The organism is Streptomyces sp. NPDC088387 (assembly GCF_044753385.1).
GTDB lineage: Bacteria > Actinomycetota > Actinomycetes > Streptomycetales > Streptomycetaceae > Streptomyces.
Genome location: NZ_JBIVNC010000005.1, coordinates 460,173 through 575,515 on the forward strand (window position 1 = coordinate 460,173; position 115,343 = coordinate 575,515).

Below are 115,343 nucleotides of genomic sequence, written 5' to 3' on the forward strand. Positions count from 1 at the left end.
CGTCGTCACAGCCCGCGTAGATCCAGAAGTCGTCCGCCACCAGGCACTTCACGCCGTCGGGCAGGGAGTAGTGGGCCAGCACCTCGCCGTCGTGGCTCAGGTTGTAGACACCGCCGTCCTGGTTGCCGACCCAGCAGCGGTCCTCGTCCACATGGATGCCGAACGCGGCCGCGCCCGTACGGAACCGCCACAGCACGGGGGCGGTCGCCCGCGCCGTGGACGGGGCGGACGTCACCTGACGACGCGTCACGGGGCGGGCCGCGCGCTGCCCCCGGACGGCGGGCGCGTACCCCTTGCGCACCTTCTCGGCTATCTTCTTCGCCGCTGCCGCCTGTGCCCGCTCGGCCGTCGGGAAGTCGGAGGTCTGGTGCTGCCCGTCCACACCGATCCGTCCGTACCGCACGGAGACGGTGGTCCCCTCGACGGTGACCTCGTAGAACTTGTGGGCACCGCCGCTCTCCTGGGACAGCTCCAGATACGTCGTGTTCCCCGACTGTCGTGCCTGCGCAGTGGACACGGCACACCCCTCCCCAAAGGCCGGTCGGCCGCTGCGGCCGATCTCCAGTGACTCCAAACTAGCGGCCACCACTGACATCGCCGCCCGGGCGTCCTGCGCACGGATCATTCCGACCCATTCGTTTCGCTGACGCCTTGTCCTTCCCGCCATGCGGACCACAAGGTGGCGTACACGCCGCCGGCGGCGACCAGTTCGGTGTGGGTCCCCGTCTCGGTGATACGGCCCTGATTCATCACGACGATCCGGTCGCAGGCCGCGGCCTGGGAGAGCCGGTGAGCGACCACGAGGGCCGTGCGGCCGGCGAGGACGGCGTCGGCGGCCCGGTCGAGTCGGCCGGCATGGGTGGAGCCGGCCTCGGCGGTCGCCTCGTCGAGGATCGCCAACTCGGGGTCGGTGAGCAGCAGACGGGCAAGTGCGAGCTGCTGTGCCTGGGCGTCGGTGAGCGGATGCCCGCCGGCACCCAGCAGGGTGTCCAGCCGGTCGGGGACGAGATCGAGGATCACCGTGGTGCCGGTGGCCTCCAGCGCCGCATGGATGTCACGGTCGGTGGCGCCGGGGGCGGCGAGGGTGAGGTTCTCGCGCAACGTCCCCGCGAACACATGGGTTTCCTGCGTGATCACGGCGGTGTGGGCGGGGCGGGTCACCGTCCCGGTGCCGGGTCGGTGGATGCCGGCGATCACGGCGGCGAGTGTGGTCTTGCCTGCTCCGGAGGCGCCGACGACGGCAACGCGCTGACCGGTGGGGATGTCGAGGGTGATGCCGTCGAGCACGCGGGGGCCGTCCCCGTAGCGGAACGAGACGTCGCGGAGCCGGACGCCGCCGCCTGTCCCCGGCCCCGGCCCGTTTTCGGTGTCGGCGTCGGCGTCGGGCAGGGTGGTGACGCCGATCATGCGGTTCAGGGACACGGCGGCCGACTGGACGGTGTCGATGACGAACAGCACCTGGTTGACCGGCCCGAGCAGCCGCAGCACAAGCAGCATCGCGGTGGTGGCCCCGCCGGCCGTGGAGGTCCCGGCGTCGATGAGGACGAAGCCCACGACGAGGACGGCGGCGAGACTCAGGCATTCGCCGAGGTTCAGGCGCGCGGTGAACATGCTCTGCACCGTGCGGGCCCGCAACGCCTGGATCGCGACGGCCCAGGAGGCGGCCAGCAGGGCGCGGTGGCGTTGTTCGCCGAGTCCGAAACCGAGCACGGTGGTGTAGCCCCGCTGGGACTCGACGATCTGCTGGGCACGCGCGCTCATCGCCGTCCGCTCGGCACCGTAGACGCCCGGTCCGGTACGCAGGTACCAGCGCATGGTCAGCACGTAGAGCGGCAGTACGACGGCGAACGCGGCCGCGTACGGCCACTCCAGCGCCGCCAGCCCGCCCAGCGACACGACGATGGTGAACGCCGCGACGGTGAGCACGCCGATCACCGCCGGGGCGGCGTCGGCCACGGCGGTGACGTCGTCACTGGACCGGGAGATCAGGTCGCCGGTGCCGGCGCGTTCCACTCGGTGCTGAGGCAGCGTCAGGGCCCGGGCGACCAGGCGTTCGCGCAGCCCGGCGAGGATCGTGTGGTAGAGCCGGGTGCCCATGACGATCGTCGCCGCGGTGCCGGCGCTGCCGAGGACGGCCGAGACCGCCATGACGGCGGTGACGGCCAGTACGGTGCCGAGGTCGGCGGTGCCTGCCTGGGCCCGGTCGATGAGGACCCCGATCGCGACCGGTCCGATCAGATTGACGGCGGTGCCGGCGATACCCAGCACCACCACGGCGGTGAGCCGGAGCCGGTGGCCGTGGCTGAGCCGCCACAGCTCACGGGCCGTTTCCCGCCCGGTCGCGACGGGCAGGGGCTGCGGGACGGCGACGGCGGTTCTGGCTATTACGCCGGTCTCGGGCGCGGGGCCTGTCACTGGCGCGGGGCTGGTCTCGGGCACGGGGCTGGTCCCGAGCGCGGAGCCTGTCCCGGGCGCGGGGCCGGTCTCGGGTGCTTGGCCTGTCCCGGGTGCTTGGCCTGTCTTGGTCACGGGGCCTGTCTTGGTCGCTGAGCTTGTTTTCGTCACGGGGCCTGGCTCGGGCACTGAGCCCGTCGTCGTCGCGGGGTCCGGCTCGGGCGCAGGGCCCGTCCTCGTCACAGGGGCCAGCTCTGGCACGCGGCCCGGCTCGGCCATTGAGCCCGTCGGCGTCACGGGGTCCGGCTCGGGCGCAGGGCCCGTCCTCGTCACAGGGGCCGGCTCTGGCACGCGGCCCGGCGCGGGCACTGAGCCCGTCGGCGTCACATGGCCCGGCTCTGGCACGCGGCCCGGCCCCGTCACTGGGCCACCGATCCGTCGAGCACCGTGCTGTCGCGCAACGGCTCGTCCCCGAGCAGGTCGACGACCCGGTCGCAGCAGCCGAGCAGCGCCGGGGAGGAAGCGATCAGTACGGTCGAGCGGCCGGCACGGAACCCGGGCAGCCGCCCGGCGATCGTGTGCTCCGTCACCGAGTCGACCGCCGTGGTCGGATCGTGCAGCACCAGCAGCGGCGCGTCCGTCGCCAGGGCCCGGGCGAGCGCGACCCGTTGGCGCTGGCCACCGGAGAGACGGTTGCCGTTCTCGCCCACCGGGGCGTCGAGATCGACGGCGAAGTCCTCGCAGGCCGCCGCCCGCATCGCGGCGTCCAGCCGGTCGAGCGTGATCGTGGGAGTGGTGAGGTTCTCGCGGATCGTGCCGGTGAACAAGGTGGCCCGGTGGGGCGCGACGGTGATCCGCGAGCGGTACTCGGCCGGGGTCAGCTCCCGCACCGGACGTCCGTCGAGGCGGACCTCGATGCCGTTGCCGGCCCGCGGGTTCAGCAGTGCGTCGGCGATACGGGCGGCGGTCCGGTCGTCGGCGCGCACGCCCACCAGCTCTCCGGGTCGCACCCGGACCGTCGCTCCGGAAACGCTGACACCGAGCACGCCGGCCTCCGGCACCCCGGTTTCCAGCCCCCCGCCGTCCAGCCCCCCGGCCTCCGGCACCCCGCCGTCCAACACCCCGGCGTCCAGCACGCCGCCGTCCAGCCCCCCGGCGTCCGGCACCCCGCCGTGAATCATGCCGACGTCCGACACTCCGCCGTCCAGCCCCCCGGCATCCAGCCCCCCGCCGTCCGACACCCCGCCGTCCAACCCCCCGGCATCCAGCCCCCCGCCGTCCGGCACCCCGCCGTCCAACACCCCGGCCTCCACCCCCGCCCCACCCCGCCCCGCCGCCGCAGGCACCACCGCATCCCCCGCCCGTACCCCACCCCCGCCCCCCGGCCCACCCCCACAACCCCCCCGCAGCACATCGAGAATCCGTGCCGAAGAAGCGCGAGCACTCGCGAGGTTGGGGATGGACGCACTCGCGATCGCCTGCATCTGCGGCAGCAGCGCCTGCGTGAGTCCCACGGCCGTGATCAGCCCGCCGATGGTGAGTTGCCCGTCCACCGCGAACCACCCCGCCAGCCCGGTCACCGCGGCGACGAACACGCCGCTCACCACGCCGGAGGTGACGAGGAACCGGCCCAGCAGCCCCGCGTTGCGGCGGGCGCCGACGAGGGTCTCCTGGCTGGCCCGCCGGTAGCGCCGGGTCGCCTCCGCCTCGGCCCGCACACCCTTGATCACCCGGTAGCCGGCGACCAGATCGGTGGCCCGTCCCACGGTGGCGGCGAGCAGCCTCTGGTACTCGCGGGTGTCTCGCGAGAGCCGTTCGCTCAACACGCCCATCAGCCACACCACCACCGGGGCGCCGACGAGCACCACCACACCGAGCAGCCAGTGTGTGGCCAGCAGCGACGCCCCGACGAACCCGATGGCCGCGATCCGCGCGACCGGCAGGACCACGAGCAGCCCGGCGTTGGCGAGGCGGGCGACGTCATTGGTCATGACCGAGACCACATCGCCGTCCGGCGACCGCCCCGCGCCCTCGTCGACGGGATGCAGCACCCTGGTCGAGAGGGTGACCCGCAGCCGGTGCTGAAACAGCTGAAGCGCGTGGGCGCCCAGCCGGTTCGCGAATCTGGCCGCCACGGTCAACGCGGTGTACACGCCCACCAGCACACCGATCCACAGCACCAGTTGCCCGGCGTCCCCGGTGGCCAGCGCCCGGTCGATGGCGAGACCCATCACCACCGGCACCGCCGACTCGCCGACCTGCCAGACGACCGCCAGCAGCATCGCCGGGACCGTGACCCGTGGCAGCGAGAAGATCACCCGTGCCAGAAAGCGGCCCGGCGTGTCCCCGGCCCCGGTCTCGAACGGCCGCGCCTCGGGCGGCTCGGCGGGCGCCGGCAGCAGTACCGGGAGGCGGCGGGTCAGCGGTCCCCGGCCCAGCCCCGCCGGATCAGCACTCCGTGGACGACTCAAGCCGCTCCCGCCCCCGAGCCCGTCGAAGAGCGGTCCCGGCCCAGCGGCACCACGTGCGGCGTGCCGGTCACGGGGTCGGGCACCACACGGCAGCGCAGACTGAAGACCTCCTCGACCAGGTCGGCGGTCACGACCTCGTCCGGCGGTCCTTCGGCGACGACGGCGCCGTCCCGGATGGCGATCAGATGGGTGCCGAAGCGCGCCGCGTGGTTGAGGTCGTGCAGCACGGCGACCAGGGTGTGGCCGACGTGGTTGAGGTCGGTGAGCAGTTCCAGCAGTTCGATCTGGTGCGTGATGTCGAGGAAAGTCGTGGGCTCGTCCAGCAGCAGGATGTCGGTGTGCTGCGCGAGCGCCGTCGCCACCCACACCCGCTGCCGCTGCCCGCCGGACAGCTCGTCGACGAGACGGCCCGCGAGGTCGGTGACGGCGGTGGCGTCCATCGCCCCGGCCACGGCCCGCTCGTCGGCCTCGGTCCACTGCCGGAGCAGGCCCTGGTGGGGATATCTGCCCCGCGCCACCAGGTCGGCGACCGTGATCCCGTCGGGTGCGGTCGAGGCCTGCGGCAGCAGCCCGATCCGCCGCGCCACCTCCCTCGTCCGGTAGGACCGGATGTCCGCCCCGTCGAGCACGACCTGTCCCACGGAGGGCCTGAGCAGCCGGGACAGCGCACGCAGCAGGGTGGACTTGCCGCACGCGTTCGGACCCACGATCACTGTGAACGACCTGTCCGGGATCGACACCGACAGGCCCTCGCTGATGACGCGTCTGTCGTAGCCGATGGTCGCCCCGTCGACATGGAGCCGCGTACCGGTGGGGTCTGCGGCGGCGGGCACGGACGCGTCCTTCCCGGTCGCCAGGCCAGTGGGTGCGGTCATATCCGTTTCCTCGCTTCGATGAACAGCAGCCGGCCGAGGTAGGAGCCGCCGATCATCACCGTGATGATGCCGACCGGCAGCGGGGTCGGGGCGATGTGCTGGGCGATGTAGTCCGCGGTCAGGCACAGCAGGGCGCCGACGAACGCGGCGGGGGCGAGGGTGATCCCGGGGGTGCGGGCGAGCCGGCGGGAGATCTGCGGCGCCACCAGGGAGATGAACGCGATCGGCCCCGACGCCGCGGTGACGGTCGCCGTCAGCGCCACACCCACGACGATCAGGCCCAGCCGGACCGCCTGGATACGCACTCCTTGCGAGGCGGCCGCGTCGTCACCGAGTTCCATCTGCCGCATCGGCCGGCTCAACACCGCCGCCAGCAGCAGGAGTACGGCGATACAGGATCCGCCGATCGCGACCCGGTCCCAGGACACCCCGTTCAGCGAACCGGAGCCCCACGCGGACGCGGCCATGGCGACTTCCAGGTCGGCCTTGAGCATCAGCCATGTGTTCAGCGACCCGAGCATGGCCGAGACGCCGATGCCGATGATGATGAGCCGGAACCCCTGCACACCGCGCCGGTGGGCGAGCACGTACACCAGGACGGCCGTGGCCATGCCGCCGATCAGGGCGCCCCCGACCAACTGCGCGTAGCTGCCGTTGACGACGAGGATCACGATCAGCGCGCCGGTGTACGAGCCCTGCGAGAACCCGATGATGCCGGGGTCGGCCAGCGGATTGCGCATCAGGGACTGGAACACCGCCCCGCTCACCCCCAGCGCGGCACCGAACACCAGCGCGGCCACCACCCGCGGCAGCCGCCACTCGACCACGATGTCGTGGACGAGCCCGGTCTCCCCGCCGGTCAGGGCGGAGGCCACCTGGCCGATGCCGAGCCGGTACGACCCGGTCGCCAGCGCCACCAGCGCGACCGCGATCACCACGGCCGTGAGCGCGGCGCAGACGAGCAGGCTCCGCAGATCGATCCGCAGACCGACCCGGCTTCCCCGTACCACCAGTGTCCGCCGCCCGAAGTCCACCCGCCCCGACCTCGGCGACCGCTCCGACCTCGGCGACCCGCCCGGCCTCGGCGGCCTGTCTGTCCTCGGCGGCCGGTCTGTCCTCGGCGATCCGCCCGACCTCTGCGACCGTCCCAACCTCGGGGACCAGCCCGTCCTCGGCGACCGCGCGGCCCGTCGTGAACGAGCGGGTCCGTCGAGACTCCCCCGCGCGCTCACAGGCCACTCGCCTTCCGGCGGCGGACGAGGACGATCAGCACCGGAGCACCGACGAAGGCGGTGACGATGCCCACGGGTATCTCGCCCGGGTGCATCACAACGCGGCCAAGGATGTCGGAGGCCAGTAGAAGGCTCGGCGCCAGCAGCGCGCTGTAGGCGAAGATCCAGCGCTGGTCCGGGCCCACGATCCAGCGGGAGACGTGCGGGACCATCAGTCCGACGAACCCGATCGGCCCGGCGACGGCGGTCGCGCCCCCGGCCAGCAGGGTCAGCGCGGCGATCGCCAGAACGCGCGTACGTCCCAGGCGGACGCCCTGGGCGGCGGCCAGTTCGTCGCCCAGGGCCATGGCGTTGAGCGGACCCGACACCACGAAGGCCAGGACGAGTGCCACCGCGAAGAACGGCAGGATCGGCCACACCACGTCGAGGGGGCGGCCGAGGATCGAGCCGGCCTCCCAGCTGCGCATCCGGTCGAAGGCGTCCGGGTCGGTCAGGGTCAGCGCGGACGTGGCTCCCCCGAGCACCGCGCCGACGCAGACCCCGGCGAGCACCATCATCACCGGCGACCGGCCGCGCCGGGTGGACCCCAGGAGCAGCACCATGGCCGTGACGATCAGCGCCCCGGCGAGGGCGAACCACAGATAACCCCGGATGTCGTCGATCCCGAACACCCCCACGGCGACCGTCACGGCGAAGGACGCACCCGCGTTCACCCCGAGGATCCCCGGATCGGCCAGCGGGTTGCGGGTGAGTGCCTGGACCAGCGCACCGGAGACACCGAGCGCCACGCCCACCACGAGGCCGACGATCGTGCGCGGCAGCCGGAAGTCACGGATCGCGAAGTGGTCGGAATCGGCCGCCGGATCGAACAGCGCGTCCCAGATCACGGTGGGCGCCATCGCCTTCGACCCGACCACCAGACTCAGCACGAGGAGCGCCGTCAGCAGCACGAGCGCCGCCACGAGGCCGATGGACCGACGACGGGATCCGGGTGTCCTCACGGGCACCAGGACCTTGTCCTCCACGTCCTCCACGTCCTCCACGGACGCCGTCATGCCTTGGCGGGCAGCGACGCGAGAGCGCGGCCGGAGTCCGCTGCGGGCAGCGCCTTCCACGCGTGGGTCTCGACGACCGGCGCGAAGGGCTCCGTCGCCCGGCCCTCGCTCGGGAGCGCGGCGGCCAGGGTCGTGCCGCGCCGTCTCGCACGGGTCAGGGTCATGGTGGTGCTCGTCCTTCTCATCATGGTGGTACGAAGGGTCAGTTGGCGTCGGCGGGTACGAGTTCGTGGACGGTGGTGCCCCAGCCGACGGTGTGCGTGGCGCTGCGGACGAGTCCGGCCCGGTCGATGACGGCGTCGAGTTCGGCCGGGGTGCGCAGACCGGAGCCGTGGACGGTGAGCGCGATCAGATCGGCTTCGCCGTCGTGCTCGTCGAGTTCGTCGGTGTCGAAGGTCTCCTCGATCAGCAGCATCCGGCCGCCGGGGAGGAGGTTCTCGGCCGCCCGGCGCAGGGCGTGGGCGGCGTCGAGGTCGGGCAGGGCCTTGAGGGCGCGGCCGACGAGCACCGCGTCGGCCGGTGGGCCGGGTTCGAAGACGGACTGCTCGACCACGTCGACGCGGGCACGCCGGTGGTCGTCGGGGATGGTGGCGGGCAGGTCCCGGCGCAGCCAGTCCGCCTGTGCCGGGAGCGCGCAGATCGTCACGCGCAGCTCGTCGTGGGCGGCCACGAACTCGCGGGCCTGGGCACCGGCGCCACCGGAGTGGATCACCAGGTGCCGGACCCCGGTGAGCAGACCGGACTTGGCGATCGGCTCGGCCAGCTGGGGCTGGAACCTCGCCAGGCGCTCCAGGTAGCGGTCCTCGTAGTCCTGTTCGGCCCGCACCTCGGCGAAGGTCTGCCCGGTGACGGAGGCGTAGGAGGACCGGCCGGTGCGGATCGACTCGGTGAGCCCGTGGATGCCCAGCGTCTCGCGGCCCGTCACCCCCGTGGGGTGCAGTGCGTTCGCGACGAACTCGAGGGTCAGGACCTCGCCCACCGCCGTCAGGCCGTAGTGGCCGGGTCCGGTCCCGGTCACGATGTCCACGGCGTGCAGGTAGCGCAGCAGCTTGCCCAGCGCCCGCTCGTCGGTGCCGGACCGGACGGCCAGGTCCGCCACACCGGTGACACCTCGGGAGATCAGTTCGGGAACGCCCAGTTCGACGGCGGTGCGGATCGCGATCGGCGCGATCAGCTCGGTCAGGTCGTGGAGTCTCTCGAAGGGGGTGACGGTCTTCTCCGGGTCGGGCACCGCCCCGTCGGACTCCAGGGCGACGACCTCGGAGCGGCGCCAGTACCCGGAGAAGTCGACGTCCTCCTTCGGCACACCGCGTTCCTCGACCACGTGCCGGCGGATGTCCCGTACGGCCGTGTGCTCCCCGGCGAGCCAGACGAACACCTGGCCCGGCCACCACCGTGTGTCGCGGACGGCATCGGTCAGCAGGGTCACGGTGCCGGCGGGGGCGCCGTTGCGGACCAGCCAGGTCACCTCCACGCCCGGGAGTTCGCGCAGCCGCTGGCGGTGGGCGTCCTCGGCGATCTCGATGAACACCTGTGCGCGGGCGTCGGAGGGGAGCTCGTTGAGCAGCCGGCCGATCGCGGGAAGCGCGGTGTCGTCGCCGGCCACGAGCAGCCAGTCCGCTTCCGCCGGGAGCGCTTTGGACATGCCGGGGCCGACGAAGTGGATGCGGTCGCCGGGCCGGGTGCGACCGGCCCAGGTCGTCCCGGTGCCGACGCCGTGCCGGACGAAGTCCACGTCCAGCTCACCGGTTTCGGGGTCCCATCGGCGGACCGTGTAGACCTTCGACAGCGGCCGGGGGCCCTTGGGCACCGTCACCTTGGCCGCGCCCTGGACCGGCAGCACCGGCTCGCTCCGGCCCGGGTACGGGAAGAAGAGCCGGATGTCGTCGTCGAAGCCGCCCGACTCGAAGGCCGGGCGCGCGAAGCCGTTCGCCGAGGTGAACGCACGAAGCTGCTCGCCGCGCAGGGTGAGCCGGCGCATCCCCGGCGTGATGTCGACGGCCCGGACGACTTCGACCTCACGCAGGGTCGACGGGTGCACGGTGAGCCGGCGTGAGGTCTTCGGCATGGCGGGGGCAGCCCTTCTGATCGCTGCGAGGGTGACTGGGCCGCGCCGCCGACGGCAGGAGGGCCGCCGCTAAGGTTAGGCAACCCTCATCTCCAACGGTGTGCGCAGGCTGCCGTATGGTTAGGACGTGGTGCCTACGTCCCCGCCCCCCGCCGCCGCGAGCGAGCCGCCGCCGATTCCGGGAGCGCGGTCGGACTCGACGGGGGCGCCGGTCCGCCCTCTGCTGCTCTGGGTTCGCACCGGCACAGCGCATGTGCACATCGACGACGCCGTGCCGTTCCACCTCACCGCGGGCGAGGGTGTCTGGATTCCCGCGGAGGGCTGGAACCACCGCGCGATCGTCACCGAGCCGGGCACCGTCGCGTTCCCGCTGTGGCCGCACGCCGGTGTCGGCGGCGGGGCGTTGTCGGAACCGACGCGGTTCGAGGTCCCCGACGGCTGGCAGGACTGGCTGATCCAGCACTTCAACCTTCAGGTCACACCGTTCAGCGGTCGCGGACACTCCCAGGACGCGATCGCCGATCTGCTGCGCCGCCCCGGCGCACGGCCGTCGCCACCCGGGCGCATCGGGGACACCGCGTCCCCGGTGGCGCTCGCCCCGCCGGCGATGCCGGAGACCCGCGGCGCCAGAGCGGTGGCCGAGGAGCTGATCCGCGACCCCGCGCTCGACCTCACCGTCCAGCAGTGGGCGGCGCGGGTGCTCTCCAGCCCGCGCACCCTGCGCCGCGACTTCCTCGCCGACACCGGGCTCACCTTCGAGCAGTGGCGGCTGTGCTGCCGGCTCGGCGCGGCCGTCGAACTGCTGGCCGCCGGGTACGACGTCGACCAGGTGGCCGTGCGCGGGGGCTTCGCCGGCCGCAACGGTCTGACGCGCGCGTTCAAGCGGCGGTTCGGGCTGACCCCGCACGAGTTCGGCAGGGAGTTCTCCGTCCGCCCCGCCACCGGTGGGCCGACGCGACGCGCGACGGCGGCACGCCAGAACGACGATCTGCTGCGCATGATGCGCACGGACGACACCCCGGCCGCGCCCGACATGCTGCCCGCGGACCACACGCCGTCGCACACCAACGACGTCCATGTACTGAGCTGGATGTACCGCGGCAGCGGATACCTGGACATCGGCGGTCACCGCTACGAACGCGAACGCGGCGTCGCCACCTGGATCCCCGCGGGCCTGGAGCACATCACCGGTCTCCGCGAGAACTCCGTCTCACTGCCGCTCGGCAACGCCGGCACCGGTGACCTCCGGCTGACCGAGCCCCTACAGGTTCGGTTCTCGCCCGCCTGGGACGACTACCTCATGTTCTGCTCCGTCAGCGCCCGGTCCGGACTGCGTCCCGCCGACCACGATCCCCGGCACATCCTCGGCCTGTTCACCGAACAGGTCGCCGCACAGCGGGCGCTGACGGTGCCGATGCCCACGGACCCGCGTGCGCGCGCGGTGGCCATGGACTACCTGCGCCGTATCGGCGCACCCCCCGTGTCCGACGTCCCCGCCGAGGTCCACCGCGCCTTCCGCGACGAGACGGCCATGACGTTCACCCGCTGGCGCTACGCCGCCCGCATGCGCGTCGCCCGCGACCTGCTCACCGGCGGCGCCAAGCCCAGCGCCGTCGCCCGCCGCGTCGGCTACGCCCACCTGCCCACGTTCAGCACGGCCTTCACCCGCTTCCACGGCCTCTCCCCACGCGAATACCAGAACCGCGAAACCAGGAACTCCTGACCGCCGGCTCACCCCCCGGCGCCGAGAGCGCACACCCCTGCTCCGCCGGCCACTACGGAGTGTCGTTCCGGTGGGGACAGCTCTCCCGGTACGGAAGATCGGGCAGGTGACGTTGCCAGTCTGCCGGGGAAAGGCCGTCGATCACCCGCCGGCAGACAGCCTCGGCCGCCCGGTCGGGAGTGATGTCGTAGGTCCGCGGTGGTGTGTGCGCGCCCACCCTGTGGAGCTTGCTGCCGTCAGGGCTGAAGGCCAGTGCGCGGACCGTGTCGCCGGCGCTGGGGAGCGGTGATCCGATGCGCTGGTGCGAGGTGGTGTCCCAGAGGCTCGTGAAACCGTCTTCGAAGCCGACTGCCAGGATTTTTCCGTCGGGCGAGAAGGCCAGCGCCGACACGAATCTGTCCGCCGCCTCGGGGGCGAGCGCACCGAGCCGGTGTGTGACGTCTCCGTCCCACAACACGGTTCTTCCGGATGCGTCGCCTGCGGCCAGGAACCTTCCGTCCGGGCTGAAAGCGAGTACCGAGGTATGGCCGGGACTCAGCGAGTCGGACGGGGTGAGGCCGTCGGGCAGAGCGATCACATGCCCACCGGTTGTGACAAGCAGACGTCCGTCAGGGCGTACCGCCAGTTTCCCGTTGGTGTCGGAGACGGTCTTGAGCCGGGCACGTTCTGGTAGATCCCAGATGCGTATCTCCCCGTAGTGCGAGGTGATCAGTGACGTGTCACGGGGGCCGAACGCAAGGGAGTCCACCGGATCCCCGATCTCGTCCGGCGTCCATTTCGGTGCAGTGGACACACGTCGTCGGGAGATGTCCCAGAGCGAGAGACGCGGAGGAGTCAAGGGGTCCTGCAACTGGCTGACGCCGTGGGCGAGGATCTTGCCGTCGTGGCTGAAGGCCAGAAGAACCGTGCAAGGGAGTGACGGTCCGATCCGGCACGGCATTCCCGGCAGCTCGACGGGCTGCTCTGCGCCGCGCATGTTCCTGATGCGAAAGCGGGCTTGCCCGGCCTTCTCGACGATCTGGGCCGTGGCGAGCTTTGTCCCGTCCGGGCTGAAGACAGCTGTTTCCGTGGGCTCACGCCAGTCAGCGGTGAAGACTTCCCGCAGACCGAGGGTGCGTACGGTGGTTCCCCAGTCTCCGCGTGTTCCTGCGAGGTAGCGGATCCATCCCTCCTGCGGGTCCACTCGGAGGTCGCTGACAGCCTCGCCGGACAGGGCGTACCGGAAGACGGGCATGTGTGGCGAGTCCGTTCTCCAGAGCAGGACTTCGTCGAAGTTGGCCGCTGCCAGGAACGCGCCGTCCGCGCTGAACGCGACGGTCTGTACCGCGGTTGCGTCGAAGGCCACCGCCTCGGCACCTGACCCGATGTCCCACACACGGACGGACTCCTCGGTGACCAGTGCCAGGCGACGGCCGTCCGGGGTGAAGTACACCCGCTCGTTCTGGCACTGGTGCTGTGAGACCTCGGGGGCCCACGGTGCGGCGATTCTGCGGCGCTCGGCGACGTCCCAGAGTTCGAGGCGCTTTCCCGGGACGCACAGCGCGAGCAGCCGGTCATCGGCCGAGACCGTGGCCTCCGGATACCCCGTGACGTCCGGTCCGCCGCGCAGATCCTTCGCGAGGAGCACCTGCTGGGCGTCCGAGAAGCCGGTGCCTTCGGCGTTCGGATCGCGCACGTCGCGTGGCGCCCGAAGGTCGAGCAGGACCCGCCTTCGCTGCGTGTCCCACAGCCGGATCAGATACTCGGAGCGGGTGTGGTCGTAGGCGATGAGACTTCGCCCGCTCGTCCCCATCTCCACCCCCGCGTCGGCGGAACCCAGTACGGCGCCGTCCTGTCTGCCTGTGGCGAGGTCCAGAAGCGCGATCTTCGTGTTCGCGGTGGTGTCGGGGTCGGGGTCGACGAACAGGGGCAGCCATCCCCTGTCGGCTCGCATCGCCGCCACGGTGTGCAGTCGGCCGTGCAGCCCGGGCAGCGCGGCCGACTTCCGATGTTCCTCGACGTCCCACCGGGCGACGGCCTTCTCACCGATGCTGACCAGCGTGCGTCCGTCGGCAGCGAGGTAGCGCATCGTTCCGGCACCGCTGTTGGGATCGGTGAACGCGTCCTGCTCCGGCTGAGCCATGGCGCCCAGGAGCGCGGAGCGGGTCTCGGGCAGGTCGGCGACGCGCCAGGCGGCAAGGCTCAGGCGCATGGCGGTGGCCGGGTCGGACGTGCGGAGACTGTCCGCGACGCCGGCGACCCGGCGGGCTTCCGCCTCGGTGCGACGGCGCTCACTGGCGTCGTTCTGCTGCCAGGCGACCAGGGCGGCGACGAGGCTGAGGACGAGGAGGACGGACAAGGCCGTGGTGCGGGTGCGGCGGTGGCGGCGGTCGTGGTCCCGGGCGGCACGGCCCGCTGTGAGGAACTGCCGCTCCAGCGGCGTGAGATCGTCCCGCACGCCGCGGGCGGCGAAATGCTGCTCGGCGAGGGACAGCCGCAGTCCCCGGTAGAGGGAGCCGGGGTCCTGGCCGAGGGCCTGCCAGGTGCGGGCCGCTTCGGTGAGGTGGCGCTGTACGCGGAGCCGGTCACGGTCCTCGTCGATCCACGCACGTAGCCGGGGCCAGGCCGTGAGGACGGCCTCGTGCGCGAGGTCGACGGAGTCCTCGTCGAGGGTGATCAGGCGAGCACGGGCAAGTCGGTCGAGGACGTGGGCGGTATCTGCGGCCTGGCCGGGGCCGAGGGCGGTGAGCTCGGTGCGGTCCGACGGGCGGCGGGTGTCGGGGGTGCCCTGGCCGGGGGCGACCAGGCGGAGCAGGATGCGGCGGGCGGTTGCGGCCTGGCCGTCGGTGAACTGTTCGTACAGCTCTTCCGCGGTGCGTGAGATCGCGCCGTGGATGCCGCCCGCCGCGTCGTAGGCGGTTTCGGCCAGGACCCGGCCATGGCGGCGGCGCCAGGTTTCGAGGAGCGCGTGGGACAGCAGAGGCAGGCCGCCCGGCTCGTCGCCGATGTCGTCGATGATCCGGGCGGTCAGCGTGCGCTCCACGACGAGGCCGCCGAGAGCGGCGGGCTTGACTATGGCCTCGCGTATCTCCTCCGAGCTCATGGCGCCGACCAGGAGCGTGGCGTCCTGGACCGCCTCGGCAAGCGGGGGGTGCGCGGCGAGGTGGCCGTAGAAGTCGCCGCGGACGGCCAGGACGACGCGCAGACCGTTCTCCGGCCGAGCGGCTGCACAGAGCAGGTCGAGGAAGCGTGTGCGCTCGGCCCGGTCGGTGCAGAGGGTGAAGACCTCCTCCAGCTGGTCCACCACGATCAACGTGCCGGCGGGGGTGGTCTGCGGGTCGAGAGCGGCAGCGCGGGTTCGGTACGGGTCAGGTCCGGGAGTGAGGATCCGGACCGCCGTGGGCCGCATCGGTGACGGCACCGCCTGCTGGAGGCGGGCGATCAGCCCTGCGCGCAGCAGCGAGGATTTACCGCTCCCTGAAGCTCCGGCCACGACTACCAGGTGCTTGCGCCGGACCAGGTCCATGAGCCGGCCCACGAGTTGGTCCCGGCCGAAGAACCGGTCGACGTCGTCGACACCGAAGCGGGCCAGGCCCCGGTACGGCGACTCAATGTCCTTGTCGGCTTCCCTGGCGTCCTCCGCCACCTCCCGCGCGGTCTCCCGCCACCGCCGTTCCCACTCGTCACCGTCACCGCCGCAGGCACCGACGTACGCGAGAGCGACCGCGAGCGACGGCAGCCGATCCCCGGCTGCCGCCTGAGCGAGGGTCGCGGTCGAGAAGTGCGCCTTCGCCGCCATCGCCCGGTAGGTGATCCCTCCGGCCTCCCGGCGCAACGTGCGTAACCCGTCCGCGAAGCGCGCGATCGGTCCCCCTGCCGGATCCAGCGGTTGCTCACGACGTCCCATGGCTCCCCCGTCCGCACAAAAACGTCCCGTCGACGCTACGAACCCCCGCCGCCCGTCAGCAAGGCGGCGCCCCGCCAATCGGCTCCGGGCCACGGGATTGTCCGGAGCGGTGACAGGGGCCTGCCGGACAAACAGCCGGCCGCCGAAGCTCAAGTCCTGCGGGCCACGAGGCCGGCAGGGATCTTGGGCAACCACAGGAGGACGGACGATGAGGACGATGAAGCGGAGCAGCATGGCACTGGCCGCCGCAGGCGGCGCCCTGGCACTGTGCGCCGCACTGGGCGCGAGTGCCGGCACGGCGAGCGCAGACGTGGGCCCGAAGGCCTGGGGTTCGTGCGCGGCGGGCGACGTCTGCGTCTACACAGAATTCAACGGCACCGGAGAGAAGTGCTCCTGGGACGCCAACGACCCCAACTGGCTCACCGCCGCGGGCGGGACCCCCAAGTGCAGCTGGGCGGGTACGAAGAACGTCAAGTCGATCTGGAACAACGGCAAGCGCGACACCGCCTACCGGCACGTCAAGTTCTACCTCGGCACGAATTACACCAACTACTACGGCTGCGCGGAGCGTTACGCCGCGGGGGTGGGCTGGAGGGGCAACACCGGCCCCGACGCCGGTGCGCCGATCCGCTCCCACAAGTGGGTCACGAGCTGCTGAAGAGGCTCGCGGCGGACAGCTGACTGCGTCGCCGCATGAGAAGTGCGGGTCCGCCGGGACGCCCGGCGGACCCGCACGGGGCGCTCGACTCCGCTGGCGCTCCCGCGTGTCACTGCCGCGTCGTTCCGAACGGACCTTGCCCAGCCCCCGGCTCAGGCCCCCTTGCCCACCGGCTCCAGAATCGCCACGCACTCCAGATGATGCGTCATCGGAAACAGATCGAACGCCCGCAGCATCCGCACCCGGTACCCCCCGTCCCGGAAGTACCCCAGGTCCCGTGCCAGCGCGGCCGGATCGCAGGCCACGTACGCGATGCGGCGGGCGCCCAGCGAGGACAGGTGCTCGACCGTCCTGCGGCCCGCGCCCGCCCGCGGCGGGTCCAGGACGATGAGGTCGACCTCCGTGATGCCGGTGCGCGGCAGGACCGCCTCGACCTTGCCCTGTTCGATCCGGACGCGGTCGAAGGCGGCCAGGTTGTGCCGGGCGTCCTCCACCGCGCGCTTGCCGGACTCGATGCCGAGGACCGCGCCCGCCTCGCCGACCCGGTCGGCGAGGGCGCCGGCGAAGAGGCCGACGCCGCAGTACAGGTCGAGGGCCATGTCGCCCTTGCGGGGCAGCAGGCCCTGCATGACGGCGGTGACGAGGGTGTCCGCGGACTTCGGGTGGACCTGCCAGAAGCCGCCGTTGCCGACCCGGTACGTACGGTCGTCCGCGCGCTCGCGGACGAAGGGGCGGCCGTGGACGCGGTGGACGCCGCCGTCCTTCTCCTCCACCCGCAACACCGAGACCGGGCGGTCGAGTTCGACGATGGGGAGGCGTCCGCCCGGCCGCGGGGTGAGGATCACCTGGCGGTCCTGCGAGCCCGTCGCCGCGATCGCCTCGACCGTCTCCATCCCGGACCAGTCGCGCTTCTCGATGCCGAGTTCGCTCACACCGGGCGCCGCGATCATGCAGTGGTCGATCGCCTCGACCTCGTGCGAGCGGTGCCGGCGCAGCCCCGCGAGGCCCGTCTCGGTGTCCACCGCGTACTGCACCCGCGTCCGCCACTGCGGCACCTGCCCGGTCGGCAGCTTGTCGCCCTCGGCCGGCACCACCGTGCCGTCCCAGCCGGCCTCCTCCGGCGTCAGGTCCGCGAGCCGCTTCAGCTGCTCGGCGAGGACCTCGCCCTTCAGCCGCCGCTGGGCCCCCGGCTTGGCGTGCTGCCAGTCGCAGCCGCCGCACTGGCCGGGACCGGCGTAGGGACAGGGCGGCTCGATCCGGTCCTTCGACGCGGTCAGGATCTCCACGGCGTCGGCGCGCAGGAAACGCGCGCCCTCCTCGCCGTCCGTGACCCTGGCCAGGACCCGCTCGCCGGGCAGCGCGTGCCGGACGAACAGCACCTGGCCCTCGTCGGTACGGGCGATGCAGTGCCCGCCGTGGGCGACGGGCCCGACCTCGACCTCGTACTCCTCCCCCACCAGCGATTTCTTCGGTTCTGCCTGCATGGCGGGGTGACTCCAGTACGTCAAAGGGGGAAGGGCCGGACAACAGCCCACCAGTCTACGTCCCCGGGCACGCCCCCGAGCCCGCCCGCCGGTCCTGCCCCCAGGGCCCCGCTCAGCCCTTCGTGGACTCCTTGCCGGGCTCCTTGGCCTGCTGCGCCGGGCCCCGGCGCACCGCGCCCGGGGCGTTCCACTCCTGCCGCTTGCGGGCCCGGTTGCGCGCGACCTCGGAGGACTCCAGCTGGTAAGGCACCGAGGTGACCATCACGCCCGGCGTGAACAGCAGCCGGCCCTTGAGCCGCAGCGCGCTCTGGTTGTGCAGCAGCTGCTCGTACCAGTGGCCCACCACGTACTCGGGGATGATCACGGACACCGCGTCGCGCGGCGACTCCCGGCGCAGGCTCTTCACGTACTCGATCACCGGCCGGGTGACCTCCCGGTAGGGCGAGTCGAGGACCTTCAGCGGTACGTCGATGCCGCGCCGCTCCCACTCGTCGCGCAGCGCCTTGGTCTCGGCCGGGTCGACGTTGACGCTGAGCGCCTCCAGGCTGTCGGAGCGCATCAGCTTGGCGTAGGCCAGGGCGCGCAGCGTGGGGCGGTGGATCTTCGAGATCAGGACCAGCGAGTGGACGCGTGAGGGGCGGACACTGTCGTCGCTCGGGCCCTCGGGGGCGGCGAGTTCCTCGGAGACATGGTCGTAGTGGCGGCGGATCGCGGTCATGGTGACGTAGAAGATCACCATGCCGAGCAGGGCCACCCAGGCGCCGTGGGTGAACTTGGTGACCAGCACGACCACCAGCACCAGGCCGGTGAAGAAGGCGCCGAAGGTGTTGATCGCGCGGGAGCGGATCATGTGGGTCCGCTTGGCCGGGTCCTTCTCGACGGCGAGATGGCGGTTCCAGTGCCGGACCATGCCGATCTGGCTGAGCGTGAAGGAGACGAAGACACCGACGATGTAGAGCTGGATCAGGCGCGTGGAGTCGGCGCCGTAGATCCACACCAGGAGGGTGGCCGCGCCGGCCAGCAGCACGATGCCGTTGGAGAAGGCGAGGCGGTCGCCGCGGGTGTGCAGCTGGCGCGGCAGATACCGGTCCTGGGCGAGGATCGAGCCGAGCACGGGGAAGCCGTTGTACGCGGTGTTCGCGGCGAGGAACAGCACCAGCGCGGTGGCCGCGGCGAGCACCAGGAACAGGAAGCTGCCCTTGCCGAAGACGGCCTCGGCGACCTGCGAGATCACCGGGTTCTGCACGAAGTCCCCGCCGACCGGGACACCGCCCTCCAGCAGGTCGTGCGCCGGGTTCTCGGCCATCCGCACCTTGCTGGCCATGGCCAGCACGATGATGCCGCAGAACATGGTGACGGCCAGCAGACCCATCAGCGCGAGCGTGGTCGCCGCGTTGCGGGACTTGGGCTTGCGGAAGGCCGGCACACCGTTGGAGATGGCCTCCACGCCGGTGAGCGCGGCGCAGCCGGAGGAGAAGGCCCGCAGCAGCAGGAAGACCAGCGCGAAACCGGCCAGCCCCTGGTGTTCGGGCTTGATCTCCAGGCCCGCGGTCGGCGCCCGCATGGTGTCGTCCAGGACCAGTCCGCGGAACGCGCCCCACGCGATCATGATGAAGACGCCCGCGACGAACACGTACGTCGGGATGGCGAAGAGCGTGCCGGACTCCCGGACGCCGCGCAGGTTCATCACGGTCAGCAGCACGATCACGGCGACCGCGCAGGCCACCTTGTTCTCGACGACGAACGGGACCGCCGAGCCGAGGTTCTCGATGCCGGAGGAGATGGAGACGGCGACGGTGAGCACGTAGTCGACGAGCAGGGCGCTGGCGACCGTGAGCCCCGCCTTGGGGCCGAGGTTGGTGGTGGCGACCTCGTAGTCGCCGCCGCCGCTCGGGTAGGCGTGGACGTTCTGGCGGTAGGAGGCGACGACCGTGAACATCAGCACGACGACCGCGAGCGCGATCCAGGGGCTGAAGTGGTAGGCCGACACACCCGCGATGGACAGCACCAGCAGTACCTCGCCGGGCGCGTACGCCACGGAGGACAGCGGGTCGGACGCGAACACCGGAAGCGCGATGCGCTTCGGCAGGAGCGTTTCCCCCAGCCGGTCACTGCGCAGCGCGCGCCCGATGAGGATCCGTTTGGGCACGTCGGTCAGTTTGGACACGACTGAGCATCGTACGGCTTCGAACGGCCGCTCGCCCACCTCGCGCCCGAGATCCGCAACACAAGCCCCACCAGTCACGCACCCCGCCGGCCCGTGGCCCGCGCGGACGCCGTCCCTCCCCTTGCCCGCTCCGGCTCTGCCCCACGGGTGAAACCGCGGGTGAAACACGGACGCCACCCGCCGCCGTTTCCCCGGCGGCGGCGATCTCCATGCCTATATGACAAGCCTGCCGGTACGACGATTCATTCCGGCCCTTCCGGCTTCTCCCGCCGCACGCCCCTACGGAGGTCCCATGCCCGCGACCGCAGAGCTGATCGGCGCGACCGCCGCCCTCATCGGCCTCGGAATCCTCACCCTGCTCAGCGTGCGGCGGATCAGCCGGCGCTGAGCGGGCGGGGAACTGTGCACGGGGGTGCCGTCCGCGGACCGTGCGTGTGAAGCTTGGTCGGCGGTCTGAGACCCTGATTAAGCCAAGTCAAGAACCCCTGACCTCGGAAGGACGGTCGTGCACATCGTCATCATGGGCTGCGGCAGAGTGGGTTCCGCTCTCGCCCAGACCCTGGAGCAACAGGGGCACACGGTCGCAGTGATCGACCAGGACCCCACCGCCTTCCGACGCCTTGGCTCCTCGTTCGGTGGCCGCCGGGTCACCGGGGTCGGCTTCGACCAGGACACCCTGCGCGAAGCCGGCATCGAGGAGGCCGGCGCCTTCGCCGCCGTGTCCAGCGGCGACAACTCCAACATCATCGCCGCCCGTGTGGCCCGCGAGATGTTCGGCGTCGAGAACGTCGCCGCCCGTATCTACGACCCCCGCCGCGCCGAGGTCTACCAGCGTCTCGGCATCCCCACCGTGGCCACCGTCCGCTGGACCGCGGACCAGATGCTGCGCCGGCTGCTGCCGTCCGGCTCCGAGCCGCTGTGGCGCGATCCCACCGGCGGTGTCCAGCTCGCCGAGGTGCACGCCGCCGCCTCCTGGGTCGGCCACAAGATCAGCAAGCTCCAGGAGGAGACGGGTGTCCGTGTGGCGTTCCTGACCCGCCTCGGCGAAGCGATTCTGCCCACCTCGCAGACCGTGCTTCAGGAAGGCGATCTGGTGCACGTGATGATGCGCACCGACGAGGTCGAGAAGGTCGAGGCGGCGTTCGCCGAGGGCCCGAAGGAGGGCGGCAACTGATGAGGGTCGCCATTGCCGGTGCCGGTGCGGTGGGCCGCTCGATCGCGGGCGAACTGCTGGAGAACGGCCACGAGGTACTGCTGATCGACAAGGCGCCGACCGCCATCTCGGTGGAGCGGGTGCCGCAGGCGGAGTGGCTGCTGGCCGACGCCTGCGAGATCACCTCCCTCGACGAGGCGGCGCTCCAGCGCTGCAACGTCGTGATCGCCGCGACCGGCGACGACAAGGTCAACCTGGTCGTCTCCCTGCTGGCGAAGACGGAGTACGGAGTTCCGCGGGTCGTCGCCCGGGTCAACAACCCGAAGAACGAGTGGCTGTTCACCGAGGCCTGGGGTGTGGACGTCGCCGTCTCCACCCCGCGGCTGATGTCGGCCCTGGTCGAGGAGGCGGTGAGCGTCGGCGACCTGGTCCGGCTGCTGCGCTTCAGCCACGGCGACGCCAACCTCGTCGAACTGACCCTGCCCGAGGAGTCGGCCCTGGCCGGCACCCAGGTCGGCGACGTCGACTGGCCCGAGGACACGTCCCTGGTCACGATCATCCGCGGCACCCGGGTCCTGACCCCGTCCCGGGAGGACTCCCTGGAGGCGGGCGACGAACTGCTCTTCGTGGCCGCGCAGGCCCGGGAGGAGCAGCTGGAGGACCTGCTGTCGGTACGGCGGGAGGACGCGGCGGGGTAGGGGGCTTGTCGCATACGACGGACGAGGGCGCCCCTGGGATCGTGGGGCGCCCTCGGATGTCTTTCGAGTCCGACTTCCCGGGAAACCGAGACCGGTGGTCGTGGGTGGGCGAAGGGAGCCCGACGCCGAGCGGCTAGTCGACGGACCGGGCCGCGGCCTCCCGGCGTTCCTTCTCGGCCGCCTCGGCCTTCTCCTCGGCCTCCATCTCCGCGAACACGTCGATCGGCGCGGGCGCCTTCGCGAGGAAGACCCACGTCAGCCAGACGGCCAGCAGGAACGGCGGGATCTTCAGGGAGACCAGCACCCAGCCGAGCTGGGTCGTGTCGGCCCACCAGTACAGCGGGAAGAGGATCGCGCACTTGGCGAGCAGGATCAGGCCCCAGGCCCAGCTGGCCTTGGCGTACGCCTTCTTGCGGCCGGGGTTGCGGGTGCGCCAGGAGAGGTTCTCCTTGAAGACCGGGCCGAGCATCAGACCGATCAGCGGGACACCGCACAGCGTGGTGATGATGTACGCGAGGGCGAGGCCCAGGGTGTACAGCATGCCCGGCAGGTAGAAGTCCTTGGCGTTGCCCGTCATCATCGCGAACACGACACCGAAGGCCACGCCGAAGACACCGCTGAAGGCGTGCTTCACGGTGTCCTTCATGGCCAGCCGGACCACCAGGAGCACCAGGGACACGGCGAGCGCGGCGATGGCCGACAGGTGCAGGTCCTTGTTGATCGTGAAGATGGTCACGAAGAGCAGGCCCGGAAGCACCGTCTCGACCATGCCGCGGATGCCGCCGAAGGCCTCGAACAACGCGGCTTCCGTCACCGCCCGCGCATCCTGCTGGGCCTCTTCCCGGCCCTCTTCGGTCGGCTTGTCGAGCGACGTCACCGGCTACTCCCGTCCGAGGGGTCTCAGTTCGTACTTGGGGTTGAAAAGCACTCGGCGGCCCCGGCTCATCGAGACCCGGCCGGACGCGATCATCTTCCGGCCCGGTTCTATCCCGACGATGGAGCGCCGGCCCAGCCACACCACGTCCAGCGCGGCGGAGCCGTCGAACAACTCGGCCTCCAGGGCCGGGACTCCCGCCCGCGGCCGCAGCGTGACCGTGCGCAAGGTACCAGTAACCGTGACTATCTGTCGGTCGTGGCAGTCACCGATCCGCGTACAGCCCGCGATCTCGGCGTCCTCCCGCAGCTCCTCGGACTCCAGGTCCTCCTGCGAAGAGGAGAGCCGGTCAAGCATGCGCCGGAACCGGCCCACCGGCTTTTCGGAACGAGGAACAGCACTCATGTATGAAGCGTACCGGGGTGCACCGACACGTAAGTACCCCTCGGCCGGGCCCGTCAACCGCTACCCCCCGTGACCAGCCGGGCCGCACGAGCTGCCGTCACGAGCGGACGATCGGGAGCGGACGATCGGGAGCGGACCTCACTTCTCGAACCGGTACCCCATCCCCGGCTCGGTGATGAAGTGCTTCGGATGCGACGGGTCGGCCTCCAGCTTGCGGCGCAGCTGCGCCATGTACACCCGCAGGTAGTTCGTCTCGGTCCCGTACGACGGCCCCCACACCTCCTGGAGCAGCTGCTTCTGGCTGACCAGGCGGCCCGTGTTGCGCACGAGCACCTCCAGCAGATGCCACTCGGTGGGGGTGAGCCGTACGTCCCGGCCCGCGCGGTTGACCTTCTTCGCGGCCAGGTCGACGGTGAAGTCCTCGGTCTCCACCATCACGTCGTCCTCGCCGGCCCCGGTGGGCTCCGCGCGGCGGACGGCGGCCCGCAGCCGGGCGAGCAGTTCGTCCATGCCGAAGGGCTTGGTGACGTAGTCGTCGGCGCCCGCGTCGAGCGCCTCGACCTTCTCGTCGGAGGTGTGCCGTGCGGACAGGACGATGATCGGCACCCGGGTCCAGCCGCGCAGGCCCCTGATCACCTCGACCCCGTCCATGTCGGGCAGACCGAGGTCGAGGACGACCACGTCGGGGTGGCGGGCCGCGGCGAGCTGGAGGGCGGCGGCACCGTCGTGGGCCGCGTCGACCTCGTACTTTCGGGCCCTGAGGTTGATCACGAGGGCGCGCACGATCTGCGGCTCGTCGTCGATCACGAGCACCCGGGTCATGAGGCCTGCCTTTCGGGGTGTACGGGGCCCTCGGCCCCTTCTTGCGAGCCGCCCGGGGTCTCCCGCGGCGGTGCCGCGCGCAGCGACAGCACCATCGTGAGTCCGCCGCCCGGGGTGTCCTCGGCGGTGAGCGTGCCGCCCATGGCCTCGGCGAAGCCGCGGGCGACGGCGAGGCCGAGTCCGACCCCGGCGCCGCGCGGGGCGTCGCCATAGCGCTGGAAGGGGGCGAAGATGCGTTCCTTGGCGTCGTCCGGGACGCCGGGGCCGCGGTCGACCACCCGGACCTCGACGCGGCCGGCGAGGGCGCTGGCGGCCACCAGGACGGGCCGCTCCGGCGGGCTGTACTTGACGGCGTTCTCGACGAGGTTGGCGACCGACCGCTCCAGCAGTCCGGCGTCCACGGCGACCATCGGGAGGGTCTCCGGGATGTCCAGCTCCACGCTCTGCTCGGGGACCCCGCCGAGCGCCACGGGGACCACCTCGTCGACGTCGATGTCGCGGATGATCGGCGTGACGGTGCCGGTCTGGAGGCGGGACATGTCGAGCAGGTTCCCGACGAGGTGGTCGAGCCGGTCCGCGCCCGCCTCGATCCCTTCGAGAAGCTCCGCCCGGTCCTCCTCGGACCACGCCACGTCGTGCGAGCGCAGGCTGGACACGGACGCCTTGATACTGGCCAGCGGGGTGCGCAGGTCGTGGCTGACGGCGGCCAGCAGTGCCGTACGGATCCGGTTGCCCTCGGCGAGTGTGCGGGCCTGGTCGGCCTCCTCGCGCAGCCGGCGGCGGTCCAGGACGACGGCGGCCTGGGCGGCGAAGGCGGCGAGCACCCGCCGGTCGGAGGCGGGCAGCACCCGGCCGGTCAGGGCGAGGGCCATGTGGTCGCCGATCGGTACGTCGACGTCGGCGTCCTCGGGCCGCTTCGGGGCCGGTCCGGCGCCGGCGCGGCCCACACAGGCCCAGGGGTCGACGTCGCTCTCGCGTTCCAGCAGGACCGCCGACTCCATGCCGAAGGTCTCGCGGACCCGTTCCAGGAGGGCTTCCAGGCTGGTCTCGCCGCGCAGCACGTTGCCCGCGAGGAAGGAGAGTATCTCCGACTCGGTGCGCAGCCGGGCGGCCTGGTGGGTGCGCCGGGCGGCGGTGTCGACGACGGAGGCCACGGACACGGCGACGCCAAAGAAGATCACCAGCGCGACGATGTTCTTGGGGTCGGCGATGGTCAGCCGGTGCAGCGGGGTGGTGAAGAAGTAGTTGATCAGCAGGGACCCGAAGGCCGCCGAGGCGAGCGCCGGGTAGAGGCCGCCGAGCAGGGCCGACGCCACGACGACCGTGAGGAACAGCAGCATGTCGTTGGCGAGGCCGATGTCGATGGTGTTGAGCAGCACCGACAGCACGGCGGGTCCGGCGAGTCCGACGACCCAGCCGGAGACGATCCGGGCCCGGCCGAGCCGGGCGCCCCGGGCCACGGGCAGTCCGCGCCCCTTGGCGGCCTCCTCGTGGGTGACGATGTGCACGTCGAGGTCGGGTCCCGACTCGCGGGCGACGGTGGCGCCGACGCCGGGTCCGAACATGTACTGCCAGGCCTTGCGGCGCGAGGAGCCCAGCACGATCTGGGTGGCGTTGACGCCCCGCGCGAAGTCCAGCAGGGCGGCGGGAATGTCGTCGCCGACGACGTGGTGGAAGGTGCCGCCGAGGTCCTCGACGAGGGTGCGCTGGACGGCGAGTTCCTTCGGGGAGGCGGCGGTGAGGCCGTCGCTGCGGGCGATGTAGACGGCGAGGACCTCGCCGCCCGCGCCCTTCTCGGCGAGCCGGGCGGCCCGGCGGATCAGGGTCCGGCCCTCGGGTCCGCCGGTCAGTCCGACGACGATCCGCTCGCGCGAGCCCCAGATCCGGGAGACCCGGTGCTCGCTGCGGTACTCGGTGAGGTACTCGTCGACGCGGTCGGCGACCCACAGCAGGGCGAGTTCGCGCAGGGCGGTGAGGTTGCCGGGTCTGAAGTAGTTGGACAGGGCCGCGTCGACCTTGTCCGGCTGGTAGATGTTGCCGTGCGCCATGCGGCGGCGCAGCGCCTCGGGCGACATGTCGACCAGCTCGATCTGGTCCGCGCGCCGCACGACCTCGTCGGGGACGGTCTCCTGCTGCCGTACACCGGTGATGGCCTCGACGACGTCACCGAGAGACTCCAGGTGCTGGATGTTGACCGTGGAGACGACGTCGATGCCGGCGGCGAGGAGTTCCTCCACGTCCTGCCAGCGCTTGAGGTTGCGGGAGCCGGGCACGTTGGTGTGGGCCAGTTCGTCGACGAGGGCGACCTTGGGCCGGCGGGCGAGGACGGCGTCCACGTCCATCTCGGTGAAGGTGCCGCCGCGGTACTCCAGCTCACGCCGCCGGATCTGCTCCAGGCCGTGCAGCATCACCTCGGTGCGCGGCCGCCCGTGGTGTTCGACGAACGCGACCACGCAGTCGGTGCCCCGCTCCACCCGGCGGTGGGCCTCGGAGAGCATCGCGTACGTCTTGCCGACGCCCGGTGCCGCACCGAGGTAGATCCGAAGCTTGCCGCGTGCCATGTCCCCATTGTCTTCCCGTCACCACTGCGTACGCAGCGTAGACCTTACGGCCAACGATGCCGACAAAAGGGACGAGAGGTGGGTCGGCGGACGTCTTTGACAGAACCCTGATGCTCCGGGCGCCGGTCAGGCCTCGACGATCTCGCCGTCGCTCAGCTCCAGCACCCGGTCGGCCAGATCGAGCAGGGTCGCGTCGTGCGTGGCGACGAGCGCGGTGACGTTCTCACTGCGTACGACCGCCTTGAGGAGCTCCATCACGGCGTGGCCGGTCTCCGCGTCGAGCTGGGCGGTGGGCTCGTCGGCGATGAGCAGCGCCGGGTTGTTGGCGAGGGCGCGGGCGATGGCTACGCGCTGCTGCTGGCCGCCGGAGAGCTCGCCGGGCCGCTGGGCCGCGTGGTCGGCGAGGCCGACGAGGGCGAGCAGCAGCTCCACACGCTCCTCGCGCTCGCGCGGGTCGGTCTTGCGCAGCCGCAGGGGGACGCCGACGTTCTCGGCGGCGGTGAGGATGGGGATCAGCCCGAAGGACTGGAAGACGAAGCCGATGCGGTCCCGGCGCAGCTCCAGCAGGCCGTTCTCGCCGAGCCCGGTGAGTTCCCGGCCGTCCAGGGTGATACGGCCCCGGTCCGGTGCGTCGAGTCCGCCGACGATGTTGAGCAGGGTGGTCTTGCCCGAGCCGGAGCGGCCCTTGAGGGCGACCAGTTCACCGCGCGGGATGGTGAAGGAGACCCCGCGCAGGGCGTGCACGGCGGCGGCGCCGCGTCCGAACGACTTGTGCACGTCCTCGACACCGACCATGGTCTCGGTGACCACCTGGTTCATGACCGTTCTCCCCCCGTGGGCCGGGCGCCAGTATGTCCGTGCGGCGCCCGGCCGATCAACGGGTCAGTTGGGATTGTCGCCGTGGGTGAGGGTCTCCCAGGCGACGAACAGGTTGTTGCTGGCGGAGGGGCGGTTGCGCTGGGTCAGCGTCTCGGTGTTGGCCATCGCGTGGCCGAGGCGGTTGTGCATGGCGTTGTAGCCGACCTCGGTGATCGGTCCGAGGCCGCGGTGGATGGTGCCGCCGCACAGCCAGCTGGGGGCGGCTTCGCCGAGCTCGTACTTGGCCTGGAAGCCGAGTGCGTGCCGCAGCCGCTCGCCGACGTCGGTGCCGTAGAGGTCCTGGCCCTGGATGCGGCTGGTCTCGGCGACGTGCGAGATGGCGGAGATGCCGTACCCGGTGTGGGTGAAGTCGCGGCAGGTCTCCTGGGTGAGGCCGTTGACGAAGGTCGACTGGCCCTGCCAGTAGCTGATGATCTTCGCGGGTGTGTTGAGGTTCTGGCTGGGCTTGGTCTTCGGGTACGCGCCGTCGGAGGTCAGGTAGACGAAGGCCGCGGTGCGGGTACGGAAGGTGGCCATGGCCTTGTCGTACGACGCCCGGTCCTCCAGGAAGACGGAGATGCCGAGGGCGGCCTCCATCATCGACAGCTCCCAGTTCCCGTTGGAGTTGGAGCCGTTGATGATCTCGGGGAGGTAGACGTTGCGCAGCATCGTGCCGAACCGGCCGGAGTTGGGCCAGCCGCCGGTGTAGGTGTGCTTGATGATCTCGGCGGCCTTGGGCCAGGAGGAGGCGGCCCAGCCGGTCTGGAGCGGCGCGTTGCTGTTGGTGTGGTCGGTGATGGTGTTCGACCAGGCGTCCATCAGCTGGATGGACTTCTGCGCGTAGCGGGCGTCCTTGGTGATGTACCAGGCGAGTGCGTTGGTGTACGCGGCGATCGCGTCCTCGCGCTCGTCGGTACAGCCGTTGTTGGGGTTGGAGTACGAGCCGCACTCCACGACCGCGCGGGGCTTGGGCACCCGGCTCTGGCTGGCGTACTTGCTCGCCATCATCTGGTCGTAGGCGCCCTTCCAGGGCTGGGCGCCGGCGAGGACCTTGTCGCGGGTGAAGTCGAGCTGGGTCTTGGAGACGGTGACACCGGGGTGCGTGAAGGTCGCGGGGGCGGCTTCGGCCCGGTCGGCGCCGGGCCAGGCGAGCAGCCCGGCGACGAGGGTCGCGACCGCGGTGGTGACGGTGAGGAACGCGCCTCTACGGCGGTACCGCGTGGGGGTGTTCGGCATCGCGGAGGTCCATCCGTTCTTGTATGTGAACCAGAACTTCCTTTGTGAACATGAGCGTTGGCGAGACGATAGGTATGGACCAAAGGCACGTCAAGAGTTACGGCACGGACCGACTCCGCCGGAAAAAGCCGGGAACACCTGAGCGCTGCCGAAACCTGGACCGCGAGCGCCGGACGCCCGGACCGCGACAGCGGGTGTACATCCCCGCCGGAAAGCCGGAGAGCCGGAGCACCGGCGGCATGCCGCAGCACAACAGCGAACACCGCACGGTGACCCGGGCTCAGCACCCGTGCGCGGCCGGGAACGCCGACGGGCCGTACCCCCCGGATGGGGAGAGTACGGCCCGTCGGTACATAGGAAGCGGGGCAGGGGGCTCGCCCCCCCCGCCCGCGGACTCAGCGGACCTCGGTGATCTCCGGTCCGCGCTGAAGCTGGCCCATGCCGCCGGAGAAGCGGGAACCGGCCTGCTCCTCCTGCTGGACGCCCTCGGGCACCATCTGCGCGTCGTTCGGCAGCTTCAGGACGATCGGGTCGCGGGGCGCCATCGGGCCCTCGCCACGGACCACGACCGTGTCACGGAAGATGTTCTCCAGCAGACCGGCCGCCTGCGGCTGCACCGCGCCCTGCCCGGAGATCACTCCGCGCAGGAACCAGCGCGGGCCGTCGACACCGATGAACCGCACGACCTGGAAACCGCTCGTGCCGTCCGGCAGCTGCACCGGCACCTGGGCCCGCAGCTCCCAGCCCAGCGAACCCTCGACCTCGTCGACGATGCCGCCCTGCTGGGTGATGCCGGTGGCGATCTCCTCGCGCACCTCGCCCCAGATGCCCTCGCGCTTGGGAGCGGCGAAGGCCTGCAACTGGACCGCGCTGTCGCGCAGCACGACCGTCGCCGCGACGATGGCGTCACCGGCCACCTCGACCCGCAGCTCCATGCCGTCGACACCCGGTACGAACATGCCGCCCAGGTCGACCCGGCCCTCGGCCGGATCGCGCACCTCGGTGCTGTCCCAGGGCCCGTCGGGCCGCGGCTCGGGTTCGAGCCTCACCCGCTCGCGCGTGCCTTCGCCCTCGTCGTCCGCCTCAGTGTCGACACTGTCGACGACCTGCTCGGCCTCGCCGGCCGCGTCCTCGGCGGCATCCTTCTTCTTGCGACGTCCGAACACGTCACTGTCCTTCCCGGTCGGATACGACCGAAGCGTATCGATACCCACCCGTCGTGCCGCCCGCGGCGGCATGACCGCTTGTGCCGCTTGTTGTGCCGCTCATACCGCTGTGTGCGCGGCTCGTCCCGTCCACGGACGCATGGCCCCCGGTGGACCCGAAGCCCCCTTCGGCCCGCGCCGAGCCGGGAAGTTCCGCCACCTCCTGGAAGCGGACCCTCTCGACCTGTTGGACGACCAGTTGGGCAATCCGGTCGAAGCGCTCGAACCGCACAGCCTCGCGCGGGTCGAGATTCACCAGGATCACCTTGATCTCCCCACGGTACCCGGCATCAACCGTCCCCGGGGCATTCACGAGGGCGACACCGCAGCGGGCGGCCAGACCGGATCTGGGGTGTACGAAGGCCGCGTACCCCTCGGGGAGCGCCACGGACACCCCCGTGGGCAGCACGGTCCGCTCGCCGGGCTTCAGCTCGCACGCCTCGGTGGTCCGCAGATCGGCCCCGGCGTCGCCCGGCTGCGCGTACGCGGGCAGCGGTACGTCCGGGTCGACGCGGCGGACCAGGACGTTCAGCGGGTCGCGGCTCACGGGTTCACCTCGAAGGCGCGGGTGCGCCGGATCTGGTCGGGGTCGTTCATGGCGGCCCGGATCTCCTCCGGGCGGCCGTTGTCGACGAAGTGGTCGACCTTCACCTCGATGAAGAGGGCGTCCGCGCGGACGGCGACCGGTCCGTCGGGGCCGCCGATGCGCCCGGTGGCCCTGGAGTAGATCTTCCGCCCGGCCACGGCGACCACCTCGGCCGCCAGGTGCAGGGTGGTGCCGACCGGCACGGGCCGCACGAAGTCGGTCTCCAGGCGGCCGGTCACCGCGATCGTGCGCAGCAGCCAGTTCAGCGAGCCGAGTGTCTCGTCGAGCGCGGTGGCCAGGACGCCGCCGTGCGCGAGGCCGGGCGCGCCCTGATGGGCGGGCCGGACGAGAAACTCGGCGGTGATCGACACACCGTCGCCCGCGCGGGCCTCCAGGTGCAGGCCGTGCGGCTGATCTCCGCCGCAGCCGAAACACTCGCCGTAGTGCGCGCCCAGCAGCTCGCCGGGGACGGGAGCGTCGGGGTGCCGTACCGGCGGCACGGCGTCGGCCGGCGGCCTCAGGACCGCGGAAGTACCACTCACGGCGCAGACCTTACCCGCCCGGCCGGTGCCCATCACCGCCGTGCCCGGCGGCTTTGCCGACGCCTGCCCTGCCGATGGCACGAAGCGGACACCATGCCAAGCTTGACGGTATGGAGCCCTCCGCCACCCCGTTCGAAGAACGTCTCACCGCGCCCAAGTCGTGGTGGGCCGTTTCCCTGCTGGTCGGTGTCGCCATGGCACTGGTCCTGTTGCCGTTCGGCACGCTGCCGCTGCTCGGCGGCCTGGTCGGCGGCACCGCGGTCGCGGCGGTGGCGGCGAGTTCGTACGGCTCGATCCGGCTGCGGGTGGTGGGCGGTTCGCTGATCGCGGGCGACGCGAAGATCCCGGTGACGGCCCTGGGCGAGGCGCACGTGCTGGACCCGGAGGAGGCGCGCGCCTGGCGCACGTACAAGGCCGACACACGCGCCTTTATGCTGCTGCGCGCCTACATTCCGACAGCTGTGCGGATCGAGGTGACGGATCCGGAGGACCCCACGCCGTATCTGTATCTGTCGACGCGCGAGCCGGAGCGTCTGCTGGAGGCGGTACGGCAGGCCAGGGCGGCGGTGGCCTGACGGGCGGGGCCGGTCAGGGGCCCAGCTGCTTGGGGTCGTCCCCGAGGGGCAGCGGTCTGGCCGGCTGCTCCAGCACCGGCAGCTCGCTGAGCGCGTCCCACGGCACCTGCATTCTGCGCAGGTCACCGCGGACCCGGGCCGCGAGCTTCTTGGTGTCCCGGCGGTTCATGACCGCGCCGACGGCGGCGCCCACCATGAACGGCATCAGGTTCGGCATGTTGCGCACCATGCGCTTCATGATCTGCTGGCGCAGTTCGCGCTTCAGCTGGCCACCGAGTGCGGAGTTGACCGACGCCGGTTTCAGGACGTCGATGCCGCGCTCGCCGGCCCACGACCGCAGATAGGCCGTGCTGCGCTCCTTGAGGTTGCCGGGCGGTCTGAGGCCGTAGACCTCGTGCAGTTCGGCGATCAGCTTCAGCTCGATCGCGGCGACACCGGTCACCTCCGCCGCCAGTTCGGTCGGCATCGCGGGCGGGACGGGCATCATCGCGGCCGCGCCGATCCCCGCTCCGACGGTCGCCGAGGCGTTCGCCGCTCCGGCGATCAGCTTGTCCGCGATCTGGTCGGGCCCGAGGCCGGGGAAATGCCTGCGCAGGGTCGCCAGGTCCCGTACGGGGACCCGCGGGGCCAGGTCGATGATGCGGTCGGCGAGAAGGGCCAGGGAGGTCCTGGCCCGGTTGCCGCCCTTGCGGGCGCCTTCCTTGGCCAGGTCCCTGGCCCGGTCCCGGATGACCGCCGCCCGGCGACGGGCGGCGGGCGCGGGGCCCTCCAGCGGTGCCGGGAGGTCGGTCCGGCAGGCCGCCGGTTCGAGCGAGGCCGTCCCCGCAGGGGCAGCTTCCGGGTCGGAGGCTCCCTCTTCGAAGGGGCCCCGCTCGTCGTCACGTACGCGCCTGGGACCGTCCGTCGGTCCCGTGTCCGCTCCCCGTCGGGGGAAGCGGCGCTTCCAGGGAGGGGTCGAGCCGGTCATGCCCGACCCGCCCTCAGTCGCAGTCGCGGCAGATCGGCTGACCGTTCTTCTCCCGGGCCAGCTGGCTGCGGTGGTGGACCAGGAAGCAGCTCATGCAGGTGAACTCGTCCTGCTGCTTCGGCAGTACCCGGACGGCCAGTTCCTCGTTCGAAAGGTCGGCGCCGGGCAGCTCCAGGCCTTCTGCGGCCTCGAACTCGTCCACGTCGACGGCCGAGGCGGACTTGTCGTTCCGCCGGGCCTTCAGTTCTTCCAGGCTGTCCGAGTCGACGTCGTCGTCGGTCTTGCGTGGGGTGTCGTAGTCGGTTGCCATGTCGCTCTCCCCCTCTGGGTGTCTAGCGGTGTCTCCAGCGCACGTAACGCGTGAGAGGCCGGACTTGTGCCCGACCCGAGGCGGAGATTTTGCCTCACATCAAGGTCTGTTACTCAATCGACACCCAACCGGATTCCCACAGAGTGATCGGCTTGGATGGCGAAGCGGACCGTACACGGTCCCAATGCCGCACTTCAAAGGCGTCTCACCGTGTACTTCCCGTGATCAAGGCCCCGGAAAACCCGGATTTTCCCGGCTTTCCGACGACTCAAACGATCACGGAGAGTATATGGCCGGAAAATCGCCCTTGTGATCGATCACACATGGGACTGCTCCGTCCGCTGCTTGAAAATTCAGCGCAAAGCGAACATCCCCGCGTGTGTCGGCGACATGATCTCAGACGGGAAGGGTGACACGCATCACGAGCCCGCCTCCTTCACGCGGCTGCGCCGCGATGTGCCCGCCGTGCGCCCTCGCCACGGACCGCGCGATGGACAGGCCGAGACCCACGCCCTTGTCGCTTCCCGTGCGCTCGGTGCGCAGCCGCCGGAACGGCTCAAAGAGGTTGTCGATCTCGTACGCCGGCACCACCGGGCCGGTGTTCGTGACCACCAGCACCGCGTGACCGTGCTGGATCCCCGAGTTCACCTCGACCCAGCCGTCCTCCGCGATGTTGTACCGCACGGCGTTCTGTACGAGGTTCAGCGCGATCCGCTCCAACAGGACACCGTTGCCCTGGACCACCGCCGGCTCGCGCGTACCGCGGATCTCCACACCCTTGGCCTCCGCCTCGCCGTACACCTGATCGATGGCTTGCGAGGCGACCTCGGCGAGGTCGACGGGCTTGCGCTCGACGATCTGGTTGTCGCTGCGGGCGAGCAGCAGCAGGCCCTCGACGAGCTGCTCACTGCGCTCGTTGGTGGCCAGCAGTGTCTTGCCGAGCTGCTGGAGCTCCACCGGCGCGTTCGGATCCGACAGGTGCACCTCCAGGAGCGTGCGGTTGATCGCGAGCGGGGTGCGCAGCTCGTGGGAGGCGTTGCCGACGAAGCGCTGCTGTGCGGTGAACGCGCGCTGGAGGCGCTCCAGCATGTCGTCGAAGGTGTCGGCCAGCTCCTTGAGCTCGTCCTCCGGTCCGTCCAGCTCGATCCGGCGCGACAGGTCCGAACCGGCCACCGCGCGGGCGGTACGGGTGATCCGGCCGAGCGGCGAGAGCACCCGGCCGGCCATCGCGTAGCCGAAGGCGAAGGCGATCACCGCGAGGCCGAGCAGGGTCAGCAGGGAGCGGCTGAGCAGGTCGTCCAGCGCGTGCTGGCGCTGCTGGTTGACGCACTCGTCCATCGCGTTGTTGAGCGCGGCCGCGCCCAGCTCGCTCGGGAAGTTGCAGATGTCGCTGGCCACCTGGCCCGAGAGCACCTTGAAGGGCAGCTGGCTGCCCACGTTCAGCGCGTTCGCCGCCAGCAGGTAGATGATCGACAGCAGCAGGATTCCCGCGATCAGGAACATGCCGCCGTAGAGCAGCGTGAGCCGTATCCGGATGGTGGGGCGCAGCCACGGGATGGGCGGCACCGGCCTCCGGGGGTCCCACGTGGGCTTGGGGGGCGCCTGGGGGGGCGCGGGAGTGGTCGTCACGTGCTATCAGATCCGGTATCCGGAGCCCGGGACGGTCACGATGACCGGGGGCTCGCCCAGCTTGCGACGCAGCGTCATGACGGTCACGCGCACGACGTTGGTGAACGGGTCGGTGTTCTCGTCCCAGGCCTTCTCCAGGAGCTGCTCGGCGGAGACCACCGCTCCCTCGCTGCGCATCAGCACCTCCAGCACCGCGAACTCCTTGGGTGCCAGCTGGATCTCCTTGCCGTCGCGGAAGACCTCGCGGCGGTTCGGGTCGAGCTTGATGCCGGCGCGCTCCAGGACCGGCGGCAGCGGGACACTGGTGCGCCGGCCCAGGGCCCGCACGCGCGCGATCAGCTCGCTGAAGGCGAAGGGCTTGGGGAGGTAGTCGTCGGCGCCGATCTCCAGTCCCTCGACACGGTCGCTGACGTCGCCGGAGGCCGTCAGCATCAGCACGCGGGTGGGCATGCCGAGCTCGACGATCTTCCGGCAGACGTCGTCGCCGTGCACCAGGGGGAGGTCACGGTCGAGGACGACCACGTCGTAGTCGTTGACGCCGATGCGCTCGAGGGCGGCCGCACCGTCGTACACGACGTCGACGGCCATGGCCTCCCGGCGCAGTCCGGTGGCCACCGCATCGGCGAGCAGTTGCTCGTCCTCGACGACGAGTACGCGCACGTCGCTGTCCTTCCTGTGTCCACCCGCGTAGCGCGAAGCCGCGCACGCGGGTAGGGGTCTCTGGGGAGTGTTGGCGTCCATCCTGCCCTTTTCGGCCGTAAGTCGGCGGTAAGCCGTGGGCGGCCATGTGACTGCCGGGTAGCCGTCGGGGCGTCGGATCTCGTGCCGCCGGGCGGGAATGCCGGACTTTCTCCTCCGGTTGAGGTTTCCACGGAAGGGAGCGGGGGGAGGACGGCTTTACACCCCGCGATCACGCTCTGCTTGCGCCGTTGCACCATGCGGCGCTCCACGGTCCACCCCTCGCAGAGTGGGCGTGGGTGTCCGGCACCGTCGCCGCCCGGCGCGGTCGTGCTGGGCACTTACGGAGACGTGATCGCCCCTTCTGAACGGCACACCCCCGTGCCACAAGACCCACGACCCAGGACGAGGGGGCGCAGCATGGACGCATTCACCGCAGGACTTCTGCAGCGCATAAGGGCGACCGAGTCCGACCTTACGCGCGCACTGGACGAGGGCGACGACTTCCTCGTCGAGGTGGAGCAGGGCGAGCTCGACGACCTGCGCCGTCTCGCGGCGGAGCACGGCGTGGAAGTCGGCGTCACCAGCGTCTGATCCAGCACATGCGCAGTACCTTGCAGGCTTCGGCACCTTGAAATACCTCCATACCCGCACAAGCTTCCGACCAGCACACACGCAACACGGCCGAGCCCCGGTGAATCCAGCACCGGGGCTCAGTCGTGTCCGGGGTCCGCGGAACCGGTCGCGGGTCCGCCGAGGGCGGACGGGGTCCGCGGAGGTCAGTCGTGCCAGGCTCCGAAGGTCTCCAGGAGCTCCTGGAGGGGCTCGAAGACGCCCGGGGTACCCGCGACCGCCAGATCGCGTGAGGGGCGTTCTCCGGGCCGGCCGCCGGTCAGGGCGCCCGCCTCCCGCGCGATCAGGTCGCCCGCCGCCATGTCCCAGGCGTTCAGGCCCCGCTCGTAGTAGCCGTCGAGGCGGCCGCAGGCCACGTCGCAGAGATCGACCGCGGCCGATCCGCCCCGGCGGATGTCGCGCAGCAGCGGGACGAGCCGGGCGGCGACCTGGGCCTGGTGCGCGCGGACCTCGGCGACGTAGTTGAAGCCCGTGGAGACCAGGGACTGCTCCAGGGGCGCGGTGGGCCGGCAGGCGAGGCGGCGCTCGCCGTCCCAGGCGCCGGTGGCGTGGGCGCCGCCGCCGCGTACCGCGTGGAAGGTCTCGCCGCGCATCGGGATCGCGACGACGCCGACGACGGTCTCGCCGTCCTGCTCGGCGGCGATGGAGACGGACCAGGTGGGCAGGCCGTAGAGGTAGTTGACGGTGCCGTCGAGGGGGTCGATCACCCAGCGGACGCCACTGGTGCCCTCGACGGAGGCGCCCTCCTCGCCGAGGAAGCCGTCGTCGGGACGGACCTCGGAGATCACGGCGGTGATCAGCTTCTCGGCGGCGATGTCCATCTCGGTCACGACGTCGATGGGGCTGGACTTGGTGGCGGCCACGGCCAGGTCGGCGGGGCGGCCGTCGCGCAGGAGCGCGCCCGCGCGGGCGGCGGCCTGCTGGGCGAGGGCGAGCAGGTCGGTGTGCAGGGGGTCCGTCACAGGAGTCCTCACGCGTAGGGGCTGTCGGCGCCCGCGGCGGCGGGGCGCGCGGTGCGGGCCGGACAGCAGCCCACGGGGCAGACGTTGTGGCTCGCGCCGAGGGTGCCGAGGGCGCACGGGGTGATCTCCCGGCCCCGTTCGGTCGCGGCGCGCTCGGTGATCAGTTCGCGGACCGCGGCGGCGAAGCGGGGGTCGGCGCCGACGGTCGCCGACCGGCGGACCGGCAGGCCCAGTTCCGCGGCCTTGGCCGTGGCCTCCGTGTCGAGGTCGTAGAGGACCTCCATGTGGTCGGAGACGAAGCCGATGGGGGCCATGACGACGGCCGGGACGCCCTCGCCGTGCAGCGTCTCCAGGTGGTCGCAGATGTCGGGCTCCAGCCAGGGGATGTGCGGGGCGCCGGAGCGGGACTGGTAGACGAGCTGCCAGGGGTGGTCGACGCCGGTGCGCTCGCGGACCGCGTCGGCGATGAACCGGGCGACGTCCAGGTGCTGTGCGACGTACGCGCCGCCGTCGCCGTGGTCCTCGACCGGGCCGGAGGTGTCGGCCGCCGCGTCCGGGATGGAGTGGGTCGTGAAGGCGATGTGGGCACCGTCGCGGACGTCCTCGGGAAGGTCGGCCAGGGACCGGAGCACGCCTTCGACCATGGGCTCCAGGAAGCCGGGGTGGTTGAAGTAGTGCCGCAGCTTGTCGACCCTGGGCGGCTCCAGGCCCTCGGCCTGGAGGGCGGCCAGCGCGTCGGCGAGGTTCTCGCGGTACTGCCGGCAGCCCGAGTAGGAGGCGTAGGCGCTGGTGGTGAGGACCAGGACGCGGCGGCGGCCCTCCTGGACCAGCTCGCGCAGGGTGTCGGTCAGATACGGCGCCCAGTTGCGGTTGCCCCAGTGGACCGGCAGGTCGAGGCCGTGCTCCGCGAAGTCCTTGCGGAGGGCGTCGAGCAGGGCGCGGTTCTGGTCGTTGATCGGGCTGACCCCGCCGAACAGGAAGTAGTGCTGCCCGACTTCCTTGAGGCGTTCCCTGGGGATGCCGCGCCCGCGTGTCACGTTCTCCAGGAAGGGGACCACGTCGTCCGGGCCCTCCGGGCCGCCGAACGAGAGCAGGAGAAGGGCGTCGTAGGGAGTGGCATCGAGCGCGTCTGGCATGTCTCCGATCCTGCCACCCGGCACTGACGGCGTGGAAACGGCGGGGTGCCCGACGCGGTCGAAGGGCGTCGGAGCGGGTGCGTTAGGGTCGCCTCACTCGTAAGCTGTATCGGCCATCTTTACGCCTGACACCGCCGCGAGGCGCCCTGTCCGCCGGGCCGTGCCCGGCCTCGGCCGGCCCGCTCGGCCGACCGACCCTTCCGAACCGCCGGAGACCACGTGCCCAGCCCCTACCGCGCCCTGTTCGCCGCCCCCGGCACCAGGGGTTTCGCCACGGCCGGCTTCCTCGGCCGGATGCCGCTGTCGATGATGGGCGTCGGCGTGGTCACGATGGTCTCGCAGCTGACCGGGCGGTACGGCCTCGCGGGCGCGCTCTCGGCGACCATCGCGCTGTCGGCCGCGGCGGCCGGCCCCCAGGTGTCCCGGCTCGTCGACCGGTACGGGCAGCGGCGGATCCTGCGTCCGGCGACGCTGGTGTCGCTCGTCGCGGCGGCCCTGCTGCTGCTCGCGGCGCACTACGAGTGGCCGGACTGGGTGCTGTTCGTGGCCTGTGTCGGGATCGGCTGTGTGCCGAGTGTCGGCGCGATGGTGCGGGCCCGCTGGGCCGCGCTGTACCGGGGGACGCCGCAACTGCACACCGCCTACTCCTTCGAGTCGGTCGTCGACGAGGTGTGCTTCATCTTCGGGCCGATCATCTCGATCGGTCTGTCCACGGCCTGGTTCCCCGAGGCCGGACCGCTCATCGCCGCCTGCTTCCTGGCGGTCGGTGTCTTCTGGCTGACCGCGCAGCGGGCCACCGAGCCGGCCCCGCACCCGCGCGAGCAGCAGAGCGCCGGTTCGGCCATGCGCTCCCCCGGCCTCCAGGTCCTGGTGACGACGTTCGTGGCGACCGGCGCGATCTTCGGCGCGGTCGACGTGGTCACCGTGGCGTTCGCTGACGAGCAGGGCCACAAGAGCGCGGCCAGTGTCGTCCTCGCGGTCTACGCGGCCGGATCCTGTGCGGCGGGCATGGTCTTCGGGCTGATGCACTTCAAGGGGGCACCCGAACCTCGCTGGCTGCTGGGCATCTGCGCCATGGCCGTGAGTATGATCCCCCTCCTACTGGTCGGAAACTTGCCGTTTCTGGCCGTGGCGCTGTTCGTTGCGGGTCTGTCCATCGCTCCCACGATGATCACGACGATGTCCCTCATCGAACAGCACGTACCACGCGCGCAACTGACCGAGGGCATGACCTGGATCAGTACCGGGCTGGCCGTGGGTGTCGCCCTCGGCTCCTCGGCGGCCGGCTGGGTGATCGACGCGGCCGGCGCGCGCGCCGGGTACGGGGTTCCGGCGGTGGCCGGGGCCGTCGCGGTCGCGGTCGGTTTCCTCGGGTACCGCCGGCTCAAGCGGCCGGCTCCGGGTCGGGGAGGCTCCGTTGAGCAGCACAACGAGCGGGAAGAACGGCACGCGGCGTAACTGGGGCGGCAATGTCGTCACCCGTGCCGCGCGGGAGGTCACACCCGCCTCGGTCGAGGAACTGGTCGCGGCGGTACGCGGGGCGGCGGAGGACGGGCTGACGGTGAAGGCGGTCGGCAGCGGCCACTCCTTCACGTCGATCGCCGCCACCGACGGGGTGTTGATCCGCCCTCAACTGTTGACCGGGATACGTGACATCGACCGCGAGGCGGGGACGGTCACCGTCGAGTCCGGCACCCCGCTCAAGCGACTCAACACGGCCCTCGCACGCGAGGGACTGTCGCTGACCAACATGGGCGACATCATGGAGCAGACGGTCTCCGGCGCCACCAGCACCGGCACCCACGGCACGGGCCGCGAGACCGCCTCCCTCGCCGCGCAGATCCGGGCACTCGAAATGGTCACCGCGGACGGCACGGTCCTCACCTGCTCCGAGAAGGAGAACCCGGAGATCTTCGCCGCCGCGCGGGTCGGCCTCGGCGCGCTCGGGGTCGTCAGCGCGATCACCTTCGCCGTGGAGCCGCTCTTCCTGCTCACCGCGCGGGAGGAACCCATGCCGTTCGACCGGGTCGTCGCCGACTTCGACGAACACGTCGCCGAGAACGAGCACTTCGAGTTCTACTGGTTCCCCCACACGGAGCGTTGCAGCACCAAGCGCAACAACCGCAGCGCGGGGCCCGAGCAGCCCGTCGGCCGGATCAGCAACTGGGTCGAGGAGGAACTCGTCTCCAACGGGGCCTGGCAGGTGGCGAACATGATCGGCCGCGCGGTGCCCACCACGGTCCCGACGATCGCGCGGATCGCCAGTCACGGGTGGTCCACGCGTACGTACACCGACATCCCGTACAAGGTCTTCACCTCCCCGCGCCGGGTGCGTTTTATGGAGATGGAGTACGCCGTCCCGCGCGCGGCCCTGAAAGAGACCCTGCGCGAACTGAAGGCCATGATCGAGCGGTCCCGGCTGCGGGTCAGCTACCCCGTCGAGGTGCGCACGGCCCCGGCCGACGACCTCGCGCTGTCCACCGCGGCGGGCCGCGAGTCGGCGTACATTGCGGTGCACATGTTCCGGGGCACGCCCTATCAGTCGTACTTCACCGCCGCCGAGCGCATCTTCACCGCGCACGAGGGCCGGCCGCACTGGGGCAAGGTGCACACGCGCGACGCCGGGTACTTCGCCGAGGTCTACCCGCGCTTCGCGGAGTTCACGGCGCTGCGGGACCGTCTTGATCCGGAACGGCGGTTCCAGAACGACTACTTGCGGAGGGTGCTGGGGTCGTAGCCGGCGCGCTGGGTGGGGCGGTGTCCGGGGGCGATCCGTCGCCGGACCCCTGCCCGTCCGTTTCACCGGTGCCACCGGTGCCCTCGCCCGGGGATCCGCTCGGCGTCGGCGTGGGGCCGGTCTCCGTACCGTCGCCGGAAGTGGCGCCGTCGGACGGGGTGGCGCCCGGGCCGCCCGGGGTGTCCTGGCTCGCTCCGGGGGTGGGTGTGGTGGCGGAGCCGTCGCCGGGGTCCGGGTCCCCGGTGTTTCCGGAGGACTTGCCTCCGCCGGAGAAGGCGTTGCCCACGGTGGTGCTGCCGCCGCCGCTGAAGCTCTCGCCGGACGCCAGCTCATAGGTGGTGATCCCGGCCATCGTGACGCCGAAGACCAGGGCAGCGGCGACAACGGGCCGCTTCCAGCTCCGCACCCGCGCGCGGTAGACGGTTCCCTCGGTGAATTCGCCCGGTCGGGGCGGGTGCTGGAGGTCCGGGCCGGCGGTCTTCGCGGACTGCCTCTGCGGGCCCGGGGCTTCGGGGGACGCCCGTGTCGCGTCGCCCGGCCGGGCCGGGACCTTCACCTCGCGGATCTGCTCGCCGGTGCGCTTGAGGAAGTGCTGGAAGACCGAGCCGCCACACGTGGCGATCACACTCACCACACCGGCGCCCAGGATGGTGCCGTACACCCCGAAGTACGAGGCGAGTTTGGCGGCCACCACCGCGGCGACGGCGCCACCCGCCACCTGGGGCACGTTCAGATCGATGCGCTTGTGCTTCACCTCCTCCCCGCTGTCCGGCTCGTGCATGACATCGGACCTTTCACGCATGCCGGGATCTTGCCTGCCTTTCCCGTACCTGGTCGGCCAGTTGTACGAGAGGGGGACGTACCGCCGAAATCAAAAGTTCCATTTCTGGTGATTCCGTGAAGTACGCCACGTTCATGATCGCTGGGCCCGCCTTGTGACGGCCAAGTGGCGCCGGATGCCCGAAGTTGGGTGGCGCGCCAATCCACGCACGTGGTCCAAATGGAGTACTGTTGCGAGCCCTGGGTCCGGTCTCCCGCCAGGGCGTCCGCGACCTTCAAGGACCGCCAGGAGGGGGATTGTTGCCCAGGGTGATGGAGTTGGTCACTTAGCGTTGCGAATAGGTAACCGTGCCATAACGGCGGTCCCGGGCCCGTGCCCGACACGCCGGGCAACTCGGCAAGGTTGTGGCAGGCTGCACCCGGGCAGGCCACACTCGACAAGCGGAAGCAGCGACGCACGTGACGTCGGCAGGCACCACCCGGGAGGTCCCCATGCCCGAACTGCGTGTCGTGGCCGTCTCCAATGACGGCACACGGCTGGTGCTCAAGGCTGCCGACGCAACGGAGTACACCCTTCCGATCGACGAGCGGCTGCGTGCGGCCGTCCGCGGTGACCGCCCCCGCCTCGGCCAGATCGAGATCGAGGTGGAGAGCCACCTCCGCCCCCGCGACATCCAGGCCCGTATACGCGCCGGTGCGTCCGCGGAGGAAGTCGCACAGATGGCCGGCATCCCGGTCGACCGCGTCCGCCGCTTCGAGGGCCCCGTGCTCGCCGAGCGCGCGTTCATGGCCGAGCGCGCCCGCAAGACTCCCGTACGCCGCCCCGGTGAGAACTCCGGACCGCTGCTCGGCGAGGCCGTGCAGGAGCGTCTGCTGCTGCGTGGCGCCGACAAGGACACGGTCCAGTGGGACTCGTGGCGCCGCGACGACGGCACATGGGAAGTCCTCCTCGTCTACGTCGTCGCGGGCGAACCGCACTCGGCGAGCTGGACCTACGACCCGCCGCGCAGACTCGTCCAGGCCGTCGACGACGAGGCCCGCTCGCTGATCGGCGAGTCCGACGACCTCGGCACCCCCGAGCCCAGCTTCCCCTTCGTACCCCGGATCGCCCGGCTGCCGCGCGACCGTCCGCTGGACCGCCCCACCGACCGCGAGCGACCGGTCCTGCCCGCGCAGGCGCCCGAGCCGGCGGAGGAGTCTGCCAGTGAACGCGACTCGCTGACCAGCCTCCTGGAGGCCGTGCCCAGCTTCCGCGGCGACCTGGTGGTGCCGGAGCGTCCCGCGGAGCCCGTGGTGGAGGAGCCCGCGGCCGAGCCGGAGGCCGAGGAGCCGCCGGCGCCCGCAGCCTCGGCCGGTTCCGCGTACGCGGACGTGCTGATGCCGCGGTCCGTGGGCAGCCACCGCGACCGTCTGATCGGGGCGACCGACCGCCAGGCCGAGGCCGACGGTGTCCGCCCCGGGCGCCGTGCCGCGGTGCCGAGCTGGGACGAGATCGTCTTCGGCACGCGCCGCAAGAAGCAGGAGTAGCCGAGCAGTTCGGACCGCGGGGACCGTGGGCCGAGGAGATCGCAAGTCGGCCGGGGAGTCCGGAGTCGGTCGCGCGGTCGGGAGTCGGCAGGGCCCGTGTCGGGTGTGACGCGGGCCCTTCGCCGTACGGCGGCTACTGCGGGTCCGGGCCCGTGGCGACCGGACGCCGCGCGTCCGAGGACCACTCGGACCAGGAACCGACGTACAGCGCGGCCGGAATGCCCGCCACCGCGAGGGCCAGCACCTCATGGGCGCCCGAGACGCCCGAACCGCAGTACACCCCCACCTCGGTGCCCTCGGCCGCGCCGAGCGAGCGGAAGCGCTCCCTCAACTTGTCGGCGGGCAGGAAGCGTCCGTCCTCGGCGACGTTCTCGGTGGTCGGCGCGGACAGCGCGCCGGGAATGTGACCGCCGACCCGGTCGATCGGCTCCACCTCACCCCGGTACCGCTCCCCCGCGCGGGCGTCGAACAACGCGCCGGAGCGGGCCAGCGCCGCGGCCTGGTCGGCGTCGAGCAGTCCGGTACCGCTGGAGACCGGCTCGAAGTCACCCTCGGCGGGCGCCGGAACGTCGGTCGAGAGAGGGCCCTCCCACGCGGGCAGGCCACCGTCCAGTACCCGCACGCGCGGGTGCCCCGTCCAGCTGAGCAGCCACCACGCGCGTGCCGCCGCCCAGCCCTGACCGCCGTCGTACACGACCACCGGCGTCGTCGAGGAGACACCGGCCCGGCGCATCGCGGCGCCGAAGACCGCCAGGTCGGGCAGCGGATGCCGGCCCCGTCCGCCGGGCGCCGAGGCCAGGTCCTGGTCCAGATCGACGTAGACGGCTCCCGGGACGTGACCCGCGGTGTACTCGGCGCGGCCGTCGAACGGCGGCTCGCCGGCGGCCTTCGCCACACTGAGCTGCCAGCGGACGTCGAGCAGCACTGGCGGGTTCGCGCCCGCCAGGTCGCTCGCGAGTTCGGTTGCGGAGATGATGGCGTTCATGGCCACCATCCTTGCGTACGGGGTGGCTTTGGCGTGCGGGTCCGGCTACTGTGCACGGCCGGACACACCCGGTCACGTGCCGTACGGGACCGGGCACATGCTGTACAGCCGATCGACACCCGTGGGCAAGGGCGTGGAAACGGGCGGGCAACCGCGCGGCGGGCATCCTCCGGGCAGACGCCCTGATGGGCGGCGTGCCCGGAACGCACCGCCGCGCCCGGGGTGCGAGCATCGGCACGGGGATCCTGAGTGTGGATGAGAAGCGGACCCCGCCAGGGGCCGAGGAGAGGGAGACGATGACCGAGGCACGGGGGTCGGCCGGCGACGAGCACGCACGGTACGCGCCCGGCACACCCTGCTGGGTGAGCCTGATGGTGCACGACCTTGAGGCGACGCAGGACTTCTACCGCGAGCTGTTCGGCTGGGAGTTCCGCGAGGGCCCGCAGCAACTGGGTGCCTACGTACGGGCCGTGCGGGACGGCCGCGAAGTGGCGGGAATCGGCCAACTGCCGCCGGACCGGCACCTTTCGATCGCCTGGACCCCGTATCTGGCCTCGGACGACGTGGACGGCACCGCCGACACGGTACGGCTGTGCGGCGGCACCATCGGCGTGGGCCCGCTGGACGCGGCGGAGGCGGGCCGGCTGGCGATCGGCTCGGACCCGGCCGGGGCCGTCTTCGGCATCTGGCAGGGCGGGGTCCATGTCGGCTCGGTGGTCGGCGGGGTGCCGGGCGCGGCCGTGTGGAACGAGCTGCGGACCTTCGACACCGTGGGCGTCGCGAAGTTCTACGAGACGGTGTTCGGCTTCGAGCAGCGGCCGGTGGACTCGGCCGACCTGGACTACGTGACGCTGGCGCTCGACGGCCGGCCGGTCGCCGGCATCCACGGTGTGGGCAACGCGCTGCCGCGTGACCAGGGGCCGCACTGGATGACGTACTTCGAGGTCGCCGACGCGGACGAGTCCGTGGCCCGGCTCGTGGAGCTGGGCGGCCGTGTCCTCGACCCGGCCCAGGACAGTGCGCACGGGCGGGTGGTGACGGTGGCGGATCCGGAGGGGGCGCGGTTCTCGCTGGTGCAGGATCCCCGCTGAGTCGGCCTCGCGGGGGCGTTCGACACGCGGTTCCGGTTCTCCGCGCGGGGCGTTCCGGCGCGCGGTGTGGGCGTCAGTTCGTCGCGACCGGGAGGACGTCCGGGGACAGGGCCGCCGCGTGGGCCGACGCGGACGTCATCCGGCGGCGGTGGTGGCGCCGGCACAGCACCTCGTAGCCCACGGCGTCCGCCTGGTTGACGTCGCCGACGACCACCTGGGCGCCCTCGACCACCATCTGGCCGCCGAGCGTGCGCGCGTTGTGCGTGGCCCGCGCGCCGCACCAGCACAGCGCCTCGACCTGGAGCACCTCGACCCGGTCGGCGAGTTCGACGAGCCGCTGCGAGCCGGGGAAGAGCTTGCTGCGGAAGTCGGTGGTGATGCCGAAGGCGTAGACGTCCAGGCCCAGATCGTCGACCACGCGCGCGAGCTGGTCGATCTGCTCCGGTGCCAGGAACTGCGCCTCGTCGGCGATGACGTAGTCCGCGCGGCCGCCGTGCGAGAGGTGCTCGACGAGGTAGGCGTACAGGTCGGTGCCGTCGGCGACCTCCACCGCGTCGGTCACCAGGCCGAGGCGCGAGGAGAGCTTGCCCTCGCCCGCGCGGTCGTCGCGGGTGAAGATCATGCCCACAAGGCCGCGTGCGGAGCGGTTGTGCTCCATCTGGAGCGCGAGGGTCGACTTTCCGCAGTCCATGGTTCCGGAGAAGAAGACCAGCTCGGGCATGGGAAGTTGGGCACCTTTCGGGCGGGACGGGCGGGGCTGATGCCTCAGGAGCGTACTTCGAGCAGCGGGACGAACTGCTCGGCGGGGGTCATCGAGCCGTGGTTGCCGACCATGGCCGACTCCTTGGGCTCCCGCTCGGAGGCGATGATGAGCACGTCGTCACGTGCGGCCGCGATCACGTCGCCGAGACGCGCGTACACCCGCTCGTCGATCCGTGGCCCGAACCAGCCCGCGGCGATCGCCTCGTCCCTCGACGCCACCCAGAACTGCTCGCCGAGGACCTCGCGCCAGCAGGTCACCACGTCGTTCGCCGCGCCGGGCACCGCGTAGACGTGGCGGGCGCGGCCCTCGCCACCGAGCAGGGCCACACCGGCGCGCAGTTCCCAGTCAAGGTCGAAGTCGATGCGGTGGTCGTCGTCGAAGGGCACGTCGACCATGCCGTGGTCGGCGGTGACGTAGAGCGCGGTGCGCGGCGGGAGTTGCCCGGCGAGGCGCTGGACCAGACGGTCGACGTACATCAGCTGGCCGCGCCAGGTGTCCGAGGCGACTCCGTAGCGATGACCGGCGCCGTCGAGTTCGGCGTAGTACGTGTAGACCAGGGAGCGGTCGCCGGCGGCGAGTTGCTCCGCGGCGAGGTCCATCCGCTCCTCGCCGGTGAGGCGCCCGTGGAAGGTGCCGCCGCTGAGCGCGACCTTGGTGAGCGGGGTGTTCTGGAAGGTCGGCGAGGAGACCTGGGCGGCGTGCACGCCCGCCGCCTCGGCGAGTTGGAAGACCGTGGGGTACGGCTGCCAGACGCCGGGCTCGGTCCACGGCTGCCAGCGGAGCTGGTTCATCAGCTCGCCGGTCGCCGGATTGCGCACGGTGTAGCCGGGCAGGCCGTGGGCGCCCGGCGGGAGGCCGGTGCCGACGGAGGCGAGGGAGGTCGCGGTGGTGGCCGGGTAGCCGGTGGTGAGCGGGCGGCCGGTGCCGCCGCGGGAACTCCCGAGCAGCGAGGTGAGGTACGGGGCCTCGTCCGGGTGCGCCCTGAGCTGCTCCCAGCCGAGGCCGTCGATCAGGAAGACACAGGCCCGGTCCGCGGGGTTCAGCTCGGTGATCGCCGCGGTCGCCCCGGGTACGCCCATGCCGGCGGCCAGGGTGGGCAGCAGGTCGGCGAGCGAGCCCGTGCCGTACTCGGGGCGGGGGGCGGAGTCGACGGCGAGGGGTTCGGGGTGGGCGTCCCAGGCGGCGGGCGTCACCATCAGCGCGTGACGTCCGCGGTCGCCTCGGAGAGGGCCTGGGCGAAGGCGAGCGCCTCGCGCACGGTCTCCGGGCCGTCGCCGGCCTCGCTCACCCGCAGGCTGAGGTCGTCGGCCGTCGAACTGCCCGTGTACCCGTGGTCCGCCTCGCAGTTCGGGTCGCCGCAGGCGGCGGGCTCCAGGTCGAGCCGGGACACCGCGCCCCAGCCGATGGTCAGCACGACCTCGCGCGGGAGCGTGCCCGGCGTGTACGACTCCGGGTTGGCGACGACGCGGCTCAGCACGACCGACGAGATCCGGCCGAGCTTCACGGACTCGGTCGACGTCGTGGCGTACGGCGTCGGGGAGGTGCTGTCGGCGGCCTGCTCGTCGGTGTGGCTGACGATGAAGCGGTGGTCGCTCAGGACGAGCACGGTGACATGCCGCCGGACCTCGTTCTGGTCGAACGTCGTTTCCTGGTGGACAAGGTACGACCGGATGGGCTCGCCGCCCACGGCGGCCTCCACCGCCTCGGCCACGAGGGCCGGGTAGTAGCCGCTGCGCTCGATCGCCGCCCGCAGCCCCTGGGTCGTCGTACTGGTCTTGGCCATGTCGTCCATCCTACGGTGACCCACTGACTGCGAGGCACCGCTCGGGAAGGTCCGCAGGCCGCCGGGCGCGGGGTGTTCGTTCTCCGCGGGGCACGGGTCAGTACACCGGCAGTGTGCGGGGGCCCAGGTCGTCGCGGGCCGGGGGCGGGGCCAGGCGGACGGACGCGCCGAGGGCGGTCAGGCCGGTCGTGGCGACGACGACCGGTTCCAGGGTCACGGCGACCACCTCCGGGTGGTCGTCGACCAGCCGGGACACCCGCAGGAGCAGCTCCTCCAGGGCCGGGGTGTCCACGGGTGCCGAGCCGCGCCAGCCGAACAGCAGAGGTGCCGTGCGGATCGAGCGGACGAGGGAGGTCGCCTCGCGGTCGGTGACCGGGATCAGCCGGTGCGCGATGTCGTCGAGCAGCTGGGACGCGGCCCCGGCGAGGCCGAACGACAGCACCGCCCCCGCCGCCGGGTCGATCACCGACCGCACGACGGTGTCCACGCCGCGCGGTGCCATCCGCTGGACCACCGGACGCAGCTCCTCCGGCTTCCCGAACAGCCCGGTCAGCTCGGCGTACGCGCGCAGGAGCTGCTCCTCGTCCGCGAGGTCCAGCCGTACGCCGCCGAGGTCGGCGCGGTGGCGCAGGTGCGGGGCGGTGGCCTTGAGGGCGACCGGGTAGCCGAGGGCACGCGCGGCGGCGACGGCTTCCCCGGGGGTCGGGGCGGGCAGCGCGCGCTGGACCGTGATGCCGTACGTCCCGAGCAGTTCGCAGGTGTCCTCGGTGCCGAGGGTGAGCCCCTGCCCGCGCGCGAGGAGGCCGTCGATGAGCCGGGCGGCGCCCTTCTCGTCGATGTCCTCGTACTCCGGCACCCGGCCGGGGTCGGCGGCCTCCCGGCGCCACTGCCCGTACCGCACGGCCTCGGCGAGCGCGCGCACGGCCCGCTCGGTGGCGGGGTAGGCGGGGAGGGGGGCGGGGTCGGGGTCGGGGGCGGGGTCCGGGCCGTCGGCCGGGTGGTGGGTCGGCTCGGGAAGACGGGCGCCTGCGGACGGGTGGGTGGGTGCGGGCGGGGTGCCTGGGCCGGTGGCGGGCGACTGGGCCGGGGCGGAGGCCTTTGAACCCGGCTGCGGTACCGGTGCGGCACCTGGGGGCGTCGAGCCGGTCTGCCACCCGGGCACGGGGCCGGCTGCCTGCGAACCCGCGAGCGACGTTGCCGGGCTGCTGGGCGCCTCCGGCGAACCCGGCACGGTGCCGCTTGCTTGCGAACCCGGCATGGGGACGCCTGCCGGCGAACTCGGAACGGTGCCACCTGCCGGCGAACTCGGAACGGTGCCGCCTGCCGGCGAACCCAGCACGGTGCCGCCTGCCGGCGAACCCGGCGCGGGGACGCCCGTCGGCGTCCCGGTCCACGACGCCGCCGTGCCGCCGACCGGCACCGGACCCCCCTGCCGCACCGTGCTCGTCGCCGCCGACAGCGCGTCCGCCAGTCCCCCGAGTTCCACATGGACGACGAGCACCGGCTTGGCCGGGACGACCGCCGCGGCCGATCTCAGGGCCTCCGCCAGCGCCGCGTCACCCGCGGACCGCTCGCCCACCATGGGTATCGCGGTGACGACGACCGCGTCGCACGAGTCGTCGCCCAACGCGCGTGCCAGCGCGGTCCGGAAGTCGTCCGGTGACGCCGCCGTCGTGAGGTCCAGCGGCGGCAGCGGCCGCAGCCCCTCGGAGAGGCACGCGTCGTAGGTGAGCAGGCCGAGCGACTCGGAGTTGCCGAGGATCGCCACGCGCGGGCCCGCCGGAAGCGGCTGGCGCGCGAGGAGCAGGCCCGTGTCGACGAGTTCGGTGATCGTCTCGACCCGGATCACGCCGGCCTGCCGCAGCAGCGCGGACACGGTGTTGTGCGGCAGCCGCGTCGCGCGTACGGCGTGTCCCTGGGGTGCGGCGCCGCCGTGCCGGGCGCCCTGCACCACAACCAGCGGCTTCGCGGCGGCGGTCCGGCGCGCGAGGCGGGTGAACTTGCGCGGGTTGCCGATGGACTCCAGGTACATGAGGGCGACGTCGGTGTCCGGGTCGTCGTACCAGTACTGGAGGACGTCGTTGCCGGAGACGTCCGCGCGGTTGCCGGACGAGACGAACGTGGACACGCCGGTGACGCCGGTGACCCCGCCGCCGCGCCGGTGCAGCCGGGACAGCAGGGCGATGCCGATGGCGCCGGACTGGGCGAACAGCCCGATCCGGCCCGGCCGCGGCGGCTCCGGGGCCAGTGACGCGTTCAGCCGGACGTCGGGCGAGGTGTTGATGATCCCGAAGGCGTTGGGGCCGATGAGCCGCATGCCGTACGAGCGCGCGTGCCGCACGAGTTCCCGCTGGCGCGCCCTGCCCTCCGGCCCGCTCTCCGCGTACCCGGCGGAGATCACGACCAGTCCCTGCACGCCGTGTTCGCCGCACTCGGTGACGACGTCGGGCACGTGGTCGGCGGGCACGGCGACGACGGCGAGATCGACCGGTCCCTCGATCTCGCGCACCGAGCGGTGGGCCGGAACGCCGTCGAACTCCTTCTGCTCCTCGGGGAACGCCCTGTTCACGGCGTGGAGCCGGCCGGTGAAGCCGGCGTCGCGGATGTTGTCGAGGATGCTGCGGCCGACGCCGCCCGGCGCGCGGCCGACGCCGATCACGGCGACCGAGCCGGGCGCCAGCAGCCGCCGTACCGAGCGGGCCTCTGCGCGCTGCTCCCGCGCGTGCTGCACGGCCATGGAGCGGTCGGTGGGTTCGAGGCCGAACTCCAGGCGTACGACACCGTCCTCGAAGCTGCGCTTCTGGGTGTACCCGGCATCCGTGAACACCTTGATCATCTTGGAGTTGGCGGGCAGCACCTCGGCGGCGAACCGGCGGATGCCCCGCTCGCGCGCGACGGCGGCGATGTGCTCCAGAAGGGCGGAGGCGACACCGCGTCCCTGGTGGGCGTCCTGGACGAGGAAGGCGACCTCGGCCTCGTCGGAGGGGCCGGTCGCGGGCAGGCCGCCGGCCCCGATCCGGTCGTAGCGTACGGTGGCGATGAACTCGCCGCCGATGGTGGCCGCGAGTCCCACCCGGTCCACGAAGTCGTGGTGTGTGAAGTGGTGGACGTCCTTGGCGGACAGTCGTGGGTACGGCGCGAAGAAGCGGTAGTACTTCGACTCGTCCGAGACCTGCTCGTAGAAGCTGACCAGGCGGTCGGCGTCATCAACAGTGATGGGCCTGACGCGGGCGGTGCCCCCGTCGCGCAGCACCACGTCCGCCTCCCAGTGGGCGGGGTACTCGTGCCGGTCCGGCCGGTCCGCGGACGTCTGCATGGGCCCCAGAGTACGGCTCGCGTACGACAACGGCGCGAGGCAGTCTGTGGGGAACCGCGGGCGGGCACAAGGACGGAAGCCGGGCCGAGGCCGCGGTCCGACGACACTCCCGGACAGGGCGAACACCCGCTCCGGGCACACGTCCCGATATGGGACACTGGTCTAGACAACCCTGAACACCGAAGGGCAGCAACACATGGCTGAGCGCCGCGTCAACGTCGGCTGGGCCGAGGGTCTCCACGCCCGCCCCGCCTCCATCTTCGTCCGGGCCACCACGGCCACAGGCGTCCCCGTGACGATCGCCAAGGCCGACGGCAGCCCCGTCAACGCGGCCTCCATGCTGGCCGTGCTCGGCCTGGGCGCCAAGGGCGGCGAGGAGATCGTGCTGGCCTCCGACGCCGAGGGCGCGGACGCGGCCCTCGACCGTCTGGCCAAGCTGGTCGCGGAGGGTCTTGAGGAGCTCCCCGAGACCGTCTGACAGATCTCTCCGGCGGAAATGAAGCCGCGTCGCCCACCGGCGGCGCGGCTTCGCCGTTTCCTCGCCGGGCCCGCCCGATTTCATGGCGGGCACATCGCGATAAAGAGCGGAGAACTTCCGCACCGAACCGGAAAATGGCAGCCGGAATTCACGGCCACCAAATATCCCCACTCTTTGTATACGGCGCCTTTGTTAAAGCCGCTGGCCCGACATGTTTACGGGATGTTGCGAAGTCCTCACACGGTCGGCGGCGCCGCCCCCGTGGAAGCGCAGGCGGTGCGCGGCCGTGGCGCGCTCGGTGTGCTGTGCGGTGACGGCACGCGCGCGTTCGCTGTCGCCGCGCACCACGGCGTCCACGATGGCGCCGTGCTCGGCCCAGGAGTCCGCGGGCGCGAGCGGCGCCTCGACCGCGTACATCCACGCGATCTTGTGCCGCAGCTGGGTCAGCATGGAGATCAGGGCGGGGCTGCCGGAGGCCTGGGCGAGGGTCTCGTGGAACCAGCTGCCCAGGGAGCGCAGGTCGTCGCTGTTGCCTCTCCTGGCCCGCTCCTGGCCGAGCCGGACCAGACCGCGCAGCACCTTCAGATGCGCCTCGGTGCGCCGCTGGGCGGCCCGCGCGGCGCCGAGCGGCTCCAGCAGCATCCGCATCTCCAGCAGGTCGGCGGCCTCCTGCTCGGTGGGTTCCGCCACGCACGCGCCCGCGTGCCGCCGGGTCACCACGAAGCCCTCGGCCTCCAGTGTGCGCAGTGCCTCCCGGACGGGGACGCGCGAGACGCCGTAGCGGCGGGCGAGGACTTCTTCGGTGAGTCGGCCGCCGCGCTCGTAGACACCGGCGACGATGTCGTCCCGGATCGCGGTGCACACCGAGTGCGCCGGAATTCGCATGACCGACCTCCGCCTTAATCCCCGTGAAACGTCGACGATGGACGCGTGTTCCGTGACTCTATTGCAATGCGCGTGAATATCCGACGGGAGACCGGAATCCAGGGATATTTTTTGGACAGACAACGCGCGGAAACGACGAAAGCCCCGGCGGGGCAGCCGGGGCCTGTCGTCGGTACGGCGGTGTACCGCGCGGGAGCGTCAGAGGCTCACGCCGTGCGAGCGGAGGTAGCCGACCGGATCGATGTCCGAGCCGTACTCCTGGGTGGTGCGGGCCTCGAAGTGCAGGTGCGGGCCGGTCACGTTGCCGGTGGCACCGGACAGGGCGATCTGCTGGCCGGGGGTGACCGTCTGGCCGACCGACACGCCGATGGACGACAGGTGGCCGTACTGGGTGTACGTGCCGTCGTTCATCTTGATGACGACCTGATTGCCGTACGAGCCGCCCCAGCCGGCCTCGACGACCGTGCCGGAGCCGACCGCGTGGACGGACGTGCCGCTCGCGGCGTGGAAGTCGACGCCGGTGTGGCTGCCGGAGGACCACAGGGAGCCGCCGGCCTGGTAGCCGGTGGAGACGTACGAGCCGGTGATCGGCGTGACGTAGGTGTTGAGGCGCTTGCGCTCGGCCTCGCGGGCGGCGCGCTCCTCGGCCTCGCGTTCCTTCTTGGCGAGTGCTTCGGCCCGCTTCTTGGCGGCCTCTTCGGCGCGCTTCTTGGCGAGCGCCTCGGCCTTCTTCCGCGCCGCCTCTTCGGCGGCCTGCTTCTGGGCGGCGGCCTGTGCGTCGATCTGTGCAGCGACCGAGTCGCCGATGCTGATGACCGGCAGCAGTCCGGTCTCCTCGACGGCCGGCTCGGCGGCGAGCGCCGGAGCTGCCAGGGAGCCGATGACGCCGGTGGTGGTGAGGGCCGCGACACCCGCCGCGCGGGCGGTGGTGCGCTGTATTCGGCTGGGACGACCGGTACGCCGGTGCTTCCCGGTGGCGCGCGTGAACGCCATGGAGTGGCTGGTCCTTTCCTTCCTTCTCGCCTACCGGGTTAGCTGACGGGTTCGGAGCAGGAAGGTCTCCTACGGGCCCCCACGCTGCGCGCGGGCGTCCGATTCACCCCAGGGACTACGTGTGGGTCCCCGGCTCCCCAGGCTCGCGCCTGCGGGGACTCGGCGATGGCTGTCCGGTGCCACGGATGCGGCGCGGTGCCCGACGGACAGCCCGGACGACGCTAAAGGGGACATCTTTCAATCCCCAAACCGATCAGGGCGTTTGTAGCGCATGCCACAGGTCAGACACACAGCCTCTCCCGCAATTCCGACATAAAGGGGCCCTGGTGACACAGCGGTCACCAGGGCCCCTCCACGCGCGTGCCGCTACTCGGCCGTCACCACGGTGACCTCGCCGATGCCGAGGGCCTCCACGGGCGCCTTGATCTGCGCGGCGTCGCCGACCAGGACGGTCACGATCCGGTCCACCGGGAAGGCGTTGACGACGGCCGCGGTGGCCTCGACGGTGCCGGTCGCGGCGAGCTGCTGGTAGAGCGTGGCCTGGAAGTCGTCGGGCAGGTGCTGCTCGACCTGGTCCGCCAGGGTGCTCGCGACGGCCGCCGCCGTCTCGTACTTGAGCGGCGCCACACCGACGAGGTTCTGCACGGCGACGTCGCGCTCCGCGTCGGTGAGCCCCTCCGCGGCGAGCGTGCGCAGGACCTTCCACAGGTCGTCCAGGGCCGGTCCCGTGTTCGGCGTGTCGACGGAGCCGCTGATGGCGAGCATCGCGGCACCGCTGCCGTCGGGCGCGGACCTGAGGACCTGCCCGAACGCGCGCACGCCGTAGGTGTAGCCCTTCTCCTCGCGCAGCACCCGGTCCAGGCGGGACGTGAGGGTGCCGCCCAGGCAGTACGTGCCGAGCACCTGGGCCGGCCACACGCGCGCGTGCCGGTCGGATCCGACGCGGCCGAGGAGCAGCTGGGTCTGGACGGCGCCGGGCCGGTCCACGATGACGACCCGGCCGGTGTCGTCGGCGGTGACCGGCGGCACGGGCCGAGGCGCGGCCGAGGAGCCGGTCCACTCGCCGAGCGTGTCGGCCAGCAGGGCGTCCAGGTCGACGTCGGTCAGGTCGCCGACGACCACCACGGTGCCGGTCGCGGGACGCACGTGCTTCTCGTAGAAGGCCCGTACGGCGCCGGAGTCGATGCCCGAGACGGTCTCCTCGGTGCCCTGGCGCGGGCGCGACATGCGCGCGGTCGCAGGGAACAGCTCCTTGGAGAGCTCCTTCGCGGCGCGCCGCGAGGGGTTGGCCAGCTCGTGCGGGATCTCGTCGAGGCGGTTGCGCACCAGCCGCTCGACCTCGCTGTCGGCGAACGCGGGCGCCCTGAGGGCGTCGGCGAGCAGTCCGAGGGCCTTCGGCAGCCGGGAGACCGGGACTTCGAGGCTGAGGCGTACACCGGGGTGGTCGGCGTGCGAGTCCAGGGTGGCGCCGCAGCGCTCCAGCTCGGCGGCGAACTCCTCGGCGGAGTGCTTGTCGGTGCCCTCGGAGAACGCGCGGGCCATGATCGTGGCCACACCGTCCAGGCCCGCGGGTTCGGCCTCCAGCGGCGCGTCGAGGAGCACCTCGACGGCGACGACCTGCTGGCCGGGGCGGTGACAACGCAGCACCGTCAGGCCGTTGTCGAGCGTGCCGCGCGTGGGCGCGGGGAACGCCCAGGGGCGGGCCTCGCCGGCCTGCGGCTGGGGGTGGAAGTCCATCTGGGCGAGCTCGGTCACTTGGCCGCCTCCTCGTTCTCGTCGCCGGCGGCTTCCGCGCCTTCGGTGTCCTCTGCTTCCGGGGCCGTGGGCTCGTAGACGAGCACCGCGCGGTTGTCGGGCCGCAGGCGCGCTTTGGCGACCTCCTGGACCTCCTCGGCGGTCACCTCCAGGACCCGCTGGACGGCGGTCAGGGCGAGCTGCGGGTCGCCGAACAGGACGGCGTACCGGCACAGTTCGTCCGCGCGGCCGGCCACCGTGCCGAGCCGGTCCAGCCACTCGCGCTCCAACTGGGCCTGCGCGCGTTCCATTTCCTCGGCCGTGGGGCCCTCCGCGGCGAACCGGGCGAGCTCCTCGTCGATCGCGGCCTCGATGACCGGCACTTCGACGTCGCCGGACGTCTTCACGTCCAGCCAGCCCAGGGAGGGCGCTCCGGCGAGCCGCAGCAGACCGAAGCCCGCCGCCACGGCCGTACGGTCGCGTCGTACCAGCCGGTTGTAGATCCGCGACGACTCGCCGCCGCCGAGGACGGTGAGCGCCAGGTCGGCCGCGTCGCTCGCGCGCGTGCCGTCCTCCGGGAGCCGGTAGGCGGCCATCAGGGCGCGCGCGGGGACCTCTTCCTCGACGACCTCGCGCAGCTCCTTGCCCATGGTCTCGGGGAGTTGGCCGGAGCGGGGGGCGGGCTTGCCGTCGTGACCGGGGATGGAGCCGAAGTACTTCTCGACCCAGGCGAGCGTCTGCGCCGGGTCGATGTCGCCGACCACGGACAGCACGGCGTTGTTGGGCGCGTAGTAAGTGCGGAAGAACGCGCGCGCGTCCTCCAGCGTGGCCGCGTCCAGGTCGGCCATCGAGCCGATCGGCGTGTGGTGGTAGGGGTGGCCCTCCGGGTAGGCGAGGGCGGTGAGCTTCTCGAAGGCGGTGCCGTAGGGGACGTTGTCGTAGCGCTGGCGGCGCTCGTTCTTGACGACGTCCCGCTGGTTCTCCATGGACTCCTCGTCCAGGGCGGCGAGCAGCGAGCCCATGCGGTCGGCCTCCAGCCAGAGCGCGAGCTCCAGCTGGTGGGTGGGCATGGTCTCGAAGTAGTTGGTGCGCTCGAAGCTGGTGGTGCCGTTCAGCGAGCCGCCGGCGCCCTGCACCAGCTCGAAGTGCCCGTTGCCCGTGACCTGCGCGGAGCCCTGGAACATCAGGTGCTCGAAGAGGTGAGCCAGGCCGGTTCGCCCCTTGACCTCGTGGCGCGAGCCGACGTCGTACCAGAGGCACACCGCCGCCACCGGGGTCAGGTGGTCCTCGGAGAGCACCACGCGCAGACCGTTGGCCAGGCGGTGTTCGGTCGCTGTCAGGCCGCCGGAGCCTGCCTCGGCTGTGGCCGTGTGACCCATGGGCATGTACGTCCCTTCGATCGCGGATGCGGTCGTTCAAACCGCTGTTTTCCTGCCGGTCCTGCCACTGTATGCAAGTGTGCGCGGCACCGGCGAAGTTCCCGGACGCCGTACGCCGACAGCGGATCGAGTAGCCTGCGGGACGGCCGACCCGGGTGGTGGTCCGCGTTGTCAGTGCCGCGGTCCACAATGGACAGCGTCAGGTCCCGTTCAACGCTTTCAGCACGAGCAACGCTTTCAGCACGAGCGAGCCGCGAGGGCGGGTCGATGCCGCAGGACGAGCGCTCAGCCCCAGGGGCTGGGCCGCCAGTCCGGCCGGCACCGGCTTCGGCGCCCCGCCGGCGAGCGATCAGAAAAGAGGAGCCAGGCAGCGATGGCCCGCCGTAGCACGAAGACCCCGCCGCCGGACGACTCGTACGAGGAGCGCATCCTCGACATCGACGTCGTCGACGAGATGCAGGGCTCCTTCCTGGAGTACGCCTACTCGGTCATCTACTCCCGTGCCCTGCCCGACGCCCGCGACGGCCTCAAGCCGGTCCACCGCCGCATCGTCTACCAGATGAACGAGATGGGCCTGCGCCCCGAGCGCGGGTACGTCAAGTGCGCGCGGGTCGTCGGCGAGGTCATGGGCAAGCTCCACCCGCACGGCGACTCGTCGATCTACGACGCGCTGGTGCGGATGGCCCAGCCGTTCTCCATGCGGGTGCCGCTGGTCGACGGCCACGGCAACTTCGGCTCCCTGGGCAACGACGACCCGCCGGCCGCCATGCGGTACACCGAGTGCCGGATGGCGCCCGCGACGAGCCTGATGACCGAGTCCATCGACGAGGACACGGTCGACTTCGCGCCCAACTACGACGGTCAGGAGGAGGAGCCGGTCGCCCTGCCGGCCGCCTTCCCGAACCTGCTGGTCAACGGCGCGTCCGGCATCGCCGTCGGTATGGCCACCAACATGCCGCCGCACAACCTGTCCGAGGTCATCGCGGCCGCCCGCCACCTGATCCGCCATCCGAACGCGGATCTGGACACCCTCATGCGGCACGTCCCGGGACCCGACCTGCCCACCGGCGGCCGGATCGTCGGCCTCGCCGGCATCCGGGACGCGTACGAGACGGGCCGCGGCACCTTCAAGATCCGCGCCACCGTCGCCGTGGAGACGGTGACCGCGCGCCGCAAGGGTCTGGTCGTCACCGAGCTGCCCTTCACGGTCGGCCCGGAGAAGGTGATCGCCAAGATCAAGGACCTGGTCGGCTCGAAGAAGCTCCAGGGCATCGCCGACGTCAAGGACCTCACCGACCGTGAGCACGGCCTGCGTCTGGTCATCGAGATCAAGAACGGCTTCGTGCCGGAAGCGGTACTGGAGCAGCTCTACAAGCTGACGCCGATGGAGGAGTCCTTCGGCATCAACAACGTCGCACTGGTCGACGGCCAGCCGCTCACCCTGGGCCTCAAGGAGCTCCTCGAGGTCTACCTCGACCACCGCTTCGAGGTGGTGCGCAGGCGCTCCGAGTTCCGCCGCACCAAGCGCCGCGACCGGCTGCACCTGGTCGAGGGCCTGCTCACCGCCCTGGTCGACATCGACGAGGTCATCCGGCTGATCCGGTCCAGCGACAACTCCGCGCAGGCCAAGGAGCGCCTGATCGAGCGCTTCTCGCTGAGCGAGGTGCAGACGCAGTACATCCTCGACACACCGCTGCGCCGCCTGACCCGGTTCGACCGGATCGAGCTGGAGTCGGAGAAGGACCGCCTCAACTCCGAGATCGCCGAGCTGACCCGGATCCTGGAGTCGGACACCGAGCTGCGCAAGCTGGTCTCGGTCGAACTGGCCACGGTCGCCAAGAAGTTCGGCACCGACCGGCGCACGGTCCTGCTGGAGTCCGCAGGCACCCAGGTCGCCGCGGTGCCGCTCCAGGTCGCGGACGACCCGTGCCGGGTGCTGCTGTCCTCGACGGACCTGCTGGCCCGTACGGCGAACGGCGAGCCGTTCCAGGAGGACGAGGACGTCCGCCGCACCAAGCACGACGTGATCGTCTCCGCCGTACCCGCCACCACGCGGGGCGAGATCGGCGCGGTGACCTCCATGGGTCGGCTGCTGCGGATCAACGTCGTCGACCTGCCGCAGCTCCCGGACACGGTGTCCTCGCCGAACCTCTCGGGCGGTGCGCCGCTCTCGGAGTTCGTGTCCCTGGAGGACGGCGAGACGGTGGTCTGCCTGACCACGCTCGACGAGTCGTCGCCGGGCCTGGCGATCGGCACGGAACAGGGCGTCGTCAAGCGTGTGGTCCCCGACTATCCGTCCAACAAGGACGAGCTGGAGGTCATCGGCCTCAAGGACGGTGACCGGATCGTCGGCGCGATCGAGCTGCGCACCGGCGAGGAGGACCTGGTCTTCATCACGGACGACGCGCAACTGCTGCGCTACCAGGCCAACCAGGTCCGTCCGCAGGGCCGTCCGGCGGGCGGGATGGCGGGTATCAAGCTGACCGACGGCGCGAAGGTCATCTCCTTCACCGCGGTCGATCCCGCCGTGGACGCCATGGTCTTCACGGTCGCCGGCTCGCGCGGCACCCTCGACGACTCGGTCCAGACGACCGCCAAGCTGACCCCGTTCGACCAGTATCCGCGCAAGGGCCGTGCCACCGGCGGTGTCCGCTGCCAGCGGTTCCTCAAGGGCGAGGACTGCCTCTCGCTGGCCTGGGCGGGCGCCGTCCCGGCCCGCGCCGCGCAGAAGAACGGCACACCGGTCGAGCTGCCCGAGATCGATCCGCGCCGCGACGGGGCGGGCGTGTCCCTGCCCAAGACGGTGGCGGTGGTGGCGGGACCGGTCTAGAGGTGGCGGGACCGGTCTAGAGGTCGAGATTGCGGTCGGCCTCGGCCTGAGCTTCGGCTTCGGCTTCGGCTTCGGCTTCGGCTTCGGCTTCGGCTTCGGTGTATCCGACGGGATCCGTCGGGTCGGCGGCGTCGCCCGCCTCCTGCGACGGGTCGCGTACGTAGCGAAGGACGCCCCACATGCCGCGCTCGTCGGCGTGTGGGGCGTCGCTCGTGGACGCCTCCAACTCCTTGCCGAGGGCTGCGGTGTCGATACCGGACCCGATGAGGACGAGCTGGGTCCGACGGTCCTCCCCGACGGGCCAGGGCTCGGGACTGAAACGCAGGAAGCGCCCTACGGCGTGTACGGCATAGCGGTTGCGTGGGTCGTACGGGCCGAAGTCGACGTACCCCTTGATCCGGTACAGACCCTCGGGACGGCTGTCGAGGAACCCCATGAGCCGGCGCGGGTCCATCGGCGTGTCGGAGACGAAGGGGAAGGTGTCGTAGGCGGCGTGCAAATGGTGGGCGTGTTCTGCGGCACCGGCACCGGCGCCCTCGCCATGGTCTCCGTGCCCCCCGTGTTCATGCAGGTCGTCGAAGGAGAGCTGCCCGACACGCTCCTCGCTGGGACGGCAGTCGAAGAGGAACTCCGGGTCGATACGGCCGTGGCGCGCGGGGACGACGGCGGCTCCGTCGACGAGCGTGCGGACGAGCGTCTGGACTCGGCCCGCGTCGGTGGCGCGGTCGAGCTTGTTGACGACAACGAGGTCGGCGAGGGCGAGATGCCGGTCGATCTCGGGGTGCTTGGCGCGCGTGGCGTCGAACTCTGCGGCGTCGACGACCTCGACCAGTCCGCCGTAGACGATGTGTGGATGCTCGCTCGCGAGGACCATCCGCACCAGTTCCTGGGGTTCGGCGAGCCCGCTGGCCTCGATGACGATGACGTCGATGCCGGTGTCCGGGCGGGCGAGCCGCTCCAGGTAGACGTCGAGTTCGCTCGCGTCGACCGCGCAGCACAGACAGCCGTTGCCGAGGGAGACGGTCGAGTCGCCGAGCGCGCCGGCCACGGCCATGGCGTCGATCTCGATCGCCCCGAAGTCGTTGACGATCGCGCCGATCCGGCTGCCGCCGCTGTGGTGCAGCAGGTGGTTCAGCAGCGTCGTCTTTCCGGAGCCGAGGAATCCGGCGAGGACGACGACCGGGATCTGCCGGGGACTCGGACTGCGCTGCACCGTGCGACCTCTCTCACGCCGACGCGTGCACCGGTACACGGCCGGTGCACGCTCAGGGGACCAATGCCCCCACAGGATACGAGCCGGTGGAAACCCGGCCGAGTGAACGATTGTTCGCAGCGCTCGCGGGGCAGACGTTGGGCATGGCGCCGGAGTGTGCGACCCTCGCTTCCCTCCGTGCGCCTCCTCTCCGCCTCCCCCGCCGGTCAGAGCCGCTCGGCACCCTGGGAGACGGCTAGTGCCGCCCGCCTTCGCCGGTCCCTCTCGTCCCTCTCCCGCACCGACCGGCGGTACGGTCGTCTGATTCGGGGGTTGACATGGTCACACGGATGCCCGGAAAGCGGGGGTTCGGCTACGCCGCCGCGGTCTGCCTGGGAGTGGCCGCGGGCGCCATGGCCACCGCGGTCGCGCAACGCCAGAGCCTGGACGGACTCCGGACACGGCTGGAACAGCTGGAGCAGACCGCGAACGCCCGGCGCCAGGCCAATCTCGCCAACCAGCAGCGACTGCACTGGGAGTTGCTGAGCAAAGCCATGGACAACCCCGAGCTCGCGGAGGTCCTGGACATCTTCGAGGCCCCGGCGTCGCCGACCAAGCGGGCGCAGTACCTCTTCGCGAACGCCCTGTACACCAACCAGCTCTTCGCCTACCGCGTGGGCAACATCAACCGCGAGGAGTTCTTCGGCTTCGTACGCGGCCTGCTACAGAACCCCGTCGTCCGGGAGTACTGGTACGCGACCCGGCACCAGCGGGCGACGATCGCCGACGACTCCGACGAGGCCGAGCTGGGACGGATGGTGGACGACCTGCTGCGGCACCTGGAGGAGAGCGATACGGAGGAGTGGTGGGTCGTGGGTGAGCCGCCGGCCGCCCCCTAGCCGACTCGTCCCCCGGCCGCGCCCGCCCTGTTCATGACGGGTGCCCGTCAGCCGCCCGCACCCGCCCGTCACTCACGCGGCAGTCCCTCAAACAAGTGATAACGAAGAAGCAAAAACACTGCTTCCCCTGCCGTCACATAAGGAAGATGCTCCAGCATCACCATCGGCAGCCACAGTTCTGGGTTGACCTGGCGAAACCCTTTGCACATCCGGCCAGTTGCCCCGTTGCAACCGAAGGGATGCAAGACCACTTCAACGGCTGTGCACGGCCTTGAACAGAAAGACAAAAGGGAAAAAAAGTGAGCCAGATCATCCGTCGCCTCGGTGTCCCTCCTCGCGACAGGGGCAGCGCGGGCGGAGGGAACTGCCCGGACATCTTCGAGTTGTCCGACGGACGCTTTGCCATCATCGGCACGGATGTCACCGACTCACTGGACGCCGAACTCCCCCCGGACGCCTCCCGCGCCGACTACGAGCGCATCGTCGTGATCACCCGCGAAACCATGCTCCGCGCGAAGGCGGACATCCCGGACGCGTAACACGTCGGCTCTGAACAGAGTCGGACACCGTCAGGCAAGGCCGGGCCCCGGTTCCGCGACTGCGCGGCACCGGGGCCTCCGTCATGGCACCCGCACGGCTGCATAGTGTCCGCGCGGCGTACGGGGCCGCGCGGAAGGCCGCTCAGGCGTCCTCGACCGTCGCCTTGACCGGCGTACCGATCTCCACCGTCCGGCTGACCGTGCAGAGCCGGTCGTGGGAGGTCTTCACGGCCCGCGGGAGAATCGTCCGGGCCCGCTCGGCGCCTTCGCCGTCCGGGAAGGACACGGAGAAGGTGACATTCAGATCCGTGAGCCGGTTGCCCAGGTCGTCGCTGATCTTGTGGCCCGTCACCGTGACGGAGAACTGGTCCGGCTCGGCGTGACGGGTGGTGGCGATGTCGACGTCCACCGCCGTGCAACCGCCGATCGCGGCGAGCAGCAGCTCGACCGGGGTGAACCGGGTCTCCGCGTCGGTGCCCGAACCGCCGGCGAAGCTGATCGTGCCACCGCGGACGTTCGTCGCGACGAAGTGGCCGGTGCTGGTGCGCTCCACCGTGACGGAACGCAAGGAGTTGTCGGTCATGCGCAGACATTAACTCTGTGTGGGTCCGAGTGCGGGCCGGCGTCCTCCGGCCGGCCCTCAGGGGCTCAGACCAGCACCGGCACAGCGGCCGGCGGCTGTGGGCCCACATACCGTGCCGCCGGGCGGATGATCTTCGAGTCCTGTGCCTGTTCGAGGATGTTGGCGCTCCAGCCCACCGCCCGCGCCGCCGCGAAGGTCGGTGTGAACATCTCCCTGGGCAGACCGCACAGTTCCATGACCACACCGGCGTAGAACTCGACGTTGGTGTGCAGTTCGCGGCCGGGCTTGAGTTCGGCGAGGATCGCCTCGACCTGGCGCTCCACCTCCACCGCCAGCTCGACCAGCGGCCCGCCGAACTGCTGGGCGATGCCCCGCAGCATGCGGGAACGCGGGTCCTCCGTGCGGTAGACGGGGTGCCCGAACCCCATGATGCGGTCCCCGGCGAGGACACGTTCCCGGATCCACGGGTCGATCCGGTCCGGCGTGCCGATCGCGTCCAGGGTGTCCAGCGCGCGGCTCGGCGCCCCACCGTGGAGGGGGCCGGACAACGCACCCACCGCTCCGACGAGACAGGCGCCCACATCCGCGCCGGTGGACGCGATCACCCGCGCGGTGAAGGTTGACGCGTTGAAGCCGTGATCAATGGTGGAGATCAAGTACTGCTCGATCGCCCGCGCCCGCCGTTCGTCCGGCTCGCTCCCGGTCAACATGTACAAGTAGTTGGCGGCGTACGACAGTTCCTCGCGCGGTTCCACCGGTTCGAGCCCCCGGCCCAGCCGGTGCAGCGCGGCGAGCATCGTGGGTACGGCGGCCGCGGCCACGACGGTGTCCGCGCGGCGCCGCTCCGCGTCGATGTCGTAGACCGGCCGAAATCCCTTGGCCGCGCCCAGCAGCGACAGCGCGGTCCGCATCCCGGCGAGCGGGCCCGAGCCCCGGCCGGCCGCGGCGATGGCGGGCAGCGCGGCGGTCACCTCGTCGGGGAGCCGGCGCAGGGCGGCGGTCTCGGCGGCGAAGGCGGCGCTCCGCGCGGGATCGGGGAGCGTTCCGTGGACCAGCAGATGCCAGACGTCCTCGAAGCCGCGGGTCTGCGCGAGCTCGACGGCGGAGTACTGGCGGTAGTGGTAGAAGCCCTCGATCCCGCGTACGTCTCCGATCTCGGTGTCGGCGACCACGACTCCCGCGAGGCCCCTGGGCACGTCGACAAACGTTGATGCGGACCTGTTGGCGGACCTGTTGACGGACATGATTCCTCCCTGGACTTGATTCGACTGTCCATGCTTGACTCTGGAGCTGTCAATATTGATTGAATCAATACTCGCCTGCTGCGGATACGGTGACGCCATGCGTGATCAGGAACCCGGCTCCGGCCACCCCGAACGGCGGCTGAGCACCAACGAGGCCGCCGAACTCCTCGGCGTGAAGCCACAGACCGTGTACGCGTACGTCAGCCGCGGCCAGCTCGGCAGCCGTCGCGCCTCGGGCGGCCGGGGCAGCACCTTCGACGCGAAGGAGGTCGAGGCGCTGGCCCGGCGCAACAGACGGGAGAGCGCGGGGAGTTCACCCTCCGGCGGTGAGCTGTCCGTGCGTACGCGCATCACGTTGATCGAGAAGGACAGGTACTTCTTCCGTGGGGTCGACGCCACGGAGCTGGCCGCCCGTCACTCCTACGAGGAGATCGCCGACTGGCTGTGGACGGGCCGGCTGCACCCCGGGGTCTCGTTCACGGCTCCCGTGGACTCCCTCGAACTCGCTCGTCGCGCGGTCAGTTCTTTGCCCGAGCACACGGCTCCGACCGATCGGCTGCGGGTGGCCGCGATCGCCGCGGCAACGGCCGACCCGCTGCGGTTCGACCTGTCCGAGGATGCCGTCCTGGGCACCGCGCGGACCCTCATCCCGACCCTGGTCTCCGCGCTGCCGCCGGTGCTGTACGCCCCCGTGGACGACGGGCCCCTCGCCCACCGCCTGTGGACCCGGCTGACCGCGCGGGAGGCCGACGAGACGTCGCTGCGCGTCCTGGACACGGCGCTCGGGCTGCTGGTCGACCACGACCTGGCCGCCTCGACCCTCGCGGTCCGGGTCGCCGCGTCGGCCCGCGCCCACGCCTACGCGGCCGTCTCGGCCGGCCTCGGCGTGCTCGAAGGGCCGTTGCACGGCGCGGCCAGCAGGCTCGCACACCGGATGCTCCTGGAGGTGCTCGACCAGGGCGACGCGGCGCAGGTGATCGCGGAGGAGCTGCGCGCCGGCCGCCGGATCCCGGGCCTCGGCCACCGGCTCTACCCCGGCGAGGACCCACGCGCGCGTGCCCTCTTCGCCCGTCTGGAGGAACTCCCCCGGGCCGCCCCCGCGCTCGCCGCCGCGCGCGACGTCGTGGCGACCACCGCCCGCCACACTCCGCTGCACGCCAACGTCGATCTGGCCCTGGCCGTGCTCACCGTGTCCTGCGGCATGCCGGCCACGGCGGGCGAGACCGTCTTCGCCGTCGCGCGCACGGCGGGCTGGATCGCGCACGCGCTGGAGGAGTACACGGAACGTCCTTTGCGGATGCGACCGAGCGGGAGGTATGTGGGCCCGCGGCCGCCCCAACCCCTGCCGGAGTAGGCATCGGAGCAGGCGCCGGAGGGGCCGGAATTCGCCGTCGACGAAGTCAGGTTAGGCTCACCTCTGTGAGTGCGTGCGCGACCGACTCCCGGGATTTCGACGAGCCCGTTTCCGGAACCGCGGCCACGGCCAAAACGTGGCTGCTGCTGGAACAGCCCGGCCCCTGGGGTGCCCGCGCGCTCACATCGAGCCACCTGGACCCCGCCGTCGGGCGCGCTCTGGAGGCCGCCGCCAAGGACACCGGCGTACGAGTCGTGCTGATCCGCCGCCCCGGCCGCCACGCCGACTGCGGGACACCCACGGAGCGGCAGGTCTACGTCGCCCACACGGTGCCGGGCCGGACCTGGGTGCGCAGCGCCACCACCGCGGACCCGGGCCGTCTGCTCGACCTCGACTTCGCCGCCCTCGGCAGGGGCGATCACCACTCCTTCGACGCGGTTCTCCAGGGCCGGCCGTACACCGGCGATCCCCTCGCGCTCGTCTGCACGAACGGCAAGCGCGACCGCTGCTGCGCGCTCCTCGGCCGACCGCTCGCCACCGAGCTGGTCGCTTCGGGCGCGGAGGGCATCTGGGAGGTCACTCATCTGGGCGGTCACCGCTTCTCGCCGACCGTGCTGATCCTGCCGTACGGCTACGCCTACGCCCGCGCGGAGGCCCACACCGTCAAGGAGGTCCTCCAGGGCGTCCAGGAGGGCCGGGTGGTCGTCGAGGGCTGCCGCGGCAGCTCCGCGTGGGAACGGCCCGGCCAGGCCGCCGAGCTGGCGGTACGGACGGCCGCGCACGAGTACGCGGCGGGTGTGCTGAGCGTGGTGGACACCGTCGGGGCCGCACCGCGCTGGGAGGTCACCGTCGCGCACGAGGACGGCCGCCGCTGGCGGGTCGTGGTCGCGCAGGGCGCGTCCCTCCCGCCCCGCGCGGAGAGCTGCGGCTCGGCCCTGGGCACACCGGCCCGGATGGACGTGGTGTCGGTACGGGAGCCGGCCCCGACAGCACTGGCCGGCTGAAGCGTCGCTCCGCGCGGGAGCGGGTTTCCGGGGCACGATCACCCCCACGCGTCACCCCACCCAACCGTCACCCCACCCAACCCTCACCCCGCGCCCGTCACCCCGCGCCCCCTCCCCCGCGCGCCCGGCATCCGCACCCACGCCCTACGGCTCCGCTTCACACGCCACGTAACGTCGGGGGTATGAGCCCCACTCCCCCCGCCCGCCGCATACGCCTCGGACTCCCGCGCCGGGCGTTCTCGCAGGTGCTGCTGATGCAGGTGGCGATCGCCGCGGGAGTCGCGGTACTCGCGACCGGACTCTTCCTCGCGCCGCTCGGCGATCAGCTCGACGACCAGGCGATGCGCCGCGCCCTGGCGATCGCCCAGACCACCGCCACCCAGCCGCAGCTCGCCGACGAGGTGGAGAACACCCCTCCGACGGTCGGCGGACCCGTCCAGCAGGAGGCGGAGCGGATCCGGAAGGCGACCAAGGCCGAGTACATCGTGGTGATGGACCGGCGTGGCGTGCGCTGGTCGCATACCGAGCCCACCGAGATCGGCCGCCGGGTGTCCACCGACCCCAGTGAGGCGCTGGCGGGCCGGGAGGTCATGGAGATCGACGACGGCACGCTGGGGCGCTCCGCGCGGGGCAAGGTCCCGTTGCGGGACGAGAACGGCACGATCGTCGGCGCGGTGTCGGTCGGGATCGCGTACGACAGTGTGCGGGCCCGGCTGGTCCACGCGATCCCGGGGCTCCTCGCGTACGCGGGCGGCGCGCTGGCCGTGGGTGCGCTGGCCGCCTGGCTGATCTCCCGCAGGGTCCAGCGGCAGACCCGCGACCTCGCCTTCTCCGACATCTCCGCGCTGCTGTCGGAGCGCGAGGCGATGCTGCACGGCATCCGCGAGGGCGTGGTCGCCCTGGACGCCTCCGGCCGGGTGCGGCTCCTCAACGACGAGGCGCAGCGCCTGCTGGGCATCGGTGAGGAGGCCGTGGGACGCAGCCCCGAGGAGGCGCTCGGCGAGGGCCGTACGGCCGACGTACTGGCGGGCCGGGTGACCGGCACCGATCTGCTCACCGTCCGCGGCCGGCGTGTCCTGGTCGCCAACCGCATGCCCACCGACGACGGCGGTGCGGTCGCCACGCTGCGCGACCGCACCGAGTTGGAGCAGCTCGGCCGGGAACTCGACTCCACGCGCGGTCTGATCGACGCCCTGCGCGCGCAGGACCACGAACACGCCAACCGTATGCACACCCTGCTCGGGCTGCTGGAGCTGGAGATGTACGACGACGCCGTGGAGTTCGTCGGCGAGGTCGTCGGCGGCCATCGGGCCACGTCGGAGCAGGTGACCGAGAAGGTCCGGGACCCGCTGCTGTCGGCGCTGCTGGTCGGCAAGGCGACCGTCGCCGCCGAACGCGGGGTCGCTCTGGGCATCTCGGACCGCACCTGGCTGCCGGACCAGCTGATCGACCCTAGGGGCCTGGTCACGATCGTCGGCAACCTGGTCGACAACGCGCTGGACGCCACCGCCGGCCGGCCGCACGCGCGCGTGGAGGTCGAACTGCACGCCGAGGGCCGTACGGTCGTCCTCAAGGTGCGCGACTCGGGTCCGGGAATCCCGGTGGAGCAGCGCGAGTTGATCTTCCAGAAGGGCTGGTCCACCAAGCAGCCGCCCGCCCACCGCGAACGCGGCATCGGGCTCTCCATGGTCCGTACGCTGGCCGAGCGGCAGGGCGGCACCGCGACGGTGGACGAGGCGGACGGCGGCGGCGCGGAGTTCACCGTGGTCCTGCCCGACGTCCTGGTCGAGCCCGAACAGGCCCTCAGCACCGTGCCGGACGTCGAACCGGCCGCCGAGGAGGAGGCGCGATGATCGAGGTCCTGGTCGTGGACGACGACATCAGGGTCGCGCGGGTCAACTCCGCGTACGTCGAGAAGGTGCCGGGGTTCCATGTCGCCGGCGAGGCGCACAGCGCGGCCGAGGCACTGAGCCGGCTGGAGGCCCTGCCACAGCTGGACCTGGTGCTCCTGGACCACTATCTGCCGGACGACACCGGTCTCGCGGTGGTACGGGAGATGCGCCGCCGTGGCAACCGGGCCGACGTGATCATGGTGACGGCGGCGCGGGACGTGTCGACGGTCCAGGAGGCCATGCGGCAGGGCGCCCTCCAGTACCTGGTCAAGCCGTTCGCGTTCGCGGGACTGCGCGCCAAGCTGGAGGCGTACGCCGAACTGCGCCGCACCCTCGACGGCGGCGGCGAGGCCGAACAGGCCGAGGTCGACCGTATCTTCGGCGCCCTGTCGGCGACTTCGGAACCCGATCTGCCCAAAGGGCACTCACCCACCACCGCGGAACTCGTCCGTCAGTCCCTGATGCACGCGGAAGGCCCCCTGTCGGCCCAGGAGATCGCCGAACGCACCGGAGTGAGCCGCCAGACCGCCCAGCGCTATCTCAAGCTCCTGGAACGCACCGGACGCGCCACACTGACCCTCAAGTACGGCGACGCGGGCCGCCCGGAACACCGCTACGTGTGGACGACCCGCAGCTGAGCCCGGACCAGGCCGGTTGCTACGACGCCGAGGCGCCGTCGCTCTAGGCCGCGCCCGCGCCCGTCAGTGACCGCACCTCGGTCTCGGCGTGCTTGGCCGCGTCCGGTTCCTCGGCCGAGGTGACCGTGCCCAGCCAGCCCGCGACAAAGCCCAGCGGGATGGAGACGAGTCCGGGGTTCTGGAGCGGGAAGTACTGGAAGTCGAGGCCCGGGAACAGCGATTCGGGGCTGCCCGAGACCACCGGCGACAGCAGGACGAGCGCCACGGACGGGAGCAGCCCGCCGTACACCGACCAGACCGCGCCGCGGGTGGTGAAGCCGGGCCAGAACAGCGAGTACAGCAGCACCGGGAGGTTCGCCGAGGCCGCGACGGCGAACGCGAGCCCCACGAGGAAGGCCACGTTGAGGTCGCGGGCGAGCAGTCCGAGCCCGATCGCGACGATGCCGATGCCGACCGCCGCGACACGTGCCACGGCCACCTCACTGCGCGGCTTGGACCGCCGGCGTCGCAGGGACGCATAGAGGTCGTGTGCCACGGAGGCCGACGACGCCAGCGTGATGCCGGCGACCACCGCGAGGATCGTGGCGAAGGCGATGGCGGCGACGACCGCGAACAGAACCGTCCCTCCCGTCGAACCCGCACCGCCGCCCAGATCCAGTGCCAGCAGCGGAACCGCCGTGTTCCCCGCCGCGTTGGAGCTGCGCACCGCGTTCGTCCCGACGATCGCCGCCGCCCCGAACCCGAGCACGATCGTCATCAGATAGAACCCGCCGATCAGCCCGATCGACCACACCACCGAACGCCGGGCCGCCCGCGCGGTCGGCACCGTGTAGAAGCGGGACAGGATGTGCGGCAGCCCGGCCGTACCCAGCACCAGCGCGAGTCCGAGGCTGATGAAGTCGAAGCGGGCGGTCCAGTCGCCGCCGTACTTCAGCCCCGGCGCCAGAAAGGCGTCACCGTGCCCGCTGCGCGAGGCCGCCGTACGCAGCAGTTGGTCGAAGTCCCCGTGGAAGCGCACCAGGACGAGCACGGTGAGCGCGATCGCCCCGGCCATCAGCAGTACGGCCTTCACGATCTGGATCCAGGTGGTGGCCCGCATCCCGCCCAGCGACACGTAGATCACCATCAGCGCGCCGACGGCGACGACCGTCCAGGACTGCGCCGCCTCGCTCGAGCCGCCCAGCAGCAACGCGACCAGGCTGCCCGCGCCGACCATCTGCGCCACCAGATAGAGAACGGACACGGTGACCGAGGAGGTTCCCGCCGCGATCCGCACCGGCCGCTCCCGCATCCGGGACGCCACCACGTCGGCGAGGGTGAACCTCCCGCAGTTGCGCACCAGTTCGGCCACCAGGAACAGCACGAGCAGCCACGCCACCAGGAACCCCACCGAGTACAGCAGGCCGTCGTAGCCGAAGAGCGCGATGAGGCCGGAGATACCGAGGAAGGAGGCGGCCGACATGTAGTCGCCCGCGATGGCAAAACCATTCTCCATGGGGGAGAACAGCCGCCCGCCCGCGTAGAACTCCTCCGCGGAACCACGCCGGTTACGGCTCACCCACGTGGTGATCCCCAGCGTCACGGCGACGAAGGCGCTGAACAGGACCAGTGCCAGCGTCTGGTGGTCGTCCGTCACAGGGCACCGCCACGGACGCCTCGTGTCAGCTCCTGGGTGTCCCAGCGCAGTTCGAGCGCGGCCCGGTCCCGTCGCAACCGGGCATGACGCGCATACGCCCAGGTGAGCAGGAAGGTCGTGAGGAACTGCCCGAGCCCGGCGACCATCGCCACGTTCACCGCGCCCACCACCGGCCGGGCCATCAGGCCGGGTGCCGCCGTCGCCATCACGACATACGCCACGTACCAGAGGAAGAACCCGATCACCGCCGGCACCACGAACCTCCGGTACCGACTGCGCACCTCCCGGAAGGCCGCGCTGCGCTGGACCTCCAGATAGACGTCGGCCGCCGCCGAAGCCCTCGCCTCCCGCTCCTCGTCCCGCGCCGCCGGAACGGACGGGGACGGTGTACCCGCCCCTGTCGCCTCGCCCCAGCCGGAGGCGAGTGCGTCGTACCAGGGATCGGCGTATCCGGCCGTGCCGGACGCCTCGTTGAGCGTCGGTTCAGCGCCCTCGTGGTGTTCCGCCGGGCGGGCGTGACCATCCCCTCCGACGTGGGGACGACCGTGGCTTGAGTGCATGCCCAAGGATGGACAGAACGGGTAGATCCCCCGCACTTCTTCTCCGCGCTCTTCACCCCATCAGGTGACTCCCCCTGTCGGTGGCCGTACCAGCCCCTTCACGTAGGCGTAACGGACCGCCTGCGCACGGTCCTTGGTCCCCGTCTTGGCGAAGAGGTTGTTGATGTGGGTCTTCACCGTGGCCAGCGAGACATGCAGACTGCGGGCGATCTCCTGGTTGGTGAGCCCGTCGGCGATCAGCACCAGCACCTCCGTCTCCCGCGCGGTGAGCCCGTCCGGCTGCGCCTCGGGCGGCGGGGTGGACTCTGCCTCCGACTCGGACAACCGCTCCAGCAGCCGGCGTTGGATCGCCGGTGACAGGCCCGCGTCCCCCGACAGCACACTCTGCACGGCCCGCACGATCTCGTCGCCGCCCGCGTCCTTGGTGAGGTACCCGCGTGCTCCCGCCCTGAGCGCCGGGAACAACGACTCGTCGTCCGCGAACGTCGTCAGCACCACCACCTGCGTCCGTGGATGCTCCGCCCTGATCCGCCGGGTCGCCTCCACCCCGTCGCAGCGGGGCATCCGCAGGTCCATCAGGACCACGTCCGGGTCGAGTTCGGCGACCAGGCGCACCGCCTCGTCCCCGTCGCCCGCCGCTCCGACGACCTCGATACCCGGCAACAGGCCGAGCAGCATCACGATGCCCTCCCTGACCACGGTCTGGTCGTCCGCCACGACCACCCGCGCGGGCTGCCCTCCCTGTGTCATCCGGGCACCTTCAACGTCACCACGAACCCCTCCTCCTCCGGTCCCGCCCGCAGCGAACCACCCAGCAGCTCGGCGCGCTCCCGCATGCCCAGCAGACCGTACCCGGCACCCGAACCGGCCAGCTCGCCCGGCGATCCGCCCGAATCCCGCACGTCGAGCGTCACGTCCCGCTCGCCGTAGTCGAGGCACATCCGGACCTTGGCCCCCGGCGCGTGCTTCCGGGCGTTCGTCAGCGCCTCCTGCGCGACCCGGCGCACGGCCTGCGAGGTCTCCGCCGGCAGCGGTCTGCGCTCACCCGTAATGGTGACCTGAGTTCCCGCGGCGCCGTCGGTCGTCCGCACCAGCTCGGTCAGGAAGTCCTCGAGCGGGGTCAGTTCGCCGCGCAGCGCGGAGAGCGCCTGCCGGGTCTCGGCCAGTCCGTCGCGGGCCATTCCCCGTGCCGCCACCACGCGTTCGAGGATCTTCTCGCGGTCCGCGCCGCCCTCGATCAGCAGCCGTGCCGCCTCCAGATGCACCAGCTGGGCCGAGAGGCTGTGGGCCAGGACGTCGTGGATCTCCCTGGCAATCCGGCCGCGCTCGGCGAGGGCCGCCGACTCCGCCTCGGCCGCCCGCGCCGCCCGCTCCTGCACCAGGAGCCGCTGAGCGCTGCCCCGGGCCTCGGCGTCCAGCCGCAGCGCGTATCCGGCGAGCGACAGGCCGGCGACGGTCACACCGGTCGTCAGCCACGCGTCGTCGTTGACCACGGCGTACATCGACAGGGCGACCGCGGCGACCGCCACCCCCTGAGCCAGGGGCAGCCGCTCCAAGGCCACCATCGCCAGGCCGCAGCACCCCACGAGGGCGACCCCATGGAGCCCCGTCGCCTGTGCCACGACCGCCATGCCCAGCAGCCCGGCGGCAGCTCCCAGGGACGGCCACAGCTCGTGCCGGAGTGTGGTCCGGAAGAAGGACCAGCCGGCGCCTCCCGCCACCAGGACCACACCGAAAACCGCGAGCACGGTCCAGCCGTGGACCCGGTTGGCGCCGATGACACCCCACAGCACCAGGCCGAGGAAGAGGAGCCGCACCGACCAGCCGAGAACACGTCGCGGCCGGGACAGGGTCTGCCGCGAGAGGGCTTCCCGCGAGGGCCAGCGGGTCCAGGCGTTGTCCGTCACGCGCGCTCCTTCCGGGCGGGGCGGGGCACGCGGTCACCGTATTCCGTGCCCGTGCCGAGGGCCGGAGTGAGGGACTGCGCCCGCAGGACCAGGATCCCGGACCGGACCAGCAGCGTCGCCGCGAGGGCGAGAAGCAGCGCGGGGGTGCCCTGATGCACTCCGAGCACTGCGCCCAGCCCGTACAGACCGACCCGTATCGCGATGCCGACGATCCAGACGGCCAGGCTCGCCCTGGTGCTCTTGCTCCACACCGAACCGTCCGGTTCCGCCCATACGCGGGTGGTCCAGGCCCAGCCGGCGCCCATCGCCACGCCGACGAGCAGCTCGGCGACGAGCAGCAGGATCGCCTCGGTGTGGTGCTCGGCGTCGATGACCCCGGGATCACGCAGGGACAGGAACACCAGGACGGCGGGCAGAATCCACCAGCGCCGGTCGCCGCCGATCTGCTGGGGCCGCAGCTGCCGCGCGATCACCAGACCGGCGACGGCTACGACCACCAGTACGTCTGTGAGCCCGGACATGCATGCCTCCGTGAGCGGAAGGGGATGCCGGCGGCGAAGCACCGCCGACGCCTTCGAAGCTACGGAAATCCGACGTCCCGGACGTCGGAGCAGGGGTGGATCATGGGTGGATCCCACCGACGGTGAGACGTCCACCCACGGGTGGAGACGCCGGTGCGACGCCGCCCGGCCAAGCGGGAACGGCACCGCCCGAGGAGCCGGTGTGGGCACCCGGGTGACACCGGGCACGGCACCCGAAACCGCGGGCGCGCCCGGCCCCACCCGACCGCTGCCCTCCGCCCCGCTCGAGCCGGCGCAGCGCCTACGCGTCGATCCGCGACCGGTCCAGCGTCGCCGCCGAGCTGGAGATGAACTCCTTGCGCGGTGCCACGTCATTGCCCATCAGGAGGTCGAAGACCTGCTCGGCGGCCTCCAGGTCGGACAGGTTGATCCGGCGCAGCGTGCGGTGGCGCGGATCCATCGTGGTCTCGGCCAGCTGGTCGGCATCCATCTCACCGAGGCCCTTGTAGCGCTGGATGCTGTCCTTGTACCGGATGCCCTTGCTCTGGAACTCCATGATCTTGTCGCGCAGCTCGCGGTCCGAGTACGTGTAGACGTACTTGTCCTGGCCCTTCTTCGGCTGGCTCAGTTCCAGCCGGTGCAGCGGCGGCACCGCGGCGAACACCCGGCCGGCCTCGACCATGGGCCGCATGTAGCGGTGGAACAGGGTCAGGAGCAGGGTCCGGATGTGGGAGCCGTCCACATCGGCGTCGGTCATCATGATGATCTTGCCGTAGCGTGCGGCGTCGATGTCGAAGGTGCGGCCCGAGCCTGCCCCTATGACCTGGATGATCGCACCGCACTCGACGTTCTTGAGCATGTCGGTCACGGACGACTTCTGGACGTTGAGGATCTTGCCGCGGATCGGCAGCAGCGCCTGGAACTCGGAGTTCCGGGCGAGCTTGGCGGTGCCGAGCGCGGAGTCTCCCTCGACGATGAACAGCTCGCTGCGGTCGACGTCGTCGCTGCGGCAGTCGGCCAGCTTGGCGGGCAGGGAGGAGGTCTCCAGGGCCGTCTTCCGCCGCTGTGCGTCCTTGTGCTGGCGGGCCGCGATGCGCGTCCGCGCGGCGGCGACGACCTTCTCCATGACGACGCGCGCCTGCTGGGCGGCGTCACGCTTCGTGCCCGTGAGGAACGCCTTGAGCTCCTTGGAGATGACGTTGTTCACGATGCGGCGGGCCGCCGACGTGCCGAGCACTTCCTTGGTCTGCCCCTCGAACTGAGGTTCGGCGAGACGGACCGTGACGACCGCGGTGAGGCCCTCCAGGGCGTCGTCCTTGACGACGTCGTCCTCGGCGACACGCAGCATCTTCTTGGCACGCAGCGCCTCGTTCATCGTCTTGGCGACGGCCTGCTCGAAGCCGGCGACATGGGTGCCGCCCTTGGGCGTGGCGATGATGTTGACGAAGGACCTGACGTTCGTGTCGTAGCCGGTGCCCCAGCGCAGGGCGACGTCGACGCCGAGTTCGCGGGTGACCTCGGTGGGCGTCATCTGCCCGTTGTCGTCCAGGACCGGGACGGTCTCCTTGAAGGAGCCCTGCCCGGTGAAGCGGAGCGTGTCGCAGACGGCCTTGTCGTTGGCCAGGTACTCGCAGAACTCGCTGATGCCGCCGTCGAAGCGGAACGACTCCTCACCCTTGCTGCCGCCCTCGCCGAGACCGAACTCGTCGCGCACGACGATGGTCAGGCCCGGCACGAGGAAGGCGGTCTGGCGCGCGCGCTGGTGGAGGTTGTCCAGGGAGAGCTTGGCGTCCTTGAGGAAGATCTGGCGGTCTGCCCAGTAGCGCACGCGCGTGCCGGTGCGGGTCTTGGGGATCTTCTTGGCCTTGCGCAGGCCACTCGTGGCCTCGAACTTGGCGTCCGGACCGACGCCGGTGAAGTGGCCGGGGACACCGCGCCGGAAGCCGATGGCGTGGGTGTGTCCGTTGCGGTCGACCTCGACGTCGAGGCGCGCCGACAGGGCGTTCACCACGGAGGCGCCGACGCCGTGCAGACCACCGGAGGCGGCATAGGAGCCGCCGCCGAACTTGCCGCCCGCGTGCAGCTTGGTCATGACGACCTCGATGCCGGACAGGCCCGTCTTGGGTTCGACGTCCACGGGGATGCCGCGGCCGTTGTCGCGCACCTCCACGGAACCGTCGTCGTGCAGGGTCACGTCGATGTGGTCGCAGTACCCACCGAGAGCCTCGTCGACGGAGTTGTCGATGATCTCCCAGAGGCAGTGCATGAGGCCACGGCTGTCGGTCGAGCCAATGTACATGCCAGGGCGCTTGCGTACGGCCTCAAGTCCTTCGAGGACGAGCAGGTGCCGCGCGGTGTAGTTGGAACCGTCCCGGTCTGCTCCTGCCAGCAGAGCTGTGGACGGCACGGACGTCTCGGCGGTCACGCGGTTCGCTCCTCGCTGAATTTCAGATGGTGCCCAAGTGGGTAAGGGCGCGGCTTGTGTTGCCGCTCAGAGAGTACCGAGGCCTGGTAGAGCCGTTGTAACGCCACCCGCCTCCGAACTCAGACTAGTCCAGACTCGCATGCGTGTTCGATCCCTCGATGGAGTGAAGTACATATCACGTTCCCTTCGGGGCATGAACCATTTAGGCTCCGGGCACGTCCTCATGAACAAACCGGCACTCCGCCGGGAGGACCGACACTGACCGATAGCGCGAAACCGTAAGACACAAGCACCACGCATACGGCACATTCGCCGCCAAACCGGCAGCAGACAGCCGCCCCGGAAGATTTTTTCGAAGCGAAGCCACGAGCGGGAACGTTTTCGGGCTGGTTGGATGTTGACCCTGGTACGACAGCTCGTCGAGCTAGAGAAGAGGCGACGTGACTACTGTTCTGACCCCCGCGAGCCCACTGACGGCCGCCGATCGCTGCGACCGCTGCGGCGCCCAGGCATACCTGCGCGTCGTGCTGCTGAGCGGCGGAGAACTGCTCTTCTGCGCCCATCACGGTCGCAAGTTCGAGCCGGAACTCAAGAAGATCGCCGCTGAGATACAGGACGAGACGGAGCGACTCACCTCGGCTCCCGCTTCCACTCCGGAAGAAGAGCGCTGAGGCCTCGCGTCCACGACGAGCCAGTTCCGGCACAGGCCGGTCCTCGGGCGGCCGCCCCTCGTGAGGGGCGGCCGCCCTCGCTCGTGGACGGATGACCCGCCGGGAAGGCTCTCAGGAGCCCCCGGAGGCCCTCTCGCCGGTCCGTGTGCTCCAGCCGAGCTCCTGGACGGCGTAGGACACACGCGTGTAGACACCGGGGCTTCCCGCGCGGCCACAGCCGCTGCCCCACGACACCAGGCCGACAAGCCGCCCCTGAGCGATCAGCGGACCGCCGCTGTCCCCCTGGCAGGCGTCCCGGCCCCCCTCCTCCTCCCCCGCGCACAGCATGCTGTCGGCGCGGTACGTCCCGTCGGCACTCCCCGGATACGCCTCCTCGCACTGGGCGTCGGGCAGTACGTGGACGCGTGCGGCCCGCAGACCGGTGGCGTAGTCGCCGGCTCCGCTGGCATCGCCCCAGCCGTAGACCAGAGCGGCCGTGCCGGATGCGTAGGCGGGATCCCCCGGCCCGGCCATGCCCACCACCGCGGTCTGCGCGAGTGGCGCCGCCAGGGTCAGTACGGCGAAGTCGCCGGCGTTGCTGACCCCGTCGTACCCCGGGTTCACCCAGGTCTTGCTGACGGCGATCTCCTGCCCCTGCGTGGTCCGCAGGTCCGTACGGCCGGCGATGACCTTGAGATCGGCCACCTCGCCGGGCGGTGCTCCCAGCACCTCCTCACCCAGACAGTGGGCGGCCGTGAGCACGGTGGTGCGACCGACCGCGACTCCGCCGCAGAACTGCCCCGAGCGCGTACCCCCGAACCGGTCACGACTGGACAGCGCCACCGTCCACGGGCTGTCCGCCACGTCGACGGGGAACCCGCCGACCACCACACTGTCGGCGGACACGGGGGCGGCCGAGACCAGCGGTATCGCGGTCGCGGCGGCTGCCAGAACCAGCGGCCGGGCCAGCGCCCGCGCGATAGGACGACGCATACGCGTACCTCACTCTCAGGTTGGGAGGGAACACCCAGAGTGATTCAGTACACGACGGCCCGCACGCGCGCGTGCAGCACGAAGGCCCGGTTTCCCACGATGGGGAACCGGGCCTTCGATGCCGTACGAAGTACCGACGGGCGACCGTCGGCGGTGGGACCTAGTCGAGGTAGTCGCGCAGGACCTGGGAGCGCGACGGGTGGCGGAGCTTCGACATGGTCTTGGACTCGATCTGGCGGATGCGCTCGCGCGTGACGCCGTACACCTTGCCGATCTCGTCGAGCGTCTTCGGCTGGCCGTCGGTGAGTCCGAAGCGCATCGAGACAACGCCCGCCTCGCGCTCGGACAGGGTGTCGAGGACCGAGTGCAGCTGCTCCTGGAGGAGCGTGAAGCTGACCGCGTCGGCCGGGACGACCGCCTCGGAGTCCTCGATCAGGTCACCGAACTCGCTGTCGCCGTCCTCGCCGAGCGGCGTGTGCAGCGAGATGGGCTCACGGCCGTACTTCTGGACCTCGATGACCTTCTCGGGGGTCATGTCGAGTTCCTTGGCCAGCTCCTCCGGGGTGGGCTCGCGGCCCAGGTCCTGGAGCATCTGGCGCTGCACGCGCGCGAGCTTGTTGATGACCTCGACCATGTGCACCGGGATACGGATGGTGCGGGCCTGGTCGGCCATCGCGCGGGTGATCGCCTGGCGGATCCACCACGTGGCGTACGTCGAGAACTTGTAGCCCTTGGTGTAGTCGAACTTCTCCACCGCGCGGATCAGACCGAGGTTGCCCTCCTGGATCAGGTCCAGGAAGAGCATGCCGCGACCGGTGTAGCGCTTGGCCAGGGAGACCACCAGACGGAGGTTGGCCTCCAGGAGGTGGTTCTTGGCGCGGCGGCCGTCCTCGGCGATGATCTCCAGCTCGCGCTTGAGCTTCGGCGCCAGCTTGTCGGCGTTGGCCAGCTTGTCCTCGGCGAACAGACCGGCCTCGATGCGCTTGGCGAGCTCGACCTCCTGCTCGGCGTTGAGCAGCGGGACCTTGCCGATCTGCTTGAGGTAGTCCTTGACCGGGTCGGCGGTGGCACCGGCCGCCGCGACCTGCTGCGCGGGCGCGTCGTCCTCGTCCTCGTCGGACAGGACGAAGCCCGCGCTCTCGGCACCCTCGGGCTCGTCGGCGCCGGCCTTGGGCTCCTCGACCGCCTCGTCCTCGACGCCCTCGGCGTCGTCCTTCTTGGCGGTGGTCTTCTTGGCCGCCGTCTTCTTGGCGGTCGCCGTCGTCTTCTTCACGGCCGCCTTCTTGGCGGTCGTCGTCTTCTTGGCAGCGGCCTTCTTGGCGGTCGAAGCGTCCTCGGCCGACTCCACCTCGGGGTCGGCGGGCGCCGCCGCGGCCGCGGCCGTGGTGGCAGAGGCCTTTCGCGTGGTCACGGTCTTCGCCGCGACCGTCTTGGTGGCGGTGCGCTTGGCCGGACTCTTCGCTGCGACGCTCTTGCGGGTGCGCTTGGGCTCTGCGGCACTGACCATCAGCGTCACACCCTCTTCCTCGAGGATCTGGTTGAGGCTGCGCAGTACGTTCTTCCACTGAGTGGCCGGAATCTGGTCAGCTTCGAAGGCCCGACGCACGTCATCGCCGGCGATCTGCCCCTCAGCCTTTCCCCGCTCAATGAGCGCCATGACAGAGACGGACTCGGCGATCTCCGGCGGGAGCGTACGGGATGTGCTGGCCGACACGAACAACCTCTCGGAACGTTGGAAAACGGCTTCCGGCCCCGTCCATGACGGACAGGAGCCGACCGCCGGCTTGGGGATGGGCCGACGGCGCGGGCGGGGGCCGGGGAGATGCACAGCGCCTTGAACGGCGTCCGTATTCCCTCCGCGGCTGTCACCTCTTAGGTCATCGCGCTGTTACCGCGAGCGTTACGCCCAATCTGCGTGGCCCGAGTCACACCCCGTAAGCGCTCAAAAGCGGTCAGACATGTGCAGAGGGGGTCACCTGCGAGTCGATCCCGGGCCGATCCGAGATCATCTCGCGTCGATCCGGTTTCACCCCGGGCCGATCCAGGGTCACCCCGTGCCCGATTCGAGAACGATCCGGAGCCGATCCGGGTGCCCGACCGAGATCGATCCAGGGCCGCTCCAGGACCGATCGTGGGCCGATCGTGGGCCGATCCAGATCCGACCTGGAGTCGGCCCAGAGCCGGCCTGTCGACGACCTGGGGACGATCCTGGCCGTCCTGGAGCCGATTCGGGGCCGCCGCCCCGTCTCACCGTCGGACCCCGCCGGATCCTCAGGGATCCCACGAGGTCCGACGGGAGCCGGTCTCCCGGCCGAGCGGCACCACAAGGAGGGGAAGAGCACCGCCGGCCGTGGCACCCGCGCGGAGCTCAGTCAGTGCTCGCGCGGGGCGGGCACCACGCGCTCCACCTCGGGGTGGACGGTGAGCAGTTGACGCATGGCGGCCTCGGCGGCCATGCCGTCACCGTTGACGACCGCCTCGACGATCCGGGCGTGGTGCGCCAAGGAGGTGTCGTTCGGGCGGTCGCAGCCCGTGACCGGTCCGCCGGACACCTGTAGGGCGGAGGACACGATCCCGGAGAGGTGCTCCAGCATGCGGTTGCCCGCGATCTGGATGAGCAGCGAGTGGAACTCGGCGTCCGCGCGGGAGAACGTGAGGGCGTCGCCCTGGCCCAGCGCATGGCCCATGATCTCGACCATGTCGGCCATGCGCTGCTGGATGTCCTCGCGGCCGTGCCCTGCGGCGAGCCGCGCGGCGAGCGGTTCGATCGTCCACCGCAGCTCGGTCAGCTCGCGGCGCTGGTCGTCGCGCTGCGGTCCGAAGGCGCGCCATTCGATGATGTCGGGATCCAGCAGGTTCCAGTCGCTGACGGGCCGCACGCGCGTGCCGACGTTCGGCCGCGCGCTGACCAGGCCCTTGGCCTCCAGTACGCGAAGGGACTCGCGGACTACGGTGCGGGAGACCTCGAATCGCTGGCCGATCTCCTCGGGCACGAGCGGGCGGTCCGCGCCCAGGTCGCCGGAGACGATCATCTGACCCAGCTGTTGGACGAGTTGGCCGTGGAGCCCGCGTCCGCGGCTGCCCGCGGCGCGCCGGCCCACGCGGCCCAGCTCGGAGTCCGCGCCCTCCCAGGCGGGGGCCACTACGCGGTCGGCGGCGGGGGCCTCCGCGTAGGGGTAGCGGTCGAGTTCGCCCGGGCCCGCGAGAGCCGAGTCTGCGGAGCGGGCGGAGGTCATCATGGTGTGCGCAAGGGTACTCACGGATCATTTGTCGGCGCTCTCCTCAACTCCCTTGAGGTCTTTGGTGAAAAGCACACGAAAGGGTGATCGCTCACCCCGTCGCAATTGACGCCTTATCGGAAAGAAATGGGCTTTACCCGGGGAGTTGTGTGCATCTCGGTTCCGTAAGGTCCCACGCGGTCGTCATCGGACCCTGCCACGCACGGTCGTGAGCAGATACGCGCAGAGCAGCGCGGTGAGCGACAACGTCAGCGCTCCACCGACGGGTTGAGCCACGACCTGCGCGGCGACGGTCAGATACCGCTCCCCACCGAAGGGCCACTGCGCCAGGAACACCTCCCGCACCCGCATCGGAAAGCCCGCGGCGGTTCGCACGGACGGTCCCTCCAAGGCTTTTTGTACGAGTGGTACGCCGAGGACCGGCACGGCGACCACGGCCGCGAGCCCGGCTGTCGTGGACCTGAAGACACCGGCTGCGAGCACTCCGGCCCAGGCACAGCCCACGACGAGCCCGATCCAACTGGCACCGAGTGACAGCCAGTCCGCGGGAACTTCCGTGAGTTCCCGTCCGTAGACGAGGTAGAGCACTTCGGCGTCGCAGCCCACGGTGAGGGCGGCCAGGAGCAGCGCGGTGGCGGCGGAGACGAGGAGCTTGGCCGCGAGCAGCCCCAGCCGGCGGGGCACGGTGCCGCGGTCCGCCGCCAGCGCGGGGTGGCGGAACTCGTCGCCGAAGGCGAGCGCACCGAGCAGTCCCGCGCCGAGCGCCGCGGGCGGCAGAGGCAGCTCGCGCGGCCAGGCTGCCAGCAGACGTGCCTGCGGGGTGTGGCCGATTCGGGCCAGGACGACGGCGGTCAGCGCGGAGACGACCAGCACGGCGGCCACGGTGAGGAACCCGGTGCTGATGCCCGTGGCACGGCGTAGTTCGTAACGCAGCGGACGCAGCGGGCTGGGCGCGGGACGGACGGAGATGGGGGGTGGGAGCGGAGGCAGGGCGTCGAGCGTGCGGGTGGTGGGACGCCGGGATGCCGCGCCCGGCGTTGCGGCTGCCTCGTGTCCGTCCGCCGTCGGTTCCGGGACACCTGAAGACGCCCCGGAGCCTCCTGAAGGTGTCAGGGGCGAGACCGCGGCCGGTCCTCGTGGCGGTGGCGCCGCGGTGACGGAGTCTGCGCGAGGAGCCCGCGACCGCCCTGTGGCCTGCTGATCGCTCGGCCCGCCGGCGGCGAGGTCTACGCCCGCTCCCGGTCCCATGTCCCCCGTCTCATTGGCCAGTTGGTGGACGAGGATGCCGTGACGGTAGGCGGTCTCTCCGACGTCGGCGCAGGTACTGCCGTACACCGAGAGCCGGTTGCCGCCCTCCCGGACGACCTCGACCGAGCGATGTGTGGTGCGGGCCTCCTTGGCGAGCAGGGAGGCGAGGCGTGCGGCATGGGGGCTGCGTACGGCGACCCGCGGGCGCAGCCGGGTTCGGGCGAACTCCACCGCCGCCTGGTCCGCGACGAGCCTGCCCTGTTCCAGTGTGACGACCTGGTCGGCGGTCGACGCGGCCTCCTTCGGGTCGGCCACAGTGAGGAGGACGGTGCCGCCCTGGCCCGCATGCGCGCGCAGCATGCCGTAGAGCCACTGGATCTCGCGGGGAGAGAGCGCGTCGCTGGGTTCGTCCAGGACGAGTGTGTGGGGGTCGGAGAGCAGCGCGCAGGCCAGACCGAGTCGGCGGTCCATGCCTCGTGCGAGGGTGCCGAGCCGTTCGTCACGCAGGCTGACGAGTCCGACCACCTCCAGCACCTCGTCCGCGCGCCGGACCGGAACTCCCGCGGCGGCGCACAGCATCCGGAGATGACCGCGCACGGTTCTCGAGGGGTGGCCGGGCACATCTCCCAGAAGTACGCCCACTTCGCGGGACGGATGGGCGATGCGGTGCAGGGGCCGGCCCCTGAAGTAGGTCGCGCCGCGGCCGTGTTGGAGTTCGAGCATCAGCCGGAGCACCGTCGTCTTGCCCGCGCCCTCGCCTCCGAGCAGCGCGGTGACCCTGCCCGCCCGCGCCTCGAAGGAGACATCGTCGACGGCCGGCGGAAGGCCCTTGCGGGAGTTGCTGGTCAGTCCGAACGCCTGGATCACCCGAAGCAAGATAGCGCGCTATATCCCTTTTTTCGGGCACCTGGTGGGCCTGCTGCACGACGAGTGACCGGCCGCTTCCCGGCGAACCATGCGCTCGGCAGGTGCCTGCTCACCGGTTCACACCTCGGGACGCAGCATCGGGGGGTTGAGCAGTGTGGCGCCCCCGGCGCGGAACAACTGTGCCGGGCGCCCGCCCTGGCGGGTGGTCGTGCCGCCGGTCGGGACCAGGAACCCGGGCGTGCCGGTGACCTTGCGGTGGAAGTTGCGCGGGTCCAGCGCCACACCCCACACCGCCTCGTAGACGCGGCGCAGCTCGCCGACGGTGAACTCGTAGGGGCAGAACGCCGTGGCCAGGGACGAGTATTCGATCTTCGAACGGGCCCGCTCCACGCCGTCCGAGAGGATCTGGGTGTGGTCGAAGGCGAGCGGTGCCACGGGCTCGCCATCGCGCCCGTAACCGCCCTGCTGCAACAGCTCCTCGACCGGCGCCCAGCGCGCGTTGCTGGCGTCGCCGCCCGCGCGCGGTGCGGGCAGATCGGGGGCGAGCGCAAGGTGCGCGACGCTCACCACACGCATACGGGGGTCGCGCTTGGGATCGCCGTACGTCGCGAGCTGCTCCAGGTGAGCACCGTTGTCCGTGGCGGGGACGGCCGGGTCGTGCACGCACAGCCCCGTCTCCTCCGCCAGCTCGCGCGCCGCCGCCTGCGCCAGATCCTCGTCCTCCCTCACGAACCCGCCGGGCAGTGCCCAACGCCCCTGGAACGGCGTCTCGCCCCTGCGCACCGCCAGCGCGCACAGCGAGTGACGACGCACGGTCAGCACGACCAGGTCCACAGTGACGGCAAAGGGCGGAAATGCTGACGGGTCGTAGGGCATGCGGCGATCATAGTCGTCTGCCTGACGATAAACACGCCCTTCGCCGACAGCATCACCACCCGCCCGATCCGGCCGTCACCCCCGGTACGTCCGCCGAAGCACTCCGGTCCGTACGAGGTCACACCCCTAGTTGCAGGCCATCGGCCGCCTCCTCGACCATCGCCAGACCGAGGCGGCTGACGCGCACGGAGAAGGGCGCTCCGGCGATCCGCAGACCGGTGAGGCCGATCTCGCCGAAGGGTGCGCTGCGTATCGGGCGCAACCGCACCGTCCCGGCCGGGGCGTCGGGGCGGATTCCGGCGAGTGTGGTCAGCATCAGCACTCCGGCCGATGCCGCGACGGCGGCGGGGCGGCACGCCGCCGGGTGCGGCAGGGGCGCGCTCCCCTCGGTGCGCTGCTCCCCCGCGTACATCTCGGGCAACCGATGGCCGAAGGTCTCGGCGGCCACCAGCACGCCCCGGAGTAGTGACGTAGCCTCCTTCTCGTACCCGGCGGCGCTCAGTCCCGCCACGGCGACCGCCGTCTCATGGACCCGCACGGCCCCGCTGCGATGCCCGAACGGGTTGTAGCCGGCGTCCTTGGTCCCGAGGCCGCGCAGCCCCCACCCCGAATCCATCGCAGGGCTGCCGAGAAGCCGGGCGACCTGTTCGGTCTGCACCTTGTCCAGCAGTCCCGGCGCCTGCACTCCCCCGCCGAGCAGACCGGTGTCGAGCAGGTACGCGACCGCCGCGCCGGGGTACGGCACAAGGCGGCCGTCCGGTGCCCTTGCCGCCGCGGGCCGACCACCACCGACGTCGTCGATCCAGAACCGTTCCCGGAACGCCGCCCGCATCCGCTGCGCCCACCGCCGGAACTCAACACCCCCGGGTCTGCCGTACGCGTCGAGAAGATCCGCGCCGAGCAGTGCCGCACGGTGAGCGTGGGCCTGCGTCTCGCAGCGCACCGGACCGCCGGGCTGCGGATCGGACAGGTAGGTGCCCTCGCCGACCGCGGTCCGCATCCAGGTCAGGCAGCGCTCGGCCGTCGGAAGCAGTTCTTCGATGTCCTGCTCGGGCAGCCCCCAGCGGCGGGCCTCGGCAAGCAGAACCGGGAAGAGAAGCGTGGCCTCCGTGGCGGTGGAGACGGGCGGCAGGTGCACGCCGGCATCCCGGAGAGGACCGGGGATCAGACCGAACCTCGTTCCGGGACCGGCCAGTTGGGTGCGTGCGAGGGTGCGTAGTGTGCCGGCGGCCAGGCGTGTGCCGAGGGACAGGGTCATTCTGGCGGCGGCGAGGGCCTCGGCGGGGGCGAGTCCGCAGCGCCAGGGCGCGCCCGCGGCGAGGTAACTGTCGGAGGGGTGGTCGGGGTCGCGCAGGAGAAGCGCCTGGAGATCGTCCACGCTGGTCGTCATGAGCGGGCCGACCCTCGGGTCGTCACCGGTCGCACGCGCAGGGGCCAGTGGACTCGTCGCCGCTCGACCGACCGCACGGACCGGACCCGCGCCATCGAGGCGGACACGCAACTCCACACTCGCGCTGCCACCCGGAGGCAGCTCGAACTCCCAGCGCAGCATCCCTGCGGAGGCCAACGCGTCGGCCGGCGGTGGATCGGCCGTGACCGAGGACGTCCCGGCCGCGGAGGACCAGCGCAGGCCGGAGTCGTGGACGCTTGCGGGCAGTTCGGGTCCGGTGGCGCCGGAGGCGATCGCGCCCAGGTCGGCGAGGTCGGTTCCGAGCGCCACTTCGACGGGCACCCTCAGGGGCCGTGGCGCCGCGCTCCGCAGGGTGATCCGCTCCCTGCCGTCCGCGTGCCGGATGCGCTCCACCACAACGTCCGGGTCGGGGCCGGGTTCCGGCGAGGCCCGCAGCGTGGCCACGAACCGCGCGCTGTCCGCCCCGGTCACCCTCGCCTGCACCGCCAGGGGCTCGCGCCCGGCCACCCTGACCTGGCAGCGGGACAGCAGACGGCGTCCCGCGCGGTAGAAACCGACCAGTCCGTGCCCGGTCAACTGCCCATGCTCCGTGGAGACGGCGAAAGCCGGGAGGCTGACGCAGATCAGGGTGCGGTGCGCGGGGGGTAGAGCGGCGGGCGGGCGGGTGCGTGGGAATGCGGGTGGGGGTGGCGAGCCCGAAGGTGGGGCCGTCGGCGGCGGAGGCGGAGAGGACATCGGCAGCGGAGGTGGTGGTGTGCGTTGCGCGAGCGGCGGGCGTGGCGGGAAGCGAGGGCCGGTGTCGCCCGTGCCGTCCCTCCGTTCACCCCTGCCCACCGCCTGCGTCGACGACGGGCGGACCGACCCCGACCCCGATCGGACAGGCGTGGAGTGGGCGTCGGCGGCCCAGGGCGGAGTGGGCTGGTGCATGGGGGCGGCTTTCTTCTGCGCTCTGTGCGCCTTGGGCGGGTTCGGCACGGGGTGATGTGGCGCCGACGGGCAGGGGCGGTGCGGAGGCAGGGCGCGTCCAGGTGTTCCGCCACTCAGGTGAACGGGGTGGGGCTCCCCGGGGTCACGCCCGTGCCCGGACGACCCGACCGAATGGCCCTCAGTCACCGGCATCGGACCCACCACCACCGGCCTGAGCGCCGTCGCCGCGAGAGTGAGCGGGGTTGACGCCGTCGCCGGCCGTGGCGCTCGGACGCGTGACTCGTGTCCGAGCGCCGGCGGAACGCGTCCTGCCCACCGAGGCTGCGGGCCGGTGGGTGCCGGATCCGGGGGCTCGGCTGTCCGCGCGGGCGGCGGGCGAGACGCCGGCGGCACCACCCGCGGGACGGGCTCGCCTGCGACGCCGGGAAGGCGTGCCGTCAGCTGCCGAGGGCCCGTGGACCGCGGGCGAGCCCGTCATGCCGGAGGCGAGTTCCTCGTCGGTGCTGGCCTTCACCCCGGTGTCGGGCTCCCCCACTTCGGCACCCACCGGTCCGTCCGCCATCGCCCCACTGGCAGCCACCCCGGCCACCCCAACCGCCTCCACCTCGTCGCCGTTCCGCCCTCGATCCGTACGCTCCCGGCGCAGGCACCGTCGGATCGACTCGGGGTCCAGTCCCTCGTTGGCCGCCTGGTGGAGCAGGCGGGCGAACAGGTAGTCCCGGTCGGCGCCCAGGGCCATGGCAAGGGCCTCACGGGCCTCCAACTCGTCGCCCGTCGACCAAGCGACCCAGCCGGCAAGAGTGAGCGGTGCCGCGGCGTGTTCGCTGTACGGGCCCACGCAACGCCGGGCGAGAGCTCGCCAGAGGCGCAGAGCGGGTGCCGCCTCGTCGCCCTCCATCCACTCCGCCGCGCGGTCGCGCGTCGTGCGGTCCTGGAGACCGAGGATCAAGGTGGCGGCCTCCTGGTGTGTGAGCAGTTCGTCGTCTCGGAGGTCCGACAGGAGCGTGCCCGACACCGTGGGCGCGTCGGTGAGGCGCCGCATGACTCGCTCGGCCAGTTGGAGCGTTTCCGTGGCCACACTCGCGCGGTTCGCGTCGTCGAGGATCCTGGGGACGAGGGCCATGCCGGCCCTGTCCAGTGCGCTCTCCTGGTCCAGCACGGCGGCCGTCTCCAGGGGGAGCAGCCTGGCCCGCAGCTCACGGAGCGTGCCGCGGACCTGGACGCCCGCGTAGGTAGCCGCGGCGGCCAGCACGGACGTGCCCGGCAGGCCCATGGCGGCGCCTTCGGGCGGGCAACAGCTCGGCGTGGCGCAGCAGTAGGACCAGAAGCGGTTGTCGGAGATGCACAGCGCCTCGATCACCGGCACGTCTAGGAGGCCGCACTCCACACGCAGGTGCTGGATCAGCGGGCGCAGCCCGGCCATCACGTCCTGGCCGGTCTGGCCCGCCGCCGGCTCCCGGCAGACGTAGGCCACGATCTGTTCGGGCGGGGTGCCTCGGCGGCGGCTGCCCGTCACCAGTCCGTGGGCCAACTGCTTGGCGACGGACGGCCAGTCGTCCGCGTTGGTCGGAATGCCGAGCCGGGCCCGGCCGCCGAAGCGTCCTCGCCCGTCCTTGTCGTGCAGGGCGACGAGCACAATGCTGTCCTCGGGCCGGTACCCGAGCAGGTAGGGCAGCGCGTCGGCCAGTTCGGCGGGCGTGCGGAGGGTCACCTGCTGGGAGCCGCCGTGCCCGACGTACGCCGTGATGTCGTTGTTGTCGAAGGATCCACTGTTGTCGCAGGATCCGGTGGATTCGCCGTGATTCGTCATGCGAAGACGATCTCGCGGATCCCGATCCTCCGCTTGACCCTGTGGATAACTCCGGTGTGGATAACTCCGATCAGGGACACGTCACCAAGGTCAACTCGGCTTTCCCGGACGGCTTCAGGCTCTCGCCCCGCCCCCACCCGGAACCGCCCTCACCCAGCCGCGGCGAGTACCAGCGGAAGCACTTCCCCGCTGCCCGCCCGGCGCAGCAGACGCGCCGCGACCGCGAGGGTCCAGCCGGTGTCGGTGAAGTCGTCCACGAGCAGCACGGGGCCCGGCGTGCGCGTCAGAGCGTCGGCCAGCTCCCCGGACACGGTGAACGCGTCGGACAGCGCCCTGAGGCGTTGCGCGGAGTTGCTCCGGCGTACCGCGTGCGCGCCGTCGGGCCCGACGTGCGTCAGCGTGCCGAGCAGGGGAAGACGGCCGACGGTCGCGATGCCCTCGGCGAGGGAGCCGACCAACCGCGGGCGGGACAGCGACGGTACGGCGACCACACCGACCGGACGGGCGGCGGCATCCGGACCGTCCGTGGCCCAGCCGCCCGGGGAACGCGCCCAGTCGGCGAGAACCGCCACCGCGGCGCGCAGGACCTCGTCGGGGACGGGACCGTCGGGCGCGTTCTCGGCCAGCAGGGGGCGCAGACGGTTGCCCCAGCCGATGTCGGAGAGCCGGCCCAGGGCGCGACCGGTGGAGCACTGTTCCCTCGCCGGGATGCGGCCCTTGAGTTCGATGCCCAGCGCGGGCATGCCCGTCGGCCACATCCGGCGTGGCTCGACCTCGACACCCGGGCGGTCGAGTTCCTTAACCGCTCCCGTCAGCGCCTCGTCCGAGACCGAGGACTCGATCCAGACGCCGGCGCAGTTGTCGCAGCGGCCGCACGGCGCGGCGTCCGGGTCGTCCAGCTGCCGGCGCAGGAACTCCATACGGCAGTCGGTCGAGCTCACGTAGTCGCGCATGGCCTGCTGTTCGGCTGCGCGCTGTCGCGCCACGCGCGCGTACCGCTCGGCGTCGTAGGCCCACGGCTCGCCGGTGGAGATCCAGCCGCCCTTCACCCGCTTGACCGCGCCGTCGACGTCAAGGACCTTGAGCATGGTCTCCAGGCGGGTGCGACGGAGTTCCACCATCGCCTCCAGTGCCGGTACCGAGAGGGGCCGTCCGGCGTCGGCGAGGGCCGCGAGGGTCTGTCGGACCTGTGCCTCGGGCGGGAACGCGGTGTCGGCGAAGTAGCGCCAGATCGCCTCGTCCTCCTTGCCCGGCAGCATCAGCACGTCGGCGTGGCGCACCCCTCGCCCCGCGCGGCCCACCTGCTGGTAGTAGGCGATCGGCGAGGACGGCGAGCCCAGGTGGACGACGAAGCCCAGGTCCGGCTTGTCGAAGCCCATACCGAGCGCCGAGGTCGCGACGAGCGCCTTGACCCGGTTCTCCAGCAGGTCGGCCTCCGCCTGAAGCCGGTCCGCGTTCTCCGTGCGTCCCGTGTACGACGCCACCTTGAAGCCATGCTGCCGCAGATAGGCCGTGCCCTCCTCGGCGGCCGCGACCGTGAGGGCGTAGATGATCCCAGACCCCTCCAGCTCGTCCAGGTGCTCGGCCAGCCAGGCCAGGCGGTGGGCGGCGTCGGGCAGCTGGACCACGCCGAGCCGCAGGCTCTCCCGCTCCAGGGAGCCGCGCAGCACCAGGGCCTCGCCGACCCCGGTCCCCAGCTGTTCGGCCACGTCCGCGGTGACGCGTGAGTTGGCCGTCGCCGTGGTGGCAAGTACCGGCACGCCCGGGGCCAGCTCGGCGAGCATGGCCCGCAGTCGGCGGTAGTCGGGGCGGAAGTCGTGGCCCCAGTCGGAGATGCAGTGCGCCTCGTCGACGACCAGCAGACCGGTCGTGGCCGCGAGCTTGGGCAGCATCTGGTCGCGGAAGTCGACGGAGTTGAGCCGTTCCGGGCTGACCAGGAGAACGTCGGTCTCGCCGCGCTCGACCTCGCCGTGGATCGTGTCCCACTCCTCCGGGTTGGCCGAGTTGATCGTGCGGGCCTGGATACCGGCCCGCGCGGCGGCCTCGACCTGGTTGCGCATCAGTGCCAGCAGCGGCGAGACGATCACGGTCGGGCCGGAGCCGCGCCGCCGCAGGAGAGCGGTCGCGACGAAGTACACCGCCGACTTCCCCCACCCGGTGCGCTGCACGACCAGGGCACGCCGGCGCTCCTCCACCAGGGCCGACACCGCCTGCCACTGGTCCTCCCGCAGGCGTGCCGAACCGCCCGGATCACCGACCAGCTCGGCGAGGATGGCATCGGCTTCGGCGCGGAGCTCCAGATGGTTCATGCCCCCATGCAACCCGATGCCTACGACAGTCAGCCACCTGCCTCCACACCGGACCCCCGTGTTCGGGCCCAAATCGCTGCCGCGCGGTGTGGGTGGCCGGGAGGGCCCGGCACCTCAGGAAGTAGGGCCCACCGCGAGGGAGGGGTGTTTCGCTTGCTCCCAGCGGTGCAGGCTTAGGAGTGGAGGGCGTGTCGCGCCCTTTTCGAGCGCGTGTCGCCTGCCGGGGCGCGTGTCGCCCTGTCCGAGCGCCCTGAAACACCAATGCCGGGCGGGTACCCGCAGTGGTGAGCCGTACCAGGCGTCACCAGGTCACCCCGTGGGTAGGGATATAAGCCACGCAGCAGCAGATATGGGTCGGTGACCCCATTTGCTCGTTGCCGCATCCCAGTTCGACAGCAAGAATTGAGGTCCGCTCCCCGCACGGCCCCGCCGTGGTCCGGAAGGGCTCTGCTGCGGTGTGTGCGTTCCCCCGAACCAGACCCCCGCCCGCAGTGTGGGCGCGTAGCCGAAGGGAGGATCGTGACCTTCGGATTCGCCTCGTCCTCCGCGGCATCGACGTCGTCCTCGGCCGACCTGTCCGGAGCCTCCACCAACCCCTTGGCCCGCACGCTCGAACCGGGCGAGTGGGCGGCTGCGGGCATCCCCCTGCTGCGCAATCCCCGGGAGGTCGTCAGCGGGCTGCATGCCCGGCACCGCCCCATGCCGCTCACCGCGGTCGTGGCGGTACTCGATCCCGAGGAGCGGCTCCTGGCCAGCGCGTCGTTCAAGCGGCGCTCCGCGCCGGAGGACGGCTGGATGCTGCGCAACGCCCTGCTCTCCCAACTGCGCCGGGTCATCCCGCACGACTTGCGCCGCCGTACGCCCGTGCGTACGGCCGTGCTGCTCTACTGCCGGGAGGGCGACGCCCGTTGGACGGAGGAGGACGGGGCGTGGATGTGGGGTCTGCGGGACGCCTGCACACTGCACGGGCTGCGCTGCGGGGCGTACATCACGCTGACCCGCGACGGCTGGCAGGTGCTCGGTGAGGGCCGTGCCGGCCGCCGGCCCAGTCTGGGCTCGACTCCGGAGCCTCTCGCCACAGCCGAGTCACCGTCCCCGCTGCCCCGCACCGGCGGTGCGGCGTCGGAGATCCTGAGCCGCGTCGCGGCCCGCTGAGCCCCGCCCGGATCGACCAACCCCGGCAACGACCGGTCTCGCGTCACAGCGAACGACTACTGCCGGGCATGGCCAAGCGCTGTCCTCGACCGGCCCCGCGGCAGCGAGGCACCAGACCCCGCCAACCCCGTCACAGCCAAGCACCGCCCCGATCGACGCCCGCCACAGCAAGGCATCGCCCCGTCCACGCCCGGTCACAGCGAAGCACCGGCTTGTTCTGCCCCTGTCACGGGCAAAAGCCGGTGCATCCTCCGTACTCAAACCGCCGCGGCGGCAACAGCAGCCGCGTACGTCCCCCCGGTGCCTACCGGGCGGGGCTCAGACGCCCGCGCCCAGAACCGAGTTGATCTTCTCCGGGTCGCCGCAGACGATCAGCAGCGCACCGGCCCGACCGAGCGCCAGCGGCAGCACGTCGGCGGCCGTGGCGTCGGAGCCGCCGTTGACGGCGACCATCACGACCGGACGGGACGCGGCACGGCTCACCACGGCGGCGTCGGCGTAGAAGACGTCGTCGCGGGCGTCGTGCTGAGCCCAGTACGAGGCTTCCCCGAAGGACAGCTCGTGCGTGGCCCAGGGGTGTTGCTCGCCCGTGGTGATCACCAGCACGTCACCGGGGGCGCGGCCCGAGTCCAGAAGCAGGTCCACGGCTTCCTCGGCGGCGTCGAGAGCGCCTTCGGCCGACGCCGGGATCAGCTGGATCTGCGGGGTGGTTGAGGTCTGCTGGGAGGCGGCGGGAGCCGCGGGGCCCGACGGTGCGGGCTTGGCCGGTGCCATGTCACGCGGCGCGCGTTGCACGGGCGGCGACGGCCGGAGGGGGCCGGGACGACCGGGGCGCGACGGAGCCGCGGGGCGGGGACCGGGTACAGGACGAGGGGTCGGCGCGGTGCGGCTGTTGGCCGGCGTGGCGCGGGGACCCTGGGCACTCTCGTGAATCTGAGGCTCCTCGGGAATGAGAGGCATGAGCTGATGTCTATCAAACGTTGGTGCGACTCGCGTGAACGGGTGGCACATACGTGCGATCGAAACCGTTAGAAATCGAAGCCGAGCTGACCATCGATCTCCGGAACGTTTCCGTCCGCCCAGACGCGGGCCTTCTTGAGGTGCCGCCACTGGGGCAGCGCATCAAGATACGCCCACGACAACCGGTGGTAGGGGGTGGGCCCCCGCTCCGCCAGTGCGGCCTTGTGCACGGGTGAGGGATACCCGGCATTGTCCGCAAAACCGAAGTCTGCATGGTCGATACCCAGTTCGGCCATCATTTTGTCGCGCTGGACCTTGGCGATCACCGAAGCCGCCGCGACCGCGACGCACGACTGGTCGCCCTTGATCACCGTGCGCACCTGCCACGGCGTCCCGAGGTAGTCGTGCTTGCCGTCGAGAATCACCGCGTCGGGACGGACCGGAAGCCCTTCCAGCGCGCGTACGGCGGCCAGTCGCAGCGCGGCCGTCATGCCCACTTCGTCGATCTCCTGGTGCGAGGCGTGCCCGAGGGCGTACGACGTCACCCAGGTACGCAGATGCTCCGCGAGCACGGTGCGCCGCTTGACGGTGAGGAGCTTGGAGTCGGTGAGACCTTCGGGAGGCCGGCGCAGTCCGGTGACCGCCGCGCAGACGGTGACGGGTCCGGCCCAGGCGCCGCGACCGACCTCGTCGACACCGGCAATGATCTTCGCTCCGGTCGTGGCGCGGAGTGAGCGCTCGACGGTGTGTGTAGGAGGTTCGTACGGCATGGCGCACCAAGCGTACGCCGCCCGGATCACGTCGTGACACCCCGGCTCCCCGACCGGCCCCCGCCCCCGGTGCGGACCCGGGTCAGTCGCCACCCGGCCGCAGCAGCGGCATCATCAACTGGTCGATCATTTCCTCGAGTTCCCGGTCCGTCCATTCGCTCACCGAAAGCTTTGAGCGATACATCATCATGGCCGGGATGACGTCGAGGACATAGCCGTTCACCGCGTCGCGCCGCACCTCTCCCCGCTCGATTCCCCGGGCGGCGATCTCCCCCAGCAGCCTGACCGTGGGTTCGACGACCCCTTCGAAGATGACTCCGTGGAAGCGCTCGGCCTGGGACGGATCGCATTCGTGAATCACCGACCGGAGGGCCGAGCCAGGGCGCGAGTACATCGCGTCGCGCGCCCAACGGCACAGCGCGAGCAGGTCCTCACGCACACTGCCGAGGTCCGGCGTCTCGTCGAAGCGGGGCAGTCCGGCCTGGAGGGCGTCGGCGACGAGGTCCTCCTTGGAGGGCCAGCGCCGGTAGACCGCGGCCTTTCCGGTCTGGGCGCCCGCCGCGACGCCCTCCATGGTGAGGCCGCTCCAGCCGACCGTACTGAGCTGTTCCAGGGCGGCATCCAGGATCGCGCGTTCGAGCACGACGCCGCGCCGACGGAGTGCGGCCGGCCGAGCAGGGGCGGCCGTCCAGCGCGAAGCAACCATCGGTCCATCTCCAGCGAGGGGGAAGCGGTCGCCCCGGAGGACCCGGACCGAGCCGCCACCTTTTGGGGGCAGGGACGCGTCGCAGGGCGCCAAGGGGGATGCGCCACACGACGGCAATTTAAGTGAACGGTTGCGTTCCTTATGGGGGACTCACTACCGTTGACGCCACAGTGAACGCCACCGTTCACTAAAGCTCTGGGGGACCCATAGTGACAGCCTCTCAGTTGGTCAACGACCAAAAACCAGGTGCAGCGCGCCGGCAGGGACATCCCGGCATCGCACTCACCGTCATCGCGGCCTGCCAACTCATGGTGGTACTCGACGCGACGATTGTGAATATCGCGCTGCCCCACATTCAGAACGCCCTCTCCTTCAGCACCACCGAGCTGACCTGGGTGGTCAGCGCGTACACCCTGACCTTCGGCGGTCTACTGCTGCTCGGCGCCCGCGCCGGTGACATCCTCGGCCGTCGCCGGGTCTTCATGGCCGGCATCCTGATCTTCACCCTCGCCTCGCTGCTGGGCGGCTTCGCCCAGGAACCGTGGCAACTGCTGGCCGCGCGGGCCTTGCAGGGGGTGGGTGGCGCGATCGCGTCGCCCACGTCGCTGGCGCTCATCACCACCACGTTCCCCGAAGGGCCGGAACGGAATCGCGCGTTCGGTGTCTTCGCGGCCGTCTCGGCAGGCGGTGGTGCCATCGGTCTGCTCGCGGGCGGCATGCTCACGGAGTGGCTCGACTGGCGCTGGGTGCTCTTCGTCAACGTGCCCATCGGTGTGCTGATCGCCGTACTCGCACCGCTCTACATCAACGAGTCCGAACGCCATCCCGGACGCTTCGACATCGCGGGCGCCGCGACCTCGACACTGGGCATGGCATCCCTCGTGTACGGCTTCATCCGCGCGGCGGAGGAGGGCTGGCAGGACGGCCTCACCCTCGGCTCCTTCGGCGCCGCGGTGGTCCTGCTGGTGGCCTTCGTCTTCATCGAGATGCGGGCCAAGGAACCGATCACCCCGCTGAAGATGTTCGCCGACCGCAATCGCTCCGGCACGTATGTGATCATGCTCAGCCTCGCTGCGGCGATGTTCGGCATGTTCTTCTACATCGTGCTGTTCGTGCAGAACGTGCTCGGCTACACCCCGATCGAGGCCGGTCTCGCGTTCCTGCCGGTCACCGTCGCGATCGCGATCGGAGCGGGTCTGTCGCAGCGGTTCCTGCCGACGCTCGGCCCGAAGCCGTTTATGGTCGTGGGCTCGGCACTCGTGCTCATCGGGCTCATCTGGCAGACCTTCATCACCCCTGACAGCACCTATGTGGGCGGTGTGCTCGGTCCGATGGTGGTGTTCGCCTTCGGCATGGGCCTGAACTTCGTGACCGTCACGGTGACCGCCGTCTCCGGTGTGGCCCAGAACGAGGCGGGCGCGGCCTCCGGCCTGCTCAACGCGACGCAGCAGGTGGGCGGTTCGCTCGGCCTCTCCATCCTCACCACGGTGTTCGGTACGGCCACGAGGGACGAGGCGGAGAAGCAGGTGCCGGACTTCCTGGCCAACGGCACCGCGCAGCAGAAGGCGGAGTTCGCCCAGACGCAACAGCTGCCGGCGCCATGGGGACACGAGGTCCTCTCCCAGGGCATCTCGACCGCCTTCATCCCGGCGGCGGCGATGGCCGTACTCGCCCTGGTCACGGCCTGGTTCGTGATCAAGGTTCGCAAGAGCGACCTGGAGGCTCTCTCCGGTTCGTCGGGTCCGATGGTCGGCTGAGCCGGCCTCGGCAGCAACCGGACTCAGCGGGTGGGCGGCAGGCATCACGGGGGTGTGCCGGTCGCCCACCCGCCTGTTCCGGGCCCTCCCCACGGCCACGGCGGCCACGAGCAGCCCCACCAGGCCGATGAGGCAGAAGGGACCGCCCAGGCGGACCGGGCCGCCCTCGCCGACCAGGCCAAGAAGTACCGACGAACCCTCCATGACCACCCCCTGCGCCACTCGCATCCTCCGCCGACGCCTACGTCACGCAGCGGATGTCATGACAACGGGCCACCGAACACGGAGAGTTCCCGCCGAGCACAGAGAGTTTCAAAACTGCCGAAGGCGCCCACCGCAGCGCAGAGTCCCGGCCAGGTCCCCGCCAAAGCCTCCGCGGCACCGAGACCCGGACAAGCCCCCGCCGCGAGGCCTAATCCCCCGGCACCCACCCCGGCAACGCCTCCACCCGCTCACTCCACGTGGACGGCGGCGCACCCGCCTTCCCGGCGGCGAGGATGCCGCCCACGATGGCGCAGGTGGTGTCCACGTCCCCGCCGACCTGCGCGGTCGTCCAGAACGCCTGCTCGTAGTCGCCGAGGGAACGCGCGGCGGACCACAGGGCGAAGGGCACGGTGTCGTGGGCGGTCGTACGCCTCCCGGAGCCGAGCACCGCGGCGACCGTGGCGGCGTCGCCGTAGTCGAGCATGTCGCGGGCGCGCCGCAGCCCCGCCTCGACCGCGCTCCTCGGGATCAGCGTGAGTACGCCGTCGAGGAGCGCCCCCGGTGTGGGTGGACCGCCGGGCGCACCGGCCAGCGCGGCGGCCGCGGCGACGGCCATGGCACCGACCACGGCCTCGCGGTGCTGGTGGGTCGGGTAGGCCGAGATCTCCGCCTGGTGTGTGGCCTGCTCGGGGTCGTCGGCGTACCAGGCGCCCAGGGGCGCGATGCGCATCGCCGCGCCGTTGCCCCAGGAGCCCTGGCCGTTGAAGAGCGCGGCCGACAGCTCCCGCCAGTCGCCGCCCTCCCTGACCAGCCGCAGGAGCCGGTTGACGGCGGGGCCGTATCCGCGGTCGAAGTCGTGGTGCTCGGCGAAGGAGGCCGCCAGCGCGTCCTGGTCGATACGGCGGTGGGCCGCGAGGACGGCGACGACGGAACAGGCCATCTCCGTGTCGTCGGTCCACTGCCAGGGCGCGGACGGCAGCTCGCGGCGCTTCAGCAGCGGGTAGTTCACGGGGACGAAGAACTGTGAGCCCAGCGCGTCCCCCACCGCCAGTCCACGCAGACTGGCCAGGGCGCGCTCAAGGCGTCCGTCGGAGGAGGAGTCAGCGGTCATCGCTCTGCCACTCTATCCGGTGATCCCGTACGGCTCCGGATCTCGCCAGCGTTCGAAAGGGCGGTCCATCGTGTACTTGTCGTCGTCTCCGAGGACGAGCATCCGGACCTCGCCGTTCCCCGGATTCGACAGCGACTCGAATTCGGCCACCGTCCAGTGGAACCAGCGCATGCAGAACAGGCGCATCGCCAGGCCGTGGGTCACAAGTAGCACGTTCGGCGGATGGTCGGGGGCCTCAAAGCTGCGGTAGAGGCTCTCCAGGAAGCCGCCGACCCTGTCGTACACGTCGGCACCGCTCTCGCCCTGGGCGAAGCGGTAGAAAAAGTGCCCGTAGGCGTCCCGGTAGGCCTTCTGAAGGCGTACGTCGTCGCGGTCCTGCCAGTTGCCCCAGTCCTGCTCACGGAGCCGGGGCTCCTCCCGCACGCGTATCAGCTCGGGGTCGAGGTGGAAGGCGCGCAGGGTCTCGTGGGTGCGGCGGTACGGGGAGACGTACACGCTGACGCGCTCCCGTCCGAAGTGCTCGCGCAGCCGCTTTCCGGCCTCCTCGGCCTGCCGCCAGCCGCGCTCGGTCAGGGCGAGGGCATGGTCGGGCTCACGCTCGTAGACGGTGTCATCAACATTGCCCGTTGACTCCCCGTGGCGGACAAGGACGATGCGCCGTGGTCGTGCCATGCCAAAACCCTAGATCGGATCACGCCACAGCGAGCAGTCGTACGCGCTCCATACGGCGTAGGTCACACAGTTCCTGCACCAAGGACACCAAGAGCCACACCCGGCGCACGCCTCACGCGCGTGTGGGACCGCACCGCGCGGAGGCCCGTCAGACCGTCCAGGACGGCTCCAGTTCCACGATGTCACCCGTGAGGGCGGCCACGTCCGCCTCGGTCTGGGCACGCAGGGCGAGGCGTTCCACACGCTCGGTACGGTACTTGCCGTGCTCGGCGGCCGAGCGCCACATGGAGAGGATCATGAACTCGTTGCCCGGCGCCTCGCCGAACAGCCCGCGGATCATCCCGGGCGAGCCGGCCATCGCGGGATTCCAGACCTTCTCCTGCATGAGCGTGAAGTTCTCGACCCGCTCGGCGTGCACACGGCAGAGGGCCACGCGGATCAGGTCGGCGTCCGTGAACCGCGGTTCGAAGCCGGTCTTCACGTCGAAGCGGTAGTCGAACAGCCTGACCTGGGCGTCCTTGAACGTGCCCGACTGGGCCGACGCGAGCCGGTCGTGGGAGCGGGCCATGAAGGAGTCGTAGAAGGCGCGGCTTTCCCAGAAGGCGAAGGTGTGCGCCACCGCGGTTCGTCCCCGGCTCCAGCCTCCGCCCTGTCCCCTGAATCCTGGCTCTCCCAGAAGCCCCGCCCACTTTCGCTGCCCGCGCTCGAAGCCGCGGCGGTCCACCACGGTGCAGCGAATCCACTTGACCAGCACCGCGCCATGGTACGGCCCGGAGCGTGGCGCCGGTCACGCTCGCCGGGGGCGCACGCGCGCGTGCCGATGCCTTCGCGTGGCAGGATGGACAACCGGCCCTGGCCACGGGGCAGTTCGGCGTGACGTCGTACGGGGAAGGGGCACAGTCGGTGAACGACCTCAGCAAGGGCATTCGCAAGGCCGAGATCTCGCTGAAGTGGGATCCGAGTCCGGCAGGACAGCCGCCGACCGATCTGGACATAGTGGCCGCGACGTACCTCGCGAGCGACCCGCAGAGCCAACCCGCCTATGTGGTGCACTTCGACAGCCGCTCCCCCGACGGCACGATCACCCTCAACCGGGACAGCAAGGACGGCAAGGGCTTCGGCTGGGACGAGGTCCTGACGGTGGAGCTCGAGCGGCTGGACGCCCGGTACGCGCGCGTGGTGATCGGTGTCGTCATCCAGCAGCGCCCGGACCGCCGGACCTTCGTCAGCGTCGTCAACCCCAAGCTACAGATCCGTGAGGGCTACACCGACCTGGCCACCGACGACTTCGGCGGAGTTCTCGCCGCCACGGCGGCGACGATCGGGGAGTTCATCCGCACCGACGCGGGCAGCTGGGACTTCTACCCGGGCGTGCACGGCTTCGAGGAAGACCCGGTGAACTTCACGCGGACGATGGGCGCGACGGCACGTTCGTAGTACCGGAAATCCACTCCGCGCGGAAGGCGGTGGAGCCGGTAGCCGCTGGAGCCGGAGGCCCGTTCCACCGCTCTGTCCGTCACCTGAGGTCGGTCAGCCACGGATAGCCGAGCTCTCGCGCGAACTCCCGTGAGCCTCCGCAGACCTCACCGGTCTCCTTGGGGTCGTCGTCGAGGAGTTCGCGCAGTAGCCGGCGGACCTGTACGTCGGGAGCGTCACCGGAGACGGTCAGCCGCCGGCGGAACTGGAGCCAGGGCCGCTCGTCCTGACCGTTCGGCCGCCTGGGGTGGAACAGGGCGACGTTGACCCGGGCGGGTTCCCAGAGCGGAGCCGCGACCCAGGCCAGCTCACATTCCCAACGACCGAGCGACTCCGGATGCCGGCGAAGATTCTCCTCCAGGAGCCTGGCGACGGTACGGGCCGGCCATTCCCAACCGCGGTCGGCGACCGCCCGCCGCACCTCCGCCTCGTACTGCCGCATGTCGAACCGGTACTCAGGGAGCTCCAGCTCGCCGTCCGGGTTCCGCCAGTTGTTCCATACGACGGCGTCTCCGACGCGAGTGATGGTCACGTAGGCGGCGCCACAGCACCCCTCCGTGCACTCCGCCTCGGCGAGCCGCACCTCTCTGGCGTCCTGGGACGGCAGGAGCGGGCTGGAGGGTGTGAGGAGGCTTTGAGGGTCCTCCGCCGGGCCCTCGTCGAACGCGTCGGCCAGGACGTCGATTCCGTCGATGATCGGTCGCACCTCGACCGTGCCCCCACGTTCGTCCGACTCCGGGACGACGACGCGAAGGGTGAGGTGATGCGGATGGGATGGCATGCCCCGATGGTGGGCCGTATCAGCGTCGGCTGTCATGTCGTTTCTCGCCGGCGACGCCCTCTATCGCCTCCATCGACCTCCATCGACCTCCATCGCCTTTCAGGACACGCCGAAGGGGACCGGCCAACGGCCGGTCCCCTTCGGGAAACCACAGGTCAGCTGCACCCGCTCGTCGACCCGCAGCCCTCGCAGATGTAGCAGGACCCGGCCCGCTGCATCTTCGTGCCACAGGAGAAGCACAGCGGGGCGTCCGCCTGGATGCCCAGTTGCATTTCGACCAGTTCGGCGCTGGTGTGCGCCTCCTGCGGGGCGGGCTGGGCCGCCTCGATGCCGGCCTTCGGCGTGGCAACGGCCTGGATCTGCTGGGCGCGAGGCGCCGACTGGGCGAGGCCCTCCACGTCGACGTCGTCCTCCAGCGGCTCGTACGAACCGGTCTCCAGGTGACGCTGACGCTCGTCGGCGGAGTGGATGCCGAGTGCCGAACGGGTCTCGAACGGCAGGAAGTCGAGCGCCAGGCGGCGGAAGATGTAGTCGACGATCGACTGGGCCATGCGGACATCGGGGTCGTCCGTCATACCGGCCGGCTCGAAGCGCATGTTGGTGAACTTCGAGACGTACGTCTCCAGCGGCACGCCGTATTGCAGGCCCACCGAGACGGCGATGGAGAAGGCGTCCATCATGCCCGCGAGGGTCGAGCCCTGCTTGGACATCTTCAGGAAGACCTCGCCGAGACCGTCGTCCGGGTAGGAGTTGGCGGTCATGTAGCCCTCGGCGCCACCGACCGTGAAGGACGTGGTGATGCCGGGACGGCCCTTGGGAAGGCGCTTGCGGACCGGGCGGTACTCGACGACCTTCTCGACCGCGGCCCGGATCGTCTCCTCGGCCTTCTCGGTGACCTCGGCCTTCTCCTTCTCCTTGGTCTTCGCGGAGAGGGGCTGGCCGACCTTGCAGTTGTCGCGGTAGATCGCGAGCGCCTTGACGCCCATCTTCCAGGCCTCGAAGTAGACCTCCTCGACGTCCTCGACGGTCGCCGTCTCCGGCAGGTTGACCGTCTTGGACAGCGCGCCGGAGATCCAGGGCTGGATGGCGGCCATCATGCGGACGTGGCCCATCGCGGAGATGGAGCGCTCGCCCATGGCGCAGTCGAAGACCTCGTAGTGCTCGTGCTTGAGGCTCGGGGCGTCGACGACATTGCCGTGGTCGGCGATGTGGGCGACGATCGCCTCGATCTGCTCCTCCTGGTAGCCCAGGCGGCGCAGGGCCTGCGGGACCGTGCCGTTGACGATCTGCATCGAGCCGCCGCCGACCAGCTTCTTGAACTTGACCAGCGCGAGGTCGGGCTCAAGACCGGTGGTGTCGCAGGACATCGCGAGACCGATGGTGCCGGTCGGGGCGATGACCGACGCCTGGGAGTTACGGAAACCGTTCTTCTCGCCGAGACGCTGGACGTCCTGCCAGGCCTCCGTGGCGGCGGCCCAGATCGGCGAGTCGAGGTCGTCGGTGCGGGCGGCCTTGTCGTTGGCGTCGGCGTGCTGCTTCATGACGCGGTTGTGGGCGCTGGCGTTGCGCGCGTAGCCGTCGTACGGGCCGACCACCGCGGCGAGTTCGGCGGAGCGGCGGTAGGCCGTGCCCGTCATCAGCGAGGTGACGGCACCGGCGAGGGCGCGGCCGCCGTCGGAGTCGTAGGCGTGGCCGGTCGCCATCAGCAGGGCGCCGAGGTTGGCGTAGCCGATGCCGAGCTGGCGGAACGCGCGGGTGTTCTCACCGATCTTCTGGGTCGGGAAGTCGGCGAAGCAGATGGAGATGTCCATCGCGGTGATGACCAGCTCGACGACCTTGGCGAAACGCTCCGCCTCGAACGACTGGTTGCCCTTGCCGTCGTCCTTGAGGAACTTCATCAGGTTCAGGGAGGCGAGGTTGCAGGACGTGTTGTCCAGGTGCATGTACTCGCTGCACGGGTTCGAGCCGTTGATACGGCCGGACTCCGGGCACGTGTGCCAGTGGTTGATGGTGTCGTCGTACTGGATGCCCGGGTCGGCGCAGGCCCAGGCGGCCACGGCCATCTTGCGGAAGAGGGCCTTCGCGTCGACCTCTTCGATGACCTCACCGGTCATCCGGCCGCGCAGGCCGAACTTCTCGCCGTTCGCCACGGCGTTCATGAACTCGTCGTTGACCCGGACCGAGTTGTTGGCGTTCTGGTACTGGACGGACGTGATGTCGTCGCCGCCCAGGTCCATGTCGAAGCCCGCGTCGCGCAGGGCGCGGATCTTCTCCTCTTCCTTCACCTTGGTCTCGATGAAGTCCTCGATGTCGGGGTGGTCGACGTCGAGGATGACCATTTTGGCGGCACGACGGGTCGCGCCGCCCGACTTGATCGTCCCCGCGGAGGCGTCGGCGCCGCGCATGAAGGAGACCGGGCCCGACGCGTTGCCGCCGGAGGAGAGCAGCTCCTTGGAGGAGCGGATCCGGGAGAGGTTCAGGCCGGCGCCGGAGCCGCCCTTGAAGATCATGCCCTCTTCCTTGTACCAGTCGAGGATCGACTCCATGGAGTCGTCGACGGACAGGATGAAGCAGGCGGAGACCTGCTGCGGCTGGGGCGTGCCCACGTTGAACCACACGGGGCTGTTGAAGCTGAAGATCTGGTGCAGGAGGGCGTACGCCAGCTCGTGCTCGAAGATCTCGGCGTCGGCGGGCGAGGCGAAGTACTTGTAGTCCTCGCCGGCCTTCCGATACGTCTTCACGATGCGGTCGATCAGCTGCTTGAGGCTGGTCTCGCGCTGCGGGGTGCCCACAGCACCGCGGAAGTACTTACTGGTGACGATGTTGACCGCGTTCACCGCCCATTCGGCGGGGAACTCGACGCCACGCTGCTCGAAATTGACCGAGCCGTCGCGCCAGTTGGTCATGACGACGTCACGCCGCTCCCATGTCACCTCTTCGTAGGGGTGCACGCCGGGGGTGGTGTGAATGCGCTCGATACGCAGGCCCTTGGCCACCTTGGCACCCTTTGTGCGGGTACCTCGTGCCGGACCGCTCGCCGTCTCTGTCATGCCGCCTCCCTGTACGGGCTGAAACGCCCTGAAGTGCCCCGATGTTCCCGTGGCACGATGTTCTGTCTGATGCTGCGGGCACCTCACGAGTCGCCCGCAACAGGTCTTGGGTCGCCGCCTTCCGGCCGGCCCCGGTATCCGCGGTCCGGTGCCGGCCCGCCTGTCAGTCGGCGGCGTGGGCGGGCTCGGGAACCGGACCGGTTCCGCCGGGCCCGCGTTCGTCTTCCTGGCTCCCCGCGACAGCGCCTTCTCCGTCTTCGCGGGCCTCTTCGTCCGCGGCGGGGCGTCCCGTCAGCCTGAGCTCCACGATGGCCGCCTCGAAGTCCTCGAGCGAGTCGAACGCCCGGTAGACGGAGGCGAAGCGCAGATAGGCGACGAGATCCAGCTCCTGCAAGGGGCCGAGTATGGCCAGACCCACGTCGTGGGTGGTCAGCTCGGCGCTCCCGGTGGCCCGCACCGCCTCCTCGACCCGCTGGCCGAGCTGGGCGAGTGCGTCCTCGGTGACAGGCCGCCCCTGGCATGCCTTGCGCACGCCGTTGATGACCTTGGTACGGCTGAAGGGCTCGGTGACTCCGGACCGCTTGACCACCATCAGCGAGCACGTCTCCACGGTCGTGAAACGACGGGAGCAGTCAGGGCACTGGCGGCGTCGGCGGATCGACGTGCCGTCGTCGGTCGTACGACTGTCGACGACGCGGCTGTCGGGGTGCCGGCAGAAGGGGCAGTGCATGATCTCCCAACCCTCCTCACAGCAGACTCAATGGCCTCAGGAGGCCACTCGGGCCCCTCGAAGCAAGCCCAAGCATAGGCGATCGCCGAGGACGTGGAGACCCGGGGGACCACAACTTCTGGGCTGCTCCCGCAATCCAACCACTACATGTGGGGATTGGCGATACATCCACGCCGTACCGCGTGTCGCGCGCGGAGCGGCATGTGCCGGGTGCCCGTTCCGACACCACGGACACAGATGTGCAGCGCCGTACCGCCGCGGCGGATGGGGAGATACCGTGGGCGCCACAGGGAGGTGGCGTGGGACTCTCGCGCAGGTGGAGACCCATGACCTGTTGACAGGACACCGGATGGCAGACTGGGACGACCCGCGCAAGGGCGGCGACCCGGCAGCCAAGTGACACAAGGCGCCCGTTTGTTCGGCGGAAAACGCGTTAGCCATACACCCAGACACATGATCGCGTCAGGGTCTTCACAGTTTTTCACTCGAACGTGTGTTTGGCGCAACCTTTCGAAAGCAACTACCGTTGTCCAGCAGGGAGACCATCGAGAGGGGCCGACGTGACCACCACCGCAGACAGTGCCGCCATTGCCGCCCAGGACCGCTCCCAGGGCCGACTGGAGCCGGTGCATGCGATGAACGAAGCCACGAATCCCGAGGGGCACAAGCGCTCCCTGCCGGGCCGACCTCCAGGCATCCGGGCGGACAGCTCGGGGCTGACCGACCGGCAGCGCCGGGTCATCGAGGTCATCCGGGACTCGGTGCAGCGGCGCGGCTACCCGCCGTCGATGCGGGAGATCGGCCAGGCGGTCGGCCTGTCCAGCACCTCCTCGGTCGCACACCAGCTGATGGCACTCGAACGCAAGGGCTTCCTGCGCCGCGACCCGCACCGCCCGCGCGCGTACGAGGTACGCGGCTCCGACCAGGCATCCTCCGTGCAGCCCACGGACACCGCGGGCAAGCCCGCCGCGTCGTACGTGCCCCTCGTCGGCCGGATCGCCGCCGGTGGACCCATCCTCGCCGAGGAGTCGGTCGAGGACGTCTTCCCCCTCCCGCGGCAGCTGGTCGGCGACGGTGAGCTGTTCGTGCTGAAGGTCGTCGGCGACTCCATGATCGAGGCCGCGATCTGTGACGGCGACTGGGTCACGGTCCGCCGTCAGCCCGTCGCCGAGAACGGTGACATCGTCGCCGCGATGCTCGACGGCGAAGCGACCGTCAAGCGCTTCAAGCGCGAGGACGGCCACGTCTGGCTGCTCCCGCACAACGCCGCGTACGAGCCGATTCCCGGCGACGACGCCACCATCCTCGGCAAGGTCGTGGCCGTACTGCGCCGCGTGTGAGCGCGGCGGCGGGCGGGCATGGCGACCCGCTCCCCTGACCGGGCCCCGGGACCTCTGCGCCGGTTCCGGGGCCCTGTGTTGTCCTACGGCGGAACCCCTGCGCCGCGACACAGGGGCGGCTCCGCGTCCTCCTACTCGGCTGCCTCCGCTTCCTCCGCCGCACGGGCCGCAGCGTCGATCACGGTCAGTGACTTCCGCACCTGGTTACCGTCCGTCGTGTACCAGAAGTCGGGCAGGGACGCCTTCAGATAGCTGCCATAGCGCGCTGTCGCGAGGCGCTGGTCGAGCACCGCGACCACACCGCGATCCCCCGTCGCCCGTACGAGGCGACCCGCGCCCTGGGCCATGAGGAGCGCGGCGTGGGTGGCGGCGACCGCCATGAAGCCGTTGCCCCCGTTGTCCTCCACGGCCTTCTGGCGGGCGCTCATCAGCGGGTCGTCGGGACGCGGGAACGGAATCTTGTCCATCACGACCAGCTGGCAGCTGGGACCCGGCACATCGACGCCCTGCCACAGGGACAGCGTGCCGAACAGACATGTCTGCGGATCGGCCGAGAAGTTCTTGATCAGCTCGCCCAGGGTCTCCTCGCCCTGGAGCAGGATCGGGAACTCCGGGATGCGCGACCGCAGTTCCTCCGCGGCCAGCTGGGCGCCGCGCATCGACGAGAACAGACCGAGCGTGCGGCCGCCTGCGGCCTGGATCAGCTCCGTCAGCTCGTCCAGCATGTCGGCACGGTCGCCGTCCCGCGCGGGGCGCGAAAGATGCTTGGCGACATAGAGGATGCCCTGCCTGCGGTAGTCGAACGGCGAGCCGACGTCGACGCCCTTCCACTGCGGGAGTTCGTCGCCCTGTGTGCCCTCGGGAGCCAGGCCCAGCGAGGCGCCCACACCGTTGAAGTCGCCGCCCAGCTTCAGCGTCGCGGAGGTCAGGACCACCGAGCGGTCTGTGAAGAGCTTCTCCCGCAGGAGACCCGACACTGACATCGGCGCGACGCGCAGGGAGGCGCCGAAGCGGTCGTGACGCTCGTACCAGACGACGTCCCACTCCGAACCGTTGGTGACCCGCTCGGCCACGTCGTGCACGCTCTCCACGGAGGCCAGCGCCTGTTTGCGGACCGCGTCCTCGTCCTGGACGGACTTGTCGCGGGTCGCGCCGATCCCGGAGATCACCGTGCGGCAGGCGTCCCGAAGTGCCATCAGCGCGTAGCCGAGGTCTTCCGGAATCTCCTCCAGGCGGCCCGGCAGGGCCAGCTCCATGATCCGCTCGAAGCCCTCCGCGGCGGTCTGGAGCTGGTCGGCGGCCTTCTCGTTGACGAGCTTCGCGGCGCGGCGCACCGCGCGGTTGACCTGTCCGGGGCTCAGCTCGCCCGTGGCGACACCGGTGACCCGCGAGACCAGTTCGTGCGCCTCGTCCACGATCAGCACCTCGTGCGGCGGCAGGACCGGGGCGCCCTCGATCGCGTCGATCGCCAGCAGGGCGTGGTTGGTGACGACGACCTCGGCGAGCTTCGCGCGCTCGCGGGCCATCTCGGCGAAACACTCGGCGCCATACGCGCACTTGGTCGCGCCCAGGCATTCGCGCGACGACACCGACACCTGGGACCACGCGCGGTCGGAGACACCCGGGGTCAGGTCGTCCCTGTCGCCGTTCTCCGTCTCGGACGCCCAGTCTCGCAGCCGCAGCAGGTCCTGGCCGAGCTTGCTGGTGGGGGCCGCCGCCTCGAACTGGTCGAAGAGTCCCTCCTCCTCGTCCTGCGGCACACCTTCGTTGAGGCGGTGCAGACAGACGTAGTTCGACCTGCCCTTGAGCATCGCGAACTCCGGGCGGCGCCGGAGCAGGGGATGCAAGGCGTCCACCGTCCGCGGCAGGTCGCGCTCGACCAGCTGGCGCTGGAGGGCCAGGGTGGCGGTCGCGATGACGACTCTCTCCCCGTGCGCGAGCGCGGGCACCAGATACCCGAGCGATTTTCCGGTGCCGGTGCCGGCCTGGACCAGCAGGTGGGAGCTGTCGTCGATGACCTCCGCGACGGCTTCGGCCATGGTCACCTGGCCAGGGCGCTCCGTACCGCCGACGGCAGTGACGGCAGCATGCAGGAGTTCAGGGAGTGAGGGCTTTGTCATAGCGCGACCACCCTACGGCTCGGCACTGACAATCGGGCGATCACGGTGTGGGCACGGGGGTTGAGGAGGGGGTGGGAAGAAGCGGGAGGGGAGTGGAAGGGGCTGGCGGTGGGGGTGGGAGGGGCTGGCGGTGGGGTGGGAAGGAGCGCGGTCGGTTCGCCGGCGCTCGCCGCCTCGGGGTCTCGGGGCCGGCAATCGGATTGGCGTCGATCAAGTGGGAACCGGATGGACCCGGGCGGTGTACCAAGAGTGATGAGACTGTGGCGCACCGCTACAGCAGGTCACGCAGGGACCGGTCGCGGATCATCAGGGCGGCCCGCTTGGCGGGCAGGTCCACCTCGGCGGCGAACCGGAAACCGGCGTTGAGGAAAGCGGCGACGGAGGGGGTGTTGCGAATGTCGGGTTCGGCTACGACGCGTGCGCAGGTCGGTCGATGGTCGAGAACCAGATCGGACACGGCTCTGAGCAGGGAGCCGCCCAGTCCCTGGGCACGGTCGGCGACACCTCCCACAAGAAGGTGGAGCCCGGTGTCGTGCGGTCGGGCGGGGTAGTGGCGGGCCAGCAGATCCAGGTCGGCCCGATAGATCTCCCAATAGCTCATCGGCTTACCCTCCAGGACGCCCAGACAGGGAACACTGCGTCCGTCACCGGCCAGCTGCCGGCGCAGATGTTCCTCGGCCACGCTCTCGGAACCGCCCAGGTCCCAGAACGCGGCCACGGCCGGGTCGTTCATCCAACGGCTGATGAGAGGGAGGTCGCGGGCGATCCGGACGGGGATCAGCTGGAAGGTGCCGGCCGGTGTCTCCTTGGGGCCCCAGTCGGCGAGGTGGTCGAGGAGGTCGGGGGCGCCCAGGAAGTCCGGGTGCTCGGCGTGCTTGGGGTGCTCGGGGTGCTCGTGGATCGTCGGCACGTCGGCGGTCTGTGCGGTCGGTGCGGCTTCGTCGGCTGCCGGTTCCTCGGCCTTCTCCCAGCGTTGAGCTCGGCCTTCCGCTTCCGTCGGCCCGGCCTCGCGCGCAGCCAGGTTCGTCTCGGCGTTGGCTTCACTGGCGGTGGCGGCAATTCCCTCCTGGGTCTCCGTCTCCGTCCATGCCGCCACCTCCACCTCCGTCTCTGTCGCCGTCCATGTCCTCACCTCCTCATCCACCCCCGCCCCCGGCTTCGCCTCCGTCGCCGTCCTCGTCTCGGCGCAGAGCGCGAGCAGTTCCTCCGGGAGTTCGAGGTCCAGGGTGTCCTCGGCATCCGGGTCCGAGGCACCTGCGGTGGGGTCCGGGGCGGAGGGTGTGAGGTCGGTGTCGGGGTCGGCGAAGTCCGTGGCAGGGGTGGTGCCGCTGTCGGCGTCGGTGCCAGTGCCGGTGCTCGTGTCGGTGGGTCGCACGGCGACGCTCCTCTCAGGTGGCGGGGTCGGGCATGTTCCTCAGGAATGAAGGGAGTTGGCGGTGGTCGGTATGCGGTACGCGCTGATCAGGAGCGCAGGGGGTTGGCGATGGTGACGTAGACGGACTGGGTGTCCACGGGGCCGACGAGTTCGTCCAGGCCGTGCAGCCGGGTCAGCAGGTTGGCCTTGCAGCGCAGGACGGGAGCGTCGAGCAGTCGAGCAGGCAGCGTGCTGCGGAGCCCGGCGGGGCCGGAGGAGACGTCCTCCAGGAACCGGCGGAAGGCCGCGAGCAGGAGCTGTTCGTCGGCGAGCCGCTGGGATCCGAGGGCGCCGATGAGTCCCAGCACGTTGTTGATCGCGAGGTAGTAGGCAAAACGCTCGTCGGCCACCTCGTCGGCCACGAAGGTGTCGCTGTGCTCGCCGATGCCGGGGAGCCGGGTGTCGAGTTCCGCGCGTCGCGACTCGCGGAAGTAGTAGCCCTGGTTGTCGCGGTAGCGGCCGCCGGCGGGCCAGCCGTCCGGGTCCAGCAGGAGCAGGGTGTTCTGCTGGTGGGCTTCCAGCGCGATTCCGGCCTCGCCGTCGAGCCAGAGGACGGGGCGGACGACGTGCTCCAGGTAGCGCAGGAACCACTCGGTGGCCACGGCACCGCGGGGCCGCCCGGTGCGACCGGCGAGGCGCGTGACGATCTCGGAGAGGCGTGATCGGTTGGGGTGGGAAGTCATTGGACCCGGCTCGGGGTCCGCGGTCGGTTCGGTGTGGTGGTGCCCGTGGACGGTGGCCGGTGCCGACGGTCGGGTGGTGTGCGTCGGAACCGGTCGGGGTGCCACCAGGCCCGCCACGCACGTGACGTCGTCCGAGGGGCGGAACGGGTTGTGGCGGAGGAGCACGTCGAGTCCGCGTACGGGTCGGCCGTCCGGCGTGTCCACCGCGAGCCAGGCGGGGTCGCGGACGACGTCGAAGGTCGGGTGGGTCGCCTGCCACTGCCGGGCGAGGCCGGTGCGCAGCAGGCGGTGCACTTCGACACCACGGTGGAGTTCTTTGCGGAGGTTCTCACGACGGGAGTTGGTGATGCGCAGGCCGAGCGACAGCTTGAGCATGGCGGGGGCGTCGGAGCGGTAGACCGTGCGCACCGAGGAGGTGGGACACCAGGCGGGTCCGTGTACGCCGAGGTCTCTCAGGAGGCCGGCGTCTCGGAGGGCGGCGATGTCCGGGCGGTGCAGTACATCGCGGAGTTGCCAGGGGTGCAGGGGCAGGGCGGCGTGGCCGTGCGGCAGGTGCAGGTCAGGTCCCGCCAGTCGTGCCGTGAGGGCGGCGGCGAGGACTCGGCGGCCTCGCTCGGTCCAGGACGAGTCGGTGGCGAGGACGGAGGGAGCGACGGCCAGCCAGTGCAGGCGGAAGGCGCCTCGCAACTCGGGTGAGTAGAGGCGGGCTTCGGAATCGGTGAGGCCCTCGCGGGTCTTTGGGGTCGGGTGGAGGGGGTGGCCGAGGAGAAGTGCCTGCTCCGCGGAGAGGAAGAGGTCGGGGCTGTCGGCGGGTGTGCGGCGGCGTTCGGCGATGAAGGCGCTGGTGCGGCGCACGGAGTCGGCGACGTGGGCGACCAGGTCGCCGGGGCCGAGCGAGGCGGTGGTGCCGGCGGAGGGTGAGGGTGCAGGCGCGGTTCCGTGCTTCTCGCGGCCGAGGAGGGCAGCGAGGGTGACGGCATCGACCGGTGGCGTGACGGCGGGGGGCGCGGCGTCTGCGGTATCGGTCGTGGGACGGGCGGCGGCCAGGTGGGGCAGGCCGAAGCGGTGCCAGCCCATGGCGGACCAGTAGAGGACCGGTGCCAGCAGTGTGGTGCCGGTGGCCGGGAGGGGGATGCGGAGGGTGGCGTCGTCAGGGGCGGGGAGGTTGGTCTCTCGTACCCAGCAGCGGAGGAGGTTCTCGATGGCGGCGGCCTGGGCCGCGGTGTGGGGGTCGGGGTGTTCGAGGAGGTCGGTGGTGACGCCTCGCAGTTGTTCGGTGCGGGGAGCGCCGCGTTGCTGACGGGGGACGGAGACGGAAGGAGAGGGGGTCTCGCGTGAGGGGGCCTCGGGTGAGGGGGGTGGCTTGTCGGGGTGTGGGTGTTTGTCGGGTCGGGGTGGCGTGCTGTTCAAGGCGTTCCTTGGTGAGGGATCCGGCTCCTGCGGGGGTGAGCCGGGTGGTGCGGTCGTGCGAGGGAGGTGAGTTGGGGTTGGAGACGGAGTTGAGGGGACGTGGGTCATCCATGGGCTGCGGGGCCGCGGTCGATGGCGGCGATCGCGTCGGAGAGTCGGTCGAGTACGGCGGCGGTCTGTTCGTCGCTGATGGTCAGCGGGGGCAGCAGGCGCACGACGTTGAGTTGGCGGCCGCCGACACCGACGATCAGGCCTCGTCGAAGGCACTCGCGTTGTACGGCGGCGGCGAGATCCGGCGCCGCGTGCGAGATGTCGCCGACCGGGTCGGCGCACTCGGTGTCGCGTTGCGGAGCTGGGTGCGGGATCGGGTTCTGCTTCGGGCTCTCCGGCTGCGAACGGCGTACGCAGTCGAAGCCGGCCAGGAGTCCCCGCCCGCGGGCGTTCTCGATCCAGGTGAACCCCTTGGCGAGTTCCCGGAGTTGGCGGAGGATTCGGTCGCCCAGGGTGGCCGCGCGGTCGGCGAGGCGGTTTTCGCGGGCGTGGGCGAGTGTGGCTGTGCCCGCGGCCATGGCCAGCTGGTTGCCGCGGAAGGTGTCGGACGGAATGCCGGGGCCCTCGGACGGGAGATCGTCGCGGTGGACCACAACGGCCAGGGGCAGGCTGCCGCCGATGGCCCTCGACAGCACCATCACGTCGGGTGTCACACCGCTGTGCTCGACGCCCCAGAAGGTACCGGTCCTGCCGACGCCGGTCTCGCTCTCGTCGACGATCAGCGGGATGGACCGGGCCGTGCTGAGCTGCCGGATGTGCCGGAGCCAGGCGTCCGGGGCGGGGCCCACCTCGCCGTCGCCGTGGACGGGACTGAGGAAGACACCGCCGGGCTGCGCCCACCCCGACGCCGGGCGGGCACGAGCGCCGGTGCCAACACCGATACCGGAGCCGGTGCCACTGCCCGCACCCGCACCCGCACCCGCACCCATGCCCGTCCCCGCGCCCGCGCCCGACACCGTGACGCCGTAGAAGCCGGTGTCGGTCGTGGTGCCGGTGAAGTCGAGGATCTCGGTGCGTCCGGTGGCCGCTCGGGCCAGTTGGACGGCGGTGTACACGGCGATCCGGGCTGTTGGTCCGGAGAGCCGCACGCGGGCCTGGTCGGCGAGGCGGTGAGGGACGGTCCTGATGAGTTCGGTGACGAAGGCGTCCTCGACCGGGGTGGTGAGGTCGGCGGTGTGCAGGGGTGCACCGGAGTCCAGGACTTTGCGGATGGCTTCGAGGACAACGGGGTGGTTGTGGCCGAGGGCCAGGGCTCCGGCGCCGGAGAGGCAGTCCAGGTAGCGGCGGCCGTCGGCGCCCTCGATGGTCAGTCCCCGCGCCCTGACCGGCACGATGGGCAGCGCCCGTGCGTAGGTGCGCGCGGCCCCTTCACGCGCCGGCTGCCAGTGCAGAGTCCCCTCGGTCATGCCCACGCTCTCCTCGTCCTCCCGCTGTACGGAGGCGAGTCGGCCCCTCGCGCTCCCCATCTCCCCGCCTACGACGGGCTGGTCACACCGGTGGCCGTGCATGCCGCTCGCCGCCCGCACACCGATGGCCACCGCGCGCACCGTGCGACCCGGCTTCCACCGCCGGGCCCCACCGCCGGGCCCCACCGCCGGGCCCCACTCCCGGCCGACCGCAGGTCCGCGCAAGAAGCCCCCGCCCATCGCTACCAACCCCCCACCGCTCACGGGGTTACGGGTGGCGGCGAGATCCGTCGTCCCGGAGCCCGACCACGTGTCGCCGCCCCGCTCGGCCCGCCCCGCACTGCCCGCCCCCTCGGCACGCCCCACTCGGCCCGCCCGCCTCCCCGCTCCCCTCCCCGTCCCCGCCCTGTCCGCTCCCCCTCCGCCCCCACGCCACCTGCGTTCCAGGTCAGACCGCCTGTGGCCGAACCGTTGCCGTTCCGTGGGAAGTCGCCCACAGCGACCGCATAGTGTGGGGCACCGTTCCCGAAGGCCGCGCGGTCGGCGTACTCGGGGCTCCGTGCGAGCTCCGCCGAGGTCACCGACGTAGAGCCGAGTCCGTTCACATCAGGGGGAGTAAGTCCATGCGATCCATTCGGCCGTCGTTCACCGCTCGTCGTGGGAGGAGCGCGCGCCGCAGATCGACGCTGGCCGCGGCCGCCCTTGTGTCGGCTCTCGCGCTCACCGCCACGGCGTGTGATTCGGGCGAGCCCTCGGCGGAGGCCGAGGCGTCTGCCTCGTCGGTCGCCGGCGACGACAAGATCCAGATCCCGGACGACATCAAGGACCGGCTGAAGGACTACGGGATCGACCTCGACACCTGGCGCGACGGGGCCTGGAAGAACTGGAACAAGGACGACTGGCTGCGCGAGGCCGACGAGTTCATCAACCCGATCATCGAGGACCTCTGGGACCCGGACCGGATGCGGGACGCCGAGGAGCCGGACCAGGCGGTCGACGAGAACGACATCTCGGGCGACCAGGGTGTGACGGACCCGACGCCGGAGCCGGTGGAGGCCGCGCCCGTGCCGGCGAAGTACCACGACAACGTTCCGGTGGCGGGCAAGCTGCTCTTCGACTCCCCCGAGGGCACGATGGTCTGCTCGGCGACGGTCGTCGCGGACCCGGCCAACCCCGGCAAGTCCAACATGGTCTGGACGGCGGGTCACTGTGTGCACGCCGGCAAGAGCGGCGGCTGGTACCGGAACATCGCGTTTGTGCCGTCGTACAACGACTCGGCGCTGTCGGCCGCGGAGTTGGAGTCGGCGACCGAGGACCAGGTCGCGCCGTACGGCGTCTGGTGGGCGGACTGGGTGCAGACGTCGGACCAGTGGATCGAGCAGGGTGGTCCGACCGGCGGTGACGGTGCCTCGTACGACTTCGCGGTGATCCATGTGACGCCGGAGGAGGGCGGTTCGGGCAAGTCGCTGGAGGAGACGGTGGGTTCGGCGCTGCCGGTGAACTTCAACGCCCCGGCGGTGCCGGACGTGGACAGCATCACGGCGACGGGCTACCCGGCGGCGCCGCCGTTCGACGGCCAGGCCATGTACCAGTGCGAGGACCAGCCGGGCCGGCTGTCGATCGCCGAGGCCGACCCGACGATGTACCGCATCGGCTGCACGATGACGGGTGGTTCCTCGGGCGGTGGCTGGGTCGCGGAGGGTGCCGACGGCAAGCCGGCGCTGGTCTCCAACACCTCCATCGGCCCGGTGACGGCCGGTTGGCTGGCGGGTCCGCGGCTGGGTGACGAGGCCAAGGGTGTGTTCGACTCGGTGAGCGAGAAGTTCGCCGGTCAGTGACCGTGCCCTGGCCGGGTGTGCGCTCGCACGCGGGCGCACACCCGCCCGGGGTCCGTCGGCGGAAATCTTCACCGGTCCGCCGCTCTTCATACTCAAGCGGACGGGCGTCCCGGGCCGTTCCACCGGCATAGTGGGACGTCGCTCGGACGGGGAGACGCAGTCGGCCGTGAACACGGCGACGGCCGCGTACGGCTCCCCATGCCTGTCGACCATCACGTTTCAACGGGGGAATTCGCACCATGCGTTCCACACTCACGCCCGCGGCCAAGCAGCGCGGGCGCCGTCGTACTCTGCTCGCCGCCACCGGACTTGTGGCTGCCCTGGCGCTCACGATGACCGCATGCGGTGGTTCGGGCGACGATCAGGCGAGTGGCAAGTCAGGCGCCGACGCCTCCCAGCCCGCCGGTCAGGACAAGGTCGAGATCCCGGCCGGTCTTGCCGACAGGCTCAAGGAGCACGGCATCGACGCCGACGACTGGAAGGACGGCGGCTGGAAGGACTGGGACAAGGACAAGTGGCTCAGTGAGGCCAAGGACTTCGTCAACCCGGTGATCGAGGGGCTCTGGAAGCCGGACCGCATGCTGTCCGCCGACGAGGCCGACAAGACGATCACCACGCAGGACGCGGCGGCCGGTCAGGGAGTCAGCGACCCGGAGCCCGCTCCGGTGCAGGCCGAGGCCGAGAAGACGCCGTACCACGACAACGCGGCCCCGGTCGGGAAGGTCTTCTTCGACTCCCCCGAGGGTTCGATGGTCTGCTCGGGGACGGTCATCAAGGACGTCAACAACCCGGGCAGGTCCAACCTGGTGTGGACGGCGGGCCACTGTGTGCACGCGGGCGGGGCGGGCGGCTGGTACCGCAACATCGTCTTCGTCCCTGCCTACAACGACCTCGGCAGGTCCGAGGCGGAGCTGGGCAGTGCGGCGGCCGTCGAGGTCGCGCCGTACGGCAACTGGTGGGCGGACTGGGTCTCGACGTCGAACGGCTGGATCCAGGGCGGTTCGGAGACCGGCGGTGACGGGGCCGCGTACGACTACGCGGTGCTGCACGTCAAGCCGGAGCAGGGCGCGAAGTCGCTGGAGGAGACGGTCGGGGCCGCGCTGGACGTGGACTTCTCGGCGCCGGAGGCGGCCGAGGTGGACAGCATGGGTGCCTGGGGCTACCCGGCGGGGCCGCCGTACAACGGGTCGCAGATGTTCAAGTGCCTCGACCGGCCGGGCCGGTTGTCGCTGAGCGCGAGCCTGCCGACGATGTACCGGATCGGGTGCACGATGACCGGTGGTTCGTCGGGCGGCGGCTGGTTCCGGGTGGTGGACGGTGAGACGAAGCTGGTCTCGAACACGTCGATCGGCCCCACCGACAACACCTGGCTCGCCGGGCCGCAGCTCGGCCAGGACGCGCAGACGGTGTACGAGTACATGAGCGAGACGTACGGCGGGCAGTAGCGCCGGCGGTTGTCCGAACAGCGCGAAGGCCCGCCCCCAGAACGATCGGGGGCGGGCCTTCGCGCTGTCGTTCAGCGAAGCATCACGGCTCAGGCGGCCGGGGCCGGGACGTACGGCGTGAGTTCCGCCGCCAGTTCCTCGTGCACCCGCACCTTGAGCAGGGTGCCTTCCGCGGTGTGCTCCTCGGACAGCACCTCGCCCTCGTCGTGGGCGCGGGCCACCAGCTTGCCGTGGGTGTACGGCACGAGTGCCTCGATCTCCACCGCCGGGTGCGGCAGCTCGTTGTCGACGAGTGCCAGCAGTTCGTCGATGCCCTCGCCGGTGCGGGCCGAGACCACGATGGACCGCTTGGCGATGAGCTGGAGCCGCTGAAGCACCAGCGGGTCGGCCGCGTCCGCCTTGTTGATCACGACGAT

At 71.1% G+C, this 115,343-nt stretch carries 92 protein-coding genes and 1 riboswitch (2 of these 93 cut by a window edge); of the genes, 25 read left to right on the plus strand and 67 right to left on the minus strand.

Annotation, left to right across the window (positions count from 1 at the left end; translation table 11 throughout):
- The 8 genes from ACIQAC_RS16720 to ACIQAC_RS16755 form a co-directional block, all read right to left on the minus strand.
- A protein-coding gene (locus ACIQAC_RS16720; protein ID WP_402191531.1) for a WGR domain-containing protein crosses the window boundary here: on the minus strand, positions 1-517 show its 5' end (the start). Its footprint begins 950 nt before the window's first position; 517 of the gene's 1,467 nt are visible here — the first part of the coding sequence; its start codon is at positions 515-517; the stop codon falls past the left edge of the window.
- Between the two features lie 104 nt (positions 518-621).
- Positions 622-2,439 carry an ABC transporter ATP-binding protein gene (locus ACIQAC_RS16725; RefSeq protein WP_402191534.1) on the minus strand — a complete coding sequence of 606 codons (1,818 nt, stop codon included), beginning with the start codon at positions 2,437-2,439 and terminating at the stop codon, positions 622-624.
- Positions 2,440-2,813: 374 nt separating this feature from the next.
- Positions 2,814-4,865: an ABC transporter transmembrane domain-containing protein gene (locus ACIQAC_RS16730; RefSeq protein ID WP_402191535.1), complete on the minus strand. Its 2,052-nt coding sequence runs from the start codon at positions 4,863-4,865 to the stop codon at positions 2,814-2,816.
- On the minus strand, positions 4,862-5,740 hold the full coding sequence (locus ACIQAC_RS16735; RefSeq protein ID WP_402191537.1) for an ABC transporter ATP-binding protein: 879 nt from the start codon (positions 5,738-5,740) through the stop codon (positions 4,862-4,864). The genes ACIQAC_RS16730 and ACIQAC_RS16735 overlap by 4 nt, the downstream gene beginning before the upstream one ends.
- Positions 5,737-6,774 carry a FecCD family ABC transporter permease gene (locus ACIQAC_RS16740; RefSeq protein ID WP_402191539.1) on the minus strand — a complete coding sequence of 346 codons (1,038 nt, stop codon included), beginning with the start codon at positions 6,772-6,774 and terminating at the stop codon, positions 5,737-5,739. Before ACIQAC_RS16740 ends, ACIQAC_RS16735 begins: the two co-directional genes overlap by 4 nt.
- Before the next feature lie 194 nt (positions 6,775-6,968).
- Positions 6,969-8,027, minus strand: coding sequence for a FecCD family ABC transporter permease (locus ACIQAC_RS16745; protein ID WP_402191540.1), 1,059 nt, complete (start codon positions 8,025-8,027; stop codon positions 6,969-6,971).
- Positions 8,024-8,191 (minus strand): hypothetical protein, encoded by a 168-nt coding sequence (locus ACIQAC_RS16750; protein WP_402191543.1) that lies wholly within the window; start codon positions 8,189-8,191, stop codon positions 8,024-8,026. The genes ACIQAC_RS16745 and ACIQAC_RS16750 overlap by 4 nt, the downstream gene beginning before the upstream one ends.
- Before the next feature lie 38 nt (positions 8,192-8,229).
- On the minus strand, positions 8,230-10,095 hold the full coding sequence (locus ACIQAC_RS16755; protein WP_402191545.1) for an SIP domain-containing protein: 1,866 nt from the start codon (positions 10,093-10,095) through the stop codon (positions 8,230-8,232).
- A gap of 127 nt (positions 10,096-10,222) precedes the next feature.
- Here ACIQAC_RS16755 and ACIQAC_RS16760 point away from each other — a divergent pair, with 127 nt between their 5' ends.
- Positions 10,223-11,818 (plus strand): helix-turn-helix domain-containing protein, encoded by a 1,596-nt coding sequence (locus tag ACIQAC_RS16760; protein ID WP_402191547.1) that lies wholly within the window; start codon positions 10,223-10,225, stop codon positions 11,816-11,818.
- 52 nt (positions 11,819-11,870) lie between these two features.
- Here the strand turns inward: ACIQAC_RS16760 and ACIQAC_RS16765 are convergent, their stop codons facing one another.
- On the minus strand, positions 11,871-15,704 hold the full coding sequence (locus ACIQAC_RS16765) for a hypothetical protein (protein ID WP_402191549.1): 3,834 nt from the start codon (positions 15,702-15,704) through the stop codon (positions 11,871-11,873).
- Between the two features lie 217 nt (positions 15,705-15,921).
- Here ACIQAC_RS16765 and ACIQAC_RS16770 point away from each other — a divergent pair, with 217 nt between their 5' ends.
- Positions 15,922-16,362 (plus strand): peptidase inhibitor family I36 protein, encoded by a 441-nt coding sequence (locus ACIQAC_RS16770; protein WP_402191552.1) that lies wholly within the window; start codon positions 15,922-15,924, stop codon positions 16,360-16,362.
- Between the two features lie 152 nt (positions 16,363-16,514).
- Here ACIQAC_RS16770 and ACIQAC_RS16775 read toward each other — a convergent pair whose 3' ends face one another.
- On the minus strand, positions 16,515-17,846 hold the full coding sequence (locus ACIQAC_RS16775; protein WP_402191554.1) for a class I SAM-dependent RNA methyltransferase: 1,332 nt from the start codon (positions 17,844-17,846) through the stop codon (positions 16,515-16,517).
- A 112-nt stretch (positions 17,847-17,958) separates the two neighbouring features.
- Positions 17,959-20,013 carry an APC family permease gene (locus tag ACIQAC_RS16780; RefSeq protein WP_402191556.1) on the minus strand — a complete coding sequence of 685 codons (2,055 nt, stop codon included), beginning with the start codon at positions 20,011-20,013 and terminating at the stop codon, positions 17,959-17,961.
- 505 nt (positions 20,014-20,518) lie between these two features.
- On the opposite strand from ACIQAC_RS16780, the gene ACIQAC_RS16785 reads away from it, so the two are divergent.
- Positions 20,519-21,187 (plus strand): potassium channel family protein, encoded by a 669-nt coding sequence (locus tag ACIQAC_RS16785; RefSeq protein WP_402191558.1) that lies wholly within the window; start codon positions 20,519-20,521, stop codon positions 21,185-21,187.
- On the plus strand, positions 21,187-21,864 hold the full coding sequence (locus ACIQAC_RS16790) for a potassium channel family protein (protein ID WP_402191560.1): 678 nt from the start codon (positions 21,187-21,189) through the stop codon (positions 21,862-21,864). The genes ACIQAC_RS16785 and ACIQAC_RS16790 overlap by 1 nt, the downstream gene beginning before the upstream one ends.
- A gap of 133 nt (positions 21,865-21,997) precedes the next feature.
- Here ACIQAC_RS16790 and ACIQAC_RS16795 read toward each other — a convergent pair whose 3' ends face one another.
- The 9 genes from ACIQAC_RS16795 to ACIQAC_RS16835 form a co-directional block, all read right to left on the minus strand.
- A complete protein-coding gene (locus tag ACIQAC_RS16795; protein WP_402191562.1) occupies positions 21,998-22,741 on the minus strand; it encodes a DUF3159 domain-containing protein in 744 nt (247 codons plus the stop codon).
- A 3-nt stretch (positions 22,742-22,744) separates the two neighbouring features.
- On the minus strand, positions 22,745-23,143 hold the full coding sequence (locus ACIQAC_RS16800; protein WP_402191564.1) for an OB-fold nucleic acid binding domain-containing protein: 399 nt from the start codon (positions 23,141-23,143) through the stop codon (positions 22,745-22,747).
- A 138-nt stretch (positions 23,144-23,281) separates the two neighbouring features.
- Positions 23,282-23,965 (minus strand): response regulator, encoded by a 684-nt coding sequence (locus tag ACIQAC_RS16805; protein ID WP_402191565.1) that lies wholly within the window; start codon positions 23,963-23,965, stop codon positions 23,282-23,284.
- Positions 23,962-26,526 (minus strand): DUF4118 domain-containing protein, encoded by a 2,565-nt coding sequence (locus ACIQAC_RS16810; RefSeq protein ID WP_402191567.1) that lies wholly within the window; start codon positions 26,524-26,526, stop codon positions 23,962-23,964. Before ACIQAC_RS16810 ends, ACIQAC_RS16805 begins: the two co-directional genes overlap by 4 nt.
- A 126-nt stretch (positions 26,527-26,652) precedes the next feature.
- The gene (locus ACIQAC_RS16815) at positions 26,653-27,345 is read right to left on the minus strand and encodes an ABC transporter ATP-binding protein (protein ID WP_402191569.1); all 693 of its coding nucleotides are present in this window, start codon (positions 27,343-27,345) and stop codon (positions 26,653-26,655) included.
- A gap of 63 nt (positions 27,346-27,408) precedes the next feature.
- On the minus strand, positions 27,409-28,620 hold the full coding sequence (locus tag ACIQAC_RS16820; protein WP_402191571.1) for an alginate lyase family protein: 1,212 nt from the start codon (positions 28,618-28,620) through the stop codon (positions 27,409-27,411).
- Positions 28,621-29,015: 395 nt separating this feature from the next.
- Positions 29,016-29,786: a DUF3710 domain-containing protein gene (locus ACIQAC_RS16825; protein ID WP_402191573.1), complete on the minus strand. Its 771-nt coding sequence runs from the start codon at positions 29,784-29,786 to the stop codon at positions 29,016-29,018.
- 1 nt (position 29,787) lies between these two features.
- Complete coding sequence (gene dut / locus ACIQAC_RS16830) at positions 29,788-30,372, minus strand: dUTP diphosphatase (RefSeq protein WP_402191574.1); 585 nt, start codon at positions 30,370-30,372, stop codon at positions 29,788-29,790.
- Positions 30,369-30,953, minus strand: a complete 585-nt coding sequence (locus ACIQAC_RS16835) for a PaaI family thioesterase (RefSeq protein ID WP_402191576.1) — start codon at positions 30,951-30,953, stop codon at positions 30,369-30,371. The genes dut and ACIQAC_RS16835 overlap by 4 nt, the downstream gene beginning before the upstream one ends.
- A 110-nt stretch (positions 30,954-31,063) precedes the next feature.
- Between ACIQAC_RS16835 and ACIQAC_RS16840 the strand changes: the two genes are divergently transcribed.
- Positions 31,064-31,528 (plus strand): DUF3093 domain-containing protein, encoded by a 465-nt coding sequence (locus ACIQAC_RS16840; protein ID WP_402191578.1) that lies wholly within the window; start codon positions 31,064-31,066, stop codon positions 31,526-31,528.
- A gap of 13 nt (positions 31,529-31,541) precedes the next feature.
- On the opposite strand, the gene ACIQAC_RS16845 is transcribed toward ACIQAC_RS16840, so the two are convergent.
- The 4 genes from ACIQAC_RS16845 to ACIQAC_RS16860 form a co-directional block, all read right to left on the minus strand.
- Positions 31,542-32,495: a hypothetical protein gene (locus tag ACIQAC_RS16845; RefSeq protein ID WP_402191581.1), complete on the minus strand. Its 954-nt coding sequence runs from the start codon at positions 32,493-32,495 to the stop codon at positions 31,542-31,544.
- Positions 32,496-32,508: 13 nt separating this feature from the next.
- Complete coding sequence (locus ACIQAC_RS16850) at positions 32,509-32,805, minus strand: DUF4193 domain-containing protein (protein ID WP_003993510.1); 297 nt, start codon at positions 32,803-32,805, stop codon at positions 32,509-32,511.
- Between the two features lie 396 nt (positions 32,806-33,201).
- A complete protein-coding gene (locus tag ACIQAC_RS16855) occupies positions 33,202-34,434 on the minus strand; it encodes a sensor histidine kinase (RefSeq protein WP_402191583.1) in 1,233 nt (410 codons plus the stop codon).
- 6 nt (positions 34,435-34,440) lie between these two features.
- Complete coding sequence (locus ACIQAC_RS16860; RefSeq protein ID WP_031165802.1) at positions 34,441-35,094, minus strand: response regulator transcription factor; 654 nt, start codon at positions 35,092-35,094, stop codon at positions 34,441-34,443.
- Positions 35,095-35,532: 438 nt separating this feature from the next.
- Here ACIQAC_RS16860 and ACIQAC_RS16865 point away from each other — a divergent pair, with 438 nt between their 5' ends.
- Positions 35,533-35,706 (plus strand): hypothetical protein, encoded by a 174-nt coding sequence (locus ACIQAC_RS16865; protein ID WP_402191585.1) that lies wholly within the window; start codon positions 35,533-35,535, stop codon positions 35,704-35,706.
- Between the two features lie 185 nt (positions 35,707-35,891).
- Here the strand turns inward: ACIQAC_RS16865 and ACIQAC_RS16870 are convergent, their stop codons facing one another.
- On the minus strand, positions 35,892-36,707 hold the full coding sequence (locus ACIQAC_RS16870) for an inositol monophosphatase family protein (protein ID WP_402191587.1): 816 nt from the start codon (positions 36,705-36,707) through the stop codon (positions 35,892-35,894).
- Positions 36,708-36,715: 8 nt separating this feature from the next.
- The gene (locus ACIQAC_RS16875) at positions 36,716-37,843 is read right to left on the minus strand and encodes a ferrochelatase (RefSeq protein ID WP_402191589.1); all 1,128 of its coding nucleotides are present in this window, start codon (positions 37,841-37,843) and stop codon (positions 36,716-36,718) included.
- 219 nt (positions 37,844-38,062) lie between these two features.
- Between ACIQAC_RS16875 and ACIQAC_RS16880 the strand changes: the two genes are divergently transcribed.
- Together ACIQAC_RS16880 and ACIQAC_RS16885 are read left to right on the plus strand one after the other, a co-directional pair.
- Entirely contained in the window at positions 38,063-39,301 is a 1,239-nt protein-coding gene (locus ACIQAC_RS16880) for an MFS transporter (protein WP_402191590.1), read from the plus strand.
- The gene (locus ACIQAC_RS16885; RefSeq protein ID WP_402191593.1) at positions 39,261-40,580 is read left to right on the plus strand and encodes a D-arabinono-1,4-lactone oxidase; all 1,320 of its coding nucleotides are present in this window, start codon (positions 39,261-39,263) and stop codon (positions 40,578-40,580) included. Before ACIQAC_RS16880 ends, ACIQAC_RS16885 begins: the two co-directional genes overlap by 41 nt.
- On the opposite strand, the gene ACIQAC_RS16890 is transcribed toward ACIQAC_RS16885, so the two are convergent.
- Entirely contained in the window at positions 40,504-41,382 is an 879-nt protein-coding gene (locus ACIQAC_RS16890) for a hypothetical protein (RefSeq protein WP_402191594.1), read from the minus strand. The genes ACIQAC_RS16885 and ACIQAC_RS16890 overlap by 77 nt on opposite strands.
- A gap of 470 nt (positions 41,383-41,852) precedes the next feature.
- On the opposite strand from ACIQAC_RS16890, the gene sepH reads away from it, so the two are divergent.
- On the plus strand, positions 41,853-42,887 hold the full coding sequence (gene sepH, locus ACIQAC_RS16895; protein WP_402191596.1) for a septation protein SepH: 1,035 nt from the start codon (positions 41,853-41,855) through the stop codon (positions 42,885-42,887).
- A gap of 133 nt (positions 42,888-43,020) precedes the next feature.
- Here the strand turns inward: sepH and ACIQAC_RS16900 are convergent, their stop codons facing one another.
- Positions 43,021-43,872, minus strand: a complete 852-nt coding sequence (locus ACIQAC_RS16900; protein ID WP_402191599.1) for a sulfurtransferase — start codon at positions 43,870-43,872, stop codon at positions 43,021-43,023.
- Positions 43,873-44,168: 296 nt separating this feature from the next.
- On the opposite strand from ACIQAC_RS16900, the gene ACIQAC_RS16905 reads away from it, so the two are divergent.
- Complete coding sequence (locus ACIQAC_RS16905) at positions 44,169-44,963, plus strand: VOC family protein (RefSeq protein WP_402191602.1); 795 nt, start codon at positions 44,169-44,171, stop codon at positions 44,961-44,963.
- 73 nt (positions 44,964-45,036) lie between these two features.
- On the opposite strand, the gene ACIQAC_RS16910 is transcribed toward ACIQAC_RS16905, so the two are convergent.
- The 4 genes from ACIQAC_RS16910 to ACIQAC_RS16925 form a co-directional block, all read right to left on the minus strand.
- Complete coding sequence (locus ACIQAC_RS16910; protein ID WP_402191605.1) at positions 45,037-45,684, minus strand: thymidine kinase; 648 nt, start codon at positions 45,682-45,684, stop codon at positions 45,037-45,039.
- A gap of 44 nt (positions 45,685-45,728) precedes the next feature.
- A complete protein-coding gene (locus ACIQAC_RS16915) occupies positions 45,729-46,922 on the minus strand; it encodes an alkaline phosphatase family protein (protein ID WP_402191607.1) in 1,194 nt (397 codons plus the stop codon).
- Entirely contained in the window at positions 46,922-47,518 is a 597-nt protein-coding gene (locus ACIQAC_RS16920; RefSeq protein ID WP_402191609.1) for a DUF5998 family protein, read from the minus strand. The genes ACIQAC_RS16915 and ACIQAC_RS16920 overlap by 1 nt, the downstream gene beginning before the upstream one ends.
- 88 nt (positions 47,519-47,606) lie before the next feature.
- Positions 47,607-50,825 carry a GNAT family N-acetyltransferase gene (locus tag ACIQAC_RS16925; protein WP_402191611.1) on the minus strand — a complete coding sequence of 1,073 codons (3,219 nt, stop codon included), beginning with the start codon at positions 50,823-50,825 and terminating at the stop codon, positions 47,607-47,609.
- Positions 50,826-51,021: 196 nt separating this feature from the next.
- Here ACIQAC_RS16925 and ACIQAC_RS16930 point away from each other — a divergent pair, with 196 nt between their 5' ends.
- Entirely contained in the window at positions 51,022-51,303 is a 282-nt protein-coding gene (locus tag ACIQAC_RS16930; protein ID WP_402191614.1) for an HPr family phosphocarrier protein, read from the plus strand.
- A gap of 192 nt (positions 51,304-51,495) precedes the next feature.
- On the opposite strand, the gene ACIQAC_RS16935 is transcribed toward ACIQAC_RS16930, so the two are convergent.
- From ACIQAC_RS16935 to ACIQAC_RS16950, 4 genes are all read right to left on the minus strand, one after another.
- A complete protein-coding gene (locus tag ACIQAC_RS16935) occupies positions 51,496-52,188 on the minus strand; it encodes a GntR family transcriptional regulator (protein ID WP_402191616.1) in 693 nt (230 codons plus the stop codon).
- A gap of 198 nt (positions 52,189-52,386) precedes the next feature.
- Positions 52,387-53,181 carry a M23 family metallopeptidase gene (locus ACIQAC_RS16940; protein WP_402191619.1) on the minus strand — a complete coding sequence of 265 codons (795 nt, stop codon included), beginning with the start codon at positions 53,179-53,181 and terminating at the stop codon, positions 52,387-52,389.
- Between the two features lie 13 nt (positions 53,182-53,194).
- Positions 53,195-53,356, minus strand: a riboswitch (cyclic di-AMP (ydaO/yuaA leader).
- Positions 53,357-53,547: 191 nt separating this feature from the next.
- Positions 53,548-54,936, minus strand: a complete 1,389-nt coding sequence (locus tag ACIQAC_RS16945; protein ID WP_402191620.1) for a M16 family metallopeptidase — start codon at positions 54,934-54,936, stop codon at positions 53,548-53,550.
- Entirely contained in the window at positions 54,933-56,294 is a 1,362-nt protein-coding gene (locus tag ACIQAC_RS16950; protein ID WP_402191774.1) for a M16 family metallopeptidase, read from the minus strand. The genes ACIQAC_RS16945 and ACIQAC_RS16950 overlap by 4 nt, the downstream gene beginning before the upstream one ends.
- Positions 56,295-56,667: 373 nt before the next feature.
- On the opposite strand from ACIQAC_RS16950, the gene ACIQAC_RS16955 reads away from it, so the two are divergent.
- Positions 56,668-59,124 carry a DNA topoisomerase (ATP-hydrolyzing) subunit A gene (locus ACIQAC_RS16955; protein WP_402191622.1) on the plus strand — a complete coding sequence of 819 codons (2,457 nt, stop codon included), beginning with the start codon at positions 56,668-56,670 and terminating at the stop codon, positions 59,122-59,124.
- Between the two features lie 16 nt (positions 59,125-59,140).
- On the opposite strand, the gene ACIQAC_RS16960 is transcribed toward ACIQAC_RS16955, so the two are convergent.
- Positions 59,141-60,337 carry a CobW family GTP-binding protein gene (locus ACIQAC_RS16960; protein ID WP_402191625.1) on the minus strand — a complete coding sequence of 399 codons (1,197 nt, stop codon included), beginning with the start codon at positions 60,335-60,337 and terminating at the stop codon, positions 59,141-59,143.
- 329 nt (positions 60,338-60,666) lie between these two features.
- On the opposite strand from ACIQAC_RS16960, the gene ACIQAC_RS16965 reads away from it, so the two are divergent.
- Together ACIQAC_RS16965 and ACIQAC_RS16970 are read left to right on the plus strand one after the other, a co-directional pair.
- Positions 60,667-61,215: a DUF6082 family protein gene (locus ACIQAC_RS16965; protein ID WP_402191627.1), complete on the plus strand. Its 549-nt coding sequence runs from the start codon at positions 60,667-60,669 to the stop codon at positions 61,213-61,215.
- Between the two features lie 299 nt (positions 61,216-61,514).
- Positions 61,515-61,754, plus strand: coding sequence for a hypothetical protein (locus ACIQAC_RS16970; protein WP_402191629.1), 240 nt, complete (start codon positions 61,515-61,517; stop codon positions 61,752-61,754).
- Between the two features lie 142 nt (positions 61,755-61,896).
- Here the strand turns inward: ACIQAC_RS16970 and ACIQAC_RS16975 are convergent, their stop codons facing one another.
- Together ACIQAC_RS16975 and ACIQAC_RS16980 are read right to left on the minus strand one after the other, a co-directional pair.
- Positions 61,897-62,337 (minus strand): OsmC family protein, encoded by a 441-nt coding sequence (locus ACIQAC_RS16975; protein WP_402191631.1) that lies wholly within the window; start codon positions 62,335-62,337, stop codon positions 61,897-61,899.
- Positions 62,338-62,402: 65 nt separating this feature from the next.
- Entirely contained in the window at positions 62,403-63,581 is a 1,179-nt protein-coding gene (locus ACIQAC_RS16980; protein ID WP_402191633.1) for a citrate synthase/methylcitrate synthase, read from the minus strand.
- 97 nt (positions 63,582-63,678) lie between these two features.
- Between ACIQAC_RS16980 and ACIQAC_RS16985 the strand changes: the two genes are divergently transcribed.
- From ACIQAC_RS16985 to ACIQAC_RS17000, 4 genes are all read left to right on the plus strand, one after another.
- Positions 63,679-64,935, plus strand: coding sequence for a citrate synthase family protein (locus tag ACIQAC_RS16985; RefSeq protein WP_402191635.1), 1,257 nt, complete (start codon positions 63,679-63,681; stop codon positions 64,933-64,935).
- Between the two features lie 65 nt (positions 64,936-65,000).
- Positions 65,001-65,939, plus strand: a complete 939-nt coding sequence (locus ACIQAC_RS16990; protein ID WP_402191638.1) for a sucrase ferredoxin — start codon at positions 65,001-65,003, stop codon at positions 65,937-65,939.
- 182 nt (positions 65,940-66,121) lie between these two features.
- Positions 66,122-67,792, plus strand: a complete 1,671-nt coding sequence (locus tag ACIQAC_RS16995) for an ATP-binding protein (RefSeq protein ID WP_402191639.1) — start codon at positions 66,122-66,124, stop codon at positions 67,790-67,792.
- Positions 67,789-68,469 (plus strand): response regulator, encoded by a 681-nt coding sequence (locus ACIQAC_RS17000; RefSeq protein WP_402191641.1) that lies wholly within the window; start codon positions 67,789-67,791, stop codon positions 68,467-68,469. Before ACIQAC_RS16995 ends, ACIQAC_RS17000 begins: the two co-directional genes overlap by 4 nt.
- Positions 68,470-68,512: 43 nt before the next feature.
- Here ACIQAC_RS17000 and ACIQAC_RS17005 read toward each other — a convergent pair whose 3' ends face one another.
- The 6 genes from ACIQAC_RS17005 to ACIQAC_RS17030 all read right to left on the minus strand — a co-directional run bounded on the left by ACIQAC_RS17005 (position 68,513) and on the right by ACIQAC_RS17030 (position 75,518).
- Positions 68,513-70,105, minus strand: a complete 1,593-nt coding sequence (locus ACIQAC_RS17005) for a cation acetate symporter (RefSeq protein WP_402191643.1) — start codon at positions 70,103-70,105, stop codon at positions 68,513-68,515.
- Positions 70,102-70,665, minus strand: coding sequence for a DUF485 domain-containing protein (locus ACIQAC_RS17010; RefSeq protein ID WP_402191645.1), 564 nt, complete (start codon positions 70,663-70,665; stop codon positions 70,102-70,104). The genes ACIQAC_RS17005 and ACIQAC_RS17010 overlap by 4 nt, the downstream gene beginning before the upstream one ends.
- Before the next feature lie 60 nt (positions 70,666-70,725).
- Positions 70,726-71,415 carry a response regulator gene (locus tag ACIQAC_RS17015; RefSeq protein WP_402191647.1) on the minus strand — a complete coding sequence of 230 codons (690 nt, stop codon included), beginning with the start codon at positions 71,413-71,415 and terminating at the stop codon, positions 70,726-70,728.
- Positions 71,412-72,572: a sensor histidine kinase gene (locus tag ACIQAC_RS17020; protein ID WP_402191648.1), complete on the minus strand. Its 1,161-nt coding sequence runs from the start codon at positions 72,570-72,572 to the stop codon at positions 71,412-71,414. Before ACIQAC_RS17020 ends, ACIQAC_RS17015 begins: the two co-directional genes overlap by 4 nt.
- Positions 72,569-73,093, minus strand: coding sequence for a DUF1453 domain-containing protein (locus ACIQAC_RS17025; protein ID WP_402191650.1), 525 nt, complete (start codon positions 73,091-73,093; stop codon positions 72,569-72,571). Before ACIQAC_RS17025 ends, ACIQAC_RS17020 begins: the two co-directional genes overlap by 4 nt.
- Before the next feature lie 301 nt (positions 73,094-73,394).
- On the minus strand, positions 73,395-75,518 hold the full coding sequence (locus ACIQAC_RS17030) for a type IIA DNA topoisomerase subunit B (protein WP_402191651.1): 2,124 nt from the start codon (positions 75,516-75,518) through the stop codon (positions 73,395-73,397).
- A gap of 440 nt (positions 75,519-75,958) precedes the next feature.
- Between ACIQAC_RS17030 and ACIQAC_RS17035 the strand changes: the two genes are divergently transcribed.
- Complete coding sequence (locus ACIQAC_RS17035; protein WP_351058513.1) at positions 75,959-76,189, plus strand: hypothetical protein; 231 nt, start codon at positions 75,959-75,961, stop codon at positions 76,187-76,189.
- Between the two features lie 111 nt (positions 76,190-76,300).
- Here the strand turns inward: ACIQAC_RS17035 and ACIQAC_RS17040 are convergent, their stop codons facing one another.
- The 8 genes from ACIQAC_RS17040 to ACIQAC_RS17075 all read right to left on the minus strand — a co-directional run bounded on the left by ACIQAC_RS17040 (position 76,301) and on the right by ACIQAC_RS17075 (position 89,848).
- Positions 76,301-77,161, minus strand: coding sequence for a S1 family peptidase (locus ACIQAC_RS17040; RefSeq protein WP_402191653.1), 861 nt, complete (start codon positions 77,159-77,161; stop codon positions 76,301-76,303).
- A 160-nt stretch (positions 77,162-77,321) separates the two neighbouring features.
- The gene (locus tag ACIQAC_RS17045) at positions 77,322-78,875 is read right to left on the minus strand and encodes an RNA polymerase sigma factor (protein ID WP_402191656.1); all 1,554 of its coding nucleotides are present in this window, start codon (positions 78,873-78,875) and stop codon (positions 77,322-77,324) included.
- A gap of 658 nt (positions 78,876-79,533) precedes the next feature.
- Positions 79,534-80,421 carry a FadR/GntR family transcriptional regulator gene (locus ACIQAC_RS17050; RefSeq protein ID WP_402191657.1) on the minus strand — a complete coding sequence of 296 codons (888 nt, stop codon included), beginning with the start codon at positions 80,419-80,421 and terminating at the stop codon, positions 79,534-79,536.
- Between the two features lie 162 nt (positions 80,422-80,583).
- Positions 80,584-82,515 (minus strand): ATP-binding cassette domain-containing protein, encoded by a 1,932-nt coding sequence (locus tag ACIQAC_RS17055; RefSeq protein ID WP_402191660.1) that lies wholly within the window; start codon positions 82,513-82,515, stop codon positions 80,584-80,586.
- Between the two features lie 117 nt (positions 82,516-82,632).
- Positions 82,633-83,391 (minus strand): NUDIX domain-containing protein, encoded by a 759-nt coding sequence (locus ACIQAC_RS17060; protein ID WP_402191661.1) that lies wholly within the window; start codon positions 83,389-83,391, stop codon positions 82,633-82,635.
- 118 nt (positions 83,392-83,509) lie between these two features.
- A complete protein-coding gene (locus ACIQAC_RS17065; protein ID WP_402191664.1) occupies positions 83,510-85,537 on the minus strand; it encodes a glycogen debranching N-terminal domain-containing protein in 2,028 nt (675 codons plus the stop codon).
- Positions 85,538-85,907: 370 nt separating this feature from the next.
- Positions 85,908-87,539: a DUF4192 domain-containing protein gene (locus ACIQAC_RS17070; protein WP_402191665.1), complete on the minus strand. Its 1,632-nt coding sequence runs from the start codon at positions 87,537-87,539 to the stop codon at positions 85,908-85,910.
- Between the two features lie 149 nt (positions 87,540-87,688).
- Positions 87,689-89,848 carry a RecQ family ATP-dependent DNA helicase gene (locus ACIQAC_RS17075; protein ID WP_402191668.1) on the minus strand — a complete coding sequence of 720 codons (2,160 nt, stop codon included), beginning with the start codon at positions 89,846-89,848 and terminating at the stop codon, positions 87,689-87,691.
- A 519-nt stretch (positions 89,849-90,367) separates the two neighbouring features.
- Here ACIQAC_RS17075 and ACIQAC_RS17080 point away from each other — a divergent pair.
- Positions 90,368-91,003 (plus strand): hypothetical protein, encoded by a 636-nt coding sequence (locus ACIQAC_RS17080; RefSeq protein ID WP_402191670.1) that lies wholly within the window; start codon positions 90,368-90,370, stop codon positions 91,001-91,003.
- Between the two features lie 318 nt (positions 91,004-91,321).
- Here the strand turns inward: ACIQAC_RS17080 and ACIQAC_RS17085 are convergent, their stop codons facing one another.
- The 3 genes from ACIQAC_RS17085 to ACIQAC_RS17095 all read right to left on the minus strand — a co-directional run bounded on the left by ACIQAC_RS17085 (position 91,322) and on the right by ACIQAC_RS17095 (position 93,439).
- Complete coding sequence (locus tag ACIQAC_RS17085; protein ID WP_402191672.1) at positions 91,322-91,963, minus strand: hypothetical protein; 642 nt, start codon at positions 91,961-91,963, stop codon at positions 91,322-91,324.
- Between the two features lie 68 nt (positions 91,964-92,031).
- Positions 92,032-92,733, minus strand: coding sequence for a ribonuclease HII (locus ACIQAC_RS17090; RefSeq protein ID WP_402191674.1), 702 nt, complete (start codon positions 92,731-92,733; stop codon positions 92,032-92,034).
- An 82-nt stretch (positions 92,734-92,815) separates the two neighbouring features.
- Positions 92,816-93,439 carry a TetR/AcrR family transcriptional regulator gene (locus ACIQAC_RS17095; protein ID WP_402191677.1) on the minus strand — a complete coding sequence of 208 codons (624 nt, stop codon included), beginning with the start codon at positions 93,437-93,439 and terminating at the stop codon, positions 92,816-92,818.
- 209 nt (positions 93,440-93,648) lie between these two features.
- Between ACIQAC_RS17095 and ACIQAC_RS17100 the strand changes: the two genes are divergently transcribed.
- Positions 93,649-95,196: an MFS transporter gene (locus tag ACIQAC_RS17100; RefSeq protein ID WP_402191679.1), complete on the plus strand. Its 1,548-nt coding sequence runs from the start codon at positions 93,649-93,651 to the stop codon at positions 95,194-95,196.
- 412 nt (positions 95,197-95,608) lie between these two features.
- Here ACIQAC_RS17100 and ACIQAC_RS17105 read toward each other — a convergent pair whose 3' ends face one another.
- The 3 genes from ACIQAC_RS17105 to ACIQAC_RS17115 all read right to left on the minus strand — a co-directional run bounded on the left by ACIQAC_RS17105 (position 95,609) and on the right by ACIQAC_RS17115 (position 97,937).
- Positions 95,609-96,511 (minus strand): ADP-ribosylglycohydrolase family protein, encoded by a 903-nt coding sequence (locus tag ACIQAC_RS17105; RefSeq protein ID WP_402191682.1) that lies wholly within the window; start codon positions 96,509-96,511, stop codon positions 95,609-95,611.
- 12 nt (positions 96,512-96,523) lie between these two features.
- Positions 96,524-97,183: a histidine phosphatase family protein gene (locus ACIQAC_RS17110; protein ID WP_402191683.1), complete on the minus strand. Its 660-nt coding sequence runs from the start codon at positions 97,181-97,183 to the stop codon at positions 96,524-96,526.
- Between the two features lie 148 nt (positions 97,184-97,331).
- Entirely contained in the window at positions 97,332-97,937 is a 606-nt protein-coding gene (locus tag ACIQAC_RS17115) for a YdbC family protein (protein ID WP_402191686.1), read from the minus strand.
- A gap of 149 nt (positions 97,938-98,086) precedes the next feature.
- Here ACIQAC_RS17115 and ACIQAC_RS17120 point away from each other — a divergent pair, with 149 nt between their 5' ends.
- The gene (locus ACIQAC_RS17120; protein ID WP_402191688.1) at positions 98,087-98,620 is read left to right on the plus strand and encodes a TerD family protein; all 534 of its coding nucleotides are present in this window, start codon (positions 98,087-98,089) and stop codon (positions 98,618-98,620) included.
- 79 nt (positions 98,621-98,699) lie between these two features.
- Here ACIQAC_RS17120 and ACIQAC_RS17125 read toward each other — a convergent pair whose 3' ends face one another.
- The 3 genes from ACIQAC_RS17125 to nrdR form a co-directional block, all read right to left on the minus strand.
- Positions 98,700-99,440 (minus strand): hypothetical protein, encoded by a 741-nt coding sequence (locus ACIQAC_RS17125; RefSeq protein ID WP_402191690.1) that lies wholly within the window; start codon positions 99,438-99,440, stop codon positions 98,700-98,702.
- 155 nt (positions 99,441-99,595) lie between these two features.
- Positions 99,596-102,490, minus strand: coding sequence for a vitamin B12-dependent ribonucleotide reductase (locus ACIQAC_RS17130; RefSeq protein ID WP_402191692.1), 2,895 nt, complete (start codon positions 102,488-102,490; stop codon positions 99,596-99,598).
- Positions 102,491-102,653: 163 nt separating this feature from the next.
- Positions 102,654-103,220 carry a transcriptional regulator NrdR gene (gene nrdR, locus ACIQAC_RS17135; RefSeq protein ID WP_402191695.1) on the minus strand — a complete coding sequence of 189 codons (567 nt, stop codon included), beginning with the start codon at positions 103,218-103,220 and terminating at the stop codon, positions 102,654-102,656.
- 560 nt (positions 103,221-103,780) lie between these two features.
- Between nrdR and lexA the strand changes: the two genes are divergently transcribed.
- Positions 103,781-104,560: a transcriptional repressor LexA gene (gene lexA, locus ACIQAC_RS17140; RefSeq protein WP_402191697.1), complete on the plus strand. Its 780-nt coding sequence runs from the start codon at positions 103,781-103,783 to the stop codon at positions 104,558-104,560.
- Between the two features lie 131 nt (positions 104,561-104,691).
- Here the strand turns inward: lexA and ACIQAC_RS17145 are convergent, their stop codons facing one another.
- The 4 genes from ACIQAC_RS17145 to ACIQAC_RS17160 all read right to left on the minus strand — a co-directional run bounded on the left by ACIQAC_RS17145 (position 104,692) and on the right by ACIQAC_RS17160 (position 111,644).
- A complete protein-coding gene (locus tag ACIQAC_RS17145) occupies positions 104,692-106,680 on the minus strand; it encodes an ATP-dependent DNA helicase (protein WP_402191700.1) in 1,989 nt (662 codons plus the stop codon).
- A 271-nt stretch (positions 106,681-106,951) separates the two neighbouring features.
- Positions 106,952-107,740: a GNAT family N-acetyltransferase gene (locus ACIQAC_RS17150; protein ID WP_402191776.1), complete on the minus strand. Its 789-nt coding sequence runs from the start codon at positions 107,738-107,740 to the stop codon at positions 106,952-106,954.
- Positions 107,741-108,141: 401 nt separating this feature from the next.
- Positions 108,142-110,295: an IucA/IucC family protein gene (locus tag ACIQAC_RS17155; protein WP_402191702.1), complete on the minus strand. Its 2,154-nt coding sequence runs from the start codon at positions 110,293-110,295 to the stop codon at positions 108,142-108,144.
- Positions 110,292-111,644: an aminotransferase class III-fold pyridoxal phosphate-dependent enzyme gene (locus ACIQAC_RS17160; RefSeq protein ID WP_402191705.1), complete on the minus strand. Its 1,353-nt coding sequence runs from the start codon at positions 111,642-111,644 to the stop codon at positions 110,292-110,294. Before ACIQAC_RS17160 ends, ACIQAC_RS17155 begins: the two co-directional genes overlap by 4 nt.
- A gap of 623 nt (positions 111,645-112,267) precedes the next feature.
- Here ACIQAC_RS17160 and ACIQAC_RS17165 point away from each other — a divergent pair.
- Positions 112,268-113,482 carry a trypsin-like serine peptidase gene (locus ACIQAC_RS17165; RefSeq protein ID WP_402191706.1) on the plus strand — a complete coding sequence of 405 codons (1,215 nt, stop codon included), beginning with the start codon at positions 112,268-112,270 and terminating at the stop codon, positions 113,480-113,482.
- 239 nt (positions 113,483-113,721) lie between these two features.
- On the plus strand, positions 113,722-114,927 hold the full coding sequence (locus ACIQAC_RS17170; RefSeq protein WP_402191708.1) for a trypsin-like serine peptidase: 1,206 nt from the start codon (positions 113,722-113,724) through the stop codon (positions 114,925-114,927).
- 89 nt (positions 114,928-115,016) lie between these two features.
- Here ACIQAC_RS17170 and hflX read toward each other — a convergent pair whose 3' ends face one another.
- Positions 115,017-115,343, minus strand: partial view of a GTPase HflX gene (gene hflX, locus ACIQAC_RS17175; protein WP_402191709.1) — the end only. Its footprint extends 1,167 nt past the window's final position; the window shows 327 of its 1,494 coding nt (coding positions 1,168-1,494); the start codon falls outside the window, past its right edge — the gene reads right to left on this strand; it ends in the stop codon at positions 115,017-115,019.

Excerpts from the sequence above, each read along its gene's own strand:
- ACIQAC_RS16735 (WP_402191537.1), bottom strand. The coding sequence starts at position 5,740 with ATGACCGCACCCACTGGCCTGGCGACCGGGAAGGACGCGTCCGTGCCC.
- ACIQAC_RS16745 (WP_402191540.1), bottom strand. The coding sequence starts at position 8,027 with ATGACGGCGTCCGTGGAGGACGTGGAGGACGTGGAGGACAAGGTCCTG.
- ACIQAC_RS16750 (WP_402191543.1), bottom strand. The coding sequence starts at position 8,191 with ATGACCCTGACCCGTGCGAGACGGCGCGGCACGACCCTGGCCGCCGCG.
- ACIQAC_RS16755 (WP_402191545.1), bottom strand. The coding sequence starts at position 10,095 with ATGCCGAAGACCTCACGCCGGCTCACCGTGCACCCGTCGACCCTGCGT.
- ACIQAC_RS16765 (WP_402191549.1), bottom strand. The coding sequence starts at position 15,704 with ATGGGACGTCGTGAGCAACCGCTGGATCCGGCAGGGGGACCGATCGCG.
- ACIQAC_RS16770 (WP_402191552.1), top strand. The coding sequence starts at position 15,922 with ATGAAGCGGAGCAGCATGGCACTGGCCGCCGCAGGCGGCGCCCTGGCA.
- ACIQAC_RS16775 (WP_402191554.1), bottom strand. The coding sequence starts at position 17,846 with ATGCAGGCAGAACCGAAGAAATCGCTGGTGGGGGAGGAGTACGAGGTC.
- ACIQAC_RS16790 (WP_402191560.1), top strand. The coding sequence starts at position 21,187 with ATGAGGGTCGCCATTGCCGGTGCCGGTGCGGTGGGCCGCTCGATCGCG.
- ACIQAC_RS16800 (WP_402191564.1), bottom strand. The coding sequence starts at position 23,143 with ATGAGTGCTGTTCCTCGTTCCGAAAAGCCGGTGGGCCGGTTCCGGCGC.
- ACIQAC_RS16805 (WP_402191565.1), bottom strand. The coding sequence starts at position 23,965 with ATGACCCGGGTGCTCGTGATCGACGACGAGCCGCAGATCGTGCGCGCC.
- ACIQAC_RS16810 (WP_402191567.1), bottom strand. The coding sequence starts at position 26,526 with ATGGCACGCGGCAAGCTTCGGATCTACCTCGGTGCGGCACCGGGCGTC.
- ACIQAC_RS16815 (WP_402191569.1), bottom strand. The coding sequence starts at position 27,345 with ATGAACCAGGTGGTCACCGAGACCATGGTCGGTGTCGAGGACGTGCAC.
- ACIQAC_RS16820 (WP_402191571.1), bottom strand. The coding sequence starts at position 28,620 with ATGCCGAACACCCCCACGCGGTACCGCCGTAGAGGCGCGTTCCTCACC.
- ACIQAC_RS16840 (WP_402191578.1), top strand. The coding sequence starts at position 31,064 with ATGGAGCCCTCCGCCACCCCGTTCGAAGAACGTCTCACCGCGCCCAAG.
- ACIQAC_RS16845 (WP_402191581.1), bottom strand. The coding sequence starts at position 32,495 with ATGACCGGCTCGACCCCTCCCTGGAAGCGCCGCTTCCCCCGACGGGGA.
- ACIQAC_RS16850 (WP_003993510.1), bottom strand. The coding sequence starts at position 32,805 with ATGGCAACCGACTACGACACCCCACGCAAGACCGACGACGACGTCGAC.
- ACIQAC_RS16865 (WP_402191585.1), top strand. The coding sequence starts at position 35,533 with ATGGACGCATTCACCGCAGGACTTCTGCAGCGCATAAGGGCGACCGAG.
- ACIQAC_RS16875 (WP_402191589.1), bottom strand. The coding sequence starts at position 37,843 with ATGCCAGACGCGCTCGATGCCACTCCCTACGACGCCCTTCTCCTGCTC.
- ACIQAC_RS16890 (WP_402191594.1), bottom strand. The coding sequence starts at position 41,382 with ATGCGTGAAAGGTCCGATGTCATGCACGAGCCGGACAGCGGGGAGGAG.
- sepH (WP_402191596.1), top strand. The coding sequence starts at position 41,853 with ATGCCCGAACTGCGTGTCGTGGCCGTCTCCAATGACGGCACACGGCTG.
- ACIQAC_RS16900 (WP_402191599.1), bottom strand. The coding sequence starts at position 43,872 with ATGAACGCCATCATCTCCGCAACCGAACTCGCGAGCGACCTGGCGGGC.
- ACIQAC_RS16905 (WP_402191602.1), top strand. The coding sequence starts at position 44,169 with ATGACCGAGGCACGGGGGTCGGCCGGCGACGAGCACGCACGGTACGCG.
- ACIQAC_RS16910 (WP_402191605.1), bottom strand. The coding sequence starts at position 45,684 with ATGCCCGAGCTGGTCTTCTTCTCCGGAACCATGGACTGCGGAAAGTCG.
- ACIQAC_RS16915 (WP_402191607.1), bottom strand. The coding sequence starts at position 46,922 with ATGGTGACGCCCGCCGCCTGGGACGCCCACCCCGAACCCCTCGCCGTC.
- ACIQAC_RS16920 (WP_402191609.1), bottom strand. The coding sequence starts at position 47,518 with ATGGACGACATGGCCAAGACCAGTACGACGACCCAGGGGCTGCGGGCG.
- ACIQAC_RS16925 (WP_402191611.1), bottom strand. The coding sequence starts at position 50,825 with ATGCAGACGTCCGCGGACCGGCCGGACCGGCACGAGTACCCCGCCCAC.
- ACIQAC_RS16930 (WP_402191614.1), top strand. The coding sequence starts at position 51,022 with ATGGCTGAGCGCCGCGTCAACGTCGGCTGGGCCGAGGGTCTCCACGCC.
- ACIQAC_RS16935 (WP_402191616.1), bottom strand. The coding sequence starts at position 52,188 with ATGCGAATTCCGGCGCACTCGGTGTGCACCGCGATCCGGGACGACATC.
- ACIQAC_RS16940 (WP_402191619.1), bottom strand. The coding sequence starts at position 53,181 with ATGGCGTTCACGCGCGCCACCGGGAAGCACCGGCGTACCGGTCGTCCC.
- ACIQAC_RS16950 (WP_402191774.1), bottom strand. The coding sequence starts at position 56,294 with ATGGGTCACACGGCCACAGCCGAGGCAGGCTCCGGCGGCCTGACAGCG.
- ACIQAC_RS16955 (WP_402191622.1), top strand. The coding sequence starts at position 56,668 with ATGGCCCGCCGTAGCACGAAGACCCCGCCGCCGGACGACTCGTACGAG.
- ACIQAC_RS16965 (WP_402191627.1), top strand. The coding sequence starts at position 60,667 with ATGCCCGGAAAGCGGGGGTTCGGCTACGCCGCCGCGGTCTGCCTGGGA.
- ACIQAC_RS16975 (WP_402191631.1), bottom strand. The coding sequence starts at position 62,337 with ATGACCGACAACTCCTTGCGTTCCGTCACGGTGGAGCGCACCAGCACC.
- ACIQAC_RS16980 (WP_402191633.1), bottom strand. The coding sequence starts at position 63,581 with ATGTCCGTCAACAGGTCCGCCAACAGGTCCGCATCAACGTTTGTCGAC.
- ACIQAC_RS16985 (WP_402191635.1), top strand. The coding sequence starts at position 63,679 with ATGCGTGATCAGGAACCCGGCTCCGGCCACCCCGAACGGCGGCTGAGC.
- ACIQAC_RS16995 (WP_402191639.1), top strand. The coding sequence starts at position 66,122 with ATGAGCCCCACTCCCCCCGCCCGCCGCATACGCCTCGGACTCCCGCGC.
- ACIQAC_RS17000 (WP_402191641.1), top strand. The coding sequence starts at position 67,789 with ATGATCGAGGTCCTGGTCGTGGACGACGACATCAGGGTCGCGCGGGTC.
- ACIQAC_RS17010 (WP_402191645.1), bottom strand. The coding sequence starts at position 70,665 with ATGCACTCAAGCCACGGTCGTCCCCACGTCGGAGGGGATGGTCACGCC.
- ACIQAC_RS17015 (WP_402191647.1), bottom strand. The coding sequence starts at position 71,415 with ATGACACAGGGAGGGCAGCCCGCGCGGGTGGTCGTGGCGGACGACCAG.
- ACIQAC_RS17025 (WP_402191650.1), bottom strand. The coding sequence starts at position 73,093 with ATGTCCGGGCTCACAGACGTACTGGTGGTCGTAGCCGTCGCCGGTCTG.
- ACIQAC_RS17040 (WP_402191653.1), bottom strand. The coding sequence starts at position 77,161 with ATGCGTCGTCCTATCGCGCGGGCGCTGGCCCGGCCGCTGGTTCTGGCA.
- ACIQAC_RS17060 (WP_402191661.1), bottom strand. The coding sequence starts at position 83,391 with ATGCCCTACGACCCGTCAGCATTTCCGCCCTTTGCCGTCACTGTGGAC.
- ACIQAC_RS17065 (WP_402191664.1), bottom strand. The coding sequence starts at position 85,537 with ATGTCCTCTCCGCCTCCGCCGCCGACGGCCCCACCTTCGGGCTCGCCA.
- ACIQAC_RS17070 (WP_402191665.1), bottom strand. The coding sequence starts at position 87,539 with ATGACGAATCACGGCGAATCCACCGGATCCTGCGACAACAGTGGATCC.
- ACIQAC_RS17075 (WP_402191668.1), bottom strand. The coding sequence starts at position 89,848 with ATGAACCATCTGGAGCTCCGCGCCGAAGCCGATGCCATCCTCGCCGAG.
- ACIQAC_RS17085 (WP_402191672.1), bottom strand. The coding sequence starts at position 91,963 with ATGCCTCTCATTCCCGAGGAGCCTCAGATTCACGAGAGTGCCCAGGGT.
- ACIQAC_RS17090 (WP_402191674.1), bottom strand. The coding sequence starts at position 92,733 with ATGCCGTACGAACCTCCTACACACACCGTCGAGCGCTCACTCCGCGCC.
- ACIQAC_RS17095 (WP_402191677.1), bottom strand. The coding sequence starts at position 93,439 with ATGGTTGCTTCGCGCTGGACGGCCGCCCCTGCTCGGCCGGCCGCACTC.
- ACIQAC_RS17105 (WP_402191682.1), bottom strand. The coding sequence starts at position 96,511 with ATGACCGCTGACTCCTCCTCCGACGGACGCCTTGAGCGCGCCCTGGCC.
- ACIQAC_RS17110 (WP_402191683.1), bottom strand. The coding sequence starts at position 97,183 with ATGGCACGACCACGGCGCATCGTCCTTGTCCGCCACGGGGAGTCAACG.
- ACIQAC_RS17125 (WP_402191690.1), bottom strand. The coding sequence starts at position 99,440 with ATGCCATCCCATCCGCATCACCTCACCCTTCGCGTCGTCGTCCCGGAG.
- ACIQAC_RS17130 (WP_402191692.1), bottom strand. The coding sequence starts at position 102,490 with ATGACAGAGACGGCGAGCGGTCCGGCACGAGGTACCCGCACAAAGGGT.
- nrdR (WP_402191695.1), bottom strand. The coding sequence starts at position 103,220 with ATGCACTGCCCCTTCTGCCGGCACCCCGACAGCCGCGTCGTCGACAGT.
- ACIQAC_RS17145 (WP_402191700.1), bottom strand. The coding sequence starts at position 106,680 with ATGACAAAGCCCTCACTCCCTGAACTCCTGCATGCTGCCGTCACTGCC.
- ACIQAC_RS17155 (WP_402191702.1), bottom strand. The coding sequence starts at position 110,295 with ATGACCCACGTCCCCTCAACTCCGTCTCCAACCCCAACTCACCTCCCT.
- ACIQAC_RS17160 (WP_402191705.1), bottom strand. The coding sequence starts at position 111,644 with ATGACCGAGGGGACTCTGCACTGGCAGCCGGCGCGTGAAGGGGCCGCG.
- ACIQAC_RS17165 (WP_402191706.1), top strand. The coding sequence starts at position 112,268 with ATGCGATCCATTCGGCCGTCGTTCACCGCTCGTCGTGGGAGGAGCGCG.
- ACIQAC_RS17170 (WP_402191708.1), top strand. The coding sequence starts at position 113,722 with ATGCGTTCCACACTCACGCCCGCGGCCAAGCAGCGCGGGCGCCGTCGT.